The sequence below is a fragment of the Aliiroseovarius salicola genome, from assembly GCF_027891095.1.
GTDB lineage: Bacteria > Pseudomonadota > Alphaproteobacteria > Rhodobacterales > Rhodobacteraceae > Aliiroseovarius > Aliiroseovarius salicola.
The window spans coordinates 166,463-281,805 of record NZ_JAQIIO010000002.1 but is presented as its reverse complement, the minus strand read 5'-3'; the positions used below and the strand labels follow the sequence as shown (position 1 = coordinate 281,805).

At 57.8% G+C, this 115,343-nt stretch carries 104 protein-coding genes and 1 other RNA gene (2 of these 105 running past the window's edge); 40 read left to right on the top strand and 65 right to left on the bottom strand.

Annotated features, from left to right (window positions below; genetic code table 11):
- A protein-coding gene (locus tag O2N63_RS05035) for a [protein-PII] uridylyltransferase (protein WP_271053141.1) crosses the window boundary here: on the top strand, positions 1-2,601 show its 3' portion. 261 nt of this gene lie to the left of the window's left edge; 2,601 of the gene's 2,862 nt are visible here — the last part of the coding sequence; its start codon lies beyond the left edge, outside the window; its stop codon occupies positions 2,599-2,601.
- Positions 2,598-4,142 (top strand): murein biosynthesis integral membrane protein MurJ, encoded by a 1,545-nt coding sequence (murJ, locus tag O2N63_RS05030; RefSeq protein ID WP_271053140.1) that lies wholly within the window; start codon positions 2,598-2,600, stop codon positions 4,140-4,142. Before O2N63_RS05035 ends, murJ begins: the two co-directional genes overlap by 4 nt.
- A 114-nt stretch (positions 4,143-4,256) precedes the next feature.
- Here the strand turns inward: murJ and O2N63_RS05025 are convergent, their stop codons facing one another.
- Positions 4,257-4,955 (bottom strand): rhomboid family intramembrane serine protease, encoded by a 699-nt coding sequence (locus O2N63_RS05025; protein WP_333780723.1) that lies wholly within the window; start codon positions 4,953-4,955, stop codon positions 4,257-4,259.
- 128 nt (positions 4,956-5,083) lie between these two features.
- Between O2N63_RS05025 and trpS the strand changes: the two genes are divergently transcribed.
- Together trpS and O2N63_RS05015 are read left to right on the top strand one after the other, a co-directional pair.
- Entirely contained in the window at positions 5,084-6,109 is a 1,026-nt protein-coding gene (trpS, locus tag O2N63_RS05020) for a tryptophan--tRNA ligase (RefSeq protein WP_271053139.1), read from the top strand.
- Between the two features lie 138 nt (positions 6,110-6,247).
- Positions 6,248-6,889, top strand: a complete 642-nt coding sequence (locus tag O2N63_RS05015) for a TIGR02453 family protein (protein ID WP_271053138.1) — start codon at positions 6,248-6,250, stop codon at positions 6,887-6,889.
- Here the strand turns inward: O2N63_RS05015 and hisG are convergent.
- The 3 genes from hisG to hisS are packed head-to-tail and all read right to left on the bottom strand — an operon-like array spanning position 6,886 to position 10,224.
- On the bottom strand, positions 6,886-7,584 hold the full coding sequence (gene hisG, locus O2N63_RS05010; protein ID WP_271053137.1) for an ATP phosphoribosyltransferase: 699 nt from the start codon (positions 7,582-7,584) through the stop codon (positions 6,886-6,888). The genes O2N63_RS05015 and hisG overlap by 4 nt on opposite strands.
- Entirely contained in the window at positions 7,581-8,675 is a 1,095-nt protein-coding gene (locus tag O2N63_RS05005) for an ATP phosphoribosyltransferase regulatory subunit (protein ID WP_271053136.1), read from the bottom strand. Before O2N63_RS05005 ends, hisG begins: the two co-directional genes overlap by 4 nt.
- The gene (gene hisS, locus O2N63_RS05000; RefSeq protein WP_271053135.1) at positions 8,668-10,224 is read right to left on the bottom strand and encodes a histidine--tRNA ligase; all 1,557 of its coding nucleotides are present in this window, start codon (positions 10,222-10,224) and stop codon (positions 8,668-8,670) included. Before hisS ends, O2N63_RS05005 begins: the two co-directional genes overlap by 8 nt.
- Positions 10,225-10,401: 177 nt before the next feature.
- On the opposite strand from hisS, the gene O2N63_RS04995 reads away from it, so the two are divergent.
- Positions 10,402-10,611: a SlyX family protein gene (locus tag O2N63_RS04995; RefSeq protein ID WP_271053134.1), complete on the top strand. Its 210-nt coding sequence runs from the start codon at positions 10,402-10,404 to the stop codon at positions 10,609-10,611.
- Positions 10,612-10,721: 110 nt separating this feature from the next.
- On the opposite strand, the gene dnaE is transcribed toward O2N63_RS04995, so the two are convergent.
- The gene (gene dnaE / locus O2N63_RS04990) at positions 10,722-14,243 is read right to left on the bottom strand and encodes a DNA polymerase III subunit alpha (RefSeq protein ID WP_271053133.1); all 3,522 of its coding nucleotides are present in this window, start codon (positions 14,241-14,243) and stop codon (positions 10,722-10,724) included.
- A gap of 221 nt (positions 14,244-14,464) precedes the next feature.
- Here dnaE and xdhA point away from each other — a divergent pair, with 221 nt between their 5' ends.
- The 11 genes from xdhA (at position 14,465) to O2N63_RS04935 (ending at position 27,520) form a co-directional block, all read left to right on the top strand.
- Entirely contained in the window at positions 14,465-15,829 is a 1,365-nt protein-coding gene (gene xdhA, locus O2N63_RS04985) for a xanthine dehydrogenase small subunit (protein WP_271053132.1), read from the top strand.
- Complete coding sequence (gene xdhB, locus O2N63_RS04980) at positions 15,826-18,099, top strand: xanthine dehydrogenase molybdopterin binding subunit (protein ID WP_271053131.1); 2,274 nt, start codon at positions 15,826-15,828, stop codon at positions 18,097-18,099. Before xdhA ends, xdhB begins: the two co-directional genes overlap by 4 nt.
- On the top strand, positions 18,096-19,079 hold the full coding sequence (gene xdhC / locus O2N63_RS04975) for a xanthine dehydrogenase accessory protein XdhC (protein ID WP_271053130.1): 984 nt from the start codon (positions 18,096-18,098) through the stop codon (positions 19,077-19,079). The genes xdhB and xdhC overlap by 4 nt, the downstream gene beginning before the upstream one ends.
- Entirely contained in the window at positions 19,039-20,565 is a 1,527-nt protein-coding gene (locus O2N63_RS04970) for an ABC transporter ATP-binding protein (RefSeq protein WP_271053129.1), read from the top strand. The genes xdhC and O2N63_RS04970 overlap by 41 nt, the downstream gene beginning before the upstream one ends.
- Positions 20,562-21,644, top strand: a complete 1,083-nt coding sequence (locus tag O2N63_RS04965; protein WP_271053128.1) for an ABC transporter permease — start codon at positions 20,562-20,564, stop codon at positions 21,642-21,644. Before O2N63_RS04970 ends, O2N63_RS04965 begins: the two co-directional genes overlap by 4 nt.
- Positions 21,645-21,656: 12 nt before the next feature.
- The gene (locus O2N63_RS04960) at positions 21,657-22,580 is read left to right on the top strand and encodes an ABC transporter permease (protein ID WP_271053127.1); all 924 of its coding nucleotides are present in this window, start codon (positions 21,657-21,659) and stop codon (positions 22,578-22,580) included.
- Positions 22,581-22,595: 15 nt separating this feature from the next.
- Entirely contained in the window at positions 22,596-23,378 is a 783-nt protein-coding gene (locus O2N63_RS04955) for an ion transporter (RefSeq protein WP_271053126.1), read from the top strand.
- Position 23,379: 1 nt separating this feature from the next.
- Positions 23,380-24,459 carry a BMP family ABC transporter substrate-binding protein gene (locus O2N63_RS04950; RefSeq protein WP_271053125.1) on the top strand — a complete coding sequence of 360 codons (1,080 nt, stop codon included), beginning with the start codon at positions 23,380-23,382 and terminating at the stop codon, positions 24,457-24,459.
- A 117-nt stretch (positions 24,460-24,576) separates the two neighbouring features.
- Positions 24,577-25,074 carry an EF-hand domain-containing protein gene (locus O2N63_RS04945; RefSeq protein WP_271053124.1) on the top strand — a complete coding sequence of 166 codons (498 nt, stop codon included), beginning with the start codon at positions 24,577-24,579 and terminating at the stop codon, positions 25,072-25,074.
- Between the two features lie 447 nt (positions 25,075-25,521).
- Positions 25,522-26,457, top strand: a complete 936-nt coding sequence (locus O2N63_RS04940) for an aldo/keto reductase (protein WP_271053123.1) — start codon at positions 25,522-25,524, stop codon at positions 26,455-26,457.
- Complete coding sequence (locus tag O2N63_RS04935) at positions 26,450-27,520, top strand: NAD(P)/FAD-dependent oxidoreductase (protein ID WP_271053122.1); 1,071 nt, start codon at positions 26,450-26,452, stop codon at positions 27,518-27,520. The genes O2N63_RS04940 and O2N63_RS04935 overlap by 8 nt, the downstream gene beginning before the upstream one ends.
- A gap of 2 nt (positions 27,521-27,522) precedes the next feature.
- Here O2N63_RS04935 and O2N63_RS04930 read toward each other — a convergent pair whose 3' ends face one another.
- From O2N63_RS04930 to O2N63_RS04915, 4 genes are all read right to left on the bottom strand, one after another.
- Positions 27,523-28,743: a hypothetical protein gene (locus O2N63_RS04930; RefSeq protein ID WP_271053121.1), complete on the bottom strand. Its 1,221-nt coding sequence runs from the start codon at positions 28,741-28,743 to the stop codon at positions 27,523-27,525.
- Positions 28,744-28,799: 56 nt separating this feature from the next.
- Positions 28,800-29,723, bottom strand: a complete 924-nt coding sequence (locus O2N63_RS04925) for a histone deacetylase family protein (protein WP_271053120.1) — start codon at positions 29,721-29,723, stop codon at positions 28,800-28,802.
- A 21-nt stretch (positions 29,724-29,744) separates the two neighbouring features.
- A complete protein-coding gene (locus tag O2N63_RS04920; RefSeq protein ID WP_271053119.1) occupies positions 29,745-32,438 on the bottom strand; it encodes a bifunctional acetate--CoA ligase family protein/GNAT family N-acetyltransferase in 2,694 nt (897 codons plus the stop codon).
- Positions 32,439-32,575: 137 nt separating this feature from the next.
- The gene (locus tag O2N63_RS04915) at positions 32,576-35,023 is read right to left on the bottom strand and encodes a heavy metal translocating P-type ATPase (RefSeq protein WP_271053118.1); all 2,448 of its coding nucleotides are present in this window, start codon (positions 35,021-35,023) and stop codon (positions 32,576-32,578) included.
- 139 nt (positions 35,024-35,162) lie between these two features.
- Here O2N63_RS04915 and O2N63_RS04910 point away from each other — a divergent pair, with 139 nt between their 5' ends.
- Positions 35,163-35,357: a heavy-metal-associated domain-containing protein gene (locus O2N63_RS04910; RefSeq protein WP_271053117.1), complete on the top strand. Its 195-nt coding sequence runs from the start codon at positions 35,163-35,165 to the stop codon at positions 35,355-35,357.
- A gap of 210 nt (positions 35,358-35,567) precedes the next feature.
- On the opposite strand, the gene oppF is transcribed toward O2N63_RS04910, so the two are convergent.
- The 5 genes from oppF to O2N63_RS04885 all read right to left on the bottom strand — a co-directional run bounded on the left by oppF (position 35,568) and on the right by O2N63_RS04885 (position 41,338).
- Positions 35,568-36,563: a murein tripeptide/oligopeptide ABC transporter ATP binding protein OppF gene (oppF, locus tag O2N63_RS04905; RefSeq protein WP_271053116.1), complete on the bottom strand. Its 996-nt coding sequence runs from the start codon at positions 36,561-36,563 to the stop codon at positions 35,568-35,570.
- Complete coding sequence (locus tag O2N63_RS04900) at positions 36,560-37,534, bottom strand: oligopeptide/dipeptide ABC transporter ATP-binding protein (protein WP_271053115.1); 975 nt, start codon at positions 37,532-37,534, stop codon at positions 36,560-36,562. The genes oppF and O2N63_RS04900 overlap by 4 nt, the downstream gene beginning before the upstream one ends.
- Before the next feature lie 13 nt (positions 37,535-37,547).
- On the bottom strand, positions 37,548-38,492 hold the full coding sequence (locus tag O2N63_RS04895) for an ABC transporter permease subunit (RefSeq protein ID WP_408629783.1): 945 nt from the start codon (positions 38,490-38,492) through the stop codon (positions 37,548-37,550).
- Positions 38,493-38,502: 10 nt separating this feature from the next.
- Entirely contained in the window at positions 38,503-39,426 is a 924-nt protein-coding gene (gene oppB, locus O2N63_RS04890; protein WP_271053357.1) for an oligopeptide ABC transporter permease OppB, read from the bottom strand.
- Between the two features lie 286 nt (positions 39,427-39,712).
- Entirely contained in the window at positions 39,713-41,338 is a 1,626-nt protein-coding gene (locus O2N63_RS04885; protein ID WP_271053114.1) for a peptide ABC transporter substrate-binding protein, read from the bottom strand.
- A 435-nt stretch (positions 41,339-41,773) separates the two neighbouring features.
- Between O2N63_RS04885 and deoC the strand changes: the two genes are divergently transcribed.
- Positions 41,774-42,763, top strand: a complete 990-nt coding sequence (gene deoC / locus O2N63_RS04880; protein ID WP_271053113.1) for a deoxyribose-phosphate aldolase — start codon at positions 41,774-41,776, stop codon at positions 42,761-42,763.
- A 4-nt stretch (positions 42,764-42,767) separates the two neighbouring features.
- Positions 42,768-45,110 (top strand): aldehyde dehydrogenase family protein, encoded by a 2,343-nt coding sequence (locus O2N63_RS04875; RefSeq protein WP_271053112.1) that lies wholly within the window; start codon positions 42,768-42,770, stop codon positions 45,108-45,110.
- A gap of 113 nt (positions 45,111-45,223) precedes the next feature.
- Here the strand turns inward: O2N63_RS04875 and O2N63_RS04870 are convergent, their stop codons facing one another.
- From O2N63_RS04870 to O2N63_RS04835, 8 genes are all read right to left on the bottom strand, one after another.
- Positions 45,224-45,892: a DUF1523 family protein gene (locus O2N63_RS04870; protein ID WP_271053111.1), complete on the bottom strand. Its 669-nt coding sequence runs from the start codon at positions 45,890-45,892 to the stop codon at positions 45,224-45,226.
- 8 nt (positions 45,893-45,900) lie between these two features.
- Positions 45,901-46,176: a hypothetical protein gene (locus O2N63_RS04865; RefSeq protein ID WP_271053110.1), complete on the bottom strand. Its 276-nt coding sequence runs from the start codon at positions 46,174-46,176 to the stop codon at positions 45,901-45,903.
- Entirely contained in the window at positions 46,176-47,576 is a 1,401-nt protein-coding gene (locus O2N63_RS04860) for a DUF6638 family protein (RefSeq protein ID WP_271053109.1), read from the bottom strand. Before O2N63_RS04860 ends, O2N63_RS04865 begins: the two co-directional genes overlap by 1 nt.
- Positions 47,573-48,607 (bottom strand): hypothetical protein, encoded by a 1,035-nt coding sequence (locus tag O2N63_RS04855; protein ID WP_271053108.1) that lies wholly within the window; start codon positions 48,605-48,607, stop codon positions 47,573-47,575. Before O2N63_RS04855 ends, O2N63_RS04860 begins: the two co-directional genes overlap by 4 nt.
- Positions 48,600-50,558, bottom strand: coding sequence for an AAA family ATPase (locus O2N63_RS04850; RefSeq protein WP_271053107.1), 1,959 nt, complete (start codon positions 50,556-50,558; stop codon positions 48,600-48,602). Before O2N63_RS04850 ends, O2N63_RS04855 begins: the two co-directional genes overlap by 8 nt.
- A gap of 97 nt (positions 50,559-50,655) precedes the next feature.
- Positions 50,656-51,825: a hypothetical protein gene (locus O2N63_RS04845; RefSeq protein WP_271053106.1), complete on the bottom strand. Its 1,170-nt coding sequence runs from the start codon at positions 51,823-51,825 to the stop codon at positions 50,656-50,658.
- Positions 51,826-51,834: 9 nt separating this feature from the next.
- Positions 51,835-52,137, bottom strand: coding sequence for a hypothetical protein (locus O2N63_RS04840; protein ID WP_271053105.1), 303 nt, complete (start codon positions 52,135-52,137; stop codon positions 51,835-51,837).
- Positions 52,138-52,144: 7 nt separating this feature from the next.
- Positions 52,145-53,227: a coiled-coil domain-containing protein gene (locus O2N63_RS04835; protein WP_271053104.1), complete on the bottom strand. Its 1,083-nt coding sequence runs from the start codon at positions 53,225-53,227 to the stop codon at positions 52,145-52,147.
- A gap of 207 nt (positions 53,228-53,434) precedes the next feature.
- Here O2N63_RS04835 and O2N63_RS04830 point away from each other — a divergent pair, with 207 nt between their 5' ends.
- Positions 53,435-54,718 carry an acetylornithine deacetylase/succinyl-diaminopimelate desuccinylase family protein gene (locus O2N63_RS04830; RefSeq protein WP_271053103.1) on the top strand — a complete coding sequence of 428 codons (1,284 nt, stop codon included), beginning with the start codon at positions 53,435-53,437 and terminating at the stop codon, positions 54,716-54,718.
- A gap of 294 nt (positions 54,719-55,012) precedes the next feature.
- On the opposite strand, the gene panC is transcribed toward O2N63_RS04830, so the two are convergent.
- On the bottom strand, positions 55,013-55,849 hold the full coding sequence (gene panC, locus O2N63_RS04825; RefSeq protein ID WP_271053102.1) for a pantoate--beta-alanine ligase: 837 nt from the start codon (positions 55,847-55,849) through the stop codon (positions 55,013-55,015).
- Positions 55,846-56,673, bottom strand: a complete 828-nt coding sequence (gene panB, locus O2N63_RS04820) for a 3-methyl-2-oxobutanoate hydroxymethyltransferase (RefSeq protein ID WP_271053101.1) — start codon at positions 56,671-56,673, stop codon at positions 55,846-55,848. Before panB ends, panC begins: the two co-directional genes overlap by 4 nt.
- Positions 56,674-56,849: 176 nt before the next feature.
- Between panB and O2N63_RS04815 the strand changes: the two genes are divergently transcribed.
- Positions 56,850-58,319 (top strand): ABC transporter substrate-binding protein, encoded by a 1,470-nt coding sequence (locus O2N63_RS04815; RefSeq protein ID WP_271053100.1) that lies wholly within the window; start codon positions 56,850-56,852, stop codon positions 58,317-58,319.
- Between the two features lie 366 nt (positions 58,320-58,685).
- Here the strand turns inward: O2N63_RS04815 and O2N63_RS04810 are convergent, their stop codons facing one another.
- Positions 58,686-59,579: a DMT family transporter gene (locus tag O2N63_RS04810; protein WP_271053099.1), complete on the bottom strand. Its 894-nt coding sequence runs from the start codon at positions 59,577-59,579 to the stop codon at positions 58,686-58,688.
- 197 nt (positions 59,580-59,776) lie between these two features.
- On the opposite strand from O2N63_RS04810, the gene O2N63_RS04805 reads away from it, so the two are divergent.
- Positions 59,777-60,283, top strand: coding sequence for a lysozyme inhibitor LprI family protein (locus O2N63_RS04805; RefSeq protein ID WP_271053098.1), 507 nt, complete (start codon positions 59,777-59,779; stop codon positions 60,281-60,283).
- Between the two features lie 160 nt (positions 60,284-60,443).
- Here the strand turns inward: O2N63_RS04805 and O2N63_RS04800 are convergent, their stop codons facing one another.
- Both O2N63_RS04800 and O2N63_RS04795 read right to left on the bottom strand, forming a co-directional pair.
- Positions 60,444-61,184: a YebC/PmpR family DNA-binding transcriptional regulator gene (locus tag O2N63_RS04800; protein WP_271053097.1), complete on the bottom strand. Its 741-nt coding sequence runs from the start codon at positions 61,182-61,184 to the stop codon at positions 60,444-60,446.
- A gap of 145 nt (positions 61,185-61,329) precedes the next feature.
- Positions 61,330-61,782, bottom strand: a complete 453-nt coding sequence (locus O2N63_RS04795; RefSeq protein ID WP_271053096.1) for an Lrp/AsnC family transcriptional regulator — start codon at positions 61,780-61,782, stop codon at positions 61,330-61,332.
- Positions 61,783-61,872: 90 nt separating this feature from the next.
- On the opposite strand from O2N63_RS04795, the gene O2N63_RS04790 reads away from it, so the two are divergent.
- On the top strand, positions 61,873-62,466 hold the full coding sequence (locus O2N63_RS04790) for a LysE family translocator (protein WP_271053095.1): 594 nt from the start codon (positions 61,873-61,875) through the stop codon (positions 62,464-62,466).
- Between the two features lie 87 nt (positions 62,467-62,553).
- The gene (locus tag O2N63_RS04785; RefSeq protein ID WP_271053094.1) at positions 62,554-64,335 is read left to right on the top strand and encodes an SLC13 family permease; all 1,782 of its coding nucleotides are present in this window, start codon (positions 62,554-62,556) and stop codon (positions 64,333-64,335) included.
- A gap of 276 nt (positions 64,336-64,611) precedes the next feature.
- On the opposite strand, the gene O2N63_RS04780 is transcribed toward O2N63_RS04785, so the two are convergent.
- From O2N63_RS04780 to mgtE, 5 genes are all read right to left on the bottom strand, one after another.
- Complete coding sequence (locus O2N63_RS04780; RefSeq protein WP_271053093.1) at positions 64,612-66,393, bottom strand: SLC13 family permease; 1,782 nt, start codon at positions 66,391-66,393, stop codon at positions 64,612-64,614.
- A gap of 105 nt (positions 66,394-66,498) precedes the next feature.
- Complete coding sequence (locus O2N63_RS04775; RefSeq protein WP_271053092.1) at positions 66,499-67,392, bottom strand: DMT family transporter; 894 nt, start codon at positions 67,390-67,392, stop codon at positions 66,499-66,501.
- Between the two features lies 1 nt (position 67,393).
- Positions 67,394-68,215 (bottom strand): TIGR00282 family metallophosphoesterase, encoded by an 822-nt coding sequence (locus tag O2N63_RS04770; protein ID WP_271053091.1) that lies wholly within the window; start codon positions 68,213-68,215, stop codon positions 67,394-67,396.
- A gap of 330 nt (positions 68,216-68,545) precedes the next feature.
- Positions 68,546-69,106, bottom strand: a complete 561-nt coding sequence (locus O2N63_RS04765) for a 5-formyltetrahydrofolate cyclo-ligase (protein ID WP_271053090.1) — start codon at positions 69,104-69,106, stop codon at positions 68,546-68,548.
- 13 nt (positions 69,107-69,119) lie between these two features.
- Complete coding sequence (gene mgtE / locus O2N63_RS04760) at positions 69,120-70,508, bottom strand: magnesium transporter (RefSeq protein ID WP_271053089.1); 1,389 nt, start codon at positions 70,506-70,508, stop codon at positions 69,120-69,122.
- A gap of 133 nt (positions 70,509-70,641) precedes the next feature.
- On the opposite strand from mgtE, the gene guaD reads away from it, so the two are divergent.
- Entirely contained in the window at positions 70,642-71,925 is a 1,284-nt protein-coding gene (guaD, locus tag O2N63_RS04755; protein ID WP_271053088.1) for a guanine deaminase, read from the top strand.
- Between the two features lie 166 nt (positions 71,926-72,091).
- Here guaD and O2N63_RS04750 read toward each other — a convergent pair whose 3' ends face one another.
- The 3 genes from O2N63_RS04750 to O2N63_RS04740 form a co-directional block, all read right to left on the bottom strand.
- The gene (locus O2N63_RS04750; protein ID WP_271053087.1) at positions 72,092-73,441 is read right to left on the bottom strand and encodes an 8-oxoguanine deaminase; all 1,350 of its coding nucleotides are present in this window, start codon (positions 73,439-73,441) and stop codon (positions 72,092-72,094) included.
- A 216-nt stretch (positions 73,442-73,657) separates the two neighbouring features.
- The gene (hisN, locus tag O2N63_RS04745; protein WP_271053086.1) at positions 73,658-74,476 is read right to left on the bottom strand and encodes a histidinol-phosphatase; all 819 of its coding nucleotides are present in this window, start codon (positions 74,474-74,476) and stop codon (positions 73,658-73,660) included.
- Between the two features lie 87 nt (positions 74,477-74,563).
- Complete coding sequence (locus O2N63_RS04740) at positions 74,564-74,932, bottom strand: helix-turn-helix domain-containing protein (RefSeq protein ID WP_271053085.1); 369 nt, start codon at positions 74,930-74,932, stop codon at positions 74,564-74,566.
- A gap of 335 nt (positions 74,933-75,267) precedes the next feature.
- Between O2N63_RS04740 and O2N63_RS04735 the strand changes: the two genes are divergently transcribed.
- Positions 75,268-76,239: an NADPH:quinone oxidoreductase family protein gene (locus O2N63_RS04735; protein WP_271053084.1), complete on the top strand. Its 972-nt coding sequence runs from the start codon at positions 75,268-75,270 to the stop codon at positions 76,237-76,239.
- Between the two features lie 104 nt (positions 76,240-76,343).
- On the top strand, positions 76,344-77,195 hold the full coding sequence (locus O2N63_RS04730) for a hypothetical protein (protein WP_271053083.1): 852 nt from the start codon (positions 76,344-76,346) through the stop codon (positions 77,193-77,195).
- Positions 77,196-77,386: 191 nt separating this feature from the next.
- On the opposite strand, the gene O2N63_RS04725 is transcribed toward O2N63_RS04730, so the two are convergent.
- Positions 77,387-78,241 (bottom strand): LysR family transcriptional regulator, encoded by an 855-nt coding sequence (locus tag O2N63_RS04725; protein ID WP_271053082.1) that lies wholly within the window; start codon positions 78,239-78,241, stop codon positions 77,387-77,389.
- 125 nt (positions 78,242-78,366) lie between these two features.
- Here O2N63_RS04725 and O2N63_RS04720 point away from each other — a divergent pair, with 125 nt between their 5' ends.
- From O2N63_RS04720 to O2N63_RS04710, 3 genes are all read left to right on the top strand, one after another.
- Complete coding sequence (locus O2N63_RS04720; protein ID WP_271053081.1) at positions 78,367-78,579, top strand: DUF1127 domain-containing protein; 213 nt, start codon at positions 78,367-78,369, stop codon at positions 78,577-78,579.
- Between the two features lie 131 nt (positions 78,580-78,710).
- Entirely contained in the window at positions 78,711-79,484 is a 774-nt protein-coding gene (locus tag O2N63_RS04715) for a Bax inhibitor-1/YccA family protein (RefSeq protein WP_271053080.1), read from the top strand.
- 114 nt (positions 79,485-79,598) lie between these two features.
- A complete protein-coding gene (locus O2N63_RS04710; RefSeq protein WP_271053079.1) occupies positions 79,599-80,303 on the top strand; it encodes an SGNH/GDSL hydrolase family protein in 705 nt (234 codons plus the stop codon).
- A gap of 107 nt (positions 80,304-80,410) precedes the next feature.
- On the opposite strand, the gene rpmG is transcribed toward O2N63_RS04710, so the two are convergent.
- From rpmG to gatC, 6 genes are all read right to left on the bottom strand, one after another.
- The gene (rpmG, locus tag O2N63_RS04705) at positions 80,411-80,578 is read right to left on the bottom strand and encodes a 50S ribosomal protein L33 (RefSeq protein WP_012179442.1); all 168 of its coding nucleotides are present in this window, start codon (positions 80,576-80,578) and stop codon (positions 80,411-80,413) included.
- Positions 80,579-80,842: 264 nt separating this feature from the next.
- Positions 80,843-81,234: RNase P RNA component class A (gene rnpB / locus O2N63_RS04700), an RNA gene on the bottom strand.
- Between the two features lie 128 nt (positions 81,235-81,362).
- Positions 81,363-82,022 (bottom strand): N-acetylmuramoyl-L-alanine amidase, encoded by a 660-nt coding sequence (locus O2N63_RS04695; RefSeq protein ID WP_271053078.1) that lies wholly within the window; start codon positions 82,020-82,022, stop codon positions 81,363-81,365.
- Position 82,023: 1 nt separating this feature from the next.
- Positions 82,024-82,839: a hypothetical protein gene (locus O2N63_RS04690; RefSeq protein WP_271053077.1), complete on the bottom strand. Its 816-nt coding sequence runs from the start codon at positions 82,837-82,839 to the stop codon at positions 82,024-82,026.
- 42 nt (positions 82,840-82,881) lie between these two features.
- Positions 82,882-84,369: an Asp-tRNA(Asn)/Glu-tRNA(Gln) amidotransferase subunit GatA gene (gatA, locus tag O2N63_RS04685; protein WP_271053076.1), complete on the bottom strand. Its 1,488-nt coding sequence runs from the start codon at positions 84,367-84,369 to the stop codon at positions 82,882-82,884.
- Positions 84,369-84,656, bottom strand: a complete 288-nt coding sequence (gatC, locus tag O2N63_RS04680; RefSeq protein WP_271053075.1) for an Asp-tRNA(Asn)/Glu-tRNA(Gln) amidotransferase subunit GatC — start codon at positions 84,654-84,656, stop codon at positions 84,369-84,371. The genes gatA and gatC overlap by 1 nt, the downstream gene beginning before the upstream one ends.
- A 149-nt stretch (positions 84,657-84,805) precedes the next feature.
- Here gatC and O2N63_RS04675 point away from each other — a divergent pair, with 149 nt between their 5' ends.
- Positions 84,806-85,498, top strand: a complete 693-nt coding sequence (locus O2N63_RS04675) for a metal-dependent hydrolase (protein ID WP_271053074.1) — start codon at positions 84,806-84,808, stop codon at positions 85,496-85,498.
- 222 nt (positions 85,499-85,720) lie between these two features.
- Here the strand turns inward: O2N63_RS04675 and O2N63_RS04670 are convergent, their stop codons facing one another.
- On the bottom strand, positions 85,721-86,638 hold the full coding sequence (locus tag O2N63_RS04670) for an AEC family transporter (protein ID WP_271053073.1): 918 nt from the start codon (positions 86,636-86,638) through the stop codon (positions 85,721-85,723).
- Position 86,639: 1 nt separating this feature from the next.
- A complete protein-coding gene (locus O2N63_RS04665; protein ID WP_271053072.1) occupies positions 86,640-87,095 on the bottom strand; it encodes a nucleoside deaminase in 456 nt (151 codons plus the stop codon).
- Between the two features lie 85 nt (positions 87,096-87,180).
- Here O2N63_RS04665 and O2N63_RS04660 point away from each other — a divergent pair, with 85 nt between their 5' ends.
- A complete protein-coding gene (locus O2N63_RS04660) occupies positions 87,181-88,161 on the top strand; it encodes a pseudouridine synthase (protein WP_271053071.1) in 981 nt (326 codons plus the stop codon).
- A gap of 161 nt (positions 88,162-88,322) precedes the next feature.
- Here the strand turns inward: O2N63_RS04660 and xseA are convergent, their stop codons facing one another.
- A complete protein-coding gene (xseA, locus tag O2N63_RS04655; RefSeq protein WP_271053070.1) occupies positions 88,323-89,915 on the bottom strand; it encodes an exodeoxyribonuclease VII large subunit in 1,593 nt (530 codons plus the stop codon).
- Positions 89,916-89,995: 80 nt separating this feature from the next.
- On the opposite strand from xseA, the gene purD reads away from it, so the two are divergent.
- Positions 89,996-91,258: a phosphoribosylamine--glycine ligase gene (gene purD, locus O2N63_RS04650; protein ID WP_271053068.1), complete on the top strand. Its 1,263-nt coding sequence runs from the start codon at positions 89,996-89,998 to the stop codon at positions 91,256-91,258.
- 247 nt (positions 91,259-91,505) lie between these two features.
- Here the strand turns inward: purD and O2N63_RS04645 are convergent, their stop codons facing one another.
- Together O2N63_RS04645 and O2N63_RS04640 are read right to left on the bottom strand one after the other, a co-directional pair.
- Positions 91,506-92,273 (bottom strand): FG-GAP repeat domain-containing protein, encoded by a 768-nt coding sequence (locus tag O2N63_RS04645; RefSeq protein WP_271053067.1) that lies wholly within the window; start codon positions 92,271-92,273, stop codon positions 91,506-91,508.
- On the bottom strand, positions 92,273-92,596 hold the full coding sequence (locus O2N63_RS04640; RefSeq protein ID WP_271053066.1) for a 2Fe-2S iron-sulfur cluster-binding protein: 324 nt from the start codon (positions 92,594-92,596) through the stop codon (positions 92,273-92,275). Before O2N63_RS04640 ends, O2N63_RS04645 begins: the two co-directional genes overlap by 1 nt.
- Positions 92,597-92,823: 227 nt before the next feature.
- Here O2N63_RS04640 and O2N63_RS04635 point away from each other — a divergent pair, with 227 nt between their 5' ends.
- Entirely contained in the window at positions 92,824-93,378 is a 555-nt protein-coding gene (locus O2N63_RS04635; RefSeq protein WP_271053065.1) for a peptidoglycan-binding domain-containing protein, read from the top strand.
- A gap of 130 nt (positions 93,379-93,508) precedes the next feature.
- On the opposite strand, the gene O2N63_RS04630 is transcribed toward O2N63_RS04635, so the two are convergent.
- The 4 genes from O2N63_RS04630 to O2N63_RS04615 form a co-directional block, all read right to left on the bottom strand.
- Entirely contained in the window at positions 93,509-93,853 is a 345-nt protein-coding gene (locus O2N63_RS04630) for a hypothetical protein (protein ID WP_271053064.1), read from the bottom strand.
- Positions 93,854-93,955: 102 nt separating this feature from the next.
- A complete protein-coding gene (locus tag O2N63_RS04625; RefSeq protein WP_271053063.1) occupies positions 93,956-94,822 on the bottom strand; it encodes a 50S ribosomal protein L11 methyltransferase in 867 nt (288 codons plus the stop codon).
- Positions 94,823-95,134: 312 nt separating this feature from the next.
- Positions 95,135-95,785, bottom strand: a complete 651-nt coding sequence (msrA, locus tag O2N63_RS04620; protein WP_271053062.1) for a peptide-methionine (S)-S-oxide reductase MsrA — start codon at positions 95,783-95,785, stop codon at positions 95,135-95,137.
- 34 nt (positions 95,786-95,819) lie between these two features.
- Entirely contained in the window at positions 95,820-97,055 is a 1,236-nt protein-coding gene (locus tag O2N63_RS04615) for an MFS transporter (protein WP_271053061.1), read from the bottom strand.
- A gap of 148 nt (positions 97,056-97,203) precedes the next feature.
- On the opposite strand from O2N63_RS04615, the gene O2N63_RS04610 reads away from it, so the two are divergent.
- Together O2N63_RS04610 and O2N63_RS04605 are read left to right on the top strand one after the other, a co-directional pair.
- Entirely contained in the window at positions 97,204-98,277 is a 1,074-nt protein-coding gene (locus tag O2N63_RS04610) for a YeeE/YedE family protein (protein WP_271053356.1), read from the top strand.
- 68 nt (positions 98,278-98,345) lie between these two features.
- Positions 98,346-99,059, top strand: coding sequence for a copper homeostasis protein CutC (locus O2N63_RS04605; protein WP_271053060.1), 714 nt, complete (start codon positions 98,346-98,348; stop codon positions 99,057-99,059).
- Between the two features lie 13 nt (positions 99,060-99,072).
- Here the strand turns inward: O2N63_RS04605 and O2N63_RS04600 are convergent, their stop codons facing one another.
- Positions 99,073-101,271 carry a primosomal protein N' gene (locus tag O2N63_RS04600; RefSeq protein WP_271053059.1) on the bottom strand — a complete coding sequence of 733 codons (2,199 nt, stop codon included), beginning with the start codon at positions 101,269-101,271 and terminating at the stop codon, positions 99,073-99,075.
- A 126-nt stretch (positions 101,272-101,397) separates the two neighbouring features.
- Between O2N63_RS04600 and fsa the strand changes: the two genes are divergently transcribed.
- The 4 genes from fsa to O2N63_RS04580 all read left to right on the top strand — a co-directional run bounded on the left by fsa (position 101,398) and on the right by O2N63_RS04580 (position 104,647).
- On the top strand, positions 101,398-102,051 hold the full coding sequence (gene fsa, locus O2N63_RS04595) for a fructose-6-phosphate aldolase (protein WP_271053058.1): 654 nt from the start codon (positions 101,398-101,400) through the stop codon (positions 102,049-102,051).
- 151 nt (positions 102,052-102,202) lie between these two features.
- Positions 102,203-102,910, top strand: a complete 708-nt coding sequence (locus O2N63_RS04590; RefSeq protein WP_271053057.1) for a DUF484 family protein — start codon at positions 102,203-102,205, stop codon at positions 102,908-102,910.
- A complete protein-coding gene (locus tag O2N63_RS04585; RefSeq protein ID WP_271053056.1) occupies positions 102,907-103,851 on the top strand; it encodes a tyrosine recombinase XerC in 945 nt (314 codons plus the stop codon). The genes O2N63_RS04590 and O2N63_RS04585 overlap by 4 nt, the downstream gene beginning before the upstream one ends.
- Before the next feature lie 106 nt (positions 103,852-103,957).
- On the top strand, positions 103,958-104,647 hold the full coding sequence (locus O2N63_RS04580; RefSeq protein WP_271053055.1) for a CDP-alcohol phosphatidyltransferase family protein: 690 nt from the start codon (positions 103,958-103,960) through the stop codon (positions 104,645-104,647).
- Between the two features lie 75 nt (positions 104,648-104,722).
- Here the strand turns inward: O2N63_RS04580 and O2N63_RS04575 are convergent, their stop codons facing one another.
- The 13 genes from O2N63_RS04575 to ileS all read right to left on the bottom strand — a co-directional run.
- Complete coding sequence (locus O2N63_RS04575) at positions 104,723-105,172, bottom strand: molybdenum cofactor biosynthesis protein MoaE (protein WP_271053054.1); 450 nt, start codon at positions 105,170-105,172, stop codon at positions 104,723-104,725.
- A 14-nt stretch (positions 105,173-105,186) separates the two neighbouring features.
- A complete protein-coding gene (gene moaD, locus O2N63_RS04570; protein ID WP_271053053.1) occupies positions 105,187-105,435 on the bottom strand; it encodes a molybdopterin converting factor subunit 1 in 249 nt (82 codons plus the stop codon).
- The gene (gene pgsA, locus O2N63_RS04565) at positions 105,435-106,106 is read right to left on the bottom strand and encodes a CDP-diacylglycerol--glycerol-3-phosphate 3-phosphatidyltransferase (protein ID WP_271053052.1); all 672 of its coding nucleotides are present in this window, start codon (positions 106,104-106,106) and stop codon (positions 105,435-105,437) included. Before pgsA ends, moaD begins: the two co-directional genes overlap by 1 nt.
- A gap of 18 nt (positions 106,107-106,124) precedes the next feature.
- Complete coding sequence (gene uvrC, locus O2N63_RS04560; protein ID WP_271053051.1) at positions 106,125-108,023, bottom strand: excinuclease ABC subunit UvrC; 1,899 nt, start codon at positions 108,021-108,023, stop codon at positions 106,125-106,127.
- A gap of 304 nt (positions 108,024-108,327) precedes the next feature.
- On the bottom strand, positions 108,328-109,122 hold the full coding sequence (locus O2N63_RS04555; RefSeq protein WP_271053050.1) for an SDR family oxidoreductase: 795 nt from the start codon (positions 109,120-109,122) through the stop codon (positions 108,328-108,330).
- A gap of 26 nt (positions 109,123-109,148) precedes the next feature.
- A complete protein-coding gene (locus tag O2N63_RS04550; RefSeq protein WP_271053049.1) occupies positions 109,149-110,120 on the bottom strand; it encodes a calcium/sodium antiporter in 972 nt (323 codons plus the stop codon).
- A 3-nt stretch (positions 110,121-110,123) separates the two neighbouring features.
- Positions 110,124-110,300: a hypothetical protein gene (locus tag O2N63_RS04545; protein ID WP_271053048.1), complete on the bottom strand. Its 177-nt coding sequence runs from the start codon at positions 110,298-110,300 to the stop codon at positions 110,124-110,126.
- 15 nt (positions 110,301-110,315) lie between these two features.
- Positions 110,316-111,113, bottom strand: coding sequence for a S49 family peptidase (locus O2N63_RS04540; protein ID WP_271053047.1), 798 nt, complete (start codon positions 111,111-111,113; stop codon positions 110,316-110,318).
- A gap of 113 nt (positions 111,114-111,226) precedes the next feature.
- Entirely contained in the window at positions 111,227-111,988 is a 762-nt protein-coding gene (locus O2N63_RS04535) for an ABC transporter permease (protein WP_271053046.1), read from the bottom strand.
- The gene (locus O2N63_RS04530; protein ID WP_271053044.1) at positions 111,985-112,908 is read right to left on the bottom strand and encodes an ABC transporter ATP-binding protein; all 924 of its coding nucleotides are present in this window, start codon (positions 112,906-112,908) and stop codon (positions 111,985-111,987) included. Before O2N63_RS04530 ends, O2N63_RS04535 begins: the two co-directional genes overlap by 4 nt.
- 51 nt (positions 112,909-112,959) lie before the next feature.
- The gene (locus O2N63_RS04525; RefSeq protein WP_271053043.1) at positions 112,960-113,418 is read right to left on the bottom strand and encodes a methylated-DNA--[protein]-cysteine S-methyltransferase; all 459 of its coding nucleotides are present in this window, start codon (positions 113,416-113,418) and stop codon (positions 112,960-112,962) included.
- 252 nt (positions 113,419-113,670) lie between these two features.
- Positions 113,671-114,441, bottom strand: a complete 771-nt coding sequence (locus O2N63_RS04520; RefSeq protein WP_271053042.1) for an AAA family ATPase — start codon at positions 114,439-114,441, stop codon at positions 113,671-113,673.
- Between the two features lie 62 nt (positions 114,442-114,503).
- On the bottom strand, positions 114,504-115,343 hold the end of the coding sequence (gene ileS / locus O2N63_RS04515) for an isoleucine--tRNA ligase (RefSeq protein WP_271053041.1). Its footprint extends 2,070 nt past the window's final position; the window shows 840 of its 2,910 coding nt (coding positions 2,071-2,910); the start codon falls outside the window, past its right edge; it ends in the stop codon at positions 114,504-114,506.

Sequence of the window (115,343 nt, the reverse complement as noted above, 5' to 3'; positions counted from 1 at the left end):
GGGCGCAAGGTCATCGCAGATGCCCTGACCGAAACGCCGTTTGCGGCCTATCAGGCCACCGCATCTTATGCCTATCTGACCGATGGGATTGTGCGCAGTATCTTTCGCGTGGCGACGGAAATATTGCATCCGCTGAGCACGCCAACCAAATCGGAACGGATCGCCGTTTGCGCCGTAGGAGGATATGGGCGGGGTGAAATGGCGCCTCAATCGGACGTGGATCTGTTGTTCCTCACCCCCTATAAGATAACACCCTGGGCCGAGAGTGTGATCGAAAGCATGCTTTACATGCTCTGGGATCTGCGCCTGAAAGTGGGCCACTCCGCTCGCACCATCGAGGATTGCCTGCGGTTGGGGCGCGAAGATTTCACCATCCGCACCGCCCTTCTGGAACAGCGCGCCATCGGAGGGGACGCCAAACTTGCGGCAGAACTCACGGATCGGCTGTGGAAGGATCTGTTCAAGGGCACCTTGCCCGAGTTCATTGAAGCGAAGCTGGCCGAGCGGGATGCCCGCCACAAGAAGCAGGGTGGGCAGCGCTATGTTGTCGAACCCAATGTGAAAGAGGGCAAAGGTGGTCTGCGCGACCTTCAGACACTTTATTGGGTCGCGAAATACCAACACCGGGTGATGGACACATCGGAACTGGTGGGGCTAGGGGTCTTTACCGAAGAGGAATATCAAACCTTCCGCAAAGCGGATGAGTTCCTTTGGGCGACCCGATGCCAACTGCATCTCCTGACCAATCGCCCCACCGAACAGATCACCTTTGACCTGCAGGTCGAAATCGCCGATCGGCTTGGGTTCAAGGACAAGGGCGGGCGGCGCGGGGTCGAGCATTTCATGCAGGCCTATTTCCGCCATGCAACGCAAGTGGGTGAACTGACCCGCATCTTCCTGACCGCACTTGAGGCACAACACCTAAAGAAAGAACCTGCGCTGATGCGGCTTTTGAAGCGGCGCAAAAAGGTCAAAGCCGGATTTACCGTCAATCAAGGTCGACTGGATGTAGCCAAGCCCATCAGCTTTCTGTCCGACAAGCTGAACCTGCTCAGGCTTTTTGAGGAAGGTCTGCGCACCGGCATGTTGATCCATCCGGACGCCATGCGACTGGTTTCGGCCAACCTGCATCTGATTGATGACGAAATGCGGCAGGACAAGGAAGCGGTGCGGATCTTCCTCGACCTGCTTTTGAAGCACGGCAACCCGGAACGCGCCCTGCGCCGGATGAATGAACTCGGGGTACTTGCGGCCTTCATCCCGGAGTTTGAGCCGATCGTGGCGATGATGCAGTTCAACATGTATCATTCCTATACGGTGGACGAGCACACCATCCAGGTGATCTCGAATTTTGCCCGGATTGAGCGGCACGAGTTGGAGGACGAGCTGCCGATCAGCTCGGAAATCATCGATAAAGGGGTCAATCGCAAGACCCTGATGGTGGCGATGCTGTTGCATGACATCGGCAAGGGGCGGCCGCAGGACCATTCGGTGCTGGGGGCGCAGATCGCCCGTAAAGTCGCGCCCCGTCTGGGGCTGACACCGAAGGAGTGTGAAACCGTCGAATGGCTGGTGCGATATCACCTGCTGATGTCCGACATGGCGCAGAAACGCGATATTGCTGACCCGCGTACGGTGCGTGATTTTGCGAAGGCGGTGCGCTCGGTGCGCCGGCTGGATCTGCTCACCGTGCTGACTGTCTGTGATATTCGCGGTGTTGGACCGGACACTTGGAACAACTGGAAAGCCACGCTCATTCGCACACTTTACAACCAGACTCGTCGGGTTCTGGAAGGTGGGATGGAAGAGCTGAGCCGTGCAAACCGGGGGGCAGAGGCCAAGAAGGCGCTGCGCGACGCTCTGCCCGACTGGTCAGCCAAGGCATTGAAAGCAGAAACCAAGCGCCACTATGACGCTTATTGGCAGGGGCTGCATGTCACCGCCCATATGGTGTTCGCCGATCTCCTGCATGGCATCGGGGATGACGAGGTGCGGGTCGAGCTGGAGCATGACGAAGACCGGGATGTGACCCGTGTCTATTGTGTGCTGGCAGATCATCCGGGCATTTTCTCACGCCTTGCAGGGGCGCTCACGCTGGTCGGTGCCAACATTGTGGACGCGCGCACCTATACGTCAAAAGACGGCTATGCCACAGCCTGTTTCTGGGTGCAGGACGCCGACGGCAGCCCGTTTGACATCGGCAAGAAACGCCGCCTGACCCAGATGATCAACAAGATCCTGAAAGGTGAAGTTGTGGCACGCGAGGCGATGGCCGATCGCGACAAGATGAAAAAGCGCGAACGCGCGTTTAGAGTGCCCACCACCATTACCTTCGACAATGAGGGCTCCGAGATCTATACGATCATCGAAGTGGACACGCGCGACCGGCCCGGACTTCTTTATGACCTGACCCGGACACTCGCTGACAGCAATGTCTATATCGCATCAGCGGTCATCGCGACCTATGGGGAGCAGGTGGTGGACAGCTTTTACGTCAAGGACATGTTCGGCCTGAAATTCCACGCAGAGCACAAGCAGAAGGTTCTGGAAAAACGGCTGCAAGAGGCCATCGAAAAAGGGGCGAAAAGAGCACAGGCATGAAACCGATCCGCTTGATCTCCGGAGTGATGACCGTCGGATTCTGGACGCTCATGAGCCGCGTACTGGGGTTGGTGCGCGAAGTGTTCCTGCTCGCCTATATCGGCCCCGGCCCCGTGCTGGACGCCTTTGTAGCAGCCTTTCGCCTGCCCAATATGTTCCGCCGCTTCTTTGGCGAAGGCGCGTTCAATGCGGCTTTTGTGCCGATGTTTTCCAAACGCTATGAGGCGGGTGAAGACGCACAGGGATTTGCCCGCGAAGCGATGAGCGGGTTATCTTTTGTGCTGTTGATTCTGACCGGATTGGCGCTTTTGTTCATGCCCGCCCTCGTCTGGGCCACCGCAGGTGGATTTGCCGGAACCGAGAGCTTTGACCTGACCGTTGGGTATGGCCGGGTCATGTTCCCCTATATCCTGTTCATCTCACTGGCAGCCCTGGCCTCAGGGGTGCTCAATGCTGCGGGTCACTTTGCGGCAGCGGCAGCGGCCCCCGTGTTTCTGAATATTCTGGTCATTGGAGCCCTGTTGGCAGGCAACCTGTTCGGTGGCGAAGTGATCTGGTGGGTGGTTTGGATGGTGCCCTTGGCAGGCGTCGTTCATCTGGGCATCGTCTGGGTCGCAGCTCGTCGCGCTGGCGTCTCGTTGATGCCGGGACGTCCGCGCTGGACACCCGAGATGAAGCAGCTTGTAACCATTGCGATCCCGGCGGCCCTTTCTGGGGGTGTCATGCAGATCAACCTTCTGGTCGGTCAACAAGTGGCGTCGAATTTCGAGAAGGCCGTGGGGTGGCTTTATGCTGCCGACCGCCTCTACCAACTGCCATTGGGTGTTGTCGGCATTGCTGTCGGCATCGTTCTATTGCCTGATCTTGCACGCCGCCTGAGGGCCGAAGATCATGACGGCGCACGAGAGGCCTACTCCCGTGCCGGTGAAGTCTCGCTTGCGCTGACTGTGCCCGCAGCCGTGGCTTTGATTGTAATGCCGCTCCCGCTTGTATCCGTCCTGTTTGAACGCGGCCAGACCGGATCAGATGACAGTGCGGCCATTGCGATGGCGGTGGCGATCTACGGCCTTGGACTGCCGTCATTTGTCCTCCAGAAAGTGCTTCAACCGCTGTTTTATGCTCGCGAAGACACCAAAACGCCCTTCCGCTACGCGCTTTGGTCGATGGTGGTGAATGCGGTGCTGGCCATTGGTCTGGCACCGATACTGGGCTGGATTGCGCCAGCCATTGCGACGACGGTTGCAGGTTGGTTCATGGCGATCCTTCTGCTGATTGGCGGTCGTCGTTTTGGTGAGGTTGCACGGTTTGATGCGCGTTTCAAACGTCGGATCTGGCGGATCTCTTTTGCTGCCATTGGAATGGGAGCAGTCCTTTGGTGTGGCCTGTTGATCCTCGGGCCAGCGCTTGCAGCGACTGGCTGGCGTTACCTTGCTTTAGCTGGGTTGGTCGGTCTTGGCATGGTGAGCTATTTTGTAATCGGTCGGGCATTGGGGGCATTCTACCCACATGAGCTCAAGGCGGCGTTCCGGCGGGGAAGATAGTCCTTCACCCGGCAATAAGGGTGAAGGGGCGCTGCCCCTCGCCTCTTTGAGGCTCACCCCGAGGTATTTTTGGCAAGAAAAAAGTAGACCCGAGGGCTTGCCGGGCCGATTGGCTCAGCGTTGCCGAAGCCGCATCAACACTCGTTGCCATCCGCCTGGGCTGACCACAAACGACAGGCCAAATCCGGTTGCAAACCCTGCAATTTCTGCAACCCAGTCAATGCCTCCGCCAAAAATCAGACCAAACACAAGCTGGATACCGAGGAGGAACGCAATCAGCCTGAAAGCCTGCAACTGGTTGCCACCTGTGAGCGCGAGGTTGGTCCAGACGAGAAACGTATAGGCACCAATGAGGCCGTAAACGGCGGGGTATCCGCCATAGAGCACAATGGGCGAATTCCACACCCCCCAATAGGCCAGTGCCCCGACAATGGAAGACCCGAAGAAAATAATCAGAAAGGCGGGGGCAGAGAAGATTTCGCCTACCATCTTGCCAAGCGCCAGCACGAAGACCAGCACAAACAGCAGATGCATGAAGCTGAGATGCAAGAAGGGGTAAGTGAAAAATCGCATCAGGTCGGCCAGGGGGAAATGGCCGGTTTCCAGCATCCAGCTGAACAAAGGTGCGCGGAAACCCCAGTTCTCGATCGCTGAGATGCGCCAGCCCAGAGCTTCTTGGCCACCAACAAAACCGGAAGCCCCTGCTGCAAAGACAACTTCGATCCCAATCAGAAACACTGACAGAGCAATCACCACGGGCGGCAGCGGGTTCACTGCCTGATCATGCGGTTCTTGCGGTGAATTCATGCTCATTTGCCATGGTCCTTTGTTCTTCTGCAGCATTTGGACCCCGGTTTTGGGGGCCTTGCTTGACGGGGCTTGATCGCATGGGTAAGCGAGGTGGCACGGAAAATCCAGAACACTTCCATACGGAGAACCTCATGACCACACATACGCCGCGCATTTTTTCGGGGGTCAAGCCCTCGGGCGGGCTGACGCTGGGCAATTACCTTGGCGCCATCAAACGTTTTGTCGACATGCAGGGGCCGCAGTTTGAAACCATCTATTGTGTGGTGGATCTGCATGCGATCACCGTGTGGCAAGACCCGGCGGAACTGACCGATGCCACCCGTGAGGTGGCGGCGGGGTATCTGGCGGCGGGGATTGATCCCTCGCAATCGATCCTGTTCAACCAATCGCAGGTATCAGCCCATGCCGAGCTTGCGTGGCTCTTCAACTGTGTCGCGCGGGTGGGTTGGATGAACCGGATGACCCAGTTCAAGGACAAAGCGGGCAAGAACGCCGAAAAAGTCTCGCTTGGTCTTTACGCTTACCCGTCGCTGATGGCTGCCGACATCCTGCTTTACCACGCCACACATGTGCCGGTGGGAGAGGACCAGAAGCAGCATGTTGAGCTGACCCGCGACATCGCATCGAAGTTCAACCATGACTTCAAGGCAGAAGATTTCTTTCCGATGCCGGAGCCGATCATCGAAGGCCCAGCTACGCGTGTGATGAACTTGCGGGATGGGTCGAAGAAGATGTCCAAGTCGGGTGAAAGCGACATGGAACGCATCAACATGACCGATACGGCTGACACGATTGCGAAGAAGTTCAAGAAGGCCAAGACAGACCCGGAGCCGCTTCCGGAAACGCTGGATGGGCTGAAAGACCGCCCCGAGGCGCGCAACCTCGTGGATATTTATGCTGGCTTGTCGGAAGTCACACCAGAGCAGGTGATTGCCGAATTTGCAGGTGCGGGTTGGGGCAAGTTCAAGCCCGCGCTGGCAGATCTGGCGGTCGCCAAACTCGGTCCGATTTCCGAAGAAATGGCACGCCTGATGAATGACAAGGGTGAGATTGACCGGATCCTTGGTGAAGGGGCCGACAAGGCTGACGCCATTGCCCAGCCAATCCTTGATCGGGCGTATGACATCACTGGGTTCCTGCGCTCGCGCAAGCGGTGAGATCGCGCTGGGGGTATTGCACCCCCAGACCCCCGCAGGATATTTTTGGCAAGAGGAAGAGGGCGCGGATTTTCCGGCGCCCTTTTTTATTAAGGCAAGACTGGGGTAGGCTAGGGAAAACACTGGAGGCTTAGAAAAGTGTTTTCCCAAGAGAGTGTTGAGTTTCTGCGAGAGCTGGCAGCGCATAATGAAAAGCCATGGTTCGAGGCGAACAAGCCGCGGTATGTGACCCATGTGAGGGAAGCGGCCGCACAGTTTTCGGATGCGATTTGCCCCATTCTGGCGAGGCGATATGGCACCAGCGTGACGGGCAAGCTTTTTCGCATCCACCGCGACCTGCGCTTTTCCAAGGACAAGACACCTTACAATACGCATATCCACATGAGTTTCACTGACGGGGCCACCGGGGCCGCTTGGATGATCGGGCTGGAAATGGACCGGTTGGTGATTGGCTATGGTCTGTTTGCCTTTGACAAAGCTCGGTTGGACAAGTGGCGCGAGGTGGTGGCCGGATCTGCCGGGGTTCGGCTGCACGAGGTGCTTAATGACGCGCATGTGCAAGGATTGTCTCTTGACCCGCCAGAGTTAAAACGGGTGCCCGCCCCCTACCCGTCCGATCATCCGAACCAAGAGCTTTTGCGCCGAAAGGGAATTGCGTTATGGTCGGGAGATCTTCCGCAAGAAAAGGCTTTTGGAGAAGCGGCGGCCCATGATCTGGCCACCGCATTCGAGGTATTTGACCCGTTGCGCAATTGGCTCGTGGACAACCTGCCCGGCTAGCCCGCAATCCCAAGCGTGGTGGTGAGGGTTTTGAGCGTGGTGCGCTCCTCATCACTCCAATGCGCCTTGCGCGATTTGAACAGGGTTGCCTGGCTTTTATGCACCGGACCACCCCCAAGGATCTTGAGGTGGTTGGCCCGCAGGGTTTCCCCGGTTGAGGTGATATCGGCAATCGCCTCGGCGGTTTCGTTCTTCACCGTGCCTTCGGTCGCACCCTGACTGTCCACCAGCTGATAGTCCGCCACACCGTGATCCCGCAGGTGGTCGCGGATCAGACGGTGATATTTGGTGGCGATGCGCAGGCGGAAGCCGTGATTGGCCCGGAACTGTGCCGCCACTGCATCGAGGTCATCCAGCGTGTTCACATCCACCCAACATTTCGGCACAGCGATGATCAGGTCCGCATGGCCAAATCCCATCGGAGCCAGCTCTGTCACCTTGTCAGACCAGCTGGGCAGCTTTTCCCGCACCAGATCGGTGCCGGTCACACCCAGATGGATACGGCCCGCTGCCAGCTCACGGGGAATTTCGCCCGCCGACAAGAGCACAAGTTCAACCCCCTCAACACCGCGCACAGCGGCAGCATATTCGCGATCCGATCCGGTGCGCGCCAGCTCTACGCCGCGTGCGCCAAACCAATCGAAGGTTTTCTCCATCAATCGCCCTTTTGAGGGCACCCCCAGTTTCACAGTCATGACGATGCTCCCAGAAGCAAGGTGAGTTCGGGGCGGATCACACCACCAATGGCTGGAATATCCCTCCGCTCGCCGTTCTGATGGCCAAGTACTCGAGTGAGGGCGTCATAACGTCCGCCGGTGGCAACAGGTTGCAGATCAGGACGGGTTTCAGCGTAAAATCCAAAAACAAATCCGTCATAATACTCCATCGAGGTGCGCCCATAGGAGCCTTCGAAGTCGAGGTTTTCCACATCCACACCACGCTTCGCCAGCGCCTCGGTGCGGCGCTCCATCCGGTCCACCGCGTCAGCGATCGCAGGCATGTCCACGGCTATATCTCGCAGATGTTCCAATACGTTACCTGTGGTTTCCCGCAGCGCCAGAAGATCATCGAGAAGTTCGACTTCACCGACCGAAATTGGATCAGCGGCGGTGTCTTCACGCAAGGTTTCAATGCGAGTGGTGATCTCGGAAGGGCTGCGTAGGCCAATTTGTGGGGCGTCCACCTTCATCGGATCGTCCTTGGCCAAAAGCGCTTCTCGCCCCTCAGGCAAAGGTGCACGCCCGGCAAAACGATCAAGCAACGCCCGGAAGCGGCGTGGACGCCAGATGTGGCGCTCAAGCGCTGCCTTGCGCCGCTCGGTGGTCTTGAGACCACGCACAGCTGCCAACAACAGGCCCAGATCCCCGGTCGCAGCGCGCAGGTTCAGGGGCGCGAGTACGTCTTTCACAAGCGCAAACACCTCAGCGTCCGCCTCAACAGGCGCTTCGCGATCAAACACCTCATACCCCACCTGAAACTGCTCAGGTGCGCGGTTGGTGATGTCGTCCTGAGCGCGGAAAACCTCGCCCATGTAGGTGTAGCGCGCGGGCTCCGCCCCTTCAGCCATGTGCATCTGCACAACAGGCACGGTAAAATCAGGGCGCATCATGACCTCGCCCTGCACCGGATCATGCGTCACATAGGCCCGGGCGCGAATATCTTCACCGTAAAGGTCAAGCAATGTACCTGCCGGTTGCAGGATGTCCGCTTCAACCACTTGCGCGCCCTGTTCCTGAAAGAACCCGAGCAAGCGGGCAGCTTCGCCGCGAATAAGTGACTTATCCATCGTTCTCAGCCTCAAGAATTTCGCGCACCTTGGCGACCATGTCACTGCGGGCACATTCGAACTGGCTTGGGCGTTCCTTCCACTCTTCCAAAGTGGCGCTTTCAGCAATCTTTGCCCCCAGCACGAGATCCTTGATCTGGATTTTGCCCGCGTCGAACTCGTCACTACCCGCGATGATTGCAACCGGAGAGTTGCGTTTGTCCGCATATTTAAGCTGGTTGCCGAAGTTCTTCGGATTGCCCAGATAGACCTCCGCCCGGATGCCCGCCTGACGCAGCTCGCCCACCATGGCCTGATAGTCGGCAAGGCGGGATTTATCCATCACGGTCACCACCACCGGCCCCTGCCCGTCATTGCTCAGACGCCCTTTGGCTTCGAGCGCGGCAAGAAGGCGATCCACACCGATGGAGACGCCAGTCGCCGGAACAGCCTGACCGGTAAACCGTTTCACGAGGTCGTCATAGCGTCCGCCCCCGGCGACCGACCCGAACTGGCGCTTGCGGCCCTTTTCGTCGAGGATTTCGAAAGTCAGTTCCGCTTCATAAACCGGACCAGTGTAATAACCAAGGCCACGCACAACTGAGGGGTCGATGACGATCCGGTCGGGGCCATAGCCCTGCGCTTCTAGCAAATCCACAATCTGCTCAAGCTCATCTACGCCTTCCGTTCCTACTTTCGAACCATCCAGCAGCGCCCGCAAATTGCCAATGGTAGCCTCATTGCTTTCGCCGCGCGCACCCATAAATGCAACGACACGAGAAGCGTCTTGGTTTGAAAGTCCTAAACCTTCAATGAAAGCACCGGATTGGTCTTTTCGACCAGTCGTGAGTAGCTCGACAACTCCATCCGCACCCACTTTGTCGAACTTGTCGATTGTCCGAAGGACAGCGTCTGGATCGGCAAACTGCCAATCGCTCATCCTTGTTTCGAGTGCATCCTCAAGATTCCTTGGAAGAGCCCTAGTAACTTCGTTGTCAATCAACAGGCCTTCTAGGATACCGTTCATGACCTTGCGATTGTTCACCCGCACCAGATAGTCGCCGCGCGGGATACCGACGGTTTCCAGCGTATCGGCCAACATTGCACAGATCTCGGCATCTGCCGCCATCGACGCCGTGCCCACAGTATCCGCATCACATTGATAAAACTGACGGAAACGACCCGGCCCCGGCTTTTCATTGCGCCAGACCGGCCCCATCGCATAGCGGCGATAGGGGGTGGGCAACTCATTGCGGTGCTGCGCATAGACGCGCGCCAGTGGCGCAGTCAGGTCATAGCGCAGGGCCATCCAATCGCCATTGCCCTTCTCGTCAAACTCCTGCCAGGCAAAAACGCCCTCATTGGGGCGATCCACATCAGGCAGGAACTTGCCCAGTGCTTCAACCGTTTCCACGGCCGAACTTTCCAGCGCGTCAAATCCGTAGCGATGATAAACCGCAGCAATCTGATCCAGCATATGTTTGCGCCGTGTTACCTCGGTGCCGAAGTAATCACGAAACCCCTTGGGCGTTATCGCCTTGGGGCGGGGCTGTTTCTTTTGCTTGGCCATCGCTCTGGTCCCATCGTTTATCTACGCGGGCGGTCTAGCCGATGGGGGCGACTGGGGCAAGGCAGGCAGCAAGGAAAGCCATTGGTTTCGCCCCTTTTCCAACTGATTTCCACGCGAATTGCCCCGGTCGATGGAAAGGGGCTAGGATAAAGTCCCGAAACCCGTTATCTGGCCGACATGTCAAATGATCGCCTCACCCAGCTGGAAGAAACCGTCGCGCACCTCACCAAACAGGTCGAGGAGCTTTCAGACGTGATCGCCCGGCAAGATGTTGAGCTGGCAAATATGACCCATCGCGTCCAGATGCTGATGGAGCGTGAAGCCCAGCGTGAAGCGGGCGGCATCGGTGGCGTAATCCTCGGCGACGAACGCCCGCCGCATTACTAATACGGCGCCCCTACTTCCTCTTGCTAAAAATATCCCCGCCGGAGGCCACCGAGCGAAGCGAGGCCACCGCCAAGCCTGAGCGCCCCGAATGGGGCAAGCAAGCGCGGCAGTTACACCTCTTCCACGTCGATCACCCCGTCCAGTGACTTGAGCGCGCCTTTGATCTGTGGATTAATCGGGTAAGACTTGCCCAGCGTCATCTCAACCTCTCCGGGCAGAGTTGGATCCATCAGGCAAAAACTAACCTCACCGGGTCGCACACCCCTGGCCTTATCCGCAGCATCATTCAGAAGGTTGGCCACCATGCCCACCGCATTTGCCTCGTCCAGATAGACCTTCAGCGCCATGCCCCCTGCATCGGCAACCACCGCTTCGATCGGGGCCACAGACCGTGCAATCGGGTCAAACTGTCCTTCGTTGAACCGCCCCTCCAGCGTCATCACCACCTGAAGCGTTTCGTCAAACACCTTGCGACAGCTTTCAAAATCATCCGGGAACAGCGCAATACCTGACACCTGTTCCGTCGGATCCGAGATGTTCATCCGGAAAAACTGCGTGCCCCGCCCGGATTTACGCTGCTGCAATCCACCGACGATCACTGCCACTTTGCCGACTACAGCTCCGGTGCGCTCGGCCTTTTCGCGCAGCTCTTGCAGGGTCATCACCCCCTTGCGTTTCAGCGCGGGCAGGTAGTCGTCCAGCGGGTGGCCAGAGAGGTAGAAGCCGATCGCCTTATGCTCTTCCGCCAGTCGCTCATTGGGCAGCCAATCGTTGACCGGTGGCATTTTCGGTTCCGGCAGGTCGTCCCCCGCTTCACCAAACAACGACACTTGGTTCGACGCACGCTGTTCATGCACGGCACCGGAATAGGCCACCAGCCCATCGAGCGCGTCAAAGACGCGGCGGCGATTTGGGTCGAGCTGGTCAAAGGCGCCTGCACGCGCCAGCATCTCCATCGGGCGTTTCCCGACCTTTTTCAGATCCACCCGGCGCGCAAAATCGTAGAGCGTGGCAAAGGGTTTATCGGCACCCTCAACCTTGCGCCCCTCGACCACCAGTTGCATTGCCTCGGCGCCGACATTCTTGAGCGCGCCCAGCGCGTAGACCACGGCCCCGCCCTTCACGCTGAAAGTCGCCAGCGAGCGGTTCACACAGGGGGGGATGATCTCGATATCCAACCCGCGGCGCACCTCTTCGGCGTAGATCGACAGTTTGTCAGTCAGATGGATATCGCAGTTCATGACACCGGCCATGAACTCCACCGGATGGTTCGCCTTGAGCCAGCCGGTCTGGTAACTCACCACCGCATAGGCGGCCGCGTGGGATTTGTTGAAGCCGTAGTTCGCGAATTTCTCCAGAAGGTCGAACACTTCCGAGGCTTTCTTAGCGGGAACCCCGTTTTCGGCGGCACCTTTTTCAAACTTGGGCCGCTCGGCATCCATCGCCTCTTTGATCTTCTTACCCATGGCGCGGCGCAGGAGGTCAGCACCACCAAGCGAATAACCCGCCATAACCTGGGCGATCTGCATAACCTGTTCTTGATAAACGATAATACCCTGAGTTTCCTCAAGAATATGGTCAATCAGCGGGTGAACAGACTCGATCTCCTTCAGGCCATTCTTGACCTCGCAATAGGTCGGAATGTTCTCCATGGGGCCGGGGCGATAAAGCGCCACAAGCGCCACGATGTCTTCGATGCAGGTGGGTTTCATACGCCGCAGCGCATCCATCATGCCGCTGGATTCCACCTGGAACACGGCAACCGTCTTGGCCGAAGCGTAAAGCTTATAGGTGACCTCATCATCCAGCGGAATCGCGTTGATCTCGTTCGCCGCCCCTTCGGGTGGATCGTAAAGCTGGCTGCCATCCGGGCCGATATGAATATCACGCCCCTGACCCTTGATCAGATCCACAGCGTTCTGAATGACCGTCAGGGTCTTGAGGCCAAGGAAGTCGAACTTCACCAGACCGGCCTGCTCCACCCATTTCATGTTGAACTGGGTCGCGGGCATGTCCGAGCGGGGATCCTGATAGAGCGGCACCAGCGCATCCAGTGGCCGGTCGCCAATCACCACACCGGCGGCGTGGGTGGACGCATTCCGCAAGAGCCCTTCGACCTGCTGGCCATAATCCAACAGACGTTGCACCACCTCTTCCGACCGTGCCTCCTCGCGCAGTCGCGGTTCCTGTTCTATCGCTTCCTTGATTGAGACGGGTTTCACCCCTTCAACGGGGATCAGCTTCGACAGGCGGTCCACCTGCCCGTAGGGCATCTGCAATACGCGCCCCACGTCACGCACAGCGGCCTTGGACAGGAGCGCACCGAAGGTGATAATCTGCCCCACCTTGTCGCGGCCATATTTCTCTTGCACGTAACGGATCACCTCTTCCCGGCGATCCATGCAGAAGTCGATATCGAAGTCGGGCATCGACACCCGCTCCGGGTTCAGGAAGCGTTCGAACAGCAACGAGTAGCGCAGCGGGTCAAGGTCGGTGATGGTCAGCGCATAGGCCACCAGAGAGCCTGCACCTGAGCCCCGGCCCGGCCCCACCGGAATACCGTTTTCTTTTCCCCAGTGGATAAAGTCCGCCACGATCAGGAAATAGCCGGGGAAGCCCATCCCTTCGATGATATCAAGCTCGAAATCCAGCCGTTCCTGATAGTCTTCGATGCTGACCGCATGGGGGATCACCGCGAGCCGGGCCTGAAGCCCTTCATTGGCCTGACGGCGCAGCTCTGCAACTTCGTCATCTGCAAATTTCGGCAAGATCGGGTCACGCTTATAAGCCTTGAAGGCGCAACGCTTGGCGATCTCCACCGTGTTTTCAATGGCCTCTGGCAGATCCGCAAACAGCGTGATCATCTCTTGCGGAGATTTGAAGTAATGTTGTGGGGTCAGACGGCGGCGTCCATCGGCCTGATCCACATAGGCGCCTTCCTTGATGCAGATCAGCGCATCATGGGCCTCGTAAAGTTCGGTCTTGGGGAAATAGGCGTCATTGGTGGCAACCAGCGGGATGCCCATCGCATAAGCCATTTCCACAAAGCCACGTTCCGTCGCGCGTTCCCCGGCAGTGGGTTGCCCACCTTCTCCGGGATGGCGTTGCAACTCGACATAGAGCCGATCCCCAAAGGCGCGATGCAGGCGGGTCATCAACGCCTCGGCCTTGTCGCGATTGCCCATCTGCAGCAATTGCCCAACCGGGCCTTCGGCGCCACCGGTCAGGCAGATCAGCCCCCCGGAATGCGCTTCCAGTTCTTCGATCTGCACCTGCGGAAGCTCGCCGCCTTTGTCCACATAAAGACAGGAGTTGAGCTTCATCAGGTTCTCATATCCACCCTCATTTTGCGCCAAAAGCACAAGAGCGGCAGGGTCGCGCGGCTTTTCCCCCGGCGCGGGTGGATCAAAGCAAACATCCACCTGACATCCGATGATCGGTTGTACGCCTGCCCCCGCTGCGGTTTCGGAAAACTCCAGCGCCGCAAACATGTTGTTGGTATCGGTCACGGCGACCGCAGGCATACCCATATCAGCACAGAGACCCGGCAATTTCTTGACCGGAACGGCGCCTTCCAGAAGCGAGTATTGCGTATGGGTGCGAAGGTGGATGAATCGGGGCATGTCACTCATCCGCTCAGACTAACCATGTGTGCGTTCGCGGGAAAGGTGGTGATCCAAGCTTTCTTGTTAAGCATCTGACTTATCCCCAGAAAACATGGGATATAAAGAAATGCTTGCCAGATCAATTCCACTGCGCTTACCTTGTTAACAATAATTCCCACGCGCAATCTACGCCGCATCGAGGGCGCGAGTGACGGGACCACAACAGGGTAAGGCGGCGGGACTATTCCATGGATATCACCTTTCTTCTGAACGGAGAGAGTGTGCATGTGTCGGATATTGATCCGACGCAATCGACGCTGGATTGGCTGCGCGAAACTCAAAGTTTAACCGGGACAAAAGAAGGCTGCAACGAAGGCGATTGCGGGGCCTGTACGGTCATGCTTGCGGATGAAAGCGGCGCGCGGGCGGTTAATGCCTGTATCCTGTTCATGGGACAGTTGGACGGCAAATCTTTGACCACGGTCGAAGGGGTGGTGCAGGGCGGGAAACTGCACCCGGTGCAACAGGCGATGATCGACGAACACGGATCGCAATGCGGGTTCTGCACACCGGGGATCGTCATGTCGTTGGCGACGTCACACCTGACCGGAGATCGAAATCATGACGATGTGCTGGCTGGCAATCTCTGCCGCTGCACCGGCTATGCGCCGATCATCCGCGCTGCTGAAAAGGCATGGCAGGAGCCGATCCCGGAAGGCTTTGGCGTCCCCAATATTTGTCTGCCAGACCCCGGTCATGACGCGACGCGCCCCGCTAGCATTGAAGAGCTTGCCAAAGCCTATGCCGCCCAGCCAGACGCCACACTGATTGCCGGGGCCACAGATGTGGGGCTTTGGGCAACGAAACAGTTGCGAGAACTAGACCCGGTCATTTTCTTGGGTGGTGTCAAGGACCTGCAAAACATCCATGTGGATAAGGATGAGATTACCATCGGGGCCGGTGTCAGCATCGAACGCACACGCACCCTGCTGCTCGACCACCACCCGCATTTTGCCGAAATGCTACGCCGCTTTGCCTCGACTCAGGTGCGCAATGTGGCCACGCTGGGCGGAAATATCGCCAATGGATCCCCCATCGGGGACGGCCCGCCGCCACTGATTGCTCTGGGGGCGATGCTCACACTGCGAAAGGGCAAGACGCAACGCAGCATTCCGCTGGAAGACTTCTTTGTTGCCTACGGCAAACAAGACCGCGCAGCAGGTGAGTTTGTCGAGAGCGTCACCCTGCCGCGACAGGCGGAGGGGCTTCGGGTTTACAAGCTCTCAAAACGGTTTGATCAGGACATTTCCGCCGTGCTGGGCGCGTTCAACCTGACGGTCGAGAACGACACCATCACCGCGGCACGGATTGCCTTTGGCGGCATGGCGGCCACACCAAAACGGGCGAAGGCAGTTGAGGATGCGCTGATCGGCAAGCCCTTCACCCGCGCAACGATTTTGGCCGCCCTCCCCGCCTTTGCGCAGGATTTCACCCCGATGAGCGACATGCGTGCCAGCGCGGAATACCGCCTGAAGACCGCACAAAACATGCTGGTTCGCTACTTCGAAGAGGCAAAGGGCAATGCCGTGGATGTGCTGGAGGTGACGTCATGAGTATTGGCAAACCTCTTCCCCATGACGCCGCCCATCTGCATGTGACCGGGGCCGCGCGATATGTGGATGACATCCCCACGCCCAAAGGCACCCTGCATCTGTGCTTTGGTCTCAGTGATGTGGCCCGGGGGGAAATCACCTCGGTGGATCTGAGCGCTGTGCGTGCCGCGCCCGGTGTGGTGGCTGTGCTCACTGCCGATGATCTGCCGTTTGAAAATGATGTCTCGCCATCCATCCATGACGAACCACTCTTGGCAGTGGATGAAGTATTTTACCTCGGCCAACCAATTTTTCTGGTCGTCGCGGAAAGCCATCTAGCCGCGCGCAAGGCCGCCCGTCTGGGGCAGATCGACATCGCGCCCCTGCCTGCGATCCTGACCATTGATCAGGCGCTGGAGGCAGACAGCCGTTTCGAAGGCGGCCCGGTGATCTGGTCAAGGGGAGATGCAGCAGACGCGCTGGCGAGCGCGCCCCATGTGATCGAAGGTCAGTTCGAGATGGGTGGGCAAGAGCATTTCTATCTCGAAGGTCAGGCCGCCATGGCGCTGCCCGGTGAAGATGGAGAGATGCTGGTACACAGCTCGACCCAGCACCCGACCGAAATTCAGCACAAGGTCGCCCATGCAATAGGCGTGCCGATGCACGGCGTCCGAGTCGAAACACGTCGCATGGGTGGTGGGTTTGGCGGCAAGGAAAGTCAGGGCAACGCATTGGCAGTGGCCTGCGCTGTGGTTGCCCGGCAGACGGGACGCGCCTGCAAAATGCGTTACGACCGCGACGATGACATGATGATCACCGGCAAGCGGCATGACTTCCGGATCAGCTACCGTGCGGGTGTTGACGATACCGGCAAACTGCTGGGCCTTGAGATCACGCAAGCGGCCCGTTGCGGCTGGGCGCAGGATCTGTCGCTGCCTGTCGCCGACCGTGCGATGCTGCATGCCGACAACGCCTATCACCTTGAAAACGTTGAGATCACAAGTCACCGCCTGAAGACCAACACACAATCCGCCACCGCGTTCCGGGGTTTTGGTGGGCCGCAAGGCGTGCTGGGGATCGAACGCATTCTTGAGCATGTCGCTCGTGAGCGGGGGCTGGACCCCATTGCCGTGCGACAGGTGAATTTCTATGCTGACGGTCAGACCACCCATTACGGGCAGGAGATTGAGGGGTTTCATATCCCCGCCATGACCGATGCCCTGCTCGACCGTGCGGATTATGCCAAACGCCGCGCCGCAGCAGACAGTTTCAACGCCGAAAGCTCCGTCCTGAAAAAGGGGCTGGCATTTTCGCCAGTCAAGTTCGGCATCAGTTTCACGCTTACCCATCTCAATCAGGCGGGTGCGTTGGTGCATGTCTATCAGGACGGATCAATCCATTTGAACCACGGCGGCACCGAAATGGGTCAGGGTCTGTTTCAGAAGGTGGCGCAAGTGGCAGCCTCGGTCTTTGCGGTCGACCTTTCCGCCATCAAGATCACCGCAACCGATACAGCAAAAGTGCCCAACACCTCGGCCACCGCAGCATCCTCGGGTTCGGACCTTAACGGTATGGCCGTCAAAGCCGCCTGTGAAACGATCCGTGACCGGATCAGTGAGTTTCTTGCAAATTATTGGTCAGTGGCACCGGGGGATGTGGTGTTCACCGGCGGCAATGTACAGGCCGCTGGCCGCGCGCCTATCGCTTTCTCCGAAGCCGCCCAGATGGCCTATCAGGCACGCGTGAGCCTGTCATCTACCGGCTTTTACAAAACCCAAAAAATCACCTGGGATCGCATTGAAGGGCGCGGACGTCCTTTCCTCTATTTCGCGCTTGGCGTTGCGCTGAGCGAAGTGGTGATCGACACGCTCACCGGGGAAAACCGTATTCTTCGCACGGATATCATCCACGACACTGGCAACAGCCTAAACCCGGCGCTGGATATCGGACAGGTCGAAGGCGCCTATGTACAAGGCGCTGGATGGTTGACCACCGAGGAACTGATCTGGGACAAGGCTGGACGCCTGCGCACCCATGCGCCATCCACCTATAAGATCCCGGCAAGTTCCGACCGCCCGCGCGAGTTCAATGTCGATCTCTGGCATGAACCCAATCAGGAAGACACGGTGGGCCGGGCAAAAGCCGTGGGGGAACCGCCGTTCATGCTGGGAATTTCCGCGTGGCTGGCCCTCGCGGATGCAATTTCAGCTTGCGGCGATGGGTTCCATGATCTCAATGCCCCGGCCACGGCGGAAGAAGTCCTTGCATCAGTGGGGCGTGTGCAGGCATGAGTTTCGATCTGACCTCTTTGCGACAGGCCATTTGTGACCATGGGAATGTGGTCCGAGTTGTCGTTGCCGAGATCAAGGGCTCTGCCCCGCGCGAGGTGGGGGCGGCGATGATGGTCTGGGCGGACGGGCAATCTGGCACCATCGGAGGGGGCGAGCTTGAGTGGCAAGCCACCGAAAAAGCCCGCGACCTGCTGTCGGGCGGTACGCAATTGGATCGCTATCCGCTGGGGCCTGCGTTGGGGCAATGTTGCGGTGGCGCGGTTACGGTGCTGAGCGAGCATTTTGACCAGACTTCCCTTGAAGACTTGAGTGGCATCGACGTGTTTGCCCGCGCTCCACAAGGCGGGGAACCTCCTTTGGCTGTGCATCGTGCCATCCAGAGATATCGTGATCGCGGAGAATCCTTTGCCCCGGAACTGGTGCAGGGATGGATGATCGAGCCGATGTCCCCCTCGCGCCAGCCTGTCTGGATCTATGGTGCGGGTCATGTCGGTCGCGCGCTTGTGAACATGCTGGCCCCGCTGCCGCAATTTGCCATCACATGGGTCGACACCGGGCCGGAGCGTTTCCCCGCGGATATTCCCGATGGGGTGACCGTTTTGCCCGCTGCCAATCCGGGGAACGCAGTGAAATTTGCGCCGGATGACGCGCACCATCTGGTGCTGACCTATTCACACCAGATCGATCTCGCCCTTTGCCATGCGATTCTCTTGCATGGCCATTTCGGGCTCGGGCTGATTGGATCAGCCACCAAGTGGTCCCGTTTTCAGTCTCGTTTGGCTGACCTGGGGCACGATCATGAAAAAATCAGAACAATAAACTGCCCGATTGGAGATCCAGGTCTCGGGAAACACCCGCAGGCCATTGCGATTGGGGTAACGACCGCGCTATTGAAAGGCGCGGCGGAAAAAATGAACCATGACAGGGGGATAGCATCCTATGGAGGAGATTCGCGCGCAGGACGCGCTGCTGACGCTTGAAGGGCTGACCAAGGCCTATCCAGGCGTCGTCGCAAATGACGATGTGTCATTTTCCATTCTGCCGGGCGAAGTGCATGCCTTGCTGGGGGAAAACGGCGCAGGGAAGTCAACTCTGGTCAAGATGATCTATGGGCTGGTCAAACCGGATCAGGGCGAAATGCGCCTGAAGGGTGAGGTTTTTGAACCCTATAACCCCGCCGCAGCACGGGCTGCCGGTGTTGCGATGGTGTTCCAGCATTTCTCGCTGTTTGATGCCTTGACCGTGGCCGAAAATATTGCCCTTGGCATGGATAATCCGCCGAAACCGCGCGAGTTGACCTCGCAGATCCGGCAGGTCAGCGAAGCCTATGGCCTGCCGCTTGATCCCAAACGTACGGTCGGTGACCTGTCGGCGGGTGAACGGCAACGGGTCGAGATCATTCGCTGTCTGTTGCAGGATCCAAAACTTCTGATCATGGACGAACCCACCTCGGTTCTGACCCCGCATGAAGTTGAGATCCTTTTCGAAACCCTGCGCAAGCTGACGGCGGAAGGTACGGCGATCCTTTATATTTCCCACAAGCTTGAGGAAATCCGCGCGCTGTGTGAACACGCCACGATCCTGCGGCTTGGGAAAGTGGTCGACACCTGTGATCCGCGTGAGAAATCAGCGCGCGAACTGGCAGAGATGATGGTGGGCACCAGCCTGCATGTCCCGGAACGCGATCCATCCGAGCCCGGTGATGTTGTGATCGAGATGGATCATGTCAGCCTTCACTCACACACAGCGTTTGGCACCGACCTCAAGGATGTATCCCTGGCGGTGCGAGCAGGCGAAGTTGTGGGCATCGGCGGCGTCGCAGGCAACGGACAGGACGAATTTCTGTCCGCCCTGTCCGGCGAAGCCTGGCTGTCCTCGGGCGAGGTCCGCCTGAAAGGCACCTGCATTGCCAATCTGCGTCCCAACCAACGTCGCGCACTGGCGGTACTCTCCGCCCCCGAAGAGCGACTGGGCCATTCGGCAGCGCCGGATATGAGCCTTACTGAAAACGCGCTTTTGACTGCGGCAGTGCGCCAACGCCTGACCAAGCGTGGCTTCCTGCGCTGGGGAAAAACCGAAAGTTTTGCAAAAGACGTGATAAAGGAATTTGATGTGCGCACCCCCGGACCCGACAATGCCGCGCGTTCACTATCCGGTGGCAACCTGCAGAAATTCGTGATTGGGCGCGAGGTGCTGCAGAAACCCGAAGTGCTGGTGGTGAATCAGCCGACATGGGGGGTGGATGCCTCCGCTGCGGCGGCCATCCGGCAATCTCTCTTGGATCTGGCCGCCGATGGGGCTGCTGTGATTGTGATCAGCCAGGACCTTGATGAGCTTCTGGAAATTGCAGACCGCTTCACCGCCCTTTACGAAGGCAAGCTTGCCGATCCCGTGCCCACGAAGGGCCTGACCGTAGAGACCATTGGCCTGATGATGGGCGGTGGCGAAGAGGAGACTGCCGCATGATCCGTTTGGAAAAACGCCCCTCGCCGTCGCGGGTCTGGGCCGCGATGACGCCTGTTCTGGCGGTTGTGGCAACGATGATAGCCGGGGGATTCCTCTTTTGGATGCTCGGCAAGGATCCACTTGAAAGCATTCGAACGATCTTTTGGGATCCGCTGTTTCATGAAACATTTGGCCCCTACTCACGCCCGCAGCTTCTAGTGAAAGCCGCGCCGCTTATCCTGATTGCCATCGGCCTGTCACTGGGGTTTCGCGCAGGTGTCTGGAACATCGGGGCCGAAGGTCAATATATCATGGGAGCGATTTGTGGCGCCGGGGTGGGCCTTGCGTTCTTCCCAGCCGACAATCCCTTGATTTTCCCCACAATGATCCTTGCTGGTGCGCTGGGTGGCTGGGCTTGGGCCATGATCCCGGGATTTCTGAAGGTGCGTTTCGGCACCAATGAAATCCTCGTCTCGCTGATGCTGGTCTATGTGGCTGAAGCACTGCTGGCATCGGTCAGTCAGGGTCTGTTGCAAAACCCGGATGGTATGGGTTTCCCCGGTTCCCGCAACTTCCGTGACTTCCCGGCAGCCCATAATGCTGAGATCTTCACAAACACCGGTATGCATTGGGGCGTGGTCTTTGCCTTTGTCGCGGTGATCTTTGCCTATGTGCTTCTGACCCGTCACATGCTGGGGTTTCACGTCCGCCTGACCGGTGAGGCGCCGCGGGCTGCGCGTTTTGCAGGAGTGAATCCAACACGTCTGGTTCTGTTCTGCCTTGGCACCTCCGGCGCGCTCGCCGGGATGGCAGGAATGTTTGAGGTCTCCGGCCCGGCCGGTCAGATCTCAATCGACTTCAACTCGGGCTATGGGTTTACCGCGATCATCGTGGCCTTCCTTGGACGGTTGCATCCAATCGGCATCCTGCTTGCCGGGTTATTGATGGCGCTGACGTACATTGGCGGAGAGCTTGCACAGCTGATGTTGGGCCTGCCAGCAGCGGCCATCCAGATGTTCCAGGGGATGTTGATGTTCTTCCTGTTGGCGATGGACATGCTGACCAATTACCGCATCCGTTTCTCAATGAAGACGGCATAAGGAGACAAGATCATGGACCTATCACAGATCAACCCGATCTTGCTTCTGGCTTCGCTGATGGTGGCGGCAACGCCGATCCTGCTGGCGGCGATCGGTGAAGCGGTTGTCGAGAAAGCGGGTGTTTTGAACCTCGGTGTCGAAGGGATGATGATCACCGGTGCGGTGGTTGGATTTGCCATCACGGTGAACACGGATGCGCCGGTGCTGGGGTTTGTGTGCGCCGCGATTGCCGGTGCTGCGCTCTCAATGCTCTTTGGCATCTTGACCCAATACCTTCTGTCCAATCAGGTGGCGACCGGCCTTGGCCTTACGCTGTTTGGCCTTGGGGTTTCTTCGCTTATCGGCAAACCCTATGAGGGGATGAAGGTAACGACACTGTCAAAATTCGAAGTCCCGCTTCTGTCGGATATTCCGGTCATCGGGCCAATCCTCTTCAAACATGACCCGATGGTCTATGTGAGCATCCTGATCATCGCCGCCACTTGGTATGTGCTGACCCATACCCGCGCCGGATTGATCCTGCGCGGTGTAGGCGAAAACCATGACGCAGCCCATGCGCTTGGCTACAAGGTCATTCGCGTGCGCCTGATGGCGATTGCCTTCGGTGGGGCCTGTGCTGGACTGGGCGGGGCCTATATCTCGCTGGTGCGTGTGCCGCAATGGGTGGATGGAATGACTGCGGGGGCCGGCTGGATTGCGTTGGCAATTGTGGTCTTTGCCTCCTGGCGCCCGTGGCGCGTGCTGCTCGGGGCCTATCTCTTTGGTGGCATTACCGTGCTTCAGCTGAACTTGCAGGCGGCGGGGGTTCCTGTTCCGGTCGAGGTTCTCGCCAGCTCGCCCTACATCATCACCATCCTCGTGCTGGTAGCGATTTCGATGAAAGGCAGCCATGGGGCACCGGGTGCGCTCGGTAAAATCTTCCACGCGACGCATTAAGAGGCAGACACCAACGTGACAAAACACGAGATCATCGACATTCTTGACGGAAGCCACCCCACCTTTGGTGGGATCGTGGCGCGCGGCATGGATGCTTTGATTATTCTGTCCGCTCTTGCCATTGCGCTGGAAACTGAACCGAGCCTGCCTCAGGGGCTGCGCAATTTCCTGTTTGGGTTTGAAGTTCTGGTTCTGGGCATTTTCACCATCGAATATGTCCTGCGCCTGATCTGTTCACCGCGCCCGCTGCGCTATGTGTTCAGTTTTTGGGGGCTTATTGATCTTCTGACCATCCTGCCCGCCATCGCGCTAATGACCCCGCAATGGCAGGCCGTGCGGATCTTCCGCCTGTTACGGTTGGTGCGACTGGTAAAGCTGTTTCGTGGCAGCCACGCGATGGAACGACTGGTCACTGCCTTCGAAGAAGTGCGTGGCGAGTTGGCCATTTTCGGCATCATCGCGGCCCTCATGCTCTATGTCGCCTCTGTGGGCATCTACATATTCGAGCATGAAGCCCAGCCCGAGGTGTTTTCCTCGATCCCACAAAGTCTGTGGTGGGCAGTCGCCAGCTTTACCACCGTGGGCTATGGCGACATGGTTCCGATCACCGGGGGGGGCCGGATCTTTACGACATTTGTGCTGTTCCTCGGGCTTGGCGTGATTGCGGTACCCTCTGCGATCATCACCACCGCGCTTCTGGAAGCGGACACCAACATCCAGAAAAAACTTGCGAATTCCGCCTCGGACGCGGAAAAAGATAACCAATCAAAAACTGCTCAATCCACCAAGGGAGAATAATATGCGTGCATTGAAATCACTTCTGACCGGCGCGGCGCTGGTCGCCGGGCTGGCGGGTGCTGCCCAGGCCGAAGACAAAACCAAGGTCGGGTTCATCTTCGTCGGCCCCGTCGGCGACGGCGGCTGGACCTATGAACACAATCAGGGTCGTCTGGCCGTGGAAGAAGCCTTTGGTGACAAGGTCGAAACCATCTATCAGGAAAGCGTGCCGGAAGGTGCTGACGCTGAACGTGCGATCACTCAAATGGCTCTGGCTGGTGCCAACCTGATCTTCACCACCTCATTTGGTTACATGGACCCGACCATCAACGTTGCGGCCAAATTCCCGAATGTAAAATTCGAACACGCCACCGGCTACAAGACCGCACCGAACGTGTCCAACTACTCGGCCCGTTTCTATGAAGGCCGCGCCGTTCAAGGCCATATCGCAGGTAAGATGACCAAGTCCAACACCATTGGTTACATTGCCTCATTCCCGATCCCGGAAGTGATCCGCGGCATCAACTCGGCCTATATCCACGCCAAAAAGGTGAACCCGGATGTACAGTTCAAGATCATCTGGGCCTACACCTGGTTTGATCCGACCAAGGAAGCCGACGCTGCCAAAGCTCTGATCGAGCAAGGTGCCGACGTGATCCTGCAGCACACCGATTCGACCGCACCGCAAGCGGCCGCAAAAGAGGCCGGCAATGTGATCACCTTTGGTCAGGCGTCCGACATGTCTGAATACGCCCCCTTCCCGCGCGTCTCTTCGATCATCGACGACTGGGGTCCCTACTATGTAGATCGCACCAAGGCCGTCATGGACGGCACTTGGGAATCGGTAGCGACATGGCACGGTATTGGTGATGGCATGGTTGGCATCGGTGAAATCTCCGATGCGGTTCCGGCCGACGTGAAAGCCGAAGCAGAAGCCCTGCGTGATGCTCTGGGCGATGGGTCTTACCACGCGTTCACCGGCCCGCTGAACAAGCAAGACGGCTCGGCCTGGCTGGCTGAGGGTGAATCCGCTGATGACGGAACTCTGGCTGGTATGAACTTCTATGTGGAAGGCATCGACAGCGAGATCCCCTCAAACTGATCCGTTTCCAAGCCAATAAGAAAACCCCGCCTTTTGCGGGGTTTTTTTCGTTTCTGGCGACGGAATCTCATTCCCATTCCGTTTTGTGAATAAGTGGTTCCAAAACGGAGAGAGAACATGATGACCCGCCTCATAAATACAGCTACCGCCGCCATCCTGCTGACCGCTTTGTCGGCCCCGGTTTATGCAGAAAACCAACCCGGAGCGCATTTCATCGAAATGTGGGATCTGAACGAAGACGGGCAGGTCACACTGGATGAGGCCCGTGAACGACGCGGTGACATTTTCTATATGTTTGACGCCGATGAAGATGGTGTCCTTACGGCTGAGGAATATGTGAATTTTGATGAAGCCCGCACAATTGATATGCAGGAGCATGGCATTGGTCAGGGGGCTGGTCAGGGTAAATGCATGGGCAAAGGTCAAGGCATGCGTGCGGGAACAGCCCCCGGAGAGCACAGTGCCGCCCGTTCCATGGAACGTCAAAACGCAGATCTCGATGGGGATGGTCAGGTGACGCGCGATGAATTCCTGAAAGGTGTCGACAATTGGTTCCCCGGTCAGGACCGGAATGGGGATGGCGTGATCACGTCGTCTGATTTTGGTCGAGGCTGAGCCCCTCACCACGACATTCATGCCCCGCTCCAATCCGGCGGGGCAATTTTTTGTGACGGAATCTGAACCCTGCTGCGTATGAGAAACAAGGCATCACAACAGCGAGGATCAGATCATGACAAAAGCGGTACTTCTAATCGCCCTCATGCTCATCGCAGCACCGCTCAAAGCCGTTAACGAAGCACAGGTGTCGCGGAATTGCAGCGGCCTCGCCATAGCCGGTGAGCAGGTTTCACCCATACCCGCATCCCCCCCTTTGGTGCCCCATCGATATGACCGGGAGAAGCGACGCCACTTTCTTATCTAACGGCTTTCCAAACAGGCGGCGGGTGTCATACCCATCTTGTTCCTTCCCCGTCACCTTGCCAGCACCACCCCTGTCATTTTGCGTAAGGGGTGGTGCTTTTTCTGCTTTTCCTTCCTCTTCGCCATGTGCAATCTCGCGCCATGACAAAGCTGACTTCACAAAATGGTGCCCCGGCTGGACGGTTTGCCTTTGGCGCAATGCAATTTGGCGAAAACGCGGATGAAACCGCGTCTGCGGCCATGTTCGAGGCCTGCCTGAAAGCTGGTATCTCCCATTTCGACACGGCACATCTTTATACCGGCGGCGCATCGGAACGGATCCTCGGACGGTTGATCAAACCGCATCGGGATCGGTTGGTCATCGCCACCAAAATTGGCTACCGAAACCCTGATAGCCTGTCTGCACTGCGGGATGAGTTTGACCTGTCCCGAGAGCGATTGGGCGAAGAGATGGTCGACATCCTCTACCTACATCGCTTCAATCCCAACCTCTCGATGGAGGCCCAGATCACCGCGCTTGCCGGAATGCAGGATGAAGGGGCTGTGCGTTTTCTGGGACTATCAAATTTCGCGGCTTGGCAGGCGATGAAAGCACAAGGAATAGCCAAGGGAATGGGAACAAAAATCGATGTTTTCCAGCCTATGTATTCCCTCGTCAAACGTCAGGCCGAGGTCGAAATCCTGCCGTTATGTGAAGCAGAAGGCATCCTGCCTGCCCCCTATTCCCCGCTGGGCGGCGGCCTTCTCACCGGGAAATATTCGGCGGGCGGTTCCGGGCGCCTGACCGAAGATCCCTGCTATAAATCCCGTTATGGGTTCGACTGGATGCATCAGGCTGCGACCGGGCTGGGGGACATTGCAACAAAATTAGGCACCCATCCGGCCACATTGGCCGTGGCTTGGGTGGCCCGACATTCGTCATGCCCCAATCCGATCCTGTCGGCGCGATCGGTGGAGCAACTGCGTCCATCTCTTGACGGCGTAAGCAATGTGATGGATGACGCCCTTTATGACCGGATCACGGCCCTAACCCCTACACCACCTCCAGCCACGGAACGAACTGAAGAACATGTATGATTTCATTGTAATCGGCGGTGGTATCGCCGGCATATCCGCAGGTGCACGCCTGTCAGAACTTGGTCGTGTTCTGGTGCTTGAGGCAGAAAACGCTCTGGCCTATCACGCGTCGGGCCGGTCGGCGGCCATGTTTGAGCAGAACTACGGTGCGCCGCGTGTGATCGAACTCAATCGTGCTTCATATGACTTTCATGCCAATGCAAATGGTGGTGTCCTTAGCTCGCGCGGGCTGATGCTCATTGGCGGGATTGGTCAGGAAGAAGCATTGGCCCATGATCTGGCCCAAATGAACCTTCCGCGCATCACCACCGAAGAAGCACTTGAACTGGTGCCGATCCTGAACCCGGAGGCGATGGTTGGTGTGGGCTATCACCCGGATGCGTGGGACATCGACACGGACCTGCTATTGATGAATTTTGCGCGGGAAATCCGGCAAAATGGCGACGTCAAAACCAGCGCCAAGGTGACCGACATTACCCGGACAAGCACCGGTTGGCAGGTTACTGCGGGTGACGTGTTTGAGGGGCGGCAACTGGTCAATGCTGCAGGACCCTGGGCTGATGAGATTGCAAAGCTCGCCGGTATTGCACCAATTGGTCTGCAACCCTACCGCCGCTCAATGGCGCGCATCCCGGCACCAGGCATCCATGATATTTCAAACTGGCCGATGTTCATGGGGGCGGCGGAAAGCTGGTACGCTAAACCGGATGCGGGCGCTCTTATCGTGTCCCCGGAAGAAGAGGATCCGGTGCCACCACAGGACGCCTGGGCGGATGACATGGTGTTGGCCGAAGGCTTGGCCCGCTATGAAGAACAAGTCACGGAACCGGTCACACGGATGATCGCGAATTGGGCCGGGCTCAGAACATTTGCACCCGATCGCAATCTTGTGCTCGGTCCTGCCCCTCAGGACTATACGTTCATCTGGTGTGCAGGCCAGGGCGGATATGGATTTCAGACTTCACCCGCTGCGTCGCAATTGCTGGCCGATGTGGTGGCTGGTCGGACAACTACTCTGGGACCTGACGCCGTGGCTGATTTATCGCCCAATCGCTTTGCCTGAATTTACCGGGTCTGACCCTTTTCAAGGGTCAGGCTTTCCCACAAAAAACGCCCAGGCTCTTGCAACGCCAGCCCAACGCAAAGCTCAAATGCGCCCGTCTTTACGTCCGGTTCGGTGGTTCTGACACGAAACGCCTGTGCCTGACGACGACCGCGCAACGCTCCGTCCTGCCACAGCTGCACCATCAGGGCCTCCGCAATGAGGCGTGCTTCTGAACAGTGGCTTGCTGCGGGGGTTACATCCATTAAACGCGCCAATTCCCGCCGCAGGGTCAGGCGGGTTTTCCGCAGCACCCTGAGGTGACGCAACCGAGGCATATCTTTGCCCGCCCGAGTGTACACCCCATCATCGGAAAAGCCCGCCCCCTCCGGTCTGGAACACAGCCGGTTAACGCCGGCATGAACCTCTTGATCGGTAGCCTCAACCGGTGACAGATCATTTAGGCAGGCTTGCTCTCCGGCGGGGGAGGACCAGACCCCACGGCGACGCGCAAGCCGGTCAAGCAGGCCCGCCACGGCACCAGAGGGAGGCATCGGCGTTCCCGTGCCATTTATCGGTTGCAACAATGGGGCCAACGCAATGGCATTGACGCTATTGCCCAGACGAAACCGACCGAACCAGCCATTTTCCAACCCGCTTCCCGGTGACAGTTCAGGCGGATCAAGCAACAGAAACATATCCTGTGAGAGGCAAAGCGAATGCAGCTTGCGATACACCTCGCCAGCGGCTCTTGGCGCGACTGATGCAAGTATCGGTGCCGCCACCAACTCAGCCTGCCCCAGAGTGAGATTTTGCAGCCCTTTCAGATCATCCCCTCGTGCAAAGGACTTCTCCACATGTTCCACCCAACCCGGATCACCCGGCTGCACCGGATCGGGACCTGCGGTTTCGATCAATTCCACTTCACCAGCCGCCGTTACCAACATCTCGGCACCAAGCGGTTTGGGCCGTGCGGAACCAACTGCCAGCCGCAACACAAGTGCTGACCGCCCGCCTTGGTCAAAGAATGTCCTGAGTGCTGTCAGCGTAACGTGGGGAGAGCGCGCTTGCGGAGCATTGTCGCCGAACACCTCTTCAAGCTGGGTGGCATTTTCCACCGATATCAACATTCCAACCGGACCTTTGGGAAAAGGTCCGATAAATAACACCGCCCCTTTGCTTTGCCATTCAGGTGGACGGTGGCGTTCTTGCACAAAAACCCCGGGGGATATTGGAAAGGGCATTTCTTTATTCCTCAATTCAAGCTCTTAAGAGCGTGCTCCATCCAGATGGCCGTTTCTCACCCCAACAGCACATTCAGATGCTTCACTACGGAGCGAGCCAACACATCAGGCTCGTACCCGCCTTCAAGCATCGACAGGATGCGCCCCTCGGCATATTCATCCGCCACAGATTTCAACGCGCTTGTCACCCATTCGTAATCGGCATCCACCAGATTGACCGATGACATGTCGTCGGCTGTATGAGCATCAAAGCCTGCCGAGATCAGCACCATCTGCGGTTTGAAATCATGTAGATGTGGCAACCAGTGATCGCTGACCGCTTCGCGGAATTCCGTGCTGCTGGCGCCCGCCGAAAGGGGAATATCGACCAGATTGTCGGTTTCCTTTTCATGTCCGGTGAAGGGGTAAAACGGATGCTGGAAGCTCGAGCAGAACAGCACGCGCGGTTCATCCTTGAAGATTTCCTCAGTGCCATTGCCGTGATGCACGTCGAAGTCGATGATCGCAACACGTTCAAGCCCGTGAGCCTCAAGCGCATGGGCGGCGGCCACGGCGATGTTGTTAAAGAGGCAAAACCCCATCGCCTCGGCCCGTTCAGCGTGGTGGCCGGGCGGGCGCACAGCGCAGAAGATTGGGTTGGCTTCACCCGACATGATCAGGTCCACCCCCATCACACCGGAACCCGCAGCGCGTTCAGCGGCACGTAGGGTGCCGGGGCTCATCACCGTGTCGCCATCAACCTCAATCGACTGCATCCCCTCACCGGGGGCGATGGCATAGACGCGGTCGAGATATTCGGCGGCATGTACCCGCTCCAATTGCTCACGCGTCACCAAAGGCGCATCGCGATGCCGGATCACATAGTCCATGCCCGACATGATCAGCTGGTTCATGATTGCATCCAGCCGCTCTTTCGTCTCTGGATGCATTGCCCCCGCATCATGGTCCCGGCACTCCGGGTGTGAAATCATCGACAGCATTTGGTCCTCCCTGCCTTCCTGTCACAGCCACCGTTCCACGATCACCAACTCACGGTCATCGGGGTCGGGGCGCTGGGTAAAGCCCAGCTCTTTCATCAATCTGAGCATCGGCGTGTTTTTCTTCAGCACCGAGCCCTCGATCACCTCAAGCCCGTGCTGCCCGGCCGCGTGAAACAGCCCTTTCATAAGTTTTGTCCCAAGTCCTTGGTGCTGGATCCGGTCCGACACAACGATGGCAAACTCGCAGGTTCGTTCATCAGGGTTGATCACATAACGCGCGACACCAACCTGCACCTCGCGCCCTTCAAGTTCGGCCATGGCCACCAAGGCCATCTCGCGGCGATAGTCCAGCTGGGTGAACTGCATCAGCATGTCAGGCGAAAGCTCGTTCACCTGCCCCATGAACCGCATCAACCGCGCCTCTTCCGACAGGTTGCGGGTGAAATCCTGTACGTGATCGGCATCATCTGTGCGGATTGGGCGGATCATCAGGGGTGTGCCATCCGTCAGATAAGTCTGGTGCATCAAATGCCGGGGATAGGGGTGAATGGCCATGTGGTCATAGACCCCGTCGCTGGCGGGTGGACGGGCCACTTCGATCCGCGCATCAACAGCGATCACCCCATCGGGGCCTGCCATCAATGGGTTGATGTCGAGTGACAATACTTCGGGCAACTCGCTTACGATCTTGGATACCCGTTTAAGCACATCCACAATTGCGGCCCGATCAGCGGGTGCGTAGTCGCGGAACTGGTCCAGTGCTTTGGCGACGCGGGTGCGATTGATCAGACGATTTGCCAGAACGGAATTGAGTGGCGGAAGTGCCACCGCGTTGTCTCGCATCACTTCAACCATCGTGCCGCCCGCGCCAAACAGGATCGTCGGACCAAAAACCGGGTCGCGGCTTGCACCAACCACAAGCTCGCGGGTCTGGGACAAGCGCGCCATTGGCTCCACGGTGACGCCATGGATGGTGGCTTCGGGCAAGGCACGGCGTGTATTCGCGACAATCTCGTGAAAGGCGCGCTTCACGCTGGTCGCGTGGGCGATATTGATCTTCACCCCACCCACATCGGTCTTGTGGCTCACATCAGGTGAGTTGATTTTCATCGCGATCGGAAAGCCCAGGGTCTCTGCAGAGACAAGAGCAGCCTGCGGATCGGCGGCTTCGATGGTCATATTCACCGGCACATGAAACGCCCGCAAAAGCGCCTTGCTTTCCATATCCGAAAGCATCTTGCGACCCTCGGACAATGCGCCTTCTATGATCATCCGCGCCCCGTCATAGTCAGGCTGCGCCTCCGGCGGCAATGCCCGTGGCATTTCCAATGCCAGCTGGCGATTGCGGTGATGTTTGGCGAGATAGCTAAACCCTTCGACTGCCCGCTCCGGTGTGATGAAGTCAGGCACACCATTTTCGCTGAGCAAGCGCCGCGCCTCTGTCACCGTGCTTTCCCCCATCCAGCAGGTCAGAACCGGTTTTTTGCGTCGCTTCGGCAGGGTATCGACAACCGCTCGGGCCACGGCGGTATTATCCGTCATCGCCTGTGGGGTCAGCAGAACCAGAACCCCGTCATTGTTAGGATCCTCCACCGCAGCCTTAACCGCCGCACCATAAGCATCAGGCGTGGCGTCCCCGAGGATATCCACCGGATTGGCATGGCTCCAGAAGGGGGGCAGGATCTTGTCGAGCGCCTCTTTTGTCGTGTCCGAAAGTGGTGGCAGCTCGAGCCCCAGATCCGCAGCCCGGTCCGCGGCCAACACCCCAGCCCCACCGCCATTGGTGACAATACAAAGTCGTTTCCCATTTGCTTTCTTGGAATTGGCAAGGATTTCGGCGGCTGCAAAAAGCTGGCCCAATGTATCTGCGCGCACAGCACCCACCCGCTCAATCGCGGCATCAAAGACCGCATCCGACCCGATCAGGGCACCGGTATGGGTGTGCGCCGCTTTGGCACTCACTGCATGACGACCGGATTTCACCACAATCACCGGTTTCAGACGTGCCGCATGGCGCAAAGCGGACAGGAAGGCAGGTGCATCTCGCACCCCTTCCACATACAAAAGGATCGCCTCGGTTTTGGGGTCCGTGGCAAGGAACTCAACCACATCGCCAAAGTCAATATTGACCGAGTTGCCAAGTGACACCATGGCGGAAAACCCGGAATGGTGGGGCCCGGCCCAATCCGCGATGGCTGACAGGAGTGCGCCTGATTGGGACACCAACGCCAACCGCCCTTTTGGCGCCTGCGTGCGCAGGAAGGACGCATTCAGCCCTAGCCATGGCCGGGTCAGCCCCACACAATTCGGCCCCATGAAACGGATGCCATATTTGCGAGCGGCGGCGATGGCCTCAGCCTCCAGCGCTTTGCCGCGCCGATCATCCTTGTTGGCCCCTTCTCCAAACCCGGCCGACAGAACAATCGCGTGTTTGATCCCAGCCTCGCCCAGATCTCGCAAGATCGCAGGCACCACACGGGCGGGCGTCGCGATGACAGCCAGATCAACCCCGTCCGGCAGATCCACCGCGCGCTTATAACAGGTCACTTCTCCCAACAGGTCATGCTTGGGATTGACCGGGTAGATCTTACCCCGAAAACCGCCCTCCAAAAGGTTTGCGTAGGTCAGCGCTCCAACCGAACTTGATGTGACGCTGGCACCGAAAATGGCGATGGCTTTGGGATTGAACAACGCATTGAGCGGATGGGCGTCCATGGTGAACTCCTGAAACGAACCCGTGTCAGGCCGCTTCCCGGCCCGACAAAATTATTTGTCAGGCCAGTGATAACCGGTTCAGGAAATTCCGCTTTGATGTCCGTCAATCAAATGGAGTTTCTGGATATCGCTCGGAATCAAACGATTGATTTTACAAAGCGTAGCCGTAGCGCATTGGTCAGTACCATAATCGAGCTTGCTGCCATGGCAAATGCACCCAGCATCGGGGACAAAAGAACACCCCAGACCGGGTACAGCAGCCCTGCGGCAACCGGGATCAGGATGACATTGTAGCCAAAGGCCCAGACCAGGTTCTGGCGGATATTGGTCATGGTCCTGCGGCTCACTTCAAATGCGTTGGCAACACCGGACAGGCTGTCCGAGGCAAGCACCACATCGGCTGCTTCGATCGCCACATCGGTGCCAGTGCCAATCGCAAGCCCCACGTCAGCCTCGGCCAAAGCCGGCGCATCGTTGATCCCGTCCCCGACAAACGCGACGGGGCCATGCGCGGCGCGCAGATCTTTCAGCGCGTCCACCTTGCCGCCAGGCAACACCCCAGCCACCACGATATCGATGCCCAGCTGACCGGCAATTGCCGCAGCGGTTCCCGGATCGTCGCCGGTGATCATCGCAAGTTGTTTGCCTTGGCTGTGCAGCACCTCAAGCGCCGCTTTGGTCTCCGGCTTGATGGGGTCAGAAACCCCTAACAGCGCCACAAGTTTACCGTCGACAGCCGCAAAGAACACACCATGCCCTTTCGTGCGCAGGGGCTCTGCCCGCTCGACCAAATCTGTGAGGGCCACACCCGCTTGTGCCATGAAAGTTTGAGAGCCAACCAGAACGGCGTGACCATCAACCGTTCCGCGCACCCCCATGCCTATTTCGGCCTTGAACCCTTCGGCTTTGGCTGGAGCAATCCCCCGGGCTTCAGCCCCGCGCAAGATCGATTGCGCCAATGGGTGTTCGCTTTCAGCCTCAACAGCGGCAATCAGCGCCAGAACTTGAGCTTCATCCTGCCCGTCCGCGATCAGAACCGCAGTCAGTTCCGGGCGACCTGCCGTCAACGTGCCGGTCTTGTCAAAAGCCACCACGGCTGCGTCCTGCAAGGTTTGCAGCGCATCGCCGCGACGGAAGAGCGCCCCCAATTGGGCCGCGCGCCCGGTGCCCACCATGATCGAGGTTGGTGTGGCCAGCCCCATTGCGCAGGGGCAGGCAATAATCAGCACGGACACCCCTGCGACCAGCGCAAGCCCAAGTGCCGGACTGGGTCCAATCATGAGCCATACCATAACGGTCAAAGCGGCAATTCCCATCACCACGGGCACAAACACGGCGGTCACTTTGTCGACCAGCGCCTGAATGGGCAGCTTGGCCCCCTGCGCGTCTTCAACCATACGAATGATCTGGGCGAGCATCGTGTCCGGCCCGGTATGGGTCACACGCACCCGCAATACCCCTGCCCCGTTCACCGTGCCACCCACCACCGCGTCGCAGGGTTTTTTCGCCACCGGATCTGGCTCTCCCGTGATCATAGCCTCGTCCACATGGGACGTGCCTTCAATCACTTCGCCGTCGAGAGGGAGGCGTCCGCCGGGTTTGACCAACAGCACTTCCCCCGTGACCACCTGAGCGATAGGACGGGTGACGGCTTTTCCATCTGTCTCCACCACCGCTTCTCGTGGCTGCAGGGCAACGAGGGCCCGGATGGCTTCGCCTGTTCGCCCTTTGGCACGGGCTTCCATCACACGTCCCAAGAGGATCAGCACGACAATCACCGCGGCGGCTTCGAAATAGACATTTGCGGTGCCAGCAGGCAGGAGTTTAGGGGCCACCGTTGCGATCACCGAATAGGCATAGGCTGCGGACGTCCCGATCGCGACCAATGCGTTCATGTCCGGTGCGCCGCGCAAAAGCGCAGGGATGCCTTTGGTGAAGAAAAGACGTCCGGGGCCAAACAGCACCAATGTGGTCAGCACAAGTTGAATGAGCTGGCTGACGCGAATGCCGATATTGGCGGCGACCCAGTGGTGAAACGCAGGGAACAGGTGCCCCCCCATTTCGAGAGCAAACACCGGGGCGGCCAGCACTGCGGCAAGCAGTGCTGCGCGCGCAAGCCGGCGCGCATCTTCTTCTTTTGTATCCTTTCGCGGAGCACCATCTGCACGGGGACGGGTCGGAAAACCTGCCTTGCTGGGCTTAAGAGACATTTCTTCGGGCGTCACAGCACCGGGAAGATAGGTCACAAATGCCCTTTCCGTGGCGAGGTTCACCCGCGCTTCCAGAACTCCGGGTGTGGAGGCTAGCATCCGTTCAACACGCCCGACACAAGCGGCACAGGACATTGCCTCGACATCAAGTACAGCCGTGGCACGACGTGCCGGGTATCCTGCGCGATCCAGCGCCTTGGCGATTGAATTGGTATTGGCAGGTGCCGCGAACTCGACCGCTGCGGTTTCTGTGGCGAGGTTCACCGTGGCCTCAGACACCCCATCCACTCCGGCAAGCGCTTTTTCCGCCCGCCCGACACAAGACGCGCAGGACATGTTTTCGATTTCAAGCGAGAGGCGTTTCGCGGCGGCCATGGCCGGATCCTTTCAGATGGGGTTGCTCTTCACATAAGGGGCCGATGCGACAAAAGGTCAAGAGGCCTGACAGGATCAGAACACCTATTGACCGTGAGGAAATGTCGCGCAATCTGGGCTAAGGAAAAGGAGACCTGATATGACCACTTTCAACGTACCAGATATGAGCTGTGGCCATTGCAAAGCTTCGATCACTGAGGCTTTGGAAAATGCCGGAGAGGGCGTTGAATTGAGCTTTGATATGGAAGCGAGAAAAGTGACAGTCGCCGGGTTGAACGCGGATCAGGTGGTCGCATTGCTTGATGAGATCGGATTTCCCGCCAGCCCTGCATGACGACGGTTGACCAAGTGGCCCTCAGCTTATGCTTCGGGCCGCGCACGGTGGCTCACGATGTGAGCCTGTTCAGGGGCGCTGCCCCTCGCCTCTTTGAGGCTCACCCCGAGGTATTTTCGCAAGAAAAAAGACCATGCCTGATGCCCGCATTTACAGATAGAAAAGGCCCCGACCAAATTGGTGGAGCCTTATCTTAAGTATCGCACTGGATCAGCGCAGGTGGCAGGCAACCTGTTGGCCATTGCCACGATCCGTCAGCATCGGCTTTTCCTGCGCACAGATGTCTTTTGCATGTGGGCAACGGGTTCGGAAGACACAGCCTGACGGAGGATTGAGGGGTGAGGGAAGATCCGCGTCCAGAAGCATCACCTCTTTTGAGGCTTCTGCTTTCGGGTCCGGAATCGGCACCGCCGAGATCAGCGCCTCGGTATAGGGATGGCCCGGCGCGCGGTAGAGTTGATCCGACTCGCTGATTTCCATCACATTGCCCAGATAGAGCACCATCACGCGGGTCGAGATGTGTTTCACCACCGACAGGTCGTGCGCGATGAAGATGAGGCTCAACCCCATCTCTTCCTGCAACTCCATCAAGAGGTTGATCACCTGCGCCTGGATCGACACGTCAAGCGCCGAAACCGGCTCGTCGCAGATGATCATCTTCGGTTTCACCACCAGAGCGCGGGCGATGCCGATACGCTGGCACTGACCTCCGGAGAACTCGTGCGGATAACGGTTGATCATGTTGGGCAGAATGCCGACGCGGTCGAGCACTTCGCGCACCCGCTGTTTGACTTCTTTATCCTTCAGGTTCGGAAAGTGGGTCTTGAGCGGTTCGGCAACAATCTGGCCGATGGTCATGCGCGGGTTGAGCGATGCAAGCGGATCCTGAAAGATCATCTGCATCTCTTTGCGGTGTGCATTCATTTGGCGCTTGGAGATCGACAGCAGATCATCGCCCAGCCACATCACAGTGCCAGCCTCGGCAGGGACCATGCGCATAATGGCACGGGCCAGAGTTGATTTACCGCAACCGCTTTCGCCCACGATACCAAGGGTCTCGCCCGGCATCAGCTCGAAATCCACCCCGTCCACAGCTTTGAGCGTGTCATGGGGTGTCCATGGCATGGCCCCGTCGCGCTTGATCGAAAACCAGACTTTGAGGTCGCGCACTTTCAAAAGCGGGTCGGACGCATTCATGTCTTTCATGCCAGTTCCTCCAGCGATTTAAGGCAGGCGCGGCGGCGCACTTTGCGGCCGGTTACTCCATCCAGCGTGGGTCGCTGAGTAGCACAGATATCAGAGGCGAAATCGCAGCGCGGTGAGAAGGGGCATCCCTTAGGCATGTTCATCATGTTGGGGGGGCTGCCGGGGATCGTGGCAAGCAGCGCGCTTTCCACATCCAGACGCGGCACGGCCTTGAGAAGACCCATCGTGTAGGGATGGGTTGGCATCTCGAACAGGCCCTCGGTGGTGCCGTATTCCATCTGCTGCCCACCATACATGACCAGCGTTTCCTTGCACGACCCTGCCACGACGCCGAGGTCATGGGTGATCAGGATGATCGCCATGTTGAACTCGCGTTGCAGATCCGAAAGTAGGTCCATGATCTGCGCCTGAACTGTCACGTCAAGCGCGGTGGTGGGTTCATCCGCCACCAGTACATCAGGTTTGCACAGGAGCGACATCGCGATCATCACGCGCTGACGCATCCCACCCGAAAACTCGTGCGGATACATGGTCACACGTTTTTTCGCCTCTGGAATGCGCACCGCATCCAAAAGCTCGACCGAGCGCCTTATGGCTTCTGATTTCGACAGGCCATGATGATGTGTCAGCACCTCGGCCATCTGATCGGAGACCCGCAGGAACGGGTTCAGACAGGTCATAGGATCCTGGAAGATCATCGCAATCTTTTCTGCGCGGATCTTGTTGAGCTTGGAAGTGGGCAGGTTCAGGATCTCCTGCCCATCAAGCTTCACCGATCCCGATGCTTTGCCGTTTTGCGCCAGCAAGCCCATGATCGCAAAGACGGTTTGGGATTTACCCGATCCGCTTTCGCCCACCACACCGAGGGTTTCGCCCTCTTGCAGGTCAAAGCTGATCCCGTCTACCGCGGTCACGGTGCCGTCAGGGGTGTCGAACTGGACCCGCAGGTCACGAACTTCAAGTAATGCCATTACTCATACCCCCTTAGCGATCTTTCGGGTCCAGCGCATCGCGCAGGCCGTCGCCGATGAAGAAGAAACAGAAGATGGTGACCACAAAGAAACCAAGCGGGAAGGCAAGTTGCCAGAGCGTGCCATAGTTCATGCTCTTCACCCCTTCCGAAATCAGCGCCCCCCAAGAGGTCAGCGGTTCCTGCACACCAAGCCCAAGGAACGAGATGAAGCTTTCAGTCAGGATCATCTGCGGCACCAGAAGCGTGGCGTAAACCACCACCACACCCAGAAGGTTGGGCACGATGTGGCGGAAGATAATCTGCCACGTGGGCACACCAATCGCCACAGCGGCTTCGACGAATTCCCGGTTCTTGATCGAGAGCGTCTGGCCGCGCACGATCCGGCTCATGTCAAGCCATGCGGTCAGGCCGATCCCGACAAAGATCATGGTGATCGAACGACCGGCGACAACCAGCAGAAGGATCAGCACGAACATGTAGGGGATCGACATGAAGATATCGACGAGGCGCATCATGATGCTGTCGGTGCGACCGCCAATAAAACCAGCGGTGGCACCGTAAACAGTGCCGACAATCACCGCCACAAGGGCGCCAACGACCCCTACGGCCAGCGAGATGCGCGACCCTTGAACCACACGGTTGTAAAGGTCACGGCCGTTTTCATCAAAGCCGAAGAAGTGGCCGTTTTCAAGCGAGGGCCGTCCGGCTTCTTTCACGTTTCCGAGCACGTCCCAGTCGATGGTTTCGATATCAAACACGCTTAGCGAATGACCAAAGATCGAGAAAATAAACACCAAAAGCAGCACGAGAACCGAAGTCATCGCGGCCTTGTTGGCCATGAACCGGCGGCGTGCATCGGTCCAGGGCGAGCGTCCCTGCACGTCTTCTTGCGCCATGCGATCTGCCATTTCGGCGGTTTTGGCTTGCGTAAAGGGTTGAGCGAGTTTGTCTGTCATATCTCTACCCTCACAGACGGATTTTCGGGTCGATCCAGGCGTACAGGATGTCGACCACCATGTTGAACAGGATCGTCATCGAACCCAGAAGGATCGTCAGGCCCATCATCACCGCATAGTCGCGGTTGAAGGCCGAGTTTACATAGAAATAACCGATACCACCGGTGCCGAAGATCGCATCGATGATGAACGACCCGGTGACCATGCCCACAAAGGCTGGCCCGAGGTAAGAGATCACCGGCAGAAGCGCGGGTTTCAGCGCGTGGCGGAAAATGATCGTGCGATCGGGCAGGCCCTTGGCGCGGGCGGTGCGGATAAAGTTCGACCGCAGCACCTCAAGCATCGAAGACCGGGTCAAACGGGCAATCGACGCCATGTAAGATGTCGACAGCGCAATCACCGGCATGATGATGTTTTCCCACTGGCCGCCGTTCCAGCCACCGCCAGGCAACCAGCCGAGCCAAAGCGTGAAGATCAGGATCAGGATCGGCGCCATGACAAAGTTCGGCAACACCTGCGCGCCGATGGTCACACCCACGGCGAAATAGTCGAGCCAGCTGTTCTGGCGAATGGCCGCGGCCATGCCCAGAATGCCGCCAACAATGATCGCCAGCACAAAGGAAATCACCCCATAGGTCAGCGTGACCGGGAAACCCTGCGCGATGATGTCATTGACCGACCGGTCCTTGTATTTATAGCTCGGGCCAAAGTCGAACTGGGTCACGATGCCCACGACATAATCCCAAAGCTGTTTGTAAATCGGTTGGTCGAGCCCATATTTGGCTTCGATATTGGCGAGCACCTGCGCGGGCAAGGGCCGTTCGGAAGTGAACGGGCCGCCCGGAGCGGTCTGCATCAGCCAGAAACTTGCGATCAAGAGAATGATCAGTGTTGGGATCGCGACGGCGATCCTGCGTAAGATGAAGTTGAACATCTTGTCCCCATGTAACAGCGCCGCAACCATTGCTTTGATCAAAGTCAAGCGCGGCTGAAACTGTCCCCAATTGTGAACGACACGAGGCTGCCACCTCACATGATCCACCTAATTTTGCGGTAACTTGCCACCTGAGTATCACAAAAACCCCGCGCATTCACTTGGGGTACCGCGCCTCAGGCCGCGGGCAATTGTCAGATTCTTTCGGGTGGTTCAAGGCGGTTGCTCAAGCTCTGATCCGCGATTGATGGGGCACCGCGATGCGATGCCCCGTTTCGGTCAGAGATTACTCGGCCACCTTGTAGAGGTCTTTCGAGTACCAGTTCTGTTCCACGTTCTTCACCGGCCAGCTGCCGATGAGGTCCGGTTTGATCATGAAGCTGCCAGCATAGTGATAGATCGGAATGATCGGCATGTCGGCGGCAATGATTTCCTCAACCTTGGTATAGTTTGGTTGCGGGTTGTCCATGGTCTTGGCGTCTTTCAGAAGACCGTCAACCATGTCGTTGGCATATTTGGCGTCGTTGTAGCCCGAGCCCGACTGGACCAGATCCAGGAAGGTCGAAGCTTCGTTATAGTCACCACACCAACCGGCGCGTGCGATTTCATAGTTCTGCTCGCCACGGGTGTTCAGGAAGGTTTTCCATTCCTGATTTTCCAGAGTGACTTTCACACCCAGCGCCTGTTTCCACATCTGCGACACAGCGATGGCCACTTTCTTGTGCGCCTCCGAAGTGTTGTAGATCAGGGTGATGTCCAGCGGGTTCGACTTGTCATAGCCAGCCTCTGACATCAGAGCAGCCGCTTTTTCGTTGCGCTCGGCTTGGGTCCAGCCCGAGTAATCCACCGATGGTACAGCGAAGTTGGCAGTTGCACCCGGGGTAAAAGTATAGGCCGGGGTCTGGCCGCCCTGCAGCACCTTGTCGACGATAATGTCGCGGTTGATCGCATAGGACAGAGCCTGACGCACACGTACGTCTTTCAGGAATTCCGGTGCGTTATCTGACACGTTGATGGTGTAGTAGTAGGAACACAGACGCGGGAAAGCGGTGGCTTCATCCGGGTTTGATTGCGACAGCGAAGGGTATTGACCAGCCGGGATCTCGGTGCGGTCCAGTTCGCCAGCCATGTAGCGGGTCAGGGCGACGTTCTCGTCGTTGATAACCAGCGACACAACTTTGTCGATGATGGTATTGCCGTTGTCCCAGTACATATCGTTGCGTTCACGCACCAGACGTTCGTTGGCAACATGCTCGGTCAGCTTGTAGGCGCCGTTCACAACGATGTTTGCAGGCTTGATCCAGTCAGCACCATGGGCATCAATTGCCCATTTTGGGGTCGGGAAGGTCGAGGTGTGGGTGGTGGTCAGCGCGAAATACGGCAGCGAGCTTTCCAGAGTCACTTCCAGCGTGTGATCGTCGATGGCTTTCACGCCCAGATCGGTCACAGGAGCATCCCCCGACATGACAGCGCCAGCATTCTTGATGTTCATCACTTCCATGTACCACTGGTACTCGGAGGCGGTTGCCGGATCGGCCAGACGCTGCCAGGCGTAAACGAAATCGCCAGCGGTCACCGACTTGCCGTCGGACCATTTGGCGTCTTTGCGCAGGGTGAAGGTGTAGACGGTTTTGTCATCATTGGTGGTGTGGCTCTCAGCGACGCCCGGCACCAGATTGCCGTCTTTGTCCTGATTGTAGAGACCTTCAAACAGGTCACGCACAATCTCGGATCCCGACACGTCTTCCACAATCTGCGGGTCAACTGAGGTGTGTTCGTCCAGCACGCGATAGGTGAAAGTTTGCTCGTCAGCCAGCTTTTCGCCGGTCACCGGATGGGTGCCAGCTGCCAGAGCCGGGCTCGCCAGCGCAAGGGCCGAGCCGAGCAGGGCGGCTTTAATAGAATAAGTCATGAAGGTTCTCCCATTACTAATTTCATGCGCGCGCTGTGGGTGTGTGAATTCAGGTCTCCCCCATTCACGTCAATCGCTCCGGGACTCAGTCCCGTCTCAGCGCGCGGATGGGGCATCCTATGCGAACAATATTCTCGGAAACAACTTTTTTACCGGCCGGTAAACATTTTGCCGCATTGCTCGGTTAGAATGTACTATCAGCCCTGTAATTTCTGTCGTTTTAACGATATCAATAAACATTTCACCCGCAAATACTGTAACAATTTTTTACCATCTGGTAAATCTTGCCATTTGTTAGCGCCCATGCCACCCTTGCACGGCACAAAAATCATCCGATTTTTTTGCCCTGATTGACCAAAACAAACACAGATGGATCACGCAAAGGGATCAAACGTGCTTAGTGAACAACGACACGACCAAAAACAGGGGCATTCCGTGCCCCAGGGTCAGGCGCCAGCTCAGCTGCCCCAAATCGCCGACAATCGAAACCCAGGCATCGACCTGGACATGGACTGGGTGCGTGCCGCTCAGGCCAATACCTCGGCCATTGAACGACGCTGCGCCACACTGCCCGGACGTCGTTCGGTCAAGAAAGAGCATCAGGCCGCTTGGCTTTTGAAGGCGATCAGCATGATCGACCTGACGACGCTTTCTGGCGATGACACACCCGGTCGCGTGCGCAGGCTGGTGGCCAAGGCAGTGCAGCCGGTCCGCCCGGATCTGCTCGAAGCCCTCGATATGACGGGGCTGACCACTGGGGCGGTGTGTGTCTATCACGACATGATTGAGCCCGCAGTGGCAACGCTTGACCAGTTGGGTGCAACCCTTCCGGTGGCGGCGGTCTCCACCGGTTTCCCGGCGGGCCTGTCCCCCTTTCATCTGCGTCTGGAAGAAATCCGCGAGAGCGTGAAGGCCCGGGCCACAGAGATCGACATCGTGATTTCTCGCCGCCATGTGCTGACCGGAGACTGGCAGGCGCTTTATGACGAAATGAAAGCGTTTCGTGAGGCCTGTGGGGATGCCCATGTGAAGGCAATTCTCGCAACAGGTGAGCTGGGCAGCTTGCGCAATGTCGCCCGCGCGTCCCTCGTGTGCATGATGGCAGGCGCCGACTTCATCAAGACCTCAACCGGCAAGGAAAGCGTGAACGCCACCCTACCCGTGTCGCTGGTGATGATCCGCGCGATCCGCGACTATTTCGAAGCCACCGGATACCGCGTCGGCTACAAGCCCGCGGGCGGCATTTCCAAGGCCAAGGACGCGATCACTTATCTTGCACTGATCAAGGAAGAGTTGGGGGATGAATGGCTCACCCCACATCTTTTCCGCTTTGGTGCCTCGTCCCTTCTGGGTGACATTGAACGCCAGCTTGAACATCACCTGACCGGCCACTACTCCGCCGGCCACCGCCATCCGATTGGGTAAGATCATGACCATCAAAGAGATTTTCGAAACAATGGACTATGGTCCCGCCCCCGAAAGCGCCAAGGAAGCACAGGATTGGCTGGCTGAAAACGCGCCCTTCGGCCTGTATATCAATGGCAAGATGACCGCCCCCGGCGACACCTTTGCTTCAAAAAATCCCGCCAATGGCGAGGAACTGGCGCAAATCACTCAGGCCACTGCCGATGAGGTGGATGCCGCCGTGACCGCGGCACGCAAGGCGCAAGGCAAATGGGCGGGTCTTCCCGGCCACAAACGTGCGCAATACCTCTATGCGCTGGCCCGCCTGATGCAGAAACATTCACGCCTGTTTTCGGTTCTGGAAACGCTGGACAACGGCAAGCCAATCCGCGAGAGCCGTGATGTGGACATCCCGCTGGTCGCGCGTCATTTCTACTACCATGCTGGCATGGCACAACTTCAGGACGCAGAACTCCCTGACCGTGAGGCTTTGGGGGTCTGCGGCCAGATCATTCCGTGGAACTTCCCGCTGCTGATGCTCGCATGGAAAGTGGCCCCGGCCATTGCCATGGGCAACACGGTGGTTCTGAAACCCGCTGAATACACCTCCCTGACCGCACTTCTATTTGCACAAATCTGTGAGGAAGCCGGCCTGCCAAAAGGCGTCGTGAACATCGTGACTGGCGACGGGCGTGTGGGCGAGGCGATCACTTCGCACGAGCAGATCGACAAAATCGCCTTCACAGGCTCCACCGAAGTGGGCCGCCTCATTCGCCGCGCTACGGCAGGCACCGGCAAGTCACTCACGCTCGAACTGGGGGGCAAATCGCCCTACATCGTGTTTGACGATGCGGATATCGACTCGGCTGTCGAGGGGCTGGTGGATGCGATCTGGTTCAATCAGGGTCAGGTCTGCTGTGCGGGTTCACGGCTTCTGGTGCAGGAAGGCATTGCGGATCGCTTCTACACCAAGCTCAAGGCCCGTATGGCCAAGCTGCGAGTGGGCGATCCGATGGACAAATGCATTGACGTGGGTGCCATCGTCGACCCTGTGCAATTGCAAACTGTCACCACGCTTGTGGAGGCTGGCAAACATCAGGGCGAAGTCTATCACGCCCCTTGCGAGCTGCCCGCCAATGGTTGCTACTACCCCCCAACCCTGATCACCGGCATGTCACCCGCCGCGACCCTGATGCAGGAAGAGATCTTCGGCCCGGTGCTGGTCGCCACCACTTTCCGCACGCCCTCAGAAGCGGTGGAAGTGGCAAACAACACCCGCTACGGGCTGGCTGCAACCGTCTGGACCGAAAACGTGAACCTTGCACTCGACATTGCGCCGAAACTCGTCGCCGGTGTGGTCTGGGTCAATGGCACCAATATGTTTGACGCCGCCGCCGGGTTTGGTGGCGTGCGCGAAAGCGGCTTTGGGCGCGAAGGCGGTTGGGAAGGGCTGATGGCCTATACCAAACCGAAAGGCGACGCGAAGGCGTTGAAACCCATCGCGCCTGTGTCTGCTCCCAAAGACGCCAAGGTCGACGCACTCGATCGCACCGCGAAATTCTATGTGGGGGGCAAACAGGCCCGGCCCGATGGAGGATACTCGCAAGCGATCTGGTCTCCCAAAGGCGCGCTTCTGGGCCATGTTGGGGTCGCCAACCGCAAGGATGTCCGCAACGCGGTTGAGGCCGCCCATGCCGCGAAGGGCTGGGCCAAATCCACCGCCCATCTGCGCGCGCAGATCCTTTATTACATCGGCGAGAACCTTTCCGCCCGCGCAGATGAGTTCGCAGCCCGGATCGACGCCATGACCGGCGGAAAATCCGGCGCTAAGGAAGTTGAAGCTGCGGTCAGCCGTCTCTTCACCTATGCCGCATGGGCCGATAAATACGACGGTGCTGCCAAACCCGTGCCGATGCGCGGTGTGGCGCTTGCCATGCACGAACCTGTTGGCGTGATCGGCGGGTTCTGTCCGGATGAAGCTCCGCTTTTGGGCCTCGTGTCCCTAATGGGCCCCGCCATCGCCATGGGCAACCGTGTGGTGCTGGTGGCGTCCGAGCCCTACCCGCTCGCCGCCACCGATTTCTATCAGGTGCTGGAGACATCGGACCTGCCAGCCGGGGTGGTGAACATCCTCACCGGGTCACACGTAGATTTGGCTGCTCCAATGGCGGGCCACCTGAACCTCGATGCTGTCTGGGCGCAATCAGGTGCAGACATCTCGACCATTGTCGAGATGGAAAGCGCGGGCAACCTGAAACGAACATGGGTCAACAACGCCCGCGCCCGTGACTGGTTGCGCGCTGAAGGAAAAGAATTCCTCGCCCACGCCACCGAAGTCAAAACCGTCTGGGTGCCCTACGGCGAATGACAGGGAAAGGGGCTACGCACTCCCAGTTTCTTCTGACCAAAAATATCCTCGCCGAAGGCAAGAAAACAAAAAGCCCCGCAATTGCGGGGCTTTCTTAACCTCATAAGATCGACTTACTTGCGCTTGAACCAGCCGCGGAACCACCCCTTGGCCTCATCCGCCTTGTCATCGATCAGGTCCCAGGTCTCGGTCACATCTTCCAGCGCCGGGTCAATCGACCGCTGACGAAACTGCCGCCAGAGCGCACGCAGGAACAACCAGGCAGCAATCAAGAACGTAAAAAAGAAGATGTTGAACCAGGGAATGATTGTCACATCCGGCCCACTGACCGCCCGGATTTTCACCGCATTGGGAAAGGCTGAGAAAAGCTCATTTCGCCAGCCGTAATGCGTAATCACCGCCCATTTCGGATTTTCTGGTGTTGAACGCAGATCGTCCACTTCTGTTTGCAACGTCGCTGTGTCAAACTTCAGATATGGAGGCCAGGACCAACCGGTGTCCTCGTTGCGATACACCATGGCCGCCTCGGCATCACGCCGCCAGAATCCCAGAAGGAAAGTTTTCTTCCTTACAGTCTGAATGAACTGAACATCTCGGTTCACCAGCCCGGTAGATTGGTCATCCGGGCTCGCCCAGAAAATTCGGGTCCAATCATCCAGATCCTGCCGTTCCTGATAGGTATTCACCACCCGCACAATATCATGCTGCGGCAGGGTATAATGAGCCCATAGCCCCAACAGGATCACCAGAATGATTTTGAGAGTTCGTTTTACGGTTTGCATCGAAAACCTCAGTTCGTGTTACGCACCAACAGTGCGACAATGACCACAATGGTCGGAATGATATAAACAAGCCAGATGAGTTTGGACCGCAGGCTTTTGTGATATTCGGCCATCCCCGCATCTAAAAACTCCTGACGCTCGGGGCTGTCACTGTCCTCTGGATGGTCCTTTGCCCACTCACCCTCCAGCCATTCAAGGCGCACGGAACGGGAATAGAGGCTGATGATCCAATACAGCACCGTCAGCCCGAGATAGCCAAAAATGATAAGTCGCAGAAAGGCCATTATCTCCTCCGTCCAATCGCCCCCCAGGGACCAACCACATCAATCAACTTCTCACGCAGCGCCTCCTGGTCTTGCTTGACCGAATTCCATGGATTGCGTGCCGAGGGGCTCTCAGCCAGAGCCGTTTTCTCACCTCCAAACAGGCGCTCCCTGGCACCCGCCTTATTTGCCATATAATCACGATGCAGGAACTCTGCCACAAACTCGCGTTTTTCGTCTGGCCATGTGGCATAGGCACCATAAAAGGCCTGTTTGTGACAGATGAAAAGCTGGCGCACATCCATGGGTGCAAGCTCGGACAAAAGCTGGTTGATCAGGTCGCGGTCCGGGTGATCTGGCCGTGCGCGCAGGGTGTAGAAATAGGACGGATGGCGGCTGTCGATCCGCGGCCATTTGCCTCCTGCTTCCGCCCAACGCACCATCGCGGCAAGCCCCCGGAACGCTTCCGGCAGGCCCCGCGATTGTGCAAGCCGGTTGGCAATCCGGCGCAGGGTGCGGTGTGACATATCACCCAGATCCATCCCGGCATTGGTCGCGGCATCCACCAACATGAACTGCATTTTCTGCCGCAGGATCCGCGCGCCATCGACACCGCGCGCCTTGATCACCGGCTCCACCAGATCGTTTTTCTTCAGGAAGGACGCGATCCCATTCACATCATCCAGATCATAGAACCGGTCAAACGGCGCCCCTTTGAGCTGCGTGCGGTCTCCCGCTGTGATCAGCGCAGGCGTTTCGGCATCTCGAAACACATAGACACCACCAAAATGGCTGGTCCAGAAATTGCCCTGCTCATAGGTGGGCGTGCCCAGATCCACCGGCACTCGGGTCACGTCGCCGGTTTCGCGGGCGAGGTCTATCATCTCGTCGATGAGCTGATCGTCATACCACGCGCCCTCAGCAGTCTGGAAATGGTCGATCTTCTCTGCGAGTTTCCGCGCGTTCGCCACATGGCTTTGCGTGGTGTCCGCAACAACCGAGATCTTGCGGATCGCCAGCACATCCCGCATCTCGCCAACCGCATAAACCGAGTTCTCCAACTCGCCCGCCACCGCATCATGGGCGGTGAGCGCAAAAAGCTTCGCTTCATGCTGCGCCATGAACTGTTTCAAGATCCCGCGCGAGGTGGAGAAAGACGCATTCAAAAGCGGCGCCTTTTTCTGATCAACAGTGAGGATGATGAACTGCCGATTGCAACCGCCGGGGTTGAGATATGCATCGTCCCCAAACTCCTCACCCACTTCGGGCGAGAAACCGGAAATGTCGATGTGAAATTCGGTGAGGGTTGTGGTCCGCCCCGAGAGCTTCTCCAACGCACGGTTGTAGCGCGCAATCAACGCCGGGCTGTCCACCCGAATCAGATTGCCGAACATCAGACCGCGTTTAATGAGGCGTTTCATCCCCCTCTCCTAGGCGAAGGAGCATAGTCACGCCTTAGAAGTAGTGACATCGCTGAAGGCGGACGATTTCCTGAACCTTTGATTTTGGCAGCGATCATTTTTCCTTCTTCACGAAACTCCGCAAGACGATCTTGAACACGCCCAATTTGACCTACGTTTAAGTTCACTCGTAGAATTGTTCCTGGAAAGGAAGTCACGAAGTTACTCTTAGTTTTAGGCGTCATACAGATCGCACTATTTCCGCTACAAATAACAAAGTTTCCACCATTCCGAGCAAGTCGATTTGTCATATACAGCCCGTAGCCAGAGTTGAACCAATTCGAAGACCGCCTTGGCTCATGTGTTCGCCCCGAAACACTTGGAAGAAGCGCACACTCCAGCGCATCTTTATCTTTTTTAAAACGAAAGTTCGGATTTCGCCCAAGCCCTTTTCTGACACCAATCCCAAAATCACATGCCGCAAATTCGACTTTGTTGCTCGTGGGCCAATATTGAGCGCAATAATAGATACTCGACGTGTCACCATGCTCAAAGCTATTCCTAAAAACTTCGCGCAGAGAATATCCCAGAACATCGTAGAGATCTTGGTTTTCGTATTGATCGTGCGCTAAAACCAGTGCGATGCGATCAACCGAGCGCTGCAAAAGATCTTGCATTTCTTCGTACTCATCGATGGGCTTTTCGACTAAGTCTTTTTCCTCCAGTTGAGTAATTGGAAGATAGCGAGAGTTGCCCGAGGCTTGCCCCATCATCTTTCCATGATCGAAGCCACATAAATCATAAAAGCCCATATGAGAAAGATATGGTAGGCTATCCCAATTATTAAATATGACCTGCAAATTGGGACACTTATCTTTTAAATACTTAATCTTAGCCCCCAACAACAACATTGCAAATGGGCCACAAAACACCTTATTTGGCATATCGATGATCAACCGATCATGTTGCGTGTAATAATCCAAATCCCTAGCAAATTCGAACAGGGTTGCCAAATCTGTCTTAGTTGGAAAGCTAATTCTGGCGTTAGGCATCTTTACTCACCCCAATTTTCTTATTCTCCAAATACCGCCGCTTCGCCTCTTCCTGACGGCCAAAGTCCCGCACCATGTTTTCAATCGCCACTTCGTCCGATTTGTCGGCGTAGCGGAACTCGCTGTCGGCGTAGCGGTTAATTTCCTGAATGACCATTTCCACGGTGATCGGCACACGCAGGTCGGCGATCATCGCTTTCTTTTCGTCGTAGGATTTGAACAGGAACAGGTCGGGGTTTTCCATCCACTCATCCGGCAGTTCAAAATCCATCGCGCGCACCTTCACCGCGTCGGTGATGTTCTTGATCGCACGCCCAGTGAACCGCGGATCCGCCACTTGGATGGCCTTCAAATAGGTGCCCATTTTGGCAATCGTATCCAGCTCGCCAATCTCGCCATGCACCCGGTCAAACACATTCAGAAGCCCTGCCTCTTTCGGACGGCTGTGCCCATCAAAGCTCGCTGCCACCGCGCGTTTGATTTCCTGCGCGGCAAACGCCTCATGCTCCCCCAGCGGGATCGTGTGGTTCTTGCCCATGAGCAGGTTGAGGATGTCGATGTAATCCTCCCGCGTCTGCGGACCATCCACCAAAAACCGCGCGCCCGCCCGCTGGCGCAGCGCGTCGTCTACATTTTCGGGGTAGTTCGAGAACATGCCAAAGGTGCAATTACCGCGCACCACAGTGTTCGCGCCCGCAAAGGCCTCCATGAACACAGCGGTCACTTCCTGCTGACCGGCTGAAGACTGACGGTCCCCGCGCTTGCCAGCAATCTGGTCAATGTCATCAATCGTACCAAACCCGATCACCTGCGGGTCGAGCACATTCTGGATGAACGCCTTGGCGTTCTGCCCCGATTTGCCCTGATAGCTGTCGATATTATCGATACCGAAATTCTGGTAGCGGAACGGATAGCCCGCCACCTGACAATACTCATTCACCAACCCCGCCATCATCTGGATCAGCGTAGTTTTGCCCGTCCCCGGTGCGCCATCGCCCATAAAGGTGAAAATGAACCCGCCCAGTTCGGCAAAGGGGTTTAGCTTGCGCTCAAAGTCATAAGCCATCAGCATTTTACTGAGCTTCATCGCCTGGTATTTGGCAATGTGATTGCCCACAACCTCGTTCGGTTTTTTGAACGCCATGGTCAGTGTCGACCCTTTGGCACTGCGCGCCGGCGTGAAGCCCGAGATCGTCAGCTCATCCGCCTCAACCCGGAAATTCGCACCCGTAAACGCCCCCAGATGCGGCGCGTTTTGCGCGCGCAGGGCCACCTTCTCCATCAGCTGTTCGGCAAAAGCGAGAACCGTCGGCACGAGCTTTTCGTCTGCATCGACAAATGCCGCCAAATCCTGATCCAACTCCCACAAAGCACCATGCAAAGCCAGAGGAGCATTGTCAGTCAGCACCTCGTCCACGGTGCCCACTTCGACCGACACTTCCGTGCTGTGCGGGGCCAGAAGGAATGCGGTCGCATTGGCAAAGACGTGCAGGACGGCAAGGCTTTCTGCCGCGAGAAGCCCGGTGAACAAGGTCTTCTTCTCGCCTGCCAACGCGCCTTGCAGATTAGCGCGTTTCAGGGTCGCCAGTTCGGTTGCTTCGGCAAACCCCTCCCCCATGGCCAGCGCAATCGCCAGAGTACGACGCAGCCCGTGCAACACCGTGGCCTGAAGCGGCGAGACCAGCGGATCCCCTCCATCTGCCCCTTCAATCCGCTCAACCAGATGCACCCCTTCAGGTCGCGCAGTGGATCGCGTCACCAGTCCGGGTGTGGTCGAGCGAAACCGCCGCCGCGTGCCAAGACCAGATGACCGCTCTGGCTGAGCTGTCGCGACTTTCGGTTTGGCAATACGGGGTGTGTGATCAAACCCGTCCAAAAACCCCGCCGCGGCATCATAATGCGCGCGGATTTCCTCTTCGCGAAGCTCCATCACATCTGCTGGCATTGACATAATTCACTCTCCCAAATTTTCAGAAGATACAAAACCCAGCTCTTCTTCTGACCATAAATATCCCAGGGGGCCTGGGGGACAGCGTCCCCCAGCAACCTCACCGATAACTCAGAACCTGCCCGCCAGGGCGAACCACAAATTTCCGTACATCACGAAAGCCTGGCGGGTTCTTCTCTGCCAAAACCTGAAACGGGCGTTCGGGCAGAATGATCGAACGTTCCATTCGTGTCGCCCCAAGATCCGCGCCCCGCCCAGCAAAGGGATCAAGCTGAAATACTTCGCGCTCGACTGTCCCAAACCAGCCAGAGCGTTCTTCTTTCACTTCTCGGCTTTCCAACTCCTCCAGTGTCCAAGCCAGCGCCCAATCCTCGCCGGGGGGGGATTTCGCCTCTTCCAGAACCTCACGCAACGGGCCGGTCTGGCGCGTGAACGTGTGGCTGTACATCGGACCGATATGGAACCGTCGCAGGCGTTTCGGGTGCAGGTTGTCAAAATCGCGATCAAACCCGGTGGCAATCGTCACCAGCTTCAATCCCGCCATTGACTGCGCCGTCAAATGCGCCTGCACCTGCGGCCAGCGTTCGTCATCCTTGGGCAGCGCGTATTTGCCGGTGTCTTCGACTTCCATCAGGTAGATCGTCGGCAGGTTCACCTCACTGTCATAAACTGCCCAGTGCATCAGGTAATGACGCCGCACATGGCGCCCCTCGCCGTCATTCCGGCGCCAGATCACGTCGGGGTGCATCTGCGGCCAGAAAAGCTGCCCTTTGACCAATTCTTCGTAGTAGAGCCTTTGTGACAGGCTGTATTGCAGCTTGGTGGGTTTGGCGAGTTCCCCGACAATCTGGCTCACCATCTCGGATTTGAGCTTATCTACGCTGGGCATCCCCGCCAGATGCCCCTCGGCCTGCGCCGCATCCGCCGCCATCTGCAACAGCTCCGCCGCCACCGGAAACCCGCTTTCACGCCGATCAAAGGTAAGCGCCTGTGTTGATACTCCACCAGCCGCTCCCGAGAAATGATACTTGTTTGACAGCGCCCGAAAGGTGAAGCCCAGCTTGACGAGGTATTCCGCCAAGACCTGAACCTCATCGCGCCCCATCCGCCCTTCAGCCTCCATCTGCCCCGCCACACGAGCAAGATGCCCGGTGATCGCGTCGAACTTGGCAAAGTAGCGACGTGTGATTTGCGTGTCGGTCAGCTCGGCGTGGTCGCGCGGCGCAAATCCTGCGCTGTCCTGTTCGGTGGATTTGATTTCTTCAGACATATTTCGGTGTCAGTCCATCCATTTTCTAAGCCCGGCCTTCATTCTTGGACGATCTAGCCACAGCTCAATATTCCTTGCTTTTTGTTCACACCATGGCGACCACAACGATAAAAACTTCAGCACGCAGACCACTACCCAACCAACCAATGCCACGGCACCCCAGAAATAAAGCCAGAAGAACAGGAGTACGGACACTGCAACAATAATGACGGAGTTAAAAAACATACCGACACTAAGCAAAACGATGAGAACCCATTCCGCTCTTCTGAAAAACGCCGTCAAAAAACTCCGAATAGAATTATCGCTGGTCACCCTAGTTTCACTGTCCTGCCCCATACGCATTCTTGTCATGCTTCTCGACAATCGCCGCAAACCGCCGGGCAAAGCGTTCGTCTGCCTTGGCCTTGGCTTCCAACACCTCGCGGGCAAAGACCATCTGGTCTTCGTGGGCTTCCATCATGTCCGCCATGCGCTGGTTGGTCGCCGTGCCAATCGCAGCCATCGCAGCCTGTGCTTCCTTGTCGGTCTCAACCCCGATTTCATTGATCCGGTGCGCGACGTCCTGCTGCTGTGCGGTCTTCAGCGATTTGGTCAGCGCATCATAGAGCACCACGCGCTGCTTGGTGTCCGTCTGCAGCTTGTTGATCAATACCATCTGCGTCGCCGCCTGATTTTGCAGCGAGTCAACCCAGGTCTTGCCCTTTTCGATATAGCGCTCCAACGTCTGCGATTTTGCCACTTTCACCTGCTCATCCTGAACCAATGCATTGTATTGCTTGTTCAAATCGGCAAGTTCCGTTTCCAGAGCCGTGCGCGCGGCGGCGTCGGTTTCATTGGATATCTTACCCTCAAGCTCGATAATCTTCGGATCCATATCAAGGATCTCGGCGCGCACCGTTTCCAACTCCTTCACCGTGAATTCCCGCTCATCCAGAGTCTCGGTCAGGTTGCCCTCAACTTTTCCCTTCTGTTCATTGAGCACATTCAACTGCCCTTCCAGAAGGCGCACAATCGTGTCGGACTGGCCAATCAACTCCTGCAGCTTGTCATCAATAGAGGCCGAGCGCAGACGTTCCTGCCGCATCGCCTCGGACTTACCGCTGGCAAAAATTCCAATGAACCCCTCCCAAGCAGTCTTTGACCTAAGCTGTTCAAATTCCGAACTAAATCCGGCGGTCACATCGTCCAACCCCATGATCAGTTCAGCAATATTGGCGTTCATCGCCTCGGTATGCGCATGCACGTCATCCAGCGTCGCGTTCTCGATATCAATCGACACGTCCTCACCGGATTTCATCTTGGCGCGTGCGGTTTCAATCCGCGTGGTCAGCTCGGAAATCTTCGATTGCGCTTCCGCCACCTGTTCCTGACTTTCCTTGAGCTGCGCTTCAAATTTCGACATGAAACCTCCTTGTAATCCACCCGGACCGGTGAAAGTTAATCCTAATAACATTCAGTTGGGTCGAGTGTAGCGCGATTTCAAGATCGGACCTAGCCCATTTGCGGGAAATCACACGACTATGGGTGGAAAATCGAAAGCGCCATTCCTCGTAAACCCAACGCGCCCTAACCCATTGTCTGGATGCAGATTCCCGCCTAACGTCATTCCATGACACACGCTTCCGACCATCCCCTTTTGAAAGAGATCTCCGCACGGCGCGGTGAATTGATCCAGCTAACACAAGAGCTGATACGGATCCCAACCCTGAACCCACCGGGCAAAGATTATCGCAGGATTTGCAGTTACTTGGCTGAACGCCTTGGCACCCGAGGCTTCAAAGTTGAGATGGTCCGGGCTGAAGGGACACCCGGAGACTGCACCGAATACCCGCGCTGGAATGTGATTGCCCGGCATGAAGGCGGCACACCGGGGGAATGTGTGCATTTCAACTCGCACCACGACGTTGTGGAAGTCGGCCATGGCTGGACCAAGGATCCTTTTGGCGGCGAGTTGAAAGATGGTCGCATCTATGGACGTGGCGCTTGCGATATGAAGGGTGGATTGGCGGCGTCGGTCATTGCGGCCGAGGTGTTTGTCGACCTGTATCCAGACCATAAGGGCGCAGTGGAAATCTCCGCCACAGCGGATGAGGAAAGCGGTGGTTATGGCGGGGTCGCCTATCTGGCCGAGCAGGGCTATTTCAATCCGGATCGGGTGCAGCATGTGATCATCCCGGAGCCTTTGAACAAGGATCGGATCTGCCTTGGCCACCGCGGCGTCTGGTGGGCGGAAATCGAAACCAAGGGGCGTATCGCCCATGGTTCGATGCCCTTCCTCGGCGACAGTGCGATCCGCCATATGGGCGCAGTGTTGGAAGAGATGGAGCGCCACCTGTTCCCGCTGCTCGCCACCAAGCGCACAGAAATGCCGGTCGTGCCCGAAGGGGCAAAGCAATCCACCTTGAACATCAACTCGATCCACGGAGGCGAACAGGAACAAGACCCGGATTTCACCGGTTTTCCAGCTGCTTGCGTGGCAGATCGCTGCCGCATCGTGATCGACCGCCGCTTCCTGATCGAGGAAGACATCGGTGAAGTGAAGGCCGAAATTCACCGGATGCTGGAGAAGATCAAAGCTGAACGACCTGACTTTGAATATGAGATCACCGACATGCATGAGGTGATCCCGACCATGACGGAAAAAGACGCACCCGTGGTCAAATCCACTGCCGCCGCAATCGAAAAAGTGCTGGGCGCGCAGCCGTCTTACGTGGTCAGCCCAGGCACATATGACCAGAAACATATTGATCGGATCGGACGTCTGAAAAACTGTATCGCCTACGGGCCGGGCATTCTCGATCTGGCGCACCAGCCGGATGAGTGGGTGGGGGTGGATGACATGGTCGACAGCGCCGGCGTGATGGCGCTGGTGCTGGCGGAATTGCTGTTGTGAAACTTTAAACTCTTCAAAGGGTGAATTCGCAAAACTTGAAATTCTTTAAATGTCCGCGCGGGCAAAGTTTAAACTCTTTATAGGTCAGAAATCGTGTTACCCAACTCCCAAAACGCATCCCAAGTCGCCCCTCATCTTCTGACCAGAAATATCCCGGGGTGAGAGCGAAGCTCGAGGGGCAGAGCCCCTCCATCAAATACGCGCGGTCAGGTCCGAAAACTGGAACCCTCTTTTTCGGTCTGCGATTCAGGCTCACGAAGTAAGCCACCAAAAGCACCGAGCCGAAGGCGAGGCTTACACCGCGATGTTATCAATCAGCCGCACGTCACCGAGCATCGCGGCAGCAAGCAACCGAGTGGGGCGCGACAGGTCCGTGACCGGTGCCAAGGTCTCAGCATCGCGCAGCTCAAGATACTCCACCGCACCGTAACCGGCGTTTTCGATCTGTTGCTTCGCGCTGTCCAGCACCACACGGATCTCGGCACCTCTGCGGATCGCCTCCGCCGCGCGGTCCATCTCACGTTTCATCGCCGGGGCAATGGCGCGCTCTTCGGGTGACAGGCGCACATTGCGCGAGGACATGGCGAGCCCATCTTCTTCGCGCACGGTCGGGCAGCCCACCACCTCGGTTTCAATATCCAGATCCTTTGACAGGCGCGTGACAATCAGCATCTGCTGGTAATCTTTCTGGCCGAAATAGGCGACATCCGCGCGCGATTGCAAAAACAACTTCGACACAACCGTCGCCACGCCATCAAAATGGCCGGGACGATGCGCGCCCTCAAGGTCTTCGGTCAGGCCAGACACACTTACATTGGTGGCAAATCCATCGGGGTAAATCTGGTCCGGCGTCGGCACGTAAAGCGCGTCAATGTCATAGGGCGCGAGCTTTGCCGCATCGTCCTCTTCGGTACGCGGGTATTTGTCGAGGTCATCTGGATTGTTGAACTGCTTTGGGTTCACGAATATCGTCACGATCACCCTGTCCGCGCCCTTTTTGGCCGCTTCGACCAGCGAAAGATGCCCGGCATGCAGCGCGCCCATGGTCGGCACCACAGCCACTTTCTCGCCTTTGAAAATCCAACTGCGGCGCAGCGTGCGCAGCTCGTCCTTGGTGCGAACCAGTTTCATTTTTCGGGTACCTCATCGGCAAAAACATGTTCCGGCGCAGGGAAGCTCCGCGCGCGCACTTCGGCGGCGTATGCCTTGATTGCCTCTGCGCCGTCAACGCCCAAAGTCCCGAACCGCTTGACGAATTTCGGTTTGAACGCGGTGAACAGCCCCAGCATGTCATCCACCACCAGCACTTGTCCGTCGCAACCTGCGCTGGCCCCGATGCCGATGGTCGGGATGCTCAACACCTCGGTGATCTCGTCGGACAATCCTTCCGGGGTCTTTTCCAATACAACCGAAAAGGCGCCCGCCTCTTCCACAGCCTTCGCATCCGCCATGATCCGATCACGATCTTCTCCACGACCCTGTACTTTATAGCCGCCCAACGTGTTGATCGCCTGTGGTGTCAGGCCAATATGCGCCATCACCGGAATAGATCGTGAGGTGAGAAAGCGGATCGTTTCGGCCATGCTTACGCCACCCTCAAGTTTGACCGCATCCGCTCCGGTTTCGCGCATGATCCGGGCTGCGTTGCGAAACGCCATTTCGGGACTTTCTTCATAAGATCCAAAGGGCATGTCAATCACCAGCATCGGGTGGGTCAGGCCACGGCGCACCGCTGCCCCATGCAGGCACATCATGTCCATCGTCACGCCCAACGTATCGGGCAACCCGTGCAGCACCATGCCCACGCTGTCGCCCACCAGCACAACATCAACATGTTCATCCATCATCTGCGCCATGGGCGTGGTGTATGCCGTCAGAGTGACAATCGGTTCGCCGCCTTTCATGGCGCGAATATCCGAAGGCGTCAGGGCCTTTGTGTGGTTCGTGGCTGACATATGTGTCCCCTCCCCAAAAGTGTCGACAGGTTGTTCAATCCGGTTCGCCGCGCCTATATACATGCTGCAGCGCAGAAAATCAAAGGGCACGTCACGGCACAACTCCCCCTTGCAATACACCACCTGCTTCGCGTTTCATGAGGTGAACGACTGATAGTCCGCAAAGGAGGACAGCGATGACCCACCTCAAATCCACGGCCTGCGCATTTGCGCTGATGACCGGCACAGCGTTTGCCGGATCAGATTCTATTACCATCGGAATGGGGTTGGAACCGCCCAATCTCGACCCTACTGGCGGTGCTGCAGCAGCGATTGACGAGGTGGTCTATGCCAACCTGTTCGAAGGGCTGACCCGGTTTGGTCCTGACGGATCTGTGAACCCGGGACTCGCAGAAAGTTGGACCGTGAGCGATGATGGTACGGTCTATACGTTCAAGCTGCGGGCGGATGTGAATTTCCACGACGGTACGGATATGAATGCCGACGACGTGGTGTTCTCGCTGGATCGCGCGCGCGCGGATGACAGCACCAATGCGCAAAAGGCGTTGTTTGCCGGGATCGACAGCGTAACCGCGGTGGATCCGCTAACGGTCGAGGTGAAACTCTCGTCGCCCAATGGCAATTTCCCCTTCAACATGGCTTGGGGGGACGCGGTGATCGTCGCGCCGGAAAGCGTGGAACAGGCAGCAACTCATCCGGTTGGCACCGGACCGTTCCAGTTCAAGGAATGGGCCAAAGGCGATCATGTGACGCTCACCCGCAATGCGGATTACTGGGGCGCGCAACCCGCTCTGGCCACCGCGACGTTCAAATTCATCTCGGATCCCAACGCCGCCTTTGCCGCAATGATGGCAGGTGATGTGGATGCGTTTCCGATCTACCCTGCACCCGAAACGCTCGCGCAATTCGACGCGGATCCACGATTCAAGGTCATTGTCGGATCAACCGAAGGCGAAACCATCCTGTCCACCAACAACAAAGCCCCGATGCTCGACGATGTCCGCATCCGCAAGGCCATTGCCCATGCGATCAACCGGCAGGACATCATCGACGGCGCGATGTTTGGCTATGGCACGCCCATCGGTACCCACTACGCGCCGCACCAGCCCGCTTATGTGGATCTGACAGGAAACTCGGCTTTTGACCCGGAGCAATCCAAAGCGCTTCTGGCGGAAGCCGCCCCTGATGGGGTGAAGCTGCGCCTGATGCTGCCCCCACCAGCCTATGCGCGTCGCGGAGGGGAGATCATTGCCGCCCAATTGCGTGAGGTTGGCATTGAAACCGAGATCTCCAACCTCGAGTGGGCGCAATGGATCGAACAGGTGTTCAAGGGCAAGGATTTTGACCTGACCATCGTCAGCCATACCGAACCTGCCGACATCGGCATCTACGCACGGCCGGATTACTATTTCCAGTATGACCGACCTGAGTTCCAAGACTTGAACGCCACGCTGGAAATGACATCCGACCCGGATCAGCGCACAGGACTTCTGGCCCAAATGCAGCAGATCATTTCCGAGGATTACGTGAATGGCTACCTGTTCCAGTTGGCAAAAACCGGGGTGGCCAACGCCAAGATCCAGGGCCTTTGGGAAAATGCGCCAACACAAGCCAACGATCTGACCGGGGTCAGCTGGTCGGAGTGATCTTCCCAACAACATGGCAAAGAGAGACGGGGTGACACACCCACCCCGTTTTCATCGCAACCAAAAGGCTTTCGGCTTACGCTTCAGACCGCTGTCGGTGGCTCACTTCGTGAGCCTGAAGGGGCGCTGCCCCTCGACCTTCGGCTGGTCTCTGCCCGTTCATCGAGCGAAATGATCCTCTGGACCATTTCCAAGAAGCCCTCCCCCCCCAAGATACTTATGGAAAGAAAAAGGGAACTGTCCTCTGCTCTTTTTTCTTGCTGAAAATACCTCCGCCGGAGGCACTACGAGCCAGCGGCGCAGCCGATGGTGAGACAAGATGTATGCCGAAGGCATTCCATTGAGGAACGACCCCTTGAGAACGGCTCAACCGGCTGCGGTACTGACTGTAGTGGCACGCCGTTTCAGCAATGCTTCACGCCAGGTGATGTAGGTCACCGCCGACATGATCATCATGGCTCCGAAAATGACCCAGGCGTCAATAGGTTCATCGAAGAGCAGATAGCCCATACTCACGGCCCAGACAATCTGGGTGAAGGCCACGGGTTGCGTGACAGACACCGGCGCTTCGGCGAAGGCGCGGGACATGGAGTAATGCCCCCCGGTGGCGAAGCCCGCGATAACCACCAGCCAGGCCAGTTGCGTCATGTTGGGCGGCACCCAGACCATCCACGCAAACGGGGCCAGTCCAACCGTCACGATCAGCGACATCATCGCCACCACCACTGCGGCGGACGTGATCGAGGAGAGGCGTTTTGCGATAAGATATGACCCACCAAGACTGATCGCCGTGAACACCATTGCCAGATGCCCCGAACCCAGCTCTCGCAATCCGGGGCGCAAGATCACAAGCACCCCGAGAAAGGCCACACCCACAGCGACAGCGCGGCGCCAAGAAAATGTATCCCCCAGAAAAAACGCAGCCCCCAGCATCACGTAGATCGGAGTCAGGTAATTCATCGACGTGACCTCAGCCACGGTGATCTGGGTCATCGCATAGAACCAGCAGAGCACCGCCACCGTATGCACCGCGCCGCGCCCCAGAAACAGCCCCCAAGTCTTGCGATCAAACCGCATCCCCATCACCCTCACCAGCGCGGGTGCGACGAAAAACAGCCCAAACACATAGCGCAGAAATGCCGCCTGAGCAGAGGGCAGCGTCTGCCCCACATGTTTCACCATTGCATTCATGGTGACAAACATGAGGCCCGCGGCAAGCATCCAGGCGACGCCGTGAAGAGGGCGGTTTTGTGTGGTCATTGCGCGACATGACCCGAAGGCCCGGTAAAGCGCAAGACCTATGCCGACACAGAAAGTAAATTGAGGTGTGGCAAAATGCGATCTGATCCGGCCTCGCCGGTTTGCAACCATACGCGGACATAAGAAAATAAGGATGGCGCCACACGCCTATCCCCGCCTTGCGCCCCACACCGCTATTACATGGTGGAGGAGTGAAATTGGTTGCGATTGAGCGAAATACTTCAGGACTCAGCTCCTGGTTCTCCGGATCGTTCCCCGCAATGGACCGGTTTTCGAATATGTGCCACAATTTGGCAAAGAATAGAGGAATTTTAATTATGAAAATTTCAACCGCAGCTTTGATCATTTTTTTCAGCGCGCCGCATATTATCATGGCCGATCCAGCTTCTGAATGTGGCGGGAGCAGTCAGGTCGAAATTGGGCGCTGTGTCGCCGACACGCTGCAACGGGTGGATGCGACGGTTGATATGTATCTGGGTTTTGCGATGAGCACGGCAAGAGAATATGACCAAAGCATTGGCCGTTCGGTGGCTGAGCCAGCCTTGGAGGCAGCTCAGGCTGCTTGGTCAGACTTCCGTGACGCTCATTGCGACTATGTTGGGACAACGTTCGGCGGAGGTTCGGGAAGGGGAATTGGGATCAATTCTTGCAGGATTGTCCTTGGTCGCGACCGCGCTGATGTGCTTATGCGCTACATTCGGTGAGAATTTCTGATTTGTCCGTTCTTCAGCCGAGAACAGACATAGATATCAAGCCGCCAAACGCCTGCGGACCTCGCCCATACATGATGATCTGACGGGACACACAAAACAAAAAAACCCCGACCAGTAGCCGGGGTTTCCATCTCTCATCTGATACACGCGATTACAGCTGAGCCAGAACCTCGTCGGAGGCTTCGAAATTGGTGGTGACGCGTTGCACGTCGTCATCATCTTCCAGCGCATCCACCAGCTTCATCAGCTTTTGCATGCTGTCCAGATCCAGCTCGGTGGTGATGTTTGGTTGCCAGATCAGCTTGGTCGACTCCGACTCGCCCAGTGCCGCCTCAAGTGCGGTCGACACGTCGTTCAAATCGGTGTCGGCACAGACGATGCGATGGTTCTCTTCATCGCTTTCGCAATCCTCGGCACCGGCTTCAATCGCTGCTTCCATCACCGTGTCCTCGTCGCCAACCGATGCCGGATAGATCACTTCGCCCTTACGGTCGAACATGAAACCAACAGATCCGGTCTCACCCAGATTGCCGCCGTTTTTCGAAAACGTCGAACGCACGGTTGATGCGGTGCGGTTCTTGTTGTCGGTCATGGCTTCGACGATGACGGCCACACCGTTCGGGCCATAGCCCTCATAGCGGATCTCGTCATAGTTTTCAGCGTCGCCGCCCTGCGATTTTTTGATCGCGCGGTCGATCACATCTTTGGGTACGGATTGCGACTTGGCCTCTTTGACGGCCATACGCAGACGAGGGTTTTTATCGGGGTCGGGGTCGCCCATTTTAGCCGCCACGGTGATTTCCTTGGCCAGCTTTGAAAACAGTTTCGAGCGCAGCTTATCCTGACGACCTTTGCGGTGCTGGATGTTTGCCCATTTTGAGTGGCCCGCCATGGCGACCTCCGTAATTCTTATGAATGCGAGTATCAGTTGACGCGTTCAATACCCCAAGGGGTGGCAGGGGGGCAAGGGCGCTTTCGTTCACACTCAAACGCGCGTTCGGTGGCTCACATTGTGAGCCTGTGGGGCTGCTGTCGTTTTACGCGCGTTCGTCCTTGGGCGACCCCATCACCACATGGGTCACGATCTGGTGCACCTGCGGCAGGGTGCCGAGTTTTTCGGTATGGAAAAGCTTGTAGCTTGCCAGATCTTCGGTCTCGACACGAAGCAGGTATTCGACGGTGCCGGTGATGTTGTGGCATTCGCGCACTTCGTCATAGAGGTCCATAGCGCGTTCAAACGCATCCTGCGCCGCCTTGGTGTGATCATTCAACCCCACGGTGACATAGGCGGCAAACCCCTGCCCCATCGCCATTGGGTCAAGCACGGCGCGATAGCCTTTGATCACCCCCGCCCGCTCCAGCTCCTGCACGCGGCGCAGGCAGGCGGAGGGCGACAGGCCCACACGATCAGCGAGTTCGATATTGGGCAGGCGCCCATCGCGGGAAAGTTCGCGCAATATTTTGCGGTTTATTTCATCAATCTTCGTCATCAGTTGCAAAGTTACTGGTATTTCATGCCGATTTGCAATCCCAGCGCGCGCATCATGCCGAATACTTGTGAGGCAATACAGGAATATCCAATGAGCATCGACATCCTCAGCGCGCTTATCGCCTTCGCCTTTGTCTCATCCATCACGCCGGGGCCAAACAATCTGATGCTGATGTCTTCAGGCGCCAATTTCGGTTTTCGCCGCTCCATCCCACACATGCTGGGAATTGGAATTGGCTTTACCCTGATGATCGTGCTGGTGGGCGCTGGCTTGATGCAGGTCTTTGACGCCTTCCCGGTCAGCTATACGTTGCTGAAGATCTTTTCCGTGATCTACCTCGTCTGGCTGGCGTGGAAGATCGCGCGGGCCGGGGTGCCCGGCACCGGTCATGCCGGAGCCTCGCCCATGACATTCCTACAGGCTGCCGCCTTTCAATGGGTCAACCCCAAGGCCTGGGCGATGGCGCTGACGGCAATTTCCGTCTATGCACCGGATCGCTCGATGAGTGCGGTGGTTCTGGTGGCAATGGCGTTTGGCGCGGTGAACCTGCCCTCGGTGTCGACCTGGACCATCCTGGGCCAGCAAATTCGCCGCGTTCTGACCAATCCCACCCGCCTGACGGTCTTTAATGTGACCATGGCCCTGCTGCTTCTGGCCTCGCTTTACCCGGTTCTGTTTTCCTAGCGCTTTTCGGGTAACGGGTTGGCCGCCAGAGCAATTTCCCCGCAGATCACAGTTTCCTCAGCGGGATTTGCGCTTTATCCCTGTGGTATGAGTACAGATCAAATCATTCTATTTTCGCTTTTTGGTGCCGTCTTTGCCCTGCTGCTCTGGGGGCGGTTTCGCTATGACCTTGTGGCCTTTTCTGCCCTGATGCTGGGCGTCGTATTGGGTGTTGTCCCGACGAAAGAGGCGTTTTCCGGTTTCGGCCATCCGGCAACGTTGGTTGTGGCGCTGGTTTTGGTGGTCTCGGCCGGGCTGGTGCGCTCAGGTGCCGTGTTCCTGATCACGCGGACGCTGGTCGACGCCACCCGGTCACTGGGGGCGCATATAACCCTGATGGGGGCGGTTGGCGGGATCCTGTCGGCCTTCATGAACAACGTGGCCGCACTTGCGCTGTTGATGCCGGTGGACATGCAGACCGCGCGCAAGGCTGGCCGCGCACCGGGTCTGTCGCTGATGCCGCTGTCTTTTGCCACCATCCTTGGCGGCATGGTCACACTGATCGGCACGCCGCCCAACATCATCATCGCTTCGATACGCGGCGAGGCGCTGGGGGAACCCTTCCACATGTTCGACTTTGCCCCGGTGGGCGGGGTGACGGCGATTGCGGGCTTGATCTTCGTGGCCCTGATCGGCTGGCGCTTGATTCCACAGCCCAAGCAAGGTGTCGAAGGCCGTGACCCGATGGAGGAGTTCGCGCAATATGTGGCGGAACTCACCGTGCCCGAAGACAGCAAACATGTGGGCAAACGGGTAAAGGAGCTGGATGAGGTTGCTGAGAAAAACGATGTAGCGATCCTCGGCCTCGTGCGGGATGGCAAACGCCGCTATGGCGTGCAGCGCAACACGATGCTGCAAGCCGGGGACGCATTGGTGCTTGAGGCACGCCCCGAGGCGCTGGATGAGTTTCGCGCCGCCCTTGGTCTGACGTTTACCGAAGATCCGCGACACGAGACCCTCACTGCCGAGGGCGATGGCCTGTCCAAGATCGAAGTGGTGGTGCCCGAAAACGCCCGCATTTCCCGCAAGACCGCGCAAGCCGTCGGGCTGGGCTGGCGGCGTAATACGGTTCTGATGGGGATTTCACGCGCGGGCACACGGATCTTTAAACAGGTGCGCAAGACAGAAATTCACCCCGGTGACATCCTGCTCTTGCTGGTGCCCGTCGGCAAAGAAGCCGATGTGACCGAATGGCTGGGCTGCCTGCCACTGGCCGAACGGGGCCTGACCGTGACGAAAGACCGGAAAGTCTGGTGGGCGATCGGGTTGTTTGCGGCTGCTGTTGCAGCGGCGAGTATTGGTCTCATCTATCTCCCTGTCGCTCTTGGGCTGGTGGTGGTCAGCTATGTGCTGATGAAAATCCTGCCGATTTCCGAGATTTACGACCATATCGAATGGCCAGTGGTTGTGTTGTTGGGGTCGATGATCCCACTTGGGGCGGCGCTTGAAACATCGGGCGGAACGGAACTCATTGCCGGAACTCTGATCGGGATCACCGAAGGGCTTCCTGCGTGGGTGGTTTTGACGGTTCTGATGATTGTGACCATGACGCTGTCAGATGTTCTGAACAACACCGCAACCACGATTGTCGCGGCCCCCGTCGGTATCCAGATGGCACAGGCACTCGGAAAAAACCCTGACCCGTTCCTGATGGCCGTGGCTGTGGCCGCAAGTTGCGCATTTCTCACGCCGATTGGCCACAAGAACAACACACTGATACTTGGGCCGGGAGGGTATAAGTTTGGCGACTACTGGCGCATGGGCCTTCCTCTCGAAGTGCTGGTTGTGGCCGTGTCCATTCCTTCGATCCTACTGTTCTGGCCGCTCTGATCAGGGAACAGAAAATGCTCCCGCCCCGTGTTGATCCTCGCGGGTCGCCTGGGGTTGGGGTATCCTCGCTCCGCTCGGAGGGGCTTTGCCCCCGCCTTCGGCTCCCCCAGGATATTTGCAGTCAGAAGAAACAGGCGACCCGCGCTTTTCTTCTGACTAGAAATATCCCGGGGTGAGCGAGCTTGTCTCGTGAGGGGCAGCGCCCCTGACAAGGCTCACGCAGTGAGCCACAAGACGCGCGCTTGAGCGTGAGCGAAAGCGCCCCCTCTGCCCCTTTTACAGAGGCCAGATAAACGGGATGATCGCGGATGCCAGAATGCCAACCGAGAGGTTTAGCGGGATGCCAACTTTGAGGAAATCCGAGAATTTATACCCGCCGGGGCCATAGACCAGCGTGTTGGTCTGATAACCAATCGGGGTGGCAAAACTGGCCGAGGCGGCGACCATGACCGCGACCACCAGTGGGCGGGCGTCAAGCCCAAGCGCATCGGCAAGTCCGATCGCAATGGGCGTGACAACCACCGCCACGGCGTTGTTTGACACCAGTTCGGTCAGCACGGATGTGAGCAGGTAGATTGCCCAGACAATCAAGAAGGGTGGCAGCTTGCCAAGGACGGGTGCAACCGCATTGGCAATCAGCGCAACCGCACCAGAGCTTTCCAAGGCCGCCCCAATGCCCAGCATGGCAAAAATCAGCACCAGAAGCCGCCCATCCACGGCACCGAATGCCTCATCCGCATCAATGCAGCGCGTGACCAGCACCAGCGCCACGGCCAGCACAGCCAGCAGGAAGATTGGTGCAATTCCCAGACCGGCCAGCACCACCAGGCCAAGAAGTGCTGCAATGGCGACCGGAGCATGTTCTCGGCGGTATTCGCGTTCAGAGGGGTGGGACACATCCGCCAGGTCCATGTCCTGTGCGAGGCGTGACAGATCTTCGGGCGCACCTTCCAGCAGCAATGTGTCACCCACTTTGACCACCAATGTATCCAGCTGACGGCCAATGTTCTGGTTCTTCCGATGTACAGCAAGTGGATAGACACCGTAGCGGCGACGCAGACGCATTTTGCCCAACATTTTGCCGACCATCTTGCACCCCGGCGTGATCAGCACCTCGACCGTCGCGGTTTCCACCGCCGACACCTGATCCACGCGTTTCAGGCTTTTGTCGCGCTGGAGGGACAAAAGCTCTGTCATTGCGGTTCGCAACACGACCCGATCCCCAAGCTGAAGTGTTACCCCCGTCAGATCGCGCCTGAGCGAGGCATCGCCCCGGATCACGTCAACCAGCCGGACACCGTCACGTTTGAACAGTTGCACACCATTCACCTCGCGCCCGATCAGGTTGCTGTCGGGTGGAATCACCGCCTCGGTAAAGAATTTTTTGCGTGATCTGTCACTGCCTAGCATCGTTGCCATCGAAGTCCGATCAGGCAGAATTCTTGGAGCAACCAAATAAATGTAGATCATACCCCAGATAACCAGAATGATGCCCAGAGGCGTGACCTCAAATATCGAAAATGGCTTCAGTCCATGGGCGCGTGCCACACCATCGACCAGCAGGTTGGTCGAAGTGCCGATCAGGGTGAGCGTGCCGCCCAGAATGGCTCCGTAACTCAGCGGGATCAGCAGCTTTGACGCCGATTGGCCGATTTTTTTGGAAAGTTGGATAAACACCGGGATCATCACAACCACCACCGGAGTGTTCGACACAAAGGCGGACGCAACCACAACAAATCCCATCAGTGCAGCAAGGGCAACCATCGGGCGGCCTTCGGCCTGTTGCTCGGCGATCTGCGTGAACCATTTCAGCGCCCCGGTGCGCACCAGGGCTCCCATCACGATGAACATGCCGGCAATGGTCCACGGCGCCGGGTTCGACAGCACCCCTAGTGCTGTGTCATAGGGCAGGATGCCGGTCAGCAACATCACGGAGACACCGGCGATGGCCACCACTTCGGTCGGGAATGTCTCGCGGATAAAAAGCGCGAACATGCCCAACACGACCACCAGCGACAGGATCGCCTGTGCGGTCTGGCTCAACTCGAAAAACCCCATGAAATATCCCTACCTTGACCCTGTCCTGATTTTTAACAGGTTGTTCCTGCCAGTTTTGCCAATTGCAGCAAGTCGGGGCAAGCACGACGTTTATCCTGCGTGATTTTATGCCTCTTGCTCCGCTGCACCCGTTGTGCGCGGTTGCACCAGGAACAGGCCCAGAAACATCACCGCAAGCGCCAGCCAGACTGAACCGGAATACCGCTCGCCCAAGAGCAGCATTGCCCAGATCACGCCAAACCCGGTGACCAGATAACTGACCTGTGCGGCAAAAGATGCGCCCGCCCGCCTCACCAACCAGACATAGCCGGAATAAACAAAGGCATGGATGACCGAGTTCAACACGATCAACCCCTTGGTCCCATCGAAATCGGAAAACGGATCGATCCAGCCTCCGGTCAAAACAGCCATCACGCCAGCGATTGGCAGGCCGACAAGGGATGCCCCGGCAAGCACCTGCACAGGATCCAGCCCCCCGGTCCCCCATTTTGCCACCACATTGCCCTCAATCCCGTAAAGCGCCGGAGCAATCAGCGCGATGGCAATCCAGAACCACGCCCCCTCGGGCAATGCCGATTGCGGCCCGACCAGGATCGCAACGCCAATCAACCCGGCCAAAAGCCCAAACAGACGCTTGGTAGCAAAGTTCTCGCTTTTCAATAAGAGCGCCATCGGGAAAGCAAACATCGGGACTGCGGCAATGATGATTGCCATCACTCCCGCAGGCAGGTGGTCGAGCGATAGGTAACTTGCCGCATTTGGAAAGATGGTGCCGCCAAGTGCCACAAATAAATAAAGCGGCAGGTGATTGCGTGTCAGGGGCACAGATTTCCCCCTGATCCGGGACACCCCGGTCAGGATCGTCGCCCCTATGGCCATCTGCCAAAGGATAATGCCAAAAATCCCATGACCGGCTTCGACAACCGGTTTCGACAGCACCCCGGTAAGTGCCCAGCCTGCACCGAGAAGCGCGAGGAAACCGATCAGGCGGAGCTGCACCTTACCCGTCCAGTGGGGTGGATTGCATCAGCCGCCCCCCCTCGCGCACCATCTGGACACGAGTGGACAACCCGGTACGGTCGTCGGTTTCCACATAAAGCCCCGACAAGGTTGCCTCTCCTGCCGCCGGTTCAAACCGCCCCTTGGCCATGCCAGTGATGAAGCGGTTCAGAGGTTCGTCCTTTTTCATGCCGATGACGGAATTGTAATCTCCGCACATCCCGGCATCCGATTGAAACGCCGTCCCTTTGGGCAGGATCTGCGCATCACCGGTGGGCACATGGGTATGGGTGCCAACCACAATGCTTGCGCGCCCATCACACCAATGGCCCATACCCATTTTTTCCGAGGTTGCCTCGCAATGAATGTCCACCAGGGCCGCCTGAACGGCCCCCCCAATGCGGTGTTTGTTCAGCACGAGGTCAATCGCGGAAAACGGATCGTCAAAGGCCCGCTTCATAAAGACCTGACCCAGAACCTGCGCCACAAGGATCTTGCGGCCCCGCCTGTCTGAAAACACGCGCGCGCCAACCCCCGGTGCCCCTTTGGCATAGTTCAGAGGGCGAATGATCCGCTTGTCCTGCTCACAGAAGGTCAGCATGTCGCGCTGGTCAAAGGCGTGATCGCCAAGGGTGAGCACATCCACTCCAGCTTCAAAAAGCGTCTTTGCGTGGCCGCCGGACAACCCGTGCCCCGACGTGGCATTCTCGCCATTGGCCACGACAAAATCGAGCCGCCACGTTTCCCGCAGTTTCGTCAAACGTTCCGTCACCGCGCGTCGACCAGCACGGCCCATGATATCGCCAAGAAAGAGTATTTTCATGGAGGATAGCCCTAGGCCGGTTGTGCCAAAAGGGCAAGAGAGAAGCGCAGGGTGAGGGGCGCACACCTCGCGTTACCCCCGTGTGCCGACTTAGGTTGGGGGTGGCCTCGGATTGCGCGCGGCGAAAAAGGGGCGCTGCCCCTCGCGAGACAAGCTCGCTCACCCCGGGATATTTCTGGTCAGAAGAAAAGCGCGGGATTGCCTGCTTCTTCTGACGGAAAATATCCTGGGGGAGCCGAAGGCGGGGGCAAAGCCCCTTCAAGCTCACATCGTGAGCCACCGACAGCGCGCTTGAGCGAAAGCGAAAGCCCCCCCACGCAACCGTCCAAGTCAGAAGCGGATCACGCCTTCGTCGGTGATGATCATATCCAGCGGCTGGTCCGTGGGTTCAAGCGGCAGACCCTGAGCTTCTTGCGCGGCATAGGCATAACCGATCGCCAGTGTCGGTCGTTTGGCGCGCAGCCCTTCCAAGGTCCGATCATAGAACCCACCACCATAGCCCAGGCGACCGCCTTTGCGGTCGAACGCCACCAGCGGAACCACCACCACCTCGGGCTCAAAGAACTCGAGTTGTGCGGGCACTTGCGCCCCAAATGGACCATCGACAAGCTTGCTGTCCGGGCGCCATTTGGCAAACTTCAGCGGCTGGCCTTCGCCCTCGATATAGGGCACGCCAATGGTGGACCATGCGGCCAGAGCGGCCATGGCAGGCAGTGGGTTGATTTCGGTTCTGATCGGCATATAGCCGGCAATCGCCTTGCCTTTATGCTGGGTTAATTCACCAATCAGATGGGCCACGCCCAGCGCAGAACGCGTTTCTGAATGGGCCTCTTTGCGGCGGGCAAAGGCGGCCTTGCGTGCGGCTGCTTTCATCTCGGTCAGGTCGGTCATATCAAGAGTTCCGTTACAGAAGCATCACTGCGGCAAGGCCAAGGAAGGCGAAGAACCCGACCACATCCGTGACCGTGGTCACGAAAGCGCCCGAAGCCAGTGCCGGGTCGATGTCCATCCGCTCCAATGTCACCGGGATCATAACGCCCGCGAGCCCGGCCACCACAAGGTTCACGACCATCGCGATGCCGATGACGACGCCGAGCATCGGCGTGCTGAACCAGATCACCCCGACCACCCCCATGACCACCGCAAAGATCACACCATTGACCAACCCGACGATCGCTTCGCGCCGGATCACCCGCCAGACGTTTCCGGTGGTAAGGTCTTTGGTCGCCAGTGCTCGCACCGCCACGGTGAGAGATTGTGTGCCTGCGTTCCCACCCATCGACGCAACGATTGGCATTAACACCGCAAGCGCCACAAACTGGGCAATCACCGCGTCAAACTGGGCAATCACCAGCGAGGCCAAGATTGAGGTCACCAGGTTCACCGCCAGCCACGGAAAGCGTCGCTTGGTGGTCTCGATCACCTTATCAGTCAACGAGCTTTCCTCGCCCACACCCGCCAGACGCAGAATGTCTTCTTCATGCTCTTCATCAAGGATCCCCATCGCGTCATCGATGGTGATCACGCCGACCAACCGGTCATCGTCGTCGACCACCGGGGCGGAAATCAGGTGATACTGATTGAACGCATAGGCCACTTCACCTTCGTCCTGACGCACGGGAATGGTGCGAAAGCTCTCTTCGATGATCGCGGTCAACGGTGTCGCGCGAAGGCTGCCCATCAGCCGCCCGAGGGTGACATACCCGGTTGGGCGCATTCGCGGATCGACGAGGATCACGTGATAAAACTGTTCGGGAAGGTCGGTCTGGCTGCGCAGAAAATCAATGGTTTGCCCGACATTCCAATGCTGAGGTGCCGCAACCAGTTCACGCTGCATCAGGCGCCCGGCGGATTCTTCGGGATAAGACAGCGACTGTTCAACCACCACCCGGTCGTCATCGTCGAGCGCGTCGAGAACCGCTTCGGCCTGCGGGTCATCAAGGTCCTCGATCAGGTCAACAACGTCGTCGGTTTCCAGCTCGCGCACCGCCTCGGCCAGAACCTCCGGTTCCATCGCCTCGACCACATCTTCACGCAGGCGTTCATCGAGTTCCGAAAGGATCTCACCGTCAAACCCGCTGCCATAAAGGCGCACAAACTCTGTCCGGTCGTCATCGGAGAGCTGTTCCATGAGGTCGGCAATGTCAGCGGGGTGAAGGGGTTCAAGCGCCAGAGCCAGCGCACCTGCATTTCCTGAATCCAAAGCTGCTTTAACCGGTCCAAAAACATCCCGGTCCAGCTCATAGTCGCCTTCCTCGGGCAGCACGTCTTCGGTCACCTGATCGTCCAGCATGTGCAACCCTCCTCAACACTTCGCGTGGACCATAGGACATGGGCCATGGCAAGGGAACCGGACAAAGACATTGCGATGTTAATTTTCGAGGCGTAGGCTCGTGCAGGCAAATTGTTAACATATGGACATTGCAATGGAAATTCTGCTGGGCCAGACCCTGACCTTCACCAATGATCCGTTCAAGACCAGCCCCGACACAGCTGCCACGCATCATGAACGCGGTGCGGTGGTGATCGAAAACGGAAAGATCCTTGCTGTTGGTCCGGCGGCAGACATCGGCGAAGCTTATCCGCAGGCACAGGTCACGGATTATGGCAACGCTCTGATTTCACCGGGCTTTGTCGATACGCATGTGCATTATCCCCAAACCGCAATCATTGCCTCATGGGGCAAACGGCTGATCGACTGGCTTAATTCATACACTTTCCCAGAGGAAAGCCGGTTTGGGGACCGCGCTTATGCCGATAGGGTTGCCAACACCTATTTCGATCTTGTGACCGCGACGGGCACCACCACCACGGTCAGCTATTGCACCATTCACCCGGAAAGCGTGGAGGCCTATTTTACCGCCGCCCAGTCCCGAGGGCTGCGCGTGTTGGGCGGCAAGACATGCATGGATCGCAATGCGCCCGACACCTTGGTGGACAGCGCGCAATCTGCCTATGACGACAGCAAAGCGCTGTTGAAGAAATGGCATGGGGTGGATCGGTTGTCCTATGTGATCACTCCACGATTTGCACCCACGTCAACACCTGAGCAACTGGACGCATTGGGGGCCTTGTGGGGTGAGCATCCCGAACTGATGATGCAGACCCATATCTCGGAACAACATGAAGAGATCGCCTGGGTGCAGGATCTGTTTCCCAAAGCGCGCGACTATCTGGATGTCTATGAGACATTCGGGCTGGCGCGTGACGGGGCGCTGTTTGGTCATGCAATCCACCTGACGGAACGTGAGCGCGACCGGCTGCGCGAGATGGATGCGAGCCTGATTCACTGCCCCACCTCAAACATGTTCATCGGGTCGGGCCTGTTTGACATGGCGGGCCTGATGGAAACCGGCCATCGCATCGGCCTGGCAACAGATACCGGTGGCGGATCAAGCTTTTCGATGCTGCGCACCATGGCCGCCGCCTACGAAGTCGGGCAGTTGTCCGGCACCCCGTTGCATCCAGCCCAGCTCTGGTGGCTCGCGACCGCGGGATCTGCCAATGCCATTCACTTGGGCGACATGATCGGCACTTTGGCTCCGGGGTATGAGGCGGATATCGCGGTGATTGATCTGGCGTCGACCCCCGCGATCGCCCAGCGCGCAGATCGCGCCGAAGATCTGTGGCAAGCCCTGTTCCCCACCATCATGATGGGAGATGACCGGGCGATGATATCTGTCTGGGCAGGCGGGAAGAAGCTCTTCTGAACTGGAAGTGCTCCCGCGCCATTACGCCTTTGCAGGCGACAGGCTTGGGAGTGGCTCACTCTCGTGAGCCTGGTGGGGCGCTGCCCCCGCGCTGCGCGCTCCCCCGAGGTATTTCCCGCAAGAAAAAAAGGCATAAAGAGGGGCAAAATCCTGCCCCTCATCGCGCTCAGGGCTGGGATATCAACTTTTGTGCCAACTGGTTCTGGTGTTCGACGAGACGCGGCAAGTCCACTGTTGTGACCATCCCGTCCCGCACCACCTGCCGCCCTTCCACAAACAGATCGCGAACGCGGCGAGGTCCAGCGAGCAGCAGCGCGGCGGGATCCCAGCTTCCTGCGCTTTCAATGGAGGACAAATCCCAGATCGCAATATCGGCACGTTTGCCCACCGCGATCTGACCGCAGTCATGGCGCCCCAGCACTTCGGCACCACCACGGGTGGCCAGCCGCAAGGCTTCGCGGGCGGACATCTTGTCGGCGCCAAGCGCCACGCGCTGCAGAAGCATCGCCTGTCGCGCCTCATCGACCAGATTGCCTTGATCATTGGACGCCGAGCCGTCCACACCGAGCCCCACCCTAACACCCGCGTCGACCATCTGGCGCACCGGTGCGATGCCGGAGCCGAGCCGACAGTTGGAACAGGGACAATGGGCAACTCCGGTGGAGGTGGTTGAAAAGAGGTCGATTTCCTGCCCGTCCAGCTTCACGCAATGGGCGTGCCAGACGTCATCCCCCACCCAGCCAAGTTCTTCGGCATATTGACCGGGTCGACAGCCGAACTGGGCTTCGGAATAAGCAATGTCTTCGTCGTTTTCCGCAAGATGGGTATGCAGCATGACCCCTTTGTCACGAGCGAGAATTGCGGCTTCGCGCATCAGGTCACGCGACACCGAAAATGGGGAACAGGGGGCGACGCCAACCCGCACCATCGCCCCGTCCGACGGATCATGAAATCCGTCAATCACCCGGATGCAATCGTTCAGAATGTCCTCTTCCCGTTCCACCAGATGATCAGGCGGCAGCCCTCCGTCACTTTCACCGATCGACATCGCACCACGTGTGGGATGGAAGCGCAGCCCCACCTCGTGTGCGCCGTCGATTGTGTCTTCGAGCCGCGCCCCGTTGGGGTAGAGATAGAGGTGGTCGGACGACAATGTGCAGCCGGACAGCGCCAGTTCCACCAATCCGACCATCGCACTTATGCGCATTTCCTCGGGACCAAAGCGGGACCAGATGGGGTAAAGCGTCTGCAACCAGCCAAACAGGAGCGCATCCTGCCCACCCGGCACTGCGCGGGTGAGGCTTTGGTACAGGTGGTGGTGGGTGTTCACGAAACCGGGTGTGACCAGGGCGTTATCAGCGCGGATCACCTCGCCTTCAGATGCGAGGTGATGACCGATTTCAGTTATCACCCCGTCCTTGATGCGAAGGTCCGCACCGGTGAGTTCACGCCCACAGGGCCCTTCGGCATCATCCATGGTCAGGACGGATTGCGCATTTGTGATGAGATATTCCATGTTGCCTCCTATCCGCCCATTTCGGTGAGACAACATGACGGATCGCCAGAAAGGGCAAAGGACACGATCCGCGCCGGGACTGTGCCATAGGCGCGCCGGTTGACGCAAGGATCGAAGTGGTAGGGGCGCTGCCCCTCGCCTCTGCGAGGCTCACCCAGAGGTATTTCCAGCAAGAAAATAACGGTGGCGGCGCAGATTGGGGCCGTTGCGCGGGGATCAGGCTTTGGAGAGAGTGGCGAGTGCTGCGGCGTGGATCTCAGCATTGGCGGCGGCAATCACGCGTCCGCCTTGATGAGCTGGTCCGCCTTGCCAATCCGTCACAATGCCACCGGCAGCCTGCACAACAGCCATTGGACCTTGGATGTCATAGGCCTGAAGTCCGGCTTCCACCACCAGATCGACCTGACCGGCAGCAACCAGTGCGTAGGCGTAGCAATCCATACCATAGCGCGTCAGGCGGGTTTGTGCAGCGAGAGAATGGAAGGCAGTGCGCTCTACGTCATCCCCGACTTCCGGGAAGGTGGTGAGGATTGTCGCTTGTGACAATGGGCGAGGAGCGCGGGCCTTGAGGGCGCGGCGCCCCATAGGGCCATCGACCCATGCAGCACCAAATCCCCCGAGAAAGCGTTCCTTGATATAGGGTTGGTCAATGATGCCAAGATGCGGGCCATGTTCATCGCCAACCGCAATCAGCACGCCCCAGGTGGGGGTGCCGGAGAGAAACCCGCGGGTGCCATCAATGGGATCAAGCACCCAGGTCAGGCCCGACGTCCCTTCGTGTCGTCCATATTCCTCGCCGAGAATGCTATCTTGCGGGCGACGCTCTGCGAGAACCGCGCGCATTGCGCGTTCTGCGGCGCGGTCGCCTTCGGTCACGGGGTCGAAACCTGCGTCCAGTTTGTTGTCCGCATCCAATCCGTCTGCCCTAAAATAGGGCAAAACGGCCTCGCGCGCCGCATCGGCCAAAGCCTCTGCAACGGCGATCAGGTCTTGTTGGCTCTGCGTATCCATCCCGGCCTCATCTGCGAAAAGCATATCCGCTTTCCTGTTGCGATAGTGGGCCGGGATCACTTCGTCAAGCTGTCCGGTTGCTGTCTGGCCGAACCGATCAGAATAGACTGATCAGGCGGCATCCGACAGAACGCGTGCCAGTTCAAACAGGCGGCGGCGTTGGTTTTCCGGAATGGCGTAGTAGCTGCGTATCAGTTCCAATGCTTCCTTGTCAGCAAGGATATCACTGGGCAGGCTTTGTTCATCTTCACCGGCGGCACCAGTTTCCAACCCTTCGAAATAAAATCCGATCGGGACCGACAACGCGGTAGAGATGTCCCAGAGGCGAGATGCAGAAACCCGGTTCATTCCGGTTTCATACTTCTGGATCTGCTGAAACTTGATACCAACTTTTTCTGCCAGCTGCTGCTGTGTCATTCCGACCATCCAACGACGATGGCGGATACGCTTACCAACATGTACATCCACGGGATGTTTCATGAGCGTGCTCCTCGTTACTTAAGATTGCGTATGCTTTAAAAACCACGACAAACCCCACAACCACAACCTGTCTTTTTGGCCATACTGCACAACTCATAGACTTATTTTGAAACTAATTGAATGGGATGAATCCGTATAAATAATGGGATTCATGTAAGGAAACCTCGAATCCAAAACACAACCCTTCCGAGCTTTGCATTATGCAAAACACCAAAAAAGTAACCCCGTTTTCTTTGTTGAGAGAAAATGACGTGGGGATTTTGCCCGTTGCGCTCGCTTCTTTCTCGCACCCGCAGCATGGATCGTCTAAATTATTCCGAAAAGGAGGGGCCATCATGCGCGCAGTTCAGATTACGGATCATTCAGGCTCTCCTGTGTTAAGGCAGATGCCCGCGCCTGCTTTGCCCGATGCAGATCAGGTGCTTATTGAGATCAAGGCCTGCGGGTTGAATTTTGCCGACCTGTTGATGTCAAAAGGGAAATATCAGGAGCGGCCCGCATTGCCGACCATTTTAGGCATGGAGCCAGCAGGCATCGTGCGTCAGGTAGGGGCCCATGTTGACACCCTGCAACAAAATGATCGGGTTGCGGTTTTTTCCGGTTGTGGTGGCTTGGCCGAACAAGGGGTGTTCCCCGCAAGCCGCTGTGTGCCTCTGCCCGCGAATATGAGCTTTGAAGACGCCGCCGCCTTTCAGATTGCTTATGGCACCAGCCATGTTGCACTTGATTACAAAGCCAGGTTGCAAGCCGGTGAAACATTGCTGGTGCTGGGGGCCGCCGGAGGTGTTGGGCTGACCGCGGTTGAGATCGGCAAGCTGATGGGGGCAACTGTGATTGCCTGTGCCCGCGGGGCAGACAAGCTTGAGATCTGCAAACAGGCCGGGGCTGATCATGTGATCGACAGTGAAACGCAGGACATCCGAGCGATTGTCAAAGAGCTGGGTGGGGCGGACGTTGTCTATGATGCAGTCGGGGGTGCGCAGGGCGAAGCGGCGTTCCGTGCGATGAACCCGGATGGGCGGTTCCTCTATATCGGATTTGCGTCCGGTGACATGCCGAATCTGAAACCCAATCACATGCTGGTCAAGAACATCACCGCAATCGGAATCTACTGGGGTGGCTACCTGAAATTTGCACCGGACGTGGTCACGGACAGCCTGCGGCAGTTGTTCAAATGGTATGAGGAAGGCAAGCTCTCCCCGCATGTCAGCCAGACATTCCCACTGGAACAGGCTCTGGTGGCGCTGGAGCTGTTGCGCGCGCGCAAGTCCACCGGGAAGGTTGTGGTCACGATGGGGGATGGGTGAAGGGCGCAAGCGATTGCCTTGGTTCTGCACCCATTTTGACACAACCTATCCATCATTCCTTGCAACCATTCAGGCAGACATAGATTCAAGCTTGGCAGCAACACATGATGAACCTAATAGCCAAATTCTTTCCCAAAAGCCGCAAGCGCGAATTTCTGAACAAACACACCGACAGCATCGACCTTATTCGTACCTTAGAACAAATTTCGAACGACCCCGGCCACATCGACTATGCCCTCTCTCGACTGGATGCCCTTTTGGTGTCCAAGCCAGAGAGAATTGAGGCGTTTCTCATAAGCTACACCGAGCAAATTGAGCGAGAGCAGACAGAAAAGTTCATCCTCCGAGACAAGGGCTGGTCTGTTCAATCCGCCCGCAGCCTCATTAATGCGACATACAGTACAAAACTATGCCGATACAGTTTCTATCGCGAAAATGGCGGTCTGTATGGGTCGTCCTACGCGCAAAGTTTAGGCAATCTCGAAGGGTTTCGCGGAAGTGTCACTTTGTACGGCGAAGCTGAATATGTGAACATAATTGAATTTAAAAGCTCTCACTACGAATTCAGCGGCAGCGATGCCGCCCACAAGGACTATCGAGAATGTTGCATTGCGGATTTCAAAGGCGCAGCAAGCCTATTGCTGTCCGATTTCACTGCGTCACATCTTTGGAGTGAGGCCAACACAATGCTCGGGACGCTGATCGACAATGGTGTGGGGGTGTTTCCAAGCCCACCGGGCAACGGGCATCTCTCCTCTTCGCATCTCACCGATACCGGATATCACGTATCCATATTGATCCGCATGGGCGATGACTGGTCCGATCGCACGGCCGGGAACCTGACCTTATTGATCCGTGCTCCAAACTGGGGTTCTGATACCAATAATTTCAGGCCTCAAACAAATCCGCATCAGATCGTCACGGACTTCAATGATCCGAACATGAAACACGATTAACGTCTCGCGCTTCAACAGCTATTGGGGAATGGCTAATGAGGGCGCGGTGCCGCAGTCAGTTCAGAAGAAGCGAGCATCGCGCCCTTACGCCTTCATAATTGGGCCAGTGTTTTATAATTGGGCCAGTGTTTTCGGCGCACCATAAAACCCGGAGCGCTGCGCGCCCCAGGCCAACACTTTGCAATGCCCCCTCACAAATCCAGAAACGCATTGCGGATCAGCGTCAACAGATCCGCCGATGCCTCATCCTTGGTGCTTTCTGCGGCATACATATTCACATTGGTGGTCTTGAGTTCAGGCAACGCACCACCATGATCGATCACCACCAATTGGCGCGACACGGTGCCATCGACGACGGCATGCACAGCAAGGTCCGCAGAAAGCGACGCTTCGATGGTGCGCGTCGAATCGCTTTCCACCGCCATCTCCCAGGCAATGCCCATATCGTCCAGCGCCTTCTGCGCGCCCGTACGGAAGATACAGCCATGCTCAAACGCCAACCGAAGTGGGCGCATTTTCCACGCAACACCATCTGGCGCGCCCACCCAGACCAAAGGCAGGCTGGTCAGGATCTCGCCTCCGCCATCCACCATATCCTCTGTTGTCAGGATGATGTCACATTCCCCGCGGCCGAACATCGCTTTCAACCGGCTTGTGTACGACGAGATCAACTGGACCTTCATACGCGGGTATTCTGCATGAAAGGTTTTCAGAACTTTGGGAATCGCTGGATAAACCACGTCAGCCGGCACGCCCAAAACGATCTCACCCTCATAGGCGTGATCTGTCAGGCGCGAATACACCTCGTCATTTAGATTGAGCATCCGACGTGCATATCCCAGCAGTTGTTCGCCATCCGCCGTAAGCGCAACGCCGCGACCCGAGCGATCCAGCAGCGCGCGCCCCAGGCTTTCCTCAAGCCGCTTGAGCTGCATCGAAACCGCAGACTGCGTGAGATTGAGCAACCCCGCCGCCCGCGTCACACCCCCCGAATCCGCAACAGTGGCAAAGCTGCGCAACGCGGTCAGGTCCAGATTTCTTGGCATATCACAATCCTTGATGATTCGATGCATAAACATTCATTTTGATAATCGCTCAACATGAGTCATAACGATCAAGAAATGTGATGCTAACGGGTCAAATGATCCGTTTCAAGAAAGGAGTAGAGAAGATGACCGCGATAACTTGCACCAACACCCCCACCCAGAAACGTGCCTTCTCGCCGTTTGCCTGGATTTCCTACGCGTTTCAGATCCAACGTGAACGCAAAGCGCTGGCCGAAATGAACGATGTACGCCTGAATGATATTGGTGTGACTCCGGCTCAGGCACACCAGGAATCGCGAAAGCCAATCTGGGATGTTCCGTCACACTGGGTTTGCTAAAGCAACTTTGACGGTAATTAACAGGGTAAAGCCCTGCCAATCCCCTTGAAAAACCAACCGCTCTTGCCGATATTACGGTCAAGGGCGGTTTCTGTTTGGGGCTGCCGACTTGTGATTTGTTGGAGGCAAATATGGCTGAATTTGACACGATCCGCGCTGGCGTAGGTACGCGCGCTGCGATCGATGAGGGGCTGCGCGCCCATATGAACAAGGTGTATGGCACCATGTCGGTGGGTCTGTTGATCACCGCATTGGCCAGCTGGGCCATTGCTGGTCTGGCCGTTACCACCGACCCAACCGGCGCGACCGCCGCAATCCGCGAAGGTCAATATCTTACCGGTCTGGGCACCGCACTTTACGCCTCACCGCTGAAATGGGTGATCATGTTTGCCCCGCTGGCCATGGTTTTTGCCTTTGGCGCCGCAATCAACCGCCTGTCGGCAGCTGGCGCACAGCTGTTCTTCTATGCGTTTGCGGTTCTGATGGGCCTGTCGATCAGCTCGATCTTCCTGGTCTTCACCGGCATCTCGATTGTGCAAACCTTCCTGATCACGTCCGTCGCCTTTGCCGGTCTAAGCCTTTATGGCTACACCACCAAGCGTGACCTGGGGCCGCTGGGTGCCTTCCTGATCATGGGTCTGATCGGCATTATCATCGCCTCAATCGTCAACATCTTCCTCGGCTCGCCGATGCTGCATTTTGTGGTGTCCGTGCTGGGTGTGCTGATCTTTGCTGGCCTGACCGCCTATGACACGCAGAAAATCAAGACCGACTATATTGCCCATGCACATGCAATGGACAGCGAATGGCTGGCGAAATCGGCCATCATGGGGGCGCTGAACCTCTATCTCGATTTCATCAACCTGTTCATGTTCCTGCTGCAATTCCTGGGCAACCGCGAATGATTGAACGGATTGATCTGAGTGGATCAATATGAAACGGGGGCCGGTCACCGCGACCGGCCCTTTTTTTGTCACTGCCGGAACCTGACCCGGCGCATGTGAGAATAGGGTACCTCGGTGCAGAAGTATTTCGAAACCATTGCCAAGCTGCTGCTCAGCCCCCTGCTGACGGCACAGGCGCTGCGCGTGCGCAAAACCGCACGGATCCTGCCAGAGCCACCCGGCCATCGGTCTGGCGTTTATGGCCGAGGCCCCGCACTGAACCTTCTTCTCACGGGGGATAGCTCTGCTGCCGGGGTGGGTGCGCCACACCAAAACGAAGCCCTGTCCGGACAACTGGCTCAGGCGCTTGGCAGTTCTTACACCGTACACTGGCACCTGATCGCCCGCACCGGCAGCACCACACGCGACACCCTGCCCCTGCTGAAGTCCCAAACACCGGAATATGTGGATGTGGCGCTGGTGGTGCTGGGGGTAAATGACATCACCACCCAGATCCCCCTGAAACGCCTGCTGAGACTACGCGAAGAGCTGTATCGCCACCTGCGCGAGGATTGGGGGGTAAAACGGGTGATCGTTGCCGGGATCCCGCCGCTGGGCAACTTCCCCCTGTTGCCACAACCGTTGCGCTGGTTTCTCGGTGTTCAGGCACGACGCTTTGACCGGGCCTTGGCCCAGCAAGCCCTCAAACTGGGGGTGGATTACATGCCCTTCGATGTTCCGATGACACCGGAAATGTGGGCCGAGGACGGGTTTCACCCCGGCCCGAACACCTATCAGGTGATGGGAGCGCGCGTAGCCCAGCAGATCCTGCACCGCTGAACAGCGCCCACCTCTCCGACGCCCGGCATCCTACCCAAAACGCAAGAAAGCCGCCCCAACGGGACGGCCCTTTTTCGCCATTTCTGACGCGCAAAGCTCACAAGATCTTACTTGATCTTGCCTTCTTTGTATTCCACGTGCTTGCGAGCAACGGGGTCATATTTGCGCACAACCATTTTCTCGGTCATGGTGCGTGCGTTTTTCTTGGTCACATAGAAGTGGCCGGTATCCGCAGTCGAGTTCAGGCGGATCTTGATTGTGGTCGGCTTCGCCATATCACTAACTCCTCATCGGGCACGGGCGGGTGCCCGGGTATATCTCTGGAACCCGCCTTTTAGCGCCCCCAGCCCCCGAGTCAACCGCAAAGCCCGGAAATCTCATGCTTCTCCCTTCTTTTTCTGGTCAGAAATATCCCGGGGGAGGCTGAAAGCCTGGGGCAGAGCCCCAACAGGCTCACGAGGTGAGCCACACCCAAGGGCATTGACCGAAGGGAATGCGCCCGCGGGAGCATCCGTTCGCTACAGGGAATCATAGGAAATAAACGCGGATGGCCTGTAAGCCGGATTCTGTCCGAGCCCGAAAGCTCTGGATGACCATTCCTCTAGGCGGCCTGTTGCCAGGACGCTCAAGCTGCCAACCCGAATCTGCAAGGGCCAAGGCAGCCCCGGAACTTGCGTTCCTTGCGATCCCTATTTGGCATTGCTCCCGGTGGGGCTTGCCGTGCCGCCGCTGTTGCCAGAAGCGCGGTGGGCTCTTACCCCACCGTTTCACCGTGACCCCGATATACAGGGCCGTCTCATCTCTGTGGCGCTTTCCCTGGGGTTGCCCCCGCCGGGCGTTACCCGGCACCGTTGCCTTATGGAGTCCGGACTTTCCTCGCGTCACGATGAAGCAAGCTCCACCAGTCACCCGCGGTCATCCGGCCATCCGCGTGGGGAGGACATAGGAACGCACGAGCGTGACGTCAAGCATGAAGGGTAGAGGGGCGCTGCCCCTCGCGGTTTCACCGCTCACCCCGAGGTATTTTTCGCAAGAAAAAAGTTGAAGCAGTTCATCCGCTCAAACCGTGAGGGCTGAAATATCATCGGGGGACAGTGGTCCGGTCGCCCAGGGGCGGTGGCGCAGACGCACAGTGGCAAGCAGCGTCGCATCATCGGTTTCAGAGGTATAGCCAGCGGCACGCGCCCGCGCGCGGAATGCCTCAACCGTACAGACTTGCGGGGCGGAGCCATGACCAGAGGGGGCCGCAAGAGCCATGTGCGCCAGACGCATCCAGTCAAAGCGCGGGCCTGGGTCCACCTTGCGGCCCGGTGCCATGTCACTGTGGCCAATCACGCGCTCAGGCGGGATGTTCCAACGGATCATGATCCCGGACATGAGCGCCTCAAGCGCGGCCATTTGCGGTTCAGGGAAGGGGCTGGTGCCATCATTGTCGAGTTCGATGCCAATGGATCGCGAATTGATATCCTGCTGCCCGGCCCACTCCCCTGCCCCGGCATGCCAGGCGCGCATGTCCTCATCAACCAGTTGATAAATGGTCCCGGTGCGACAAATCAGGTAATGGGCAGAGACTTCGAACTCAGACGTGCACAACCGTTCCAATGCGGCCTCCGCACTGTCCATTGCCGTATAGTGCAATACGATCAGAGAAGGACACAGCCCCTCACGACGCAGTCCGAAATTCGGAGATGGTCGTTGCAGGATGTGAAGGGTGCTCACGTCACTCGGTCGAGATATTCAGCGTTTCGCCCGGCAGAGGAGCCACCGGCATGATGGGCAGCGGTGCTTGCGTGCCATCTGCTCCGGTCAGCGGCTTGCTAGAACTGGTCTGGGTCTGGGGTGCTCCGGTGATGCCGGCGGCGGCCAGATCCGAAGCGTTAACCGCCCCGCTGGAGGTAGCAGGAGCAGGAGCCGGGGTCGCTTGCACCTTTCTGAACGATGCAGGGCTCCAGCCACAGGCAAATCCATCACCATCCGGGTCAATGCCATAGCGGTCACGCTTTGGCCCACCGGACGCAAGAAAAGCGCGTTGTGCAATATCGGGTGATCCATAACTGGCACAATTCCGGTCATAGCGATTTTTACCGCCAAGGCTAAACCGCTTGTATTGCGCCTCTCCCACATTGTTTGTGGTCGACAATGCGTAATCAACAATCGAGATCGCCTGTCCGCGTGGGCGCTGCGGAAGCTCGGTCGGCTGAATCTGCTGGTATTGCGCTTGGTTCGCGGCGCGGCGGGCGGCATCGCTTTCGATGGTTTCTCGGGCAGAGACTGCCTGGAAATTCTGCTCGTCGGAGATCGCACCAGTGCTTGATGCGATCGCCGTCGTTTGACCCTGCGTCGTGGACGTCGGGGTGGCACCGCCAAGAGGCTGCGAGGAGACTGAGCTGCCCTCGATCATTGCCGAAAGCGGTGCGCCGGTGGGGGTCGTCTGGTTCGGAAGATGCGCTGCACTGTCCGGGATCCGTGTGTCGACACAGGCGGTCAGCCCCGCCATGGAAACAACGGCAAATGCCGGTACGATCAGACTGCGCATCTCTTTTCCTTCCTTCAGATCATCCTTTTGGATCCGCTGGGTTTACCACCATTTATTGGGCTTCGCCACAAAACCGGCGCGGGCCTCGACCTCATGGGCGATATTCAGCAGATCACCCTCTTCCCATGGGCGTCCGATCAACTGCAAACCCAGCGGCAAGCCCTGCGCATCAAGACCGGCTGGGATTGCGATGCCGGGAAGACCGGCGAGGTTCACAGTCACGGTAAAGACGTCATTGAGATACATCTTGACCGGATCGGCATTCTTCATCTCGCCCAAACCAAAAGCAGCCGATGGGGTGGCCGGGGTCAGGATCGCATCCACACCTTGCGCAAACACGTCGTCAAAGTCTTTCTTGATCAGCGTGCGCACCCGACGGGCGCGGTTGTAATAGGCGTCATAGAAACCGGCTGACAGCACGTAGGTGCCCACCATCACACGGCGCTGCACCTCGGATCCGAAGCCTTCGGCGCGGGTCTTTTCATACATGTCATTGATGCCATCACCCGCTTCCAGCGTGGCGCGGTGGCCGTATTTCACACCATCGTAGCGGGCAAGATTCGATGAGGCTTCTGCCGGTGCAATCACATAATATGCTGGCAGCGCGTATTTGGTATGCGGCAGCGAGATATCGACAATCTCGGCGCCCGCGTCGCGCAGCATGTCCGCGCCTTTGGCCCAGAGCGCTTCGATTTCGTCCGGCATACCGTCCATACGGTATTCTTTCGGAATACCGATTTTCTTGCCCTTGATGTCGCCGGTCAACATCGCTTCGAAATTCGGCACGGCCAGATCGGCAGAGGTGCTGTCTTTGGCGTCATGGCCACACATGGCCTCAAGCATGATCGCGGCATCGCGCACCGATTTGGTCATCGGACCGGCCTGATCCAGCGAGGAGGCAAAGGCCACCACACCCCAGCGCGAGCAGCGACCGTAGGTGGGTTTGATGCCGGTGATGCCGGTGAAGGCGGCGGGCTGGCGGATCGAGCCGCCGGTGTCGGTGCCGGTTGCACCAAGGCAGAGATCAGCAGCCACAGCGGAAGCAGACCCCCCGGATGATCCACCCGGAGTAAGAGCGGTATCTTCATTGCCGCGACGCCACGGGTTCACGGCATTGCCATAGCACGAGGTCTCATTCGACGAGCCCATGGCGAACTCATCCATGTTGAGCTTGCCCAGCATGATCGTGCCATTGTCCAGCAGGTTCTGGCTGACGGTCGATTCGTATTCCGGGGTGAACCCTTCGAGGATGCGCGACGCCGCCTGCGAGGGTACGCCCTTGGTGCAGAAGAGATCCTTGATGCCCAGCGGAATACCGCACATGTCCGGCGCGTCGCCTGCCTGAATGCGTGCATCTGCGGCTTTGGCCTGCTCGCGCGCCAGATCAGGCGTATTGTGTACAAAAGCACCCAGCGCATCGGCGCCTTCGATGGCGTCAAGGCACGCATCGGTCAGCTCTGCCGAGGTCAGATCGCCCTTGCGCATGGCGTCACGGGCGTCGGCAATGGTCAATTTGTTCAGTTCAGTCATCACTCAACCACCTTCGGAACAGCAAAAAACCCTTCGCGGGCATCGGGGGCGTTGGACAGGATCCTCTCGGGCATGTCGCCTTCGGTCACGACGTCCTCGCGGCGTTTCAGGCGCTGCGGGGTGACCGAGGTCATGGGTTCAACACCCTCAACATCCACCTCGTTGAGCTGTTCGATAAAGCCAAGGATGGCGTTGAAGTTTTCAGCCAGTTCCGGCAGGCGGTCTTCTTCCACCCGGATCCGGGCGAGATGCGCAACCTTGCGCGCGGTTTCGATGTCGATCGACATGGGGGGCCCCCAATGAGTTTCGCGAGATTTGTTGCCGACCCGTTTAGCCCGTGGACGCCAAAGGGGCAAGCGCCTGCGACGTGATAGCCGAGTGACTGATCGGGTTTCTGCGCTACTGTGATAACAGGAGAGATTTCTGGGAGGCGACTATGCGGATTACATGGCTGGGACATGCGGGATTTCGGATCGAGATCGAGGAGGCCGTTCTACTGGTCGATCCGTGGATGACGGGAAACCCGATGTTCCCCGAAGAGCGCCGCGAAGAGGCGATCGCCGGGGCCACACATGTCGTGCTGACCCATGGACATGGCGATCATATTGGCGATGCCTTGGATATCTGTCGTGAGCTGAACATCACCTGCGTCGGCATTTACGACCTGATGAGCTGGTGGGAACATAAACATGAAATCGACGTGGTCGGCTTTAACAAAGGCGGCACAGTAGATCTGAATGGTGCGAAAGTTACGATGGTGAATGCCACGCACAGCTCGTCCATGGCTGGCGCCAACGGGCCGATCTACACCGGGGCCGAGGCCGGGTACATGATCGCGGGCGAGGGTCACATGATCTACCTGTCAGGCGACACCGACATTATGGCGGATATGGAGTGGATGGGGGATCTGCACAAACCGGATATAGGCATTCTCTGCGCTGGCGGCCATTTCACCATGGATATGTCACGCGCTGCCTACGCGGCCAAACGCTACTTTGACTTCAAGACCGTGATCCCCTGCCACTACCGTACCTTCCCTCTGCTTGAGCAATCGGCGGAGGCCCTGCGCGACGGTTTGCCCGGAGTGGATGTGGTGGAACCCGAGGTTCTGGTGCCGATCACCTTGTGATCCGCAGCCCTCGCACGCCCATACTCCCGCTGGTCGACAGGCGTGCACATGGCTCACTTCGTGAGCCTGAGGGGCGCTGCCCCTCGCGAGACAAGCTCGCTCACCCCGGGATACTTACAGCAAGAGGAAGACAAGACCCGTTCTTTCCTCTTGCCGAAAATATCCTGGGGTGAATTGATCCCGTAGGGGGCAAGAGGGGCAACGCCCTTGACCGCCGTTTCCTTACTGTAAAAGCCAGATCGCCATGGCAGGTAAAAACACCAGCGACAGGACAGTCTGCCACGTCATCACGTCGGCATAAAGATCAGCGTCGCCCCCCATTTGCCGGGCCACCACATAGCCATTGGTGGCACAGGACACGCCAAACACAAAAATACCCGCCAGCATCTGCTCTGGTGTCAAAGCAAAGATCGGCGCGATGGCAAGGAAAATCATGCAGATCAGCCCCGGACGCAGGGCGAACCCAAGAATCGTATGCCAATGGGGAAGAAGCAGCCGCTTGAACGAGATCCCTGCGCCGATCGCGAGGATCCCCACGCCAAGACCGGCGCGACCAATTAACTCCAACGTGTCATCAATCGGCTTGGGGAGCGCCACCCCGCCCAGATTGAGTGCCAGCCCAAGCGCTCCGCCCTGCACAAGCGGGTTTTTAAGAATATTCAGCGCAACACGGCCAGCTGAAACCTTGTTTGGTCCGAAACTTGAGAGGACCGCAACATTGACCACATTCAATGGCGCCACCAGCACCGCCATCGCAAGCGCGATCAAAGCCGTCCCTTCGACCCCAAGAAACAGTTCAGCCGCAGCCAGTCCCACAAACCCGTTCCAACGTGTGGTGGTCTGAAAAAGCGTTGTGAACCCGGGATTGGGGAGGGCGGATTGTGACAAAAGACGCAACCCCAGCACGGCCAGTGCTGCAAGGCTGACGGTGCTGATCAGTGTCAGGGCAAACGGTCCGACACTGGCGGCCCCAAAATCCACTTTGGATATGATTCGAAGCAGGATCACCGGGATCAGCAGACGAAAGGACAAGGTCTCGATCGCAGGCCAATGTTCCTTCGGGATCATGCCCGTTGCCACCAATCCATATCCCGTCAGCAGCGTGAGCAGGATCGGCAGAATCGCCAGCGCCAGATCCATGTCAGCCCCGCATCTCTTTGAAAAAATCACTCAGCAGGGCAGAACATTCTGCCTCGGATATCCCGTCATAAACCTCTGGCACATGATGGCATTGCGGATGCGCAAAGACACGCGGCCCCTGCGCGACGCCACCAGATTTTGGGTCCGCAGCACCATAATAGAGCCTGCGAATACGCGCGGCAGAGATCACCGCAGCACACATGGGACAAGGTTCTAGCGTGACGTAAAGATCATGCCCGGTCAGGCGTTCAGACCCAACAGCGGCACATGCCGCCCGGATCGCCAGCATCTCGGCATGCGCACTTGGGTCGTTCAGCTCACGTGTCCGGTTCCCCGCCTGGGCGACAACCTCGCCCGACGGTGCAACAATCACCGCGCCAACTGGCACTTCGCCCCGCCGGGCGGCGGCGCGCGCTTCGTCCAGCGCGACCTGCATATATGTGTTGAACCGGGTCATACCGCCTTGATGCCTGTCCTTTTCCACAAAGCCAACCCCGGGTTTTCGTTCTGGCCCTTTGCGCCCGCGCAGGGTATGGCGGGGTATGAGCAAAGAAACACCCAAAACGCCAGCTGGCGACCGCATCGCCAAAGTTCTGGCCCGCGCTGGCGTGGCAAGCCGCCGCGAAGCTGAACGCATGATCGAGGCCGGTCGTGTGAGCGTGAATGGCAAGGTCATCACCAGCCCCGCCCTGAATGTGACGGACAAGGATCGGATCATTGTTGACGGCAAACAACTGGCCGAGCCCGAACCCGCCCGCCTATGGCTGTACCACAAGCCCACCGGGCTGGTGACCACCGCCAAGGACGAAAAGGGGCGTGAGACAGTGTTTGATGCGCTGCCCGAGGACATGCCCCGGGTGATGAGTGTGGGACGGCTTGACCTCAATTCCGAGGGTCTATTGCTGCTGACAAACGATGGTGAGATCAAACGGAAACTCGAACTCCCGTCAACCGGTTGGGTCCGCAAATACCGGGTTCGGGTCAAAGGCGCCCCCACCGACGAGATGATTGCACCTATCCGCAAGGGCATCACCCTGGAAGGGGAACGGTTCCAGCCGATGACGGTGTCAATTGATCGGCAGCAGGGGTCAAACGCGTGGCTGACTGTCAGCCTGCGCGAAGGCAAGAATCGTGAAATCCGCCGCGCAATGGAATCGGTGGGTCTGTCCGTGAACCGCCTGCTCCGCGTGAGCTATGGCCCGTTCCAACTTGGCACGCTCAAGGCGGGTGAAGTTGAAGAAGTGCGCCGCCGTGTGATGCGAGATCAACTCGGATTGGATGGCGAAGAAGAAAAGCGCGCTCCGGTAAGACAGCGCAAAGGCAAGGCCGCGAAACTGTCGGAACGCACCGACCGCGCCAAGGAACGTGCGGATGCACGGAGCGGACGCCCGGCATTCAAGGGCAAAGGCTCTGGCGGCAAAGGATCGGGCAAACCCACAGGCCGTCCGGCAGGAAATTCTGGTGGAAAACCGGGGGGAAAACCAACCGGAAAGCCCACAGGCCGCCGAGGTCCTAAACGCTAAGGGGCGCTGCCCCTCGCCTCTTCGAGGCTCACCCCGGGATATTTGTGACCAGAAAATGAACAGGGCGGCCCGCAAGCCTGCTCTTGTCCCATGTTCTTTTCCTTGTTCCAAATACCTCGGGGGAGGCGAAGCCGGGGGCAGCGCCCCCGCACGTTAACCGCTTAGAACAACGATCCCTGATCTGGGCTGGGTTTTGCAGATTTCGCCTTTTTGGGCGCGGGTTTCGGCTGTGCGTTGGTTGAACTGGGCGGAGGTGGCGGCGTTGATCCATCCAACGGCAAACGTCCATCGGCGAACTCGATTTCAAGCGCGGTCGCGGCGCGCGCGGCAACGCTGGTGGTGACGAGCTCTCCATCCCCGCGCACCACCGCATATCCACGTTTCAGGGTTTCCGTGTAGCCCAATGTCTGGCGCATCCGTTCCATTGCAGTCAGGCGGTCGCGGTGACGGGTGGTGTTTGCCTCGAAGGCGCGAGACAGACGGGTGGACAACTCATGAATCTCACCTTGTTTGCGTGCGCATTCCGCGAAAATACGATCCGCATTATGTCGAGCTGCAACACGTGAATACTCCCTGCGTTTTTCCGTATTGGTTCTGGACAGGGCAGGCGCCAGCCGATCCCCCAAAGTGGTAATCCGCTCTTTTCGCTGTCCAATCAAAGACACTAGGGATTGCGAGCGCAAACCAGAGGCCACCTGCGTCAGCTGCACCTTGCGGCTTTGGGCCACGTTGCGCAGCGCCGCGGGCAGGTCCTTTTCGGCGCGGTCCAACCGTTGACGCGGCGCATCAAGCAGCGTCTCGGGACGCGGCAGCGCGCGAGACAGGTCGCGCAAACGTTGCCCACGTTGCGTCACTCCCTGCCCCATGGCACGCGAAAGTCGCGCGCCCGCTTCATCCACCCAGGCCAGAAGCTCCAACCGCACCGGCACCGCATGTTCGGCGGCCGCAGTTGGGGTCGGTGCGCGCAGATCGGAGACAAAATCGATCAGCGTCGTGTCTGTTTCATGTCCCACCGCCGAAATAAGCGGGATTTGTGAAGCGGCGGCGGCACGCGCGACAACCTCTTCGTTGAACCCCCAAAGATCTTCGATGGAGCCACCACCACGGGCCACGATAAGCAGGTCAGGGCGTGGCAAGGCCCCACCCGGCGTGAGCTTGTTGAACCCTTCGATGGCACGGGCCACCTCCGGCGCACAGGCCGCCCCTTGCACCGCCACCGGCCAGATCAGCACCTTGCGTGGAAAGCGGTCACGCAGGCGATGCAGGATATCTCGAATGACGGCACCAGATGGGGAGGTAATCACCCCGACGATTTCCGGCAGAAACGGGATCTTCTGTTTGCGGCCTTCGTCAAACAGCCCTTCGGCCGCCAGAGCTTTCTTACGCTTTTCCAGCATCGCCATCAGCGCGCCTTCGCCCGCGACGACCACCTCATCCACATTTATGTTGTATTTGGACTGGGCACCAAAGGCAGTCAGCTTGCCGGTGACAATCACCTCCATCCCTTCCTCGGGCTGGACACTCAGTCGAGCTGCCTGTCCTTTCCAGGTGGTGCAGGCCAGCACATTACCGTCATCCTTGATGTCATAATAAAGATGCCCGGAACGTGCCCTGAAGACACGACCAACCTCACCACGCACACGGATACGACCAAACGCGCCTTCGATGGTCTTCTTCACCGCACCCGAGATTTCGGCCACGGTATATTCGGGCGTATTCTGCCCCGGAACGGGATCGTCGATCAGATCTGACATGGTGCGACGTCTCTTTTCTTGTGATTTGCGCGCCCTGACTTTAGAACGCCCATGAGTGAAGGCCAAGCAGGGGAAAGCGCATGAACATCCTTATTCTCGGAAGCGGCGGACGTGAACACGCACTGGCGTGGGCGGTCAAGCAGAACCCCAAATGTGATCGCTTGATCTGTGCACCGGGCAATGCCGGCATGAGCGCAATTGCGGAATGCGCGTCGATCAGTATCGATGATGGCGGTATTGTGGTCGAGTTTGCACAGGAAAACAGTGTGGATTTCGTCATTGTGGGGCCCGAAGCCCCTCTGGCCGCTGGCGTGGCGGATCGTTTGCGCGAGGCGGGAATCAAAGTGTTTGGCCCCTCGGCGGAAGCGGCAAAACTTGAAGCGTCAAAAAGCTTCACCAAAGAAATCTGCGATGCAGCAGGTGCCCCAACGGCCGCCTATGGCCATTTCACCGATCCGGGTTCTGCCAAAGCCTATATCCGCGAACAGGGTGCTCCGATTGTGGTCAAGGCAGACGGTCTAGCCGCAGGCAAAGGCGTGATCGTTGCGATGGATGAGCAAACCGCCCTCGACGCAATCGATGATATGTTCGGTGGCGCCTTTGGCGGCGCTGGCGCCGAAGTGGTGATCGAGGAATTCATGGAAGGCGAAGAAGCCTCCTATTTCATCCTTTGCGACGGCAAAACCGCTCTGGCTGTGGGCACCGCACAGGACCACAAACGTGTGGGCGAAGGCGATACCGGGCTCAACACCGGTGGTATGGGCGCCTATTCGCCGGCTCCGGTTCTGACCGATGAGATCGCCGCCAAGGCGATGGATGAGATCGTGATTCCCACTGTGGCCGAGATGGCCCTGCGTGGCACTCCTTATCAAGGGGTGCTTTATGCGGGTCTGATGATCAAGGATGGCAAGCCGCGTCTGGTGGAATACAACGTGCGCTTTGGTGATCCGGAATGTCAGGTGCTGATGATGCGCCTCGGCGCGCAAGCCCTTGACCTGCTTTTGGCCTGCGCCGAAGGGCGGCTGGACGAGGCGCAGGTGAACTGGGCACATGACCATGCGATCACCGTGGTCTATGCGGCAGACGGATATCCGGGGTCGTATGAAAAAGGCACTGTGATCAACGGGTTGGGTGACCTTCCCGAAGACAGCAAAAACATGGTGTTCCACGCGGGCACCACGGCGAATGACGGAAAAATCACTGCCACCGGCGGGCGCGTCCTGAACGTGACCGCCCGTGGTGACAGCCTGCAAGAGGCGCGTGACCGGGCTTATGCGATGATCGATCAGATCGACTGGCCTGAAGGATTTTATCGTTCGGACATCGGCTGGCGCGCACTTTAAGCTTCCATGTATCAACCAAATGCGCCCCGCACTGAACCGGTTCGCGGGGCGTTTTTTTTGTGGAGCCACAGGCCTCGGTTTCGCTTGGCACTGTCGGTGGCTCACTGCGTAAGCCTAACAGGGGCTTTGCCCTTCAGCCCAGGATATTTGAAACCAGAAAATAGCAGATGGATTTCATTATTTTCTGGTCAGAAGTATCCCGGGGTGAGCGAGCTTGTCTCGCGAGGGGCAGCGCCCCTTTGTCGGGTTATTTTTTACAGGACAGCACGGATTTAACGGCAGCCTGCCCGTCGAATGGCACGACCGCGCGGCTGACAAGGTTCCCATCAATGAGACGCGTCACCATGATATTTTGCCATTGCGCGTCGGCAGTCACAATTTCTGGCCCCTCACCACATTCACGAATGCCGCCAGTGATATAATCTTGGCCAATCTTATGGTTGGTCAAACCGGGTTTAGATGCGATTTCACTGAGGCTTGCCTCCTCACCACCGCGTTCAAACCTCCAGACACGCAGAGTTTTCGCAAGATGCGGTCGGTCTACATAAGCGACTTCAACAGCCCCATCGCCATCAAGATCTGCTGCGCCAACCGGAGCGAGCCAGCGATAGCGGGTGCCGATGAACGGGGTTTGAGCCAAACGGGTCAGCGCGCCCTGATCAACCGACCAGATCGCCAGCCGTGCCCCATATTGCTGATGGCTTTCCACCACCATCACTTCCGGGGTTTCATCTCCATCCAGATCGACAAGGCGTGGGTGGGTATCCTCGAAAACAATGGGATCCGGCCATGTGGCGCGCAGTTCCTGCCCTGAGGCGAGCCGAACCACCAATGTGTCATGCTCCACCGCGTCCCCGAGCACCCCATGTGGGTAGCGAGTGGTGGGGCCATCATATCGGGCATCAACAATCGGATCCGCCACCGCCCCGGTTGCCACACATACCAAGGACAGCACCGCACCGCGCACAGCTGGTCGCCACATTCGGGCGGACAGACGCGGTGCTTTGACCGCCATCAGATCTGTTTTTCCGGCAGGTGCAGCACAAGACCGTCCAGCGTATCAGTCACTTTCAGCTGGCAGGTCAGACGCGAGCGGCTGGGATCGGGCTCGAAAGCGAAATCGAGCATATCCTCTTCCATCGCATCTTTGGCAGGCACTTTTTCAATCCAGGCCTCGTCCAGATAGGCATGGCAGGTCGAGCAGGCACAGGCGCCGCCACAATCGGCTTCGATGCCCGGGATATTATTGTCACGTGCGCCTTCCATCACGGTCATGCCGGGGGCGACATCCACAACGTGCTCGGTCCCGTTATGCTCGATATAGGTGATTTTTGCCATCTGGCGTTCTCCAATTTGCTGCCGCGAGTCTGCGTCCAGATCCCTTCTAGTGCGCCCATATAGGTCACGCAACGCGCATTTGCGACCCCAGCGCTGTATAACTTGGCGTGAACCGGCCCTGAGAAGTTTCATGGCGATCTGTTGCCACACCGATATAGCGGACTATCGAAGGTCGTCAAAACCCGCTACGTTCCGCCAAATCACGGTCGCAACAGAAACGAGCAGACATGACGCGCCTTCCTTACCTCCTGATGTCCGGGCTGTGCTTTGGGCTGGCTCTCTCCGCCTGCACCCCACCTGCGCCCGATGTAACAAAACCACCGGAAGGTGCCCGGTTGATTCCCCCGGGGGAAGGCCCCGATGGAGGGCGAGAAGGTGCCTGTTACGGACAGGACACCACACCGGCAGCAATTGAAACAGTAACAGAAAGTCGTTTGGTGGAACCCGCGAGGTTTTCACATGACGGCAGCACGATTATCGCGCCTCCGCGCTATGAAACGGCCACACGCCAGGTGGTCACAGCGGGTGGACAGACCTATTATTTCGAGGTTCCCTGCCCCGACATACTGACACCGGAATTCATTTCCTCAGTACAGCGTGCCCTTGCCGTGCGCGGCGTGTATCGCGGACCAATAACAGGAGTAATGGATGCTCCGACACGCATGGCGATCCGGGCGTTTCAACGCCCAACTTTCAATAGCGAGATCCTGACGCTGGAAACGGCCCGCACTCTTGGCCTGATCAATTACGCGCCTCTGCCGGTATTTGAACCAGCCCAGTAAGGAAAGCATTCAGAACAGAAGCGCGTTTTTCTGCACGCCTCATTCGATTGGGCAGGCGCTCAAAAAAAAGCCCCGGCTTGAAGGCCGAGGCTTTGCCTGTTTGGGGCCGTAATTTCCCCATCTGATGATATTACATCAGAGTTTTCATCTGTTCTGAAATCCACATTGAAATAGGATCTATGGCCATGACCCAAGCCCCGACCTGCTCGACCGGAGAACCATTGGCCAGTTTATCAACGCGATCGCTAAAAGTCGTGCTGCCAAGCTGCACGATAAGGAAACCCTTAAACACCAAAAATAGCATAAGGATAATAGCCATGCCACGCAGCGGAAGTCTGCGCTGGCGACGACTGGACTTCGGAACCAGAAGACCGTCCCGCTCGACCAATTCAATATAGCCACCTGACATCTCGCGATGCCGTTTTTCAATGGCGTGCTTTCGCTTACTAAATGTTGCGTAGTTCACATCAGCCATACTTTGAACCTCTGGTTGGCCCCCACCAACGAAGTCACCATTCAATTTAACGAAAAATGGCAAAATTTCGAGGAAACAAACTGTTTCCGCCGCAATCCAGCCTTATTTAGCCAAGATTAGCGTCGTCCAATCAACAATCTCATCACGTGAGACCAGATTGAACCCATTTTGTTGATAAACCGAGATCACTTCGTCTGCCTGCGGATTGAGAATTCCCGACAGGATCGCGTAACCACCGCGACGAATCGATTGCCCCATGTCCGGAGCCAGGCCGATCAACGGACCCTTGAGAATATTCGCGAAAACGAGGTCAAACGGCGCAGCTTCGCGCAATTCAGGGGCGTCAAACCCCGCCGCCTCGACACAGTTTACGCGTCCAACAAGCCCGTTCGCTGCAACATTTGCCTTTGCCACATCCACAGCAACCTCATCAATGTCAGACGCCAGCACAGGGTTGGGCCAGATCTTTGCCGCAGCCATCGCCAATACAGCGGTGCCGCAACCGATATCTGCCACGTTTTCTCCCACGAACCCCTGACCGGCCAATCGGTCAAGCGCCCGCAAACAGCCCAGCGTCGTCCCATGATGTCCTGTACCAAAAGCCATGGCCGCTTCGATCAGAAGTCCGACTTTTCCTTCGGGCAACGTGTCCGTATCGTGATCGCCATGAACATAGAACTGGCCCGCCTCAACTGGCGCCAGTTCCCGCTTCACATGGGCCACCCAATCGATTTCGGGCAATTCCGAGACGGTAAAATCCTTTGCGCCATGCAGGCGCGCCAACAGCGCCAGTCCAGCGTGATCCGGTTGCTCGGTGAAATAGCCCCCCACTTCCCAAAGCCCGCTGTTATCTTCGACCTCAAAGATCCCAATCCCGGTAGGTTCTGGTGACAGGGTCTCCATCGCGAGACCAAGTGCGTCAGCAGCGTCCTGACCCGACAGGGTGGTAAGAGCAGTCCAAGTGGGCATGGCAGGTCCTTTCAATGGTTGAAACGGGCCTAGCGGGGGACTGCGGCAGGGTCAAGTGGTCCGACCCTGCGTTGGCCATCAGGGTGAAGCAGGGTGAGGCGGGCGCTTCGCGTGGTACTCTTCAAATATTCGATAAAACCAATTACCCCCGACAACCATGGGTGCGTGCTCATTTTCTGGTGATAAATATCCCGGGGTGAGCGAGCTTGCCTCGCGAGGGGCAGCGCCCCCTCAGGCTCACGCAGTGAGCCACCGCCAACAAAGGAAAACGGGCACAGCCCGGTTGCTTTTGGCAGCAGCACATTTGAGCGGTCAGGCACCGGTTCCAATTGGGCAGGTCACACCGGTGCCGCCGACCCCACAATATCCTGCCGGATTTTTCGACAGGTATTGCTGGTGATACGCTTCAGCGGGGTAAAACTCCCCGGCCATCGCTATTTCAGTGGTGATGGGTCCATAGCCTTGGGCTGTCAGGCGCGGCCCGAACTCGGCGGCGGATTTGCGGGCTGCATCCAGCTGGGCTTCACTTGTGACATAGATGGCCGAGCGATACTGCGTGCCCATATCATTGCCTTGCCGCATTCCCTGAGTTGGGTCGTGGTTTTCCCAGAACACTTTCAAGAGCGCCTCAAAGCTGGTCTTCGCCGGATCATAGACCACACGCACAACCTCCGTGTGGCCGGTTTGCCCGGTGCAAAGCTCTTCATAAGTCGGATTGGGCGTATAGCCACCTGCATTCCCGACCATTGTCAGCCAGACACCGGGTTGTTGCCAGAAGATCCGTTCGATCCCCCAATAACAACCCATACCGAATATGGCGACCTCGTGTCCTTCCGGCACCTCCAAAGTAAGAGGGCGACCAAAGACATGGTGGATCTCTGCGGTCGGAATTGGGTCTGCTCGTCCCGGCAAAGCCTCAGATCCGTCCACCAGTGTCAGTTTTTTCTGTTTGCCAAAGAGCATCGCTTATCCTCCGTCACCTGCCCAAAACTTGGCCCTACTCGGCGGGCTTGGCAAGAGGCCCGGAAAACACGGTCTCGTTACCTTTGTCAGGATGGCGCGGGATAAGAAGCGCAAGGGCAAGCGACACACCCGCCATTCCCGCGGCCAACCCAAACACCGCGCCCGGCGAGACCACCCAGAGATAGCCAAGCAGCGCGGGCAGAAATACGGCGGCGATATGGTTGATGGTGAACGCCACAGCGGCGGTTGGTGCAATATCCTGTGTGTCGGCAATCTTCTGGAAATAGGTTTTCAGCGCAAAGGCCAGCGCAAAGAACAGGTGATCGAGAATGTATAGCGCCATGGCCAGCATCACCCCCCAACCAAAGAAGTAGATCCCACCATAGGCAAGGAACACGCCGACCAGCCCGACATATTCAAAGACCAAAGCACGGCGTTCACCCCATTTCGCCACTGCTTTTCCCATGAGCGGTGCAAAAATCATGTTGGCCACATAGTTGATCAGGAAAAGCGCCGTCACCTCATGCACTTCAAAGCCAAATCGTTCGACCATCATGAAGGCCGCAAAGACAACAAAAATCTGTCGACGTGCGCCCGCCATGAATTGCAGCGCGTAATAAAGCCAATAGCGGCGGCGCAGGACAAACTTTCTCAGCTGCGGCTCGGGGCTTTCAAACTTTGGATAGGCAAACCAGCAAAAAGCGGCAATCGCCACGGTCAGGCCACCTGAGAGCATGTAGACAAAGTTATAGCTCAGCCCCAGCGTCTTCCATGTGAGCACCAGGAAACCATAGGCCACAAGCGACGCCCCTGACCCAACCGCCGTGATCCATCCCAGCATTTGTGGGGCACGTCTCTTGTCGATCCACTGAAGCTGCAGCGACTGGTTAACGGTCTCAAAATAATGGAACCCGACGGATGAGAGCATGGTCACAATCAACAGCCCTGAGAAGGACGGAAACCACGCCGTAATGGCGGTCGCCGCCCCCAAAAGCGCAAGCGATGACACCGCCAGCACCTGTTCACGCATGATCCAGAGCAGCGCAATCACCCCGATCGCCAGAAATCCCGGGATTTCTCGCACCGTGTGCAACCAGCCGATTTCAACCCCGGAAAACCCTGCTGACTCAATGACAAAATTATTCAGAAGCGCCAGCCACGTCGAGAAGGCCAGCGGCATGGCGGCTGTCATCAGCAGAAGCAAAAAGACGGGACGACGCCAGAACGGCAGCGCGCGCGCTTCTTCAAGGGTCAGAGTGGTGTGTCGCATAATCCCGCCTTACGCCCGTTTCTTACTTAACACCAACAGAAAACACATTCACAAAACGAGTTATATCTATGATATAAGTCAAGGAACCGATGGGCGACGCCCTATACGCTCGCCCAAACCGACAGAACCGGAGGTCATTTCAGCCATGATCGACATCGTCCCGCTGATGGAAAGTATCGGGGAAAGCCCAACGGCGGCTCTTTTTGGGCTGGCCACCGGTATCGTCTTTGGTATCGCAGCGCAAAAGTCGCGCTTCTGCCTACGGGCGGCCACAGTCGAGTTTGCGCGCCGCACAATGTCCTCCAGCGTTGCAATCTGGCTTTTGACCTTCTCGACTGCACTTGTCTGGGTGCAGGGGGCGGCGATGCTCGGGCTTTTGCGCACCGAAGATGCACGGATGATGGCCGTGACCGGAAGCTGGTCCGGCGCAATCATTGGTGGGCTCATGTTCGGGGTCGGCATGGTGCTGGCACGCGGTTGCTCCGGGCGGCTTCTGGTGCTGGCCTCGACGGGCAACCTGCGCTCGGTCATGTCGGGAATGGTCATGGCAGTTGCAGCGCAAATGTCGCTGCATGGGCTTTTGGCGGATGCGCGCAACTGGCTGGCCTCACTTTGGATGACCACCGGGGGCACCAATGTGAACCTGCTGACACTTATTGGCCTGCCAGAGTGGTTTGGTTTCGCCATGGGGCTGGCCATTGCGGTTCTGGCCCTCATCCTCGCCCGACGTTCAAACCTTGGTTACAAGCGGCTGATCTTTGGCTCAGGCGTGGGCTTTGCCGTGGCCCTGGGGTGGGTTCTGACGTTCCAACTCTCTCAAGCCGCCTTTGATCCTGTCTCTGTGACCTCGGCCACTTTTACCGGCCCGTCCGCCAACACATTGATGTTTTTCCTGATCCCCGATCCGGTCCTCGAATTCGATATCGGCCTTATCCCCGGCGTGGTGATTGGGGCCTTTGCGGCCAGCTACTTTTCCGGTGAGTTCAAGTTTCAGGGCTATGAAGGCGAAGCGGTGATGCGCCGCTCGATGACCGGTGCGGTGCTGATGGGATTTGGCGGGATGCTAGCCGGTGGCTGTGCGATTGGTGCGGGCGTGACAGGAGGATCCATCTTCGTCGCCACCGCATGGCTTGCGCTTCTGTGCATGTGGATCGGCGCGATAATCACCGATTATCTGGTGGACCAGCCTAAGGGTGGCGGGGTTACGCAGCCAGCGGAATAGGCGCCTCTTGCACAATCCGGCAATCCAGTTTCACATCTCAGAACAGGCTCAGAACGGAGAGGTGCGCCATGCTGGAAGTTTGCGTTGATACCCTGGAAGGAGCGATTGCGGCCATGAAGGGCGGTGCGGTGCGCGTTGAGCTCTGTTCATCTCTATCCGAAGGCGGGCTGACCCCTTCCGCAGGATTGATGCAGGCCGCCAGCAAGTTGACCATACCCTGCTATGCGATGATCCGCCCGCGTTGTGGCCTGTTTCACTTCTCGCACGATGAGGTTGGGATCATGCTGGCCGACATTGAGATGGCCCGCCAGTCAGGTTTGGCTGGTGTGGTGGTGGGCGCACAGCATGCGGATGGCACGCTGGATATGTCCGTTCTGGCAAAGCTGGTCGAAGCAGCCGGGCCGCTGGGCAAGACATTGCACCGAGTTATTGACGTGGTGCCAGACCCGTTGCTTGCTGTGGATCAAGCCGTTCTTCTTGGATTTGATCGGGTGTTGACTTCAGGCGCACAACCAACTGCGCCTGAAGGGGTGGAGATGATCGCTCGCATGGTCAAAAGGGCCAACAGTCAATTATCTGTCATGCCCGGCTGTGGCTTGACAGCTAATAACGTCGCTGAAGTCATGACACTCACGGGTGCCTCCGAAGCCCATGCTGCCTGTAATCAGCCTGCCCATGGCGACCCAGCCTTTTCCGACTTTGACCCGCCCGGAGGGCGTTTCGAGACGTCTGAAAATGAGGTTCGGGAGATGAAGCAGGCGATGGGTACACGCGCGACTTAGGGAAAATCCAATCTCAATAAAAACTCTGCGGGTCGATATCGACCTGAATGCGCAGGTCGCCTTTCACTGGGAACTGGGTCAACCATTTGCGGATGGCGGATTGGATGGGTGCGGTTTTGTCAGCTTTGATCAGAAGCCGCACCCGATGGCGTCCGCGCACGCGGGCGATGGGGGCGGGAGCGGGACCATAGAGCTGCGCGCCGATCTCTTGCAGCGGCCCTGAGCGGCGGGCCATGTCGGCACCAAGATCAAAAACGGCCTGAATGTCGGTCGAAGACAGGACAATTCCGGCCATGCGCCCATACGGGGGAACCCCTGCATGGCGGCGCTCGCCTGCTTCGGCCGACCAGAATTTCTCTTCATCGCCAGAAAGAATCGCACGGATCACCGGATGTTCCGGCTGGAAGGTTTGCAAAAGCGCGGTGCCACGGGCCTCTGACCGCCCGGCCCGACCCGCCACCTGACGGATCAGCTGGAACGAGCGTTCAGCTGCGCGCAAATCAGACCCTTGCAGACCAAGGTCCGCATCGATCACACCAACCAGCGTGAGATGCGGGAAGTTGTGCCCTTTCGCCACCAGCTGCGTGCCGATGATGATATCCGCCTCGCCTGCCGCAATGCGCTCGATCTCGGCCTTTAGCGCGCGAGCGGACCCAAACAAGTCCGATGATAGCACCGCAATCCGCGCGTCAGGAAAGGCGGCGGTGACTTCTTCAGCGAGCCGTTCGACACCGGGGCCGACCGGCGCGAGTTTGCCCTCCACCTCACAGTCCGGGCAGGCCTCAGGCATGGGTTTTGTCTCGCCGCATTGGTGGCAGACCAGACGCTTTTGGAACCGATGTTCGACCATCCGTGCATCGCAATGGTCACAGCCGATCTGGTGCCCGCAGGCGCGGCAAATGGTGACCGGGGCATAGCCGCGGCGGTTGATGAACAGAAGCGACTGCTCCCCTTTTGCGATGCGCAGGGTGACGGCGGCCTTGAGTGTGGGCGAGATCCAGCTTTGCGACGGCAGATCCTCTTGCCGCATGTCGATCGCCCGCATGTCAGGCAGCACGGCGGGGCCGTAGCGACTGGTCAGTTCAATGCGCTGGTATTTCCCCGCCTCGCAATTGGCCCAAGTTTCCAAGGATGGCGTGGCCGAGGCGAGCACAACCTGCGCATCCACGATGGACGCGCGCAGTACCGCCATGTCGCGGGCGGAATAAAGCACGCCATCTTCCTGTTTGTAGGAATTGTCATGTTCTTCGTCGACAATCAGCAGTCCGAGGTCACGAAAAGGTAGGAAAAGTGCAGATCGTGCCCCAACCACCAGCTGCGCCTCGCCCTCGCCAACCATGCGCCAACAGCGGCGGCGTTCGGTCATGGTCACGCCGGAATGCCATTCAGCGGGGCGCGCGTCGAACCGTTCTTCAACCCGTTTCAAAAACTCGGACGTGAGGGCAATTTCCGGCAGAAGCACCAGAGCCTGGCGGCCCTTTTTCAGACATTCAGCGACCGCTTCGAGATAGACCTCGGTCTTCCCCGCCCCGGTCACGCCCCGCAGCAGTGTCGTGCCATAGCGCCCTGATTTCACACCATCGCAAAGCTGACGCGCGGCTGTTTCCTGATCTTCGGTGAGCGCTTTACCGGGTTTCAGCGGATCAAGAAACGGGTATGGCAGGTCACGCGGCGCGTCTTCTTCGCGCAGCGCGCCCAGTTTCACCATGCCTTTGACGACGGATGCCGAGACATCCGCCAGCCCGGCAAGCTCGGATTGGGTAAACGCCGCCCCCGGATTGTCATCCATTGCCGCAAGCACCTTGGCGCGGGCATCGGTCAGGCGGTTGGGGCGAAACCCGGTCGACCGCAGCACCTTACGCATTGACGGAGGATCCATAAGCCCCGGCGCGCGGGTGGCAAGGCGAAGCATGTGATTCATCGGCGTGATCGTGTAATCTCCCACTCGAGTGAGAAACTGCGACATCTCGAGCCGCATCGGTGCCACGTCGATCACCTTGATCACTTTGCGCAGCTTAGAGGCGTCAAAGCCCCCCTCGCCCGGCCCCCAGACCACACCCAGCACCTTGCGCGGACCCAGCGGCACCTCGACATAGGCGCCCTGCACACAACCGCCTTCGGGTGCGCGGTAAGTCAGGATGCGATCAAGGGGTTGGGTGGTCAGCACACCGACCCGTTCACCTTCCGCAAAATGACGCACGTCCATGCTCATGAGGTATCTTTGACCTTGTAACGGTTTCAGTGAGGGGTTTCTGCTGGTTCCTTTCTGCGCTATGAGAGCGCCAAGAACAAGCCACCCGGCCCCTGTCAGGGCCAAATTACGATAGGACCCGCGCGAATGAAATTCTTTGCCGATACCGCCGACATCGATGCCATCAAGGACCTGCATGATCACGGCATGCTGGACGGTGTGACCACAAACCCGTCAATCATCAAGAAATCGGGTCGTGACATCATCGAAGTCACGAAAGAGATCTGCTCGATCACCGATGGCCCAGTGTCCGCGGAAGTGACGGCCATTGACGCCGAAACCATGATCGCGGAAGGCCGCAAGCTGGCGCAGATCGCGGACAACATCGCGGTGAAAGTGCCGCTGACCTGGGACGGTCTGAAAGCCTGTAAGGCGCTGACCGACGAAGGCACTATGGTCAACGTGACGCTTTGCTTCTCGCCCAACCAGGCGCTCTTGGCGGCCAAAGCAGGTGCGACCTTCATCTCTCCTTTCATTGGCCGTCTGGACGACATTTCTCTGGACGGGATGGAGCTGATTGCCGACATCCGCACCGTCTATGACAACTATGGATACGAGACCCAGATCCTCGCCGCGTCGATCCGCAACGTGAACCACATGAAAGACTGCGCCATTGTGGGTGCCGATGTGGCCACCGCGCCGCCCAACGTCATTCAGGCGATGGCGAAACATGTTCTGACCGACAAGGGCCTTGATGCCTTCCTGGCCGACATCAAGGCTGCTGAAATCAAGATCCTGTAAGGGGTCGCGGAGTATGTCCGCCACAACACATGTCGCGGCGGGGCCACGGCCCTGCCGCATTTACCGTATTTTAACCAAAAACATGCGGTAATCGCCTCGGATCTCGTGTATAAGCACGGGAAAAGATAAGACTATAAAATCTGAGGCAGTGATGAGCACATCCCTTTCCATTGCGGATGAATTGCGCGAAGCGCTGATTGCGCAACCCGAAGTTATTCTGGACGATCAAGATCTTATGCGTGCCCTGATCGCGGCGAACGAGCGCGCGATGGGGTCAAATATCGTGGATCTGCGAGGCATCGCGATGGAGCGGTTGGAAAGCCGTTTGGATCGGCTCGAAGACACCCACAGATCTGTCATTGCAGCCGCATATGAGAATCTCGCCGGAATGAATCTCATCCACCGCGCCATTCTCAGGATGCTTGATCCCGCTGACTTTGAAGTGTTCATGACCGATCTCGGTGGCGAAGTAGCGGAAATCCTGCGTGTTGATGCGGTGCGTCTGGTGCTGGAGACAGTTCAAAGCGAGAAGAACCCGGCAGTGCAGAAACTGGGCAAAGTTCTGGCCACGGCGCAGCCGGGTTTTATTGACACCTACCTTGGCAGCCCGCGCGATCAATCTGGGCGCAGCGTGTTCCTGCGCCAAATTCAGGAACAGGATGAGACCATTTATGGCGACACGACCTTTTGGGTGCGTTCCGAAGCCTGCGTTCGCCTTAATCTGGGCAAAGGCCGCCTGCCTGGCATGTTGGTGATGGGCGCAGAAGACCCGCATCAATTCAAACCGGGTCAGGGCACGGACCTGCTGCAATTCTTCGGCGGGGTGTTTGAACGCGCCATGCGCCGCTGGTTGTCGTGAGCGACCAACCCACCCTGATCTCACCCGGCGCGCGTGACGCGCTTTCGAATTGGCTGGATCATATGCGTGCGCTGGGCGGCGCTTCTGAAAATACGCTGGCGGCTTATCAGACCGATCTGATTGGTTTTCTCACCTTCATGGCAGAGCATTTTGGCGGCCCACAGGGGCGTACAGCGCTCGCAAAGGTCGGGCTTTCTGACATGCGCGCATGGATGGCACATGAACGTGGGCGTGGCGTTGCGGCACGTTCGCTGGCCCGTGAGCTTTCTGCGGTGAAAAGCTTTTACCGTTGGCTTTCCGAACGCGATGACTTTGACGCAACTGCGGTGCTGTCGGTGCGCAGCCCCAAATTCACCCAAAAATTGCCCCGCCCCCTGGCGCCGGACGCCGCCAAAGCGATGCTGGATCTGGTGGGGGAACAAGCCCGGCAGGATTGGGTTGGGGCACGCGATATTGCCGTCGTCACATTGCTTTACGGCTGCGGCTTGCGCATATCCGAAGCGCTGTCCCTGACCTGTGCTGACGCCCCTCTGCCAGACATGCTGCGCATCCGTGGCAAAGGGGACAAAGAGCGACTGGTGCCGGTCCTGCCCGCAGCGCGACAGGCTGTCGAAGCCTATCGACGCCTGTCGCCCCATCCGGAAGCCCCGAATGCGGCTCTGTTTAAGGGTGTGCGCGGTGGGGCACTGGCCCCTCGCGCCGTGCAAAAGGTGATGGAAAAAACGCGGATGCAACTGGGATTGCCCGCCACGGCCACCCCCCATGCAATGCGCCACAGCTTTGCCACCCATCTGCTCAATGCCGGAGGGGATCTCAGATCCATTCAGGAACTTTTGGGACATGCGTCACTGTCCACCACGCAAGCCTATACAGCTGTGGATACCGCGCGGTTGATGGAGGTTTACGAGGCCACCCACCCCCGGGCAAAAGCAACCGACTGACTTTCCCCGTCGCGCCTCTTACTCTTTTTTGAAACACATTCGCCGAAAACTCGGCAACATTTGGTTTTTTCTTTCTTCCAATATGGTTTTCCGGCAAAAGGTCGCCATGAACATACGGACCAAAGCCCTGCTCGTGCATCTTCTCACCGCCACAGGCGCTGTGTTTGCAATGTTGGCTATGCTCGCGGCGGTGGACGAGAAGTGGGGGCTCATGTTCCTGTGGCTTGTCGTAGCCTTTGCGGTTGACGGGATCGACGGACCGCTCGCCCGGCACTATCAGGTCAAAACATATGCGCCGCAATATGATGGTGTGTTGATGGATCTGATCATCGACTATCTGACCTATGTGTTCATCCCCGCTTATGCGCTGTTCAAATCAGGGCTCATGCCGGGCTGGACTGGCTGGGTGGCAATTATTGTAATCACCTTCGCATCGGTCGTGTATTTTGCCGACACCCGCATGAAAATGAACGATAATTCCTTCTCTGGCTTCCCTGGATGCTGGAACATGCTGATCATTGTTCTTTTTGCGACGCAACCCAGTTTCTGGCTGATGCTCGGACTGATCGTGGCCCTTGCGATCGCTATGTTCGCCCCACTCAAGTTCATTCACCCGACACGAACAAAACGCTGGCGCCTGATCAGCTTTCCGGTTGCGCTCGGCTGGACCTTTTTTGCCGGTTGGGCCGCATGGGTCGACTTTCACCCGGAAAGCTGGGCGCATTGGGGGTTGGTCTTAACCTCGATCTACCTGCTGGGTGCCGGAATCGCCCAACAGATCTTTCCCGAACGCTAACCATCCAGTTTCAGAGCGTAAAAGCATTGTCATGAGACAGGCGAGCAATGCGCGATGGCGCTGTGAAACACGCGCCTACTCCTCCCAGCGTTTCAGCGCTTCTTCATCATTCACCTTGGCATCGACCCACGAGGTTTTGCCTGCGCAGGTAAATTCTTTTTTCCAGAAGGGTGCACGGGACTTCAGGTAATCCATTAGGAATTCAGCGGCTTCAAATGCTGCCACGCGGTGCTTCGCCGCCGTGGCCACCATCATGATCTGGTCGCCGGGACGCATCGCGCCGTGGCGATGGATCACAAGGCAATCGGCCAGCTCCCACCGTTCGGTGGCGCGGTCCACCATCGCTTCGATCGCCTTTTGGGTCATGCCGGGATAGTGCTCGATCTCCATCCGGTCGAGTGTCCCATCATCATCGCGCACCACACCAGTAAAGCTGACCACGGCACCCACATCGGTACGCCCCCGGCCAAAGCCCCGAATTTCTTCGCTGGGATCAAATTCTTCTGTCTGAACACGAACAGGCATCTCAGCCCCCTATCTCAACCACCGGTCATCGGTGGGAAAAATGCCACTTCGCGCACCCCGGAAAGAGGCGCGTCGAAATCGGCCAGTTCCTGATCCAATGCCACGCGAAGTGCCGAGAGGTCTTTGAAGGCTTCGGCATAGCGCGGTTCGCGCGCGCGCAGCTCATCCACCAGATCGGATACGGTTACAGCCTGCGTGTCCACCTGTTCACGCGGTTCGCCCACGCGTTCACGCACCCAGGCAAAATACATTACATCGATCATCACACATCCTCCTTGAGATGTGGCAGGGCCTTGCGGAAATAATCCCATCCGGTGATCAGGGTCAGCAGGCCCGCAAGCCACAGCAACCACAGGCCAACACGCCCCGACCAGATCATACCTTGGAAGAACCAGCGCAGGCCGATTTCATCTTCGATCTCGCCTAACATGATCTGATCGAACATGGTTTGATCCATGCCAAATGAGCCCATCACAAGGTGGTGTTCAAAAATCCCGCGCGAAAACAGCACCGCGATGGCCACCATCTGTGCCGTGGTTTTCCACTTGGCCAATTTTGTGACCTTGAGCGTACCAGCGGTATCCCCAAGATACTCGCGCAGCCCCGAGACAAACACTTCCCGAAACAGAATCACCGTGGCGGGCAGCACCAGCCATGGGGTCCAATAGGCGTCGGAATAGCCGACAATCACCATCAGCGCGACCACCACCATCGCCTTGTCGGCAATCGGGTCAAGCATCGCCCCAATCTTGCTTTCCTGGCCCCAGGAGCGGGCCAGATAGCCGTCAAACCAATCCGTGATCGCCGCACCAAGGAACAGGATCAGCGCCAGCCAATCCGCCAAAGGGCGAGAGAAATACAGAAACATGATCGCCAAGGCAGGCGCCGCAAGCAGCCTGACTATGGTGAGGATATTTGGAACGGTCCATTTCATGAGATTATCCTTAACGCGTCAGGACTTGTCATGGAAGAAGCCATAAATGGTTTCCGCAAGACTTTCTGAAATCCCGTCCACAGCTTTGAGATCTTCCAACCCTGCACGACTGACGGCCTTGGCCGAGCCGAAATGGGACAGAAGCGCGCGTTTGCGCGCCGCTCCCACGCCGGGCACATCGTCAAGCGGGGTCGCCCCTTGCGCCTTGGCGCGCTTGGCCCGATGGGTGCCGATGGCAAAACGGTGTGCCTCGTCGCGCATCCGTTGGATGAAATAAAGAACGGGATCATTTCGTTTCAACGCGAAGGGGCGTTGATTCCGTCGGTGGAATTCCTCTTTGCCGTGGTCGCGGTCCACACCTTTGGCCACGCCAATCATGGGAATGTCGGTCACGCCCATCTCTTCCATGATCTCATGCACAGCGCTCACTTGCCCGGCCCCGCCATCGATAAGCAGCAGATCTGGCCAATGCCCCTCTTCGCGATCCGGGTCTTCTTTCAAAAGCCGTTTGAACCGGCGGGTCAGCACCTCTTTCATCATGCCGAAGTCATCACCGGGGGTGAGGTCCTCACCCTTGATGTTGAACTTGCGATACTGGCTTTTCATGAAACCTTCGGGGCCTGCGACGATCATCGCACCTACCGCATGTGCGCCCTGAATATGCGAGTTGTCATAGACTTCGATCCGCGCCGGCGGGGCATCGAGATCAAATGCCTCGGCCACTCCCTTGAGCAGCCGCACCTGCGTGGCGCTTTCCGCCATCTTGCGACCAAGGCTTTCGCGGGCATTCCTTTGCGCGCCCGCCACCAGATCGGACTTTTCACCCCGGAGCGGCACGGCAATCTCGACCTTGCGACCCAGTTTCTCAGTCAGTGCCTCTTCCATCAGATCCTGATCGTCGAGCGGATCGGACAGAAGGATCAAACGCGGCGGTTCTTTCTGGTCGTAGAACTGACCCACAAAGGCCTGTAGCACCTCGCCTGCGCTGACCGCATCCTTGCCATTACCTACCCGCGGATAGAAATCACGGTTGCCCCAGTTCTGATGCGCCCGGATGAAAAAGACCTGCACACAGGCCTGCCCGCCTTCCATATGCAAGGCGATCACATCCGCCTCTCCCACACCGCGTGGGTTGATGCCCTGCGATTGCTGCACCTGAGTAAGCGCTTTGATTCGATCGCGAATTATCGCAGCCCGTTCAAATTCCATCGCAGCAGAGGCGGCCTGCATCTCGGCGGCCAGATCCTCCTGCATCTTGGTGGTGCGCCCGGCTAGAAAATCCTGCGCCTCTTTGACCAATCCCGCATAGTCTTCGCGGCTTACCCGATCTACACACGGCCCCGCGCAGCGTTTGATCTGGTATTGCAAACAGGGCCGGGTCCGACTGTCGAACATCGCATCCGAGCAATTGCGCAACAGAAACACCTTTTGCAGCTGATTGAGCGTCCGGTTCACCGCATCGGCGCTGGCGAAGGGGCCGAAATACTGCCCTTTTTCCTTCCGCGCGCCCCGGTGTTTCTTGATCATTGGAAACTCGTGATCGGTGACAAGGATATTCGGGAACGACTTGTCATCCCGCAGTAACACATTGAAATGCGGTTTTAACTGTTTGATTAGGTTCTGCTCCAAGAGCAGCGCCTCTGTTTCTGTCTTTGTTGTCAGAAACATCATCGAGGCGGTCTGGCTGATCATGCGCGCAATTCGCGCGGTATGCCCCGTGGGTTTGGCATAGTTCGAGACACGTTTCTTCAGGTTGCGGGCCTTGCCAACATAGAGCACGCGCCCTTTCTCATCGAGCATTCGGTAAACCCCCGGCGCCCCATCGAGAAGACGCAGGTAAGACTGGATCACCGCATGGCCCGTTGGGATGGGCTTTTCCTTGGTGCCTGAAGTTTTGCTCGGCTGATCCGTGCTCATATGCGTCCTTTGCGATTCTCTACTTGGCTGCAATCTTAACGGTCACGAAGCAATAGGAAACATGCCCACAAATTCTGTGGATAAGTCTGAGGATTTGTTCCCTTGGCGTGCGGTTTTCCCTTGTTTTTAGCCACGTTTGTCAGTTTGCCTATTTTTTAGGCAATATTGCAACCTGCTGTTTTTGAACGATAAAAATATGAACATTTGGTAAAGTCATGATTTTATTGCAAAAAAAACAATTTACCCAGGCGATAAATTGAACAGGTGTACAACTTATCGCAGTGCCCCCTCATTTTCTGGTGGATTAAGAGGATTTCGTCTCGACGCCACGAATATCCGGAGTTCTCCAACCCAGATGCTGCCCCCCATCAACGGCAATAATTTGCCCGGTTACAGAAGGGGCGTTCAACAGGTAGGAAAAGGCGGCAACGATGTCCTCGGCCCCTGCTCCGCGGCCCAGCACCGTTCCGGTCCGTTGGGCCGCGAAATGCGCTTCTGATTGACGATGCCCGATCAATGTCGGACCGGGGGCAATTGCGTTCACCCGCACATGAGGCGCAAGCCCCTGAGCCGCGGTTTGGGTCAGCGTCCACAAGCCAGCTTTGGCGAGTGTGTAGGTCATGAATTCCGGCGTCAGCTTCTTGACCCGTTGATCAACCATATTGACTACCAACGCCTGCGCCTCGGGTTCGTCATTCTCATCCAGAACCGCGTCAGGCACCTGTGCGGCAAAGGCCTGGATCATGAAAAACGGCGCACGCAGATTGGAGTTGATATGGCGATCCCACCTCTCCTGAGTGGCGGTCTGGATATTATCGTATTCAAAGACAGACGCGTTGTTGACGAGAACGGTAAGCGGCCCACCCAATACATCGGCGGCCTTCGGGACAAGTGCTTCGGCTGCTTCCATATCCAGCAGATCTGCCTGTAGTGTTACCGCCGTCCGGCCCATGTCGCGGATCATCTCAGCGGTTTTTTCGGCACCTTCCGCAGAAGAGGCATAATGCACTGCCACGTCATGACCCTGACGCGCCAGCTCCAAGGCCATCGCTCGGCCCAGACGCGCGCCTGCCCCTGTCACCAATGCACGTTTCGTCATGGCACCCTCCTGCGTTGCGCCGGTTCTTAGTGAACCAGCACCACCGAAACATAGACCAGATAAAGCACAGCCAGAACCCCACCCCAAATCCGACCCATATGCCATTTCCAGAACACAAATGGCGCAAGCATCGCAGACGCGGCGAGCATGACCCAGATATCAAACTGCAAGATACCGGGCTCAACAGGAATTGGACCCACCAGCGAGGCAACGCCGATGATGGCCAAGAGGTTGAACATGTTCGAGCCGATCACATTGCCAAGCGCCACTTCAGCCTGATTTCGCAGGGCCGCCATCACGGTTGTGGCAAGTTCAGGCAGCGACGTTCCAAGTGCCACGAGGGTCAGGCCGATCACGGTTTCCGTCACCCCCATGGATCGGGCGATATTGGTCGAGGCATCCACCAGAAGATCTGCCCCCAAAGGCAGGCCGATCAAACCCAGTGCGAGGAACAGGATGACTTTCCACCACGCCATGTCGGGGTCCGCCCCCTCAACTTCTTCTTCCTCATCGTCGTTGTCAATTGCCGCCTCACCTTCCTTGCAGGCGCGGCGGTGACACATCGCGTCTTTAAAGGCCGAGAACAAAATCAGGCCAAGAACCGCAAGAAGCACAAGCCCCTGCACCCAGGTGATGACCCCGTTGAAACAGACAAACAGAAACAGGATCGAGGCCGCCATCATCTGCACATAGCTTTTGCGCGTGTCACAGGCCCCAGTCGACAAGCCGCGCATCAAAGCCGGCACACCAAGCACCAGAAGGATATTGGCGGTGTTCGACCCCACCACATTCCCCAACGCCAGCCCCGGAACGCCTTCCATGATAGCCTGCACGGAAATCAGAAGCTCGGGCGCAGAGGTGCCAAAGGCCACAATCGTCAACGAGACAATAAGTGCAGGTACCCCAAGGCGCAGCGACAGGTTCACCGCGCCCCGCACCAAGCTGTCGCCCGCCAAAAGAAGAATGATCAGGCCAAGGGCCGCAAAAATCAGATCCAAGGCTTAGCCCTTTCCCTTGCAATCACATCCGTTTTTCTTTGCGGATTTTCCCAGCAAAAAACGCCCGCAACGGGGGCATTTCATCGCTTCGACACGTTTCTGTCCCGGATAACGAAGCTTGCCAAACATGGCCAGAACTCCCATCGCCACCAGAAACAGGACAACAATCTTGATCACCATGTCAACACCACCCCATCACAGTCCAAATCGCGCAAATTCAGCGCGTTCCTCAATCTGGGTCAGCGTGTCGTTCATCAGGCTGAGGCCGACGCGCGAAAGAAGGCCGCGTTTGGCATCATAGACCCGGAATCGCACCTTATCGCCAAAACGCTCTTTCATCACCGGCACCAGATGACCGATCCCATCTGCGAGCCCTTTTTCGATCGCCTTGCGACCCAGCCAGATCTCACCCGTGAACAGATCCTCCCCTTCGGGAAGCTTGTCTTTACGACGCGATGTCACCTGTGTTTTGAAGTTCTCGTGAATATCCTCGAGAATTCCCTTAAGCCTTTCCACGTCCTCGGGGTTTTCCGGGCGGAACGGGTCAAGCTGTGATTTGGATTTACCCGCAGTGTATACCCGTCGATCCACCCCAAGCTTCTCAATCAAGCCAGTCAAACCAAAACTCGCTGAGATCACGCCAATCGATCCAAGCACCGAGTTTTCATCTACCAATATCTCATCTGCTGCGGTGGCCAGCCAATAGCCGCCCGATGCTGCCACATCCTCGACGAACGCAACAACGGGGACTTCTTTCTCAGCCGACAGGCGGCGAATGCGGGCAGCAATCAGGCTGGATTGCACCGGGCTTCCTCCCGGTGAATTGATCACCAGCGCCACGGCGGCAGGCTTGCCTTTGCGAAAGGCGCGCTCGATCATCGGTGCCAAGGCCACATCATTCAACGTGCCCCGGTTGCCGGATGCGATCATGCCCTGAAGGCGGATCACCGCAACAGAGGGCGGGCGGTTCAGAAACGGGATCAGCTTTGTCACGGAATTTGTCATGGGGGTGATGTAATCTGCCTGCCTTCTGGTCACAAGGGTAGGAGCAAGGCATTTCTCCCCGCTGTGCTTCCGATGTCATCCGTTGTGATCGCTGCCCGATCTCAGCTGCGCAGCCTCCAACCTGTGCGGAAGATCCAGCCAATGGCCAGAAGGCACGCGGTCATGAAACCGATGATCGCTGCTACGGACCAGAACAGCGACACATCCGCCACGTCGAAAAACGCCCAGCGGAAGCCGGAGATCAGGTAAACAACCGGGTTAAACAGCGTCACGGTCTGCCAAATGGGGGGCAGCATGGAGATCGAATAAAACGACCCTCCAAGAAAGACGAGTGGGGTGATGACCAGCAGTGGAACCAGTTGCAGTTGCTCAAAACTCCCGGCCCAAATTCCGATGATAAAGCCCAATAGTGCAAAGCTGAGACAGGTCATGACGAGAAAGGTGAGCATCCAGATCGGGTGCGCTATGTTCAGATCCACGAAGAAATGCGCGGTGGCAAGGATGATCAATCCGATCATCAGCGCCTTGGTCGCCGCTGCCCCGACATATCCGATCACGATCTCGACAAACGAAACCGGGGCGGAGAGGAGCTCGTATACCGTACCGATGAATTTCGGAAAATAGATCCCAAAACTCGCGTTGGATGTCGCCTGCGTGAGCACCGTCAGCATGATCAGGCCGGGCACGATGAAAGCGCCATAGCTCACGCCTTCAACCTGATCGATCCGCGACCCGATGGCCGCGCCAAACACCACAAAGTAAAGCGAAGTGGACAAGACCGGGGAGACAACCGACTGCGCCAAGGTGCGAAATGTGCGCGACATTTCGAACCGGTAGATGGCTTTGATGGCATTCCAGTTCATGCTGCACCCTCTTTCACAAGGTCCACAAAGATTTCTTCAAGCGAACTTTGCTTTGTCGACAGATCCACCATATGCAATCCCGCTGCCCGCAGGTCCGCCAGCAACCCGGTAATCCCGGTGCTGTTTGCCTGCGTGTCATAGGTGTAGACCAGATGGCCATTTTCCAGTCGCAGGTCTTTATCGGCAAGCGACTTGGGCAGCTCATCAATCTGAGCGGACAGCTCGATCTGTAATTCCTTGCGGCCCAGCCGTTTGATCAGCGCGTCTTTTTCCTCAATCAACAAGATTTCACCCTTGGAGATCACCCCAATCCGGTCAGCCATTGCTTCGGCTTCTTCGATATAGTGGGTGGTCAGGATGATGGTCACACCGGTTTCCTTAAGGCGTGCCACGATCTCCCACATATCTTTGCGCAGCTCCACGTCCACACCCGCGGTAGGTTCATCAAGGAACAGGATGCGCGGATCATGGCAAAGCGCCTTGGCGATCAGCACCCGGCGCTTCATGCCGCCGGACAGCGTCATGATCCGGTTGTCTTTCTTGTCATGAAGGCTGAGCAGCTTCAGGATCTCTTCAATCCGCTGGTCGTCCCGCGGCTTGCCAAAGAGGCCCCGCGAAAATCGCACCGAGTTCATCACGGTTTCAAACGGTTCCAGATTGATTTCCTGCGGTACAAGCCCAATCAGATCGCGGGCAGCGCGAAAGTCACGGTCATGGTCATACCCGCCAACGGTGATGGTGCCCGAAGTCGCCGTAGAGATCCCGCAGACAATTGAAATCAGGGTCGTTTTCCCCGCCCCATTGGGCCCCAGAAGCGCAAGAATCTCTCCTTCCTCGATGGAAACATCTACGCCTTTCAAGGCTTGATGCCCGCCCTCATAGGTCTTGGTCAGCCCGCTGACCTTCAAGATCTCGGCCATGTTGTCTCCTGTCATCCCCAATTGCCTGTCTTTCAATGCAGGCCAAAGGCATCAGATAAGCAATCCAGCGGCACCTTCAAGGCGTAAAAGCTGAACTTTCGTCTCAACCCCACCTGCGCCGGAAAACCCGACCAGCTTGCCCCCTGCTCCCAACACCCGGTGACAAGGAATGATGATCGGAATCGGATTTCCCCCACATGCGTTGCCAACGGCCTGTGCAGAATTGCCGGTGAGCTTCGCGATCTCGCCATAAGTCAGCGTCTCCCCATATGGAATGGCAGACATGGCATCACAGACCGCGCGCTGGAACTCAGACCCCATAACACGCAGTGGCAAATCAAACCGGGTTAGATCCCCCTCAAAATACGCGGCAAGCTGTGCGCGAGCCTCACGCAAAAGCGAGCTGTCATCTTCCGCAGGCGCATCTCCCCAGGTTAAACGCGTGATCGCCCCGTCCTCCTCATGAAGAACAAGCGAACCGACAGGAGATTGAACAGACATGTACAACATGCCCAACCCTGCCCCATTAACCCCGTTCCGACAATCCGAAGCGTGCGATAAAGGGGCGCTGCCCCTCGGACTTCGTCCTCACCCCAAGGTATTTGAGGCAAGAAAAAAGACAGGTGGGTACGCGCATTTTTCTTGCTGAAAATACCTTGGGGGAGAGCCGCAGGCTCGGGGGCAAAGCCCCTGTCAAGCTCACGACGTGAGCGACCATAAGCGCCGAGCCAAAGGCGAGGCTCATAATGCCTTAGCCGGGCATCACACAATCGCGTCCCAATCGCCCTCCAGTGCGGCGGCCAAAAACCCTTCCGGATCCAGCGCAAAGGACTGGTAAAGCTTGAAGTGCTCCGTATCCCGAAAGGACGTAGGAAAGATCCCGCGATGGGTGATCGTTCGCAAATCCGCACCCGGGGTCGCCATTAGGATCGGTGAGTGGGTCGACAAGATCACCTGTGCGCCCGCATGATTTTGCACGTCTACCAAAAACCGCAACAGTTCGATTTGCCGGCGGGGGGACAGCGCGCTTTCCGGCTCGTCAAACAGATAGATCCCCTGCCGCGACATGCGTTTTTCAAAAAAGCGTAGAAACCCTTCGCCATGAGAATGAGAAAGGAAATCTGCGTTTGGGCTACCCAACCCGTCCAGTCGACGGGCCATGGAGAAAAAGGTCTCGGCCCGGAAGAACCACCCACTGGTCACCTTGGGCAACCAACTTCCGCGCAAGGCCTGCCCAAGCGCCGCGCCATTCACCTCATCCTGGTAATCATGTCCCGCGGCGGCGACGGAACGGTTTCCCCCAGTGTCACTGAAACCGCAAATATCGGCGATTGCTTCGATTAGTGTGGATTTCCCTGCACCGTTTTCCCCGCAAAAAATGGTGACCGGCTGGTCAAACTCAAGTTCAAAACCCTCATCGAGCCACGGAAGGTCGCAGGGGTAGGTCTGCGGCAGGGGCAACACATCTGTGCGGATCGAGATGCGCCTCAGAAATGGAGCGGGGAGTTTGGTGGTTCGGGAACGACGGGCCATAGCATCCAGTGTTTCAAGCGGTCAAAAGCAAAGGGGCGGACCATTGGCCCGCCCCGTTTCAATCAACCCAGCGCGCTGTCGCAGCGACCGCAGGTGCCTGCATGGTCGTGTTTGTCCACATCCGGCAGGATCTTCCAGCAGCGCTGGCATTTCTCACCTGATGCTTTTTCAAACACCACGCCAACCCCTTCCACTTCCGGGAGGCGGAACGCCTCGGCCGGCAGGGGATCATTGGTCAGCACCACCTGCGAGGTGATCGATACATCTGCAAAATTGACGGATTTCAGCGCGTCAAGCACCTCGGCATCGCGTACATGCACCACGGGCGCCGCTTCCAACGAAGCCCCAATCACCTTATCACGGCGCTGGATCTCAAGCGCCGCAGTCACGACACGACGGGTCTGGCGGATCCCGGCCCATTTGGCGGCCAGAGGTTCATCCAGCCAATCGGCGGGCGTATCCGGGAAGTCGATCAGGTGGACCGAGCTGTCTTCGCCCGGGAAGCGTTCGAGCCACACATCTTCCATGGTGAACGTCAAGACCGGCGCGAGCCACGTGGTCAGGCGGTGGAACAGGATGTCCAGCACCGTGCGCGCGGCTCGGCGGTTCAGACTGTCTGCGCCATCGCAATAAAGCGCATCCTTGCGAATGTCGAAATAGAAGCTCGACAGATCCACGGTGGCAAAGTTGAACACCGCCGAGAACACGCCCTGGAAGTCAAAGGTTTTGTAGCCTTCACGCACCTGATGATCGAGCTCTGCCAGACGGTGCAGCACCCAGCGTTCCAGCTCGGGCATGTCTGCCACATCCACACGCTCGCTTTCATCAAAGCCTGCAAGATTGCCCAGCATAAAGCGCATCGTGTTGCGCAGGCGACGATAACTGTCGGCCACCCCTTTCAG

Coding starts and splice junctions, on each gene's coding strand:
- O2N63_RS04635 (WP_271053065.1), top strand. CDS start 92,824: ATGACGCGCCTTCCTTACCTCCTGATGTCCGGGCTGTGCTTTGGGCTG.
- O2N63_RS04605 (WP_271053060.1), top strand. CDS start 98,346: ATGCTGGAAGTTTGCGTTGATACCCTGGAAGGAGCGATTGCGGCCATG.
- O2N63_RS04790 (WP_271053095.1), top strand. CDS start 61,873: ATGAGCATCGACATCCTCAGCGCGCTTATCGCCTTCGCCTTTGTCTCA.
- O2N63_RS04725 (WP_271053082.1), bottom strand. CDS start 78,241: ATGCCAAGAAATCTGGACCTGACCGCGTTGCGCAGCTTTGCCACTGTT.
- panC (WP_271053102.1), bottom strand. CDS start 55,849: ATGAAACTGGTTCGCACCAAGGACGAGCTGCGCACGCTGCGCCGCAGT.
- oppB (WP_271053357.1), bottom strand. CDS start 39,426: ATGTTCAACTTCATCTTACGCAGGATCGCCGTCGCGATCCCAACACTG.
- O2N63_RS04900 (WP_271053115.1), bottom strand. CDS start 37,534: ATGGCATTACTTGAAGTTCGTGACCTGCGGGTCCAGTTCGACACCCCT.
- O2N63_RS04920 (WP_271053119.1), bottom strand. CDS start 32,438: ATGGACGCCCATCCGCTCAATGCGTTGTTCAATCCCAAAGCCATCGCC.
- O2N63_RS04960 (WP_271053127.1), top strand. CDS start 21,657: ATGGACCTATCACAGATCAACCCGATCTTGCTTCTGGCTTCGCTGATG.
- uvrC (WP_271053051.1), bottom strand. CDS start 108,023: ATGAGCACGGATCAGCCGAGCAAAACTTCAGGCACCAAGGAAAAGCCC.
- gatA (WP_271053076.1), bottom strand. CDS start 84,369: ATGACTGAACTGAACAAATTGACCATTGCCGACGCCCGTGACGCCATG.
- O2N63_RS04855 (WP_271053108.1), bottom strand. CDS start 48,607: ATGCCTAACGCCAGAATTAGCTTTCCAACTAAGACAGATTTGGCAACC.
- O2N63_RS04785 (WP_271053094.1), top strand. CDS start 62,554: ATGAGTACAGATCAAATCATTCTATTTTCGCTTTTTGGTGCCGTCTTT.
- O2N63_RS04810 (WP_271053099.1), bottom strand. CDS start 59,579: ATGACCACACAAAACCGCCCTCTTCACGGCGTCGCCTGGATGCTTGCC.
- O2N63_RS04875 (WP_271053112.1), top strand. CDS start 42,768: ATGACCATCAAAGAGATTTTCGAAACAATGGACTATGGTCCCGCCCCC.
- O2N63_RS04845 (WP_271053106.1), bottom strand. CDS start 51,825: ATGTCTGAAGAAATCAAATCCACCGAACAGGACAGCGCAGGATTTGCG.
- O2N63_RS04950 (WP_271053125.1), top strand. CDS start 23,380: ATGCGTGCATTGAAATCACTTCTGACCGGCGCGGCGCTGGTCGCCGGG.
- O2N63_RS04925 (WP_271053120.1), bottom strand. CDS start 29,723: ATGCTGTCGATGATTTCACACCCGGAGTGCCGGGACCATGATGCGGGG.
- O2N63_RS04520 (WP_271053042.1), bottom strand. CDS start 114,441: ATGGCCCGTCGTTCCCGAACCACCAAACTCCCCGCTCCATTTCTGAGG.
- O2N63_RS05005 (WP_271053136.1), bottom strand. CDS start 8,675: ATGGATAAGTCACTTATTCGCGGCGAAGCTGCCCGCTTGCTCGGGTTC.
- O2N63_RS04730 (WP_271053083.1), top strand. CDS start 76,344: ATGATGAACCTAATAGCCAAATTCTTTCCCAAAAGCCGCAAGCGCGAA.
- hisS (WP_271053135.1), bottom strand. CDS start 10,224: ATGGCCAAGCAAAAGAAACAGCCCCGCCCCAAGGCGATAACGCCCAAG.
- fsa (WP_271053058.1), top strand. CDS start 101,398: ATGAAATTCTTTGCCGATACCGCCGACATCGATGCCATCAAGGACCTG.
- O2N63_RS04525 (WP_271053043.1), bottom strand. CDS start 113,418: ATGTTGTACATGTCTGTTCAATCTCCTGTCGGTTCGCTTGTTCTTCAT.
- O2N63_RS04765 (WP_271053090.1), bottom strand. CDS start 69,106: ATGACCGACCTGACCGAGATGAAAGCAGCCGCACGCAAGGCCGCCTTT.
- O2N63_RS04645 (WP_271053067.1), bottom strand. CDS start 92,273: ATGGCGGTCAAAGCACCGCGTCTGTCCGCCCGAATGTGGCGACCAGCT.
- O2N63_RS04885 (WP_271053114.1), bottom strand. CDS start 41,338: ATGACTTATTCTATTAAAGCCGCCCTGCTCGGCTCGGCCCTTGCGCTG.
- O2N63_RS04580 (WP_271053055.1), top strand. CDS start 103,958: ATGAACATACGGACCAAAGCCCTGCTCGTGCATCTTCTCACCGCCACA.
- hisG (WP_271053137.1), bottom strand. CDS start 7,584: ATGACTGTGAAACTGGGGGTGCCCTCAAAAGGGCGATTGATGGAGAAA.
- O2N63_RS04530 (WP_271053044.1), bottom strand. CDS start 112,908: ATGGCCGAGATCTTGAAGGTCAGCGGGCTGACCAAGACCTATGAGGGC.
- O2N63_RS04910 (WP_271053117.1), top strand. CDS start 35,163: ATGACCACTTTCAACGTACCAGATATGAGCTGTGGCCATTGCAAAGCT.
- O2N63_RS05025 (WP_333780723.1), bottom strand. CDS start 4,955: ATGAGCATGAATTCACCGCAAGAACCGCATGATCAGGCAGTGAACCCG.
- O2N63_RS04690 (WP_271053077.1), bottom strand. CDS start 82,839: ATGCGCAGTCTGATCGTACCGGCATTTGCCGTTGTTTCCATGGCGGGG.
- O2N63_RS04940 (WP_271053123.1), top strand. CDS start 25,522: ATGACAAAGCTGACTTCACAAAATGGTGCCCCGGCTGGACGGTTTGCC.
- O2N63_RS04870 (WP_271053111.1), bottom strand. CDS start 45,892: ATGCAAACCGTAAAACGAACTCTCAAAATCATTCTGGTGATCCTGTTG.
- O2N63_RS04545 (WP_271053048.1), bottom strand. CDS start 110,300: ATGGTGATCAAGATTGTTGTCCTGTTTCTGGTGGCGATGGGAGTTCTG.
- O2N63_RS04640 (WP_271053066.1), bottom strand. CDS start 92,596: ATGGCAAAAATCACCTATATCGAGCATAACGGGACCGAGCACGTTGTG.
- O2N63_RS04815 (WP_271053100.1), top strand. CDS start 56,850: ATGACCCACCTCAAATCCACGGCCTGCGCATTTGCGCTGATGACCGGC.
- O2N63_RS04780 (WP_271053093.1), bottom strand. CDS start 66,393: ATGGGGTTTTTCGAGTTGAGCCAGACCGCACAGGCGATCCTGTCGCTG.
- O2N63_RS04535 (WP_271053046.1), bottom strand. CDS start 111,988: ATGAACTGGAATGCCATCAAAGCCATCTACCGGTTCGAAATGTCGCGC.
- O2N63_RS04625 (WP_271053063.1), bottom strand. CDS start 94,822: ATGCCCACTTGGACTGCTCTTACCACCCTGTCGGGTCAGGACGCTGCT.
- O2N63_RS04995 (WP_271053134.1), top strand. CDS start 10,402: ATGTCAAATGATCGCCTCACCCAGCTGGAAGAAACCGTCGCGCACCTC.
- hisN (WP_271053086.1), bottom strand. CDS start 74,476: ATGCTTTTCGCAGATGAGGCCGGGATGGATACGCAGAGCCAACAAGAC.
- mgtE (WP_271053089.1), bottom strand. CDS start 70,508: ATGCTGGACGATCAGGTGACCGAAGACGTGCTGCCCGAGGAAGGCGAC.
- O2N63_RS04915 (WP_271053118.1), bottom strand. CDS start 35,023: ATGGCCGCCGCGAAACGCCTCTCGCTTGAAATCGAAAACATGTCCTGC.
- O2N63_RS04800 (WP_271053097.1), bottom strand. CDS start 61,184: ATGGCGGGCCACTCAAAATGGGCAAACATCCAGCACCGCAAAGGTCGT.
- O2N63_RS04945 (WP_271053124.1), top strand. CDS start 24,577: ATGATGACCCGCCTCATAAATACAGCTACCGCCGCCATCCTGCTGACC.
- O2N63_RS04670 (WP_271053073.1), bottom strand. CDS start 86,638: ATGGATCTGGCGCTGGCGATTCTGCCGATCCTGCTCACGCTGCTGACG.
- O2N63_RS04665 (WP_271053072.1), bottom strand. CDS start 87,095: ATGACCCGGTTCAACACATATATGCAGGTCGCGCTGGACGAAGCGCGC.
- trpS (WP_271053139.1), top strand. CDS start 5,084: ATGACCACACATACGCCGCGCATTTTTTCGGGGGTCAAGCCCTCGGGC.
- O2N63_RS04715 (WP_271053080.1), top strand. CDS start 78,711: ATGGCTGAATTTGACACGATCCGCGCTGGCGTAGGTACGCGCGCTGCG.
- O2N63_RS04770 (WP_271053091.1), bottom strand. CDS start 68,215: ATGAAAATACTCTTTCTTGGCGATATCATGGGCCGTGCTGGTCGACGC.
- rpmG (WP_012179442.1), bottom strand. CDS start 80,578: ATGGCGAAGCCGACCACAATCAAGATCCGCCTGAACTCGACTGCGGAT.
- moaD (WP_271053053.1), bottom strand. CDS start 105,435: ATGATCGATGTAATGTATTTTGCCTGGGTGCGTGAACGCGTGGGCGAA.
- murJ (WP_271053140.1), top strand. CDS start 2,598: ATGAAACCGATCCGCTTGATCTCCGGAGTGATGACCGTCGGATTCTGG.
- O2N63_RS04935 (WP_271053122.1), top strand. CDS start 26,450: ATGTATGATTTCATTGTAATCGGCGGTGGTATCGCCGGCATATCCGCA.
- panB (WP_271053101.1), bottom strand. CDS start 56,673: ATGTCAGCCACGAACCACACAAAGGCCCTGACGCCTTCGGATATTCGC.
- O2N63_RS04835 (WP_271053104.1), bottom strand. CDS start 53,227: ATGTCGAAATTTGAAGCGCAGCTCAAGGAAAGTCAGGAACAGGTGGCG.
- pgsA (WP_271053052.1), bottom strand. CDS start 106,106: ATGAAATGGACCGTTCCAAATATCCTCACCATAGTCAGGCTGCTTGCG.
- O2N63_RS04865 (WP_271053110.1), bottom strand. CDS start 46,176: ATGGCCTTTCTGCGACTTATCATTTTTGGCTATCTCGGGCTGACGGTG.
- O2N63_RS04795 (WP_271053096.1), bottom strand. CDS start 61,782: ATGACGAAGATTGATGAAATAAACCGCAAAATATTGCGCGAACTTTCC.
- O2N63_RS04830 (WP_271053103.1), top strand. CDS start 53,435: ATGACACACGCTTCCGACCATCCCCTTTTGAAAGAGATCTCCGCACGG.
- xdhA (WP_271053132.1), top strand. CDS start 14,465: ATGGATATCACCTTTCTTCTGAACGGAGAGAGTGTGCATGTGTCGGAT.
- dnaE (WP_271053133.1), bottom strand. CDS start 14,243: ATGAGTGACATGCCCCGATTCATCCACCTTCGCACCCATACGCAATAC.
- oppF (WP_271053116.1), bottom strand. CDS start 36,563: ATGAAAGACATGAATGCGTCCGACCCGCTTTTGAAAGTGCGCGACCTC.
- O2N63_RS04630 (WP_271053064.1), bottom strand. CDS start 93,853: ATGGCTGATGTGAACTACGCAACATTTAGTAAGCGAAAGCACGCCATT.
- O2N63_RS04660 (WP_271053071.1), top strand. CDS start 87,181: ATGAGCAAAGAAACACCCAAAACGCCAGCTGGCGACCGCATCGCCAAA.
- msrA (WP_271053062.1), bottom strand. CDS start 95,785: ATGCTCTTTGGCAAACAGAAAAAACTGACACTGGTGGACGGATCTGAG.
- gatC (WP_271053075.1), bottom strand. CDS start 84,656: ATGTCGATCGACATCGAAACCGCGCGCAAGGTTGCGCATCTCGCCCGG.
- O2N63_RS04740 (WP_271053085.1), bottom strand. CDS start 74,932: ATGAAACATCCCGTGGATGTACATGTTGGTAAGCGTATCCGCCATCGT.
- O2N63_RS04735 (WP_271053084.1), top strand. CDS start 75,268: ATGCGCGCAGTTCAGATTACGGATCATTCAGGCTCTCCTGTGTTAAGG.
- O2N63_RS04895 (WP_408629783.1), bottom strand. CDS start 38,492: ATGACAGACAAACTCGCTCAACCCTTTACGCAAGCCAAAACCGCCGAA.
- O2N63_RS04930 (WP_271053121.1), bottom strand. CDS start 28,743: ATGCCCTTTCCAATATCCCCCGGGGTTTTTGTGCAAGAACGCCACCGT.
- O2N63_RS04615 (WP_271053061.1), bottom strand. CDS start 97,055: ATGCGACACACCACTCTGACCCTTGAAGAAGCGCGCGCGCTGCCGTTC.
- O2N63_RS04860 (WP_271053109.1), bottom strand. CDS start 47,576: ATGAAACGCCTCATTAAACGCGGTCTGATGTTCGGCAATCTGATTCGG.
- xdhC (WP_271053130.1), top strand. CDS start 18,096: ATGAGTTTCGATCTGACCTCTTTGCGACAGGCCATTTGTGACCATGGG.
- xdhB (WP_271053131.1), top strand. CDS start 15,826: ATGAGTATTGGCAAACCTCTTCCCCATGACGCCGCCCATCTGCATGTG.
- guaD (WP_271053088.1), top strand. CDS start 70,642: ATGGAAATTCTGCTGGGCCAGACCCTGACCTTCACCAATGATCCGTTC.
- O2N63_RS04675 (WP_271053074.1), top strand. CDS start 84,806: ATGCGGATTACATGGCTGGGACATGCGGGATTTCGGATCGAGATCGAG.
- xseA (WP_271053070.1), bottom strand. CDS start 89,915: ATGTCAGATCTGATCGACGATCCCGTTCCGGGGCAGAATACGCCCGAA.
- O2N63_RS04590 (WP_271053057.1), top strand. CDS start 102,203: ATGAGCACATCCCTTTCCATTGCGGATGAATTGCGCGAAGCGCTGATT.
- O2N63_RS04575 (WP_271053054.1), bottom strand. CDS start 105,172: ATGCCTGTTCGTGTTCAGACAGAAGAATTTGATCCCAGCGAAGAAATT.
- O2N63_RS04600 (WP_271053059.1), bottom strand. CDS start 101,271: ATGAGCATGGACGTGCGTCATTTTGCGGAAGGTGAACGGGTCGGTGTG.
- O2N63_RS04750 (WP_271053087.1), bottom strand. CDS start 73,441: ATGGAATATCTCATCACAAATGCGCAATCCGTCCTGACCATGGATGAT.
- O2N63_RS04555 (WP_271053050.1), bottom strand. CDS start 109,122: ATGACGAAACGTGCATTGGTGACAGGGGCAGGCGCGCGTCTGGGCCGA.
- O2N63_RS04970 (WP_271053129.1), top strand. CDS start 19,039: ATGGAGGAGATTCGCGCGCAGGACGCGCTGCTGACGCTTGAAGGGCTG.
- O2N63_RS04720 (WP_271053081.1), top strand. CDS start 78,367: ATGACCGCGATAACTTGCACCAACACCCCCACCCAGAAACGTGCCTTC.
- O2N63_RS04965 (WP_271053128.1), top strand. CDS start 20,562: ATGATCCGTTTGGAAAAACGCCCCTCGCCGTCGCGGGTCTGGGCCGCG.
- purD (WP_271053068.1), top strand. CDS start 89,996: ATGAACATCCTTATTCTCGGAAGCGGCGGACGTGAACACGCACTGGCG.
- O2N63_RS04850 (WP_271053107.1), bottom strand. CDS start 50,558: ATGTCAATGCCAGCAGATGTGATGGAGCTTCGCGAAGAGGAAATCCGC.